Source organism: Dactylosporangium sp. NPDC051484 (genome assembly GCF_040689395.1).
Classification (GTDB): Bacteria; Actinomycetota; Actinomycetes; order Mycobacteriales; family Micromonosporaceae; genus Dactylosporangium.
The window spans coordinates 112,774-228,116 of record NZ_JBFAZX010000003.1; the positions used below are offsets into that span (position 1 = coordinate 112,774).

Genomic DNA, 115,343 nt, shown 5'->3' on the forward strand with positions numbered 1-115,343 from the left:
ACGCCAGCGGGGTGGCACAGGGCTTCCCCGGCTGGTCCGCGCCGAACAGCAACGCCTACTTCTGCCACCGCTCCGGCAACGCCTCACTGCTGCAGGCGACCCTGCCCGGCATCCAGGACCGCTACAACCTCGCGTGCTCCGGCGGCCGTCCGGCCGACTTCGCCGCCCCGTCGTCCGCCCGCGCCAAGGGCCGCTCGGTCGCCGCCCAGCTCGACCAGCTCCGCGCCGTCGCGCAGACCCACAACATCGACCTCGTGCTGGTCGGCCTCGGCTCGAACAACAGCTCGTTCACGTTCGGCGACGTGGCGGAGAAGTGCGCCAACCGCTTCATCGCCGATGCGTGGACCGGCTGGTGGGAGTTCTGGGCGTATCTCAACGGCCCCGTCGAGCAGGCCCCGTGCACCGCCGACGACCTGGCCACCGCCGCGCAGTTCGCCGCAGCCACCGCCGAGACGGTCGCGGCCGTGCGGCAACTGCTCGTCACGCTGAACGAGATCGACGCCGACCACCACCACCGCGTCGTGTTCCAGGACTACACCAACCCGCTCCCGTTCGACTTGGACCAGTCCTACTGGGAGGCCGACGGGCGCCAGGACAACCGGGACAAGTTCCGCGAGCTCGGTGCCGTGCGGTATGCGGCCGGCTGCCCCATCCACCGGGCGAGCCTGTCGGCCGGCCACCTCTTCTCGCAGGGCCTCGGCACGCTCGTGCAGAACGTGCGCAACACCCTGGCCGCCGAGTTCCCCAACGAAGACCTGGTGTTCCTGGACGTCCAGCACGCCTTCGACGGCGCCCGCCTGTGCGAGCGCGCGGGGAGCCCGGCCAACGCCCTGGCCACCCCGATCCGCCTGCAGGACGGTCCTAGCGGCACCTTCGTGACGAGCCTGTCCGGCAAGGACAAGATCGCCATTCAGCGCATCGCCAACACCTGCGTGTCGTACTTCCAGACCTGCCAGGAGTCGTGGCACCCGACGGCGGCGGGCCAGGCAGTGCTGGGCCGCTGCCTCTCCACCGCGGCGGTCACGCCGGCCCGCGCGGTGACCTGCGCGCGCCAGCCCGACGGCACGATCGTCACGACCTGACCTCGTCCCGTGACCGCTGCCGGCCGCGCCGGGCGCTACCCGCCCGGCGCGGCCGAGCGGGTAGCCGCGCTCCGGCTCGGCCGGGGTCAGCCGGGCCGTCGCGCCCGTGGGCCGGCCTCAGCGTCTGACGATGGCTGAGATCAGGCCGTATTCCATGGCGTCCTCGGCCGTCAGCATGCGGCCGGACTGCAGGTCGTCCTCCACGCGGGAGCGTGGCTGGCCGGTGGCGGCGCAGATGCGCAGGATCAGGTCTTCCAGGTCGCGCAGGTAGCGGCCGGCCTCCGCCACCACCTGGTCGGCGGTGCCGCCCGGCGAGGACACCTTCGGCTCGGCCAGGCGGAACCGGGCGTGCGCGAACGCGGTGCGCTCCGCCGCGGCGCAGAACACGCCGAGGGCGGCCGCGCTCACCTCGCCGACCGCGGTCGCGTGGACGGGCGCCCGCAGCGCGTCGATCGCGTCGACCAGCGTCCAGACCGCGGACAGGCTGCCCTGCTCGGCGCTCAGGTGCACGCTGATCGGGTCGGTGCCGGAGGCGTCGAGGGCGAGTAGCGTCGCCGCGGCGCGCGCGGCCATCTCGGGCTCGATCGGGCCGCGCAGGAACACCATGCGGCGGCCGAACAGCTGCTCGTCGAGCCAAGGGGCGTGCAGCGCCGGGGGCGGTGGCGGATCCTCGTCGGGGCGCCGGTCGTAACGTGTGCGCATGAGCCGAACATAGGCGAGAATCCGTGCCCCGGCCGCCCGCTGGAGCGCATTGCGCTGCTGGCTGAACCAACGACCGCTGACCCTGGTGGCGCAGGGGTTACCGGCCGAGGCCCGCCTCGCGGGCTCGGACGATCGCCTCGGCCCGGTCGGCGACCCGGAGCTTCGCGAATACGTTCGACACGTTATTGCGCACGGTCTTCTGCGACAGGAACAGCGCCTGGGCGATCTGGGCGTTGGAGCGGCCGGCCGCGAGCAGCTCGAGGATCTCCCGCTCGCGGGTGGTTAGCTCCGGGAACGCCTCGGTCGCGGCCGGCGGTCCGGCGGCGAAGAACTCGGCGATGCGCCGGGCGAGGGTGGCGCCGAACACCGCGCCACCGGAGGCGACCGTGTTGATGGCGCGCACAATCTCCTCCTGCTCGGCGCCCTTGACGAGGTACCCGCGCGCGCCGGCCCGCACCGCGGTGAACACGGTGCCGTCGTCCTCGGACATGGTCAGCACGACGACGCCGACCTCGGGCGCCTCGGCGGCGAGCCGGCGGGTCGCCTCGATGCCGTTGAGGCCGGGCATCTGCACGTCCATGACGACCACGTCGGGGCGCAGCGACACGGCCAGCTCGACCGCCTCCAGCCCGGTCGCGGCGGTGCCGACCACGTCGATGCCGCCGACGGAGCCGAGCAGCACCGCCAGGCCGTCGCGGAAGATCGGGTGGTCGTCGGCGACGAGCACCCGGATCGCGTCGTCGTCGGGCATGGCCGGCTCCTCACCTGTCGCGGGGCTCATGAGCTTAATGCCGCGACCAGCGGCAGGCGGGCGCGTACGACGGTACCGCCGGTCGCCGGGCACTCGATCTCGCATCGCCCGCCGAGCTCCGCGGCGCGCTCGCGCAGCGAGACCAGGCCGACGCCGGACGGGGTGCCGGGTGCGATCCCGGCGCCGTCGTCGGCCACCTCGACCAGCAGCGTGTCGCCGTCGGCGGTGAGCCGCACCGTGCAGCAGGCGGCGTTCGCGTGCTTCGTCACGTTGGTCAGCGCCTCCGACGCGATGCGGTACGCCGCCACCTCCACCGCCGCGGGCAGGTCCTCGGGCAGCGTCGCCGAGACCTGGACGGCGAGCCGGGGCGTGCGCAGCCGCTCGGCGAGCTGCCCGACGGCGCCGGCCAGGCCGACGTCGTCCAGGGCCGGTGGGCGCAAGTCGTGCACGAGCCTTCGCACGTCGGCCAGCGCCGCGGAGACGTCCTCGCGGGCCTGTTTGAGCATCTCGTCGGCCCGGGCCGGGGCGGTCTTCATCAGGTTACGGGCCGTGTCGATGCGCAGGGCGACGCCGCCGAGCGCCGGGCCCAGGCCGTCGTGCAGGTCGCGGCGGACCCGGCGGCGCTCCTCCTCGCGGGCGCCGACCAGCCGTTCGCGGCTGAGCTGCAGCTCGGCGGCGAGGTAGCTGGAGCGGGCCGCGGCCGCCGCCTGCCGGACCACGTCGGCGAGCAGGCGCTCGTCGCGGGCGGAGAGGGCGGCGCGGAAGCCGCCGGTGGCGAGGATGAGCCTTCCGACGGTCTCGTCGCGATACGTGATGGGCAGCGTCTGCGTGCTCGCGGGGGCGGTGCCGTGCTCGGCCAGCAGCGCTTGCCCGCCGGTGCGGTGGACCTCGACGGCGACGTAGGGGGAGCGGAACGCCTCGGCGACGCTGCGCGCGACGGCCAGCAGCTGGTGTTCGGGGCCGTCGGAGCGCTCCAGCTGTTCGGCGAGGCCGGAGATGATGCGGTACGGGTCATGCCGCTGGCCGAGCACCACGCGCTGGACGAGCAGCCGCAGGCGGTTGCGCAGCGGGCCGTACACCAGCAGCACGACCAGCAGCCCGACCAGGGCCGCGTCGCGGTCGCCGAGCACGGTGGTGACGAGGGCCAGGATGCCGGCGTCGACGAGCACGACGATGGTGGCGAGAGAGCCGTACAGCACGGTACCGCCGAGCAGCCGGTCGATGTCGAGCAGCTGCGGGCGTAGCACGCCGACGGCGATCGCGCCGCCGGTGGCCGCGATGGCGACGAACAGCCCGCCGGTGAGCCACGACTGCGGCAGCACCAGCGACGAGAGCATCACGAGCACGTCGACCACGCCGGCCCACAGCAGCCAGCGCATCCGGGTGCGCTCCAGGCCGGCGGCCGCGCGGTACCGCCGGAACACCACGGCGAACGGGATCAGCATGCTCAGCGGGAGCGCCGCGTAGCCGACGCGTAGCAGGACCTGCCAGGCGGCGTCGGGCAGCGGCAGGCTCAGCAGGTCGATCGACAGGTCGCGCACGACGGCGGGGGCGGGCCCGTCGTCCATGGCGTCGGCGATGCGGGCGGGCACGAACAGCAGGGTCAGCGGCAGTACCGCGGTCGCGCCCAGGCTGCCCAGCACCGCCCACCGCCACCACCCGCGGGGCAGCCGCCCGTCGGGGTAGAAGACCAGCAGCAGCGGCAGGGAGAACAGCAGCCCGGCGCCGACGCGCTGGTACACCCAGTACGCCAACGCGGTGCCCGGCGGCAGGGGCGTCTGCGTGGTGGCGTACGCGACCCACGCCACGGCCGCGCCGTCCAGCGCCCAGTGCAGCCCGCTCGCGCACAGGATCCAGGCGACGGCGTTGCGCGGCACGCGCTGCACGAGCAGCCCGCCCGGCACCGCGAGGGCCAGCCCGGCGAGCCCCGAGACCCAACCCGGCTCCAGCCCGTCGTGCGCGCGCCGCTCGGCCCCGATGGCGATCTCCAACGCGACCGACACGACCGTGGCGGCGACCGCGAGCGCGACGAGCGCGCCGCCGACCAGGGTGGGCACGCGGGGCCTGCGGGGCTTGAACACCCGGACATGGTGCCAGGCCGGGCGTCCCGGTGGCCCGAGGACGCGCGTCCCGACCGGGCCGGGACACGGCGCGGGACCGCATCGGGGGCACGGGACCCTGCCGCCCGGGTCGGCCTCTCCCGCAGAGTTTCTCGGCGTACCGCCTTACACAGCAGGAACTTTCACCCCAGAGGGAACTTGAGATGACCATCCGTACCGAACCGATCCCCGCCCGTACCGACCTGAATCCCGTGGTGACCAGCCGGATCTCGGCCGGCGCGACGCGGGCCCTCGGCCTCGCCCTGACCGCCGGCACGCTGTCCTGGGTGGCCGCCATCTTCACCGTCGGCAACAACCCCACCGACTCGCTCGGCCAGACCATCACCGACCTGGGCGGCGGCCTGTTCCAGCTGGGCCTGTTCGCGCTGCTCGCGGTGCAGCTGCGCACCGCCGCCACCGGCACGTCGCGGGTCGCCCGCGGCATGCTGTACGTCGAGCACGTCCTGCTCACGGTCGCGACCGTGTGGAGCTTCGCGCACGCGGTCCCGGCGCTGCGTGACGCCGCGTGGCTGGTCCCGATGGACCTCTTCTGGCCGTTGTCGATGCTGGGCATGTTCGTGATCGGCCTGAAGATCCTCTTCACCGCCCGCTGGAAGGGCGCCGCCCGCGTGTGGCCGACGGTGGCCGAGAGCTGGGCCGTGGTGACCGTGCCGACCTTTGCGATCCTGGGCTCCCCGCTGGCGGACTACGTGGGCGGCGTCCACCTGCTGATCGGCTACGCGATGCTGGGCGTGATCCTGGCGGCGCGGCCCCAGCTGACCGGTGCCCGCGCATGACCCGCTGGGCCGGCCCCTGCTGATCCCTGCCGAACAACCCCAGCGGGTCCGCGCCGGGTGCACCAGGCAAGCCGCTTCGCGGTCGCCTTCGGCGAGCCTGGCGCACCCGGCGCGGGTGTTTCCGCAGCGCCAATCAAGCATTGAAATGTTTCGTTTATGTTGCGTATGATGACTTCGGAATCACTCTCTGTGATTGCCGCGTTTCTCGTGGGAAGGGGTGCCACGCAGTGGTCCACTTCATCTCCGCGTCCCGGCCGCGCCGGGCCCGGCTCGCCGCGTTCCTCGTCGCCGCCGTCCTGGGTGCCGGCCTGCCAGTCGTCGCGGGCGCGGCTCCGGCAGCCGCGGACGCCGGCAACATCGCGCTCGGCCGTCCGATCACCGTTAACGCGGTCACGCCCTTCGCGCCCTACTACGCCAACGACGGAAACCCGATGTCGTTCTGGGAAAGTCCGCAGTACTCGTTCCCGCAGTACATCACGGTCGACCTCGGCTTCCCGCGCAACGTCTTCCGGGTGGTGCTGAAGCTGCCCCCGCAGCCGCAGTGGCAGTGGCCGACACGGACGCAGACGATCACCGTACGCGCGGGGGATATCGACCCTGTCACCGTCGTCGGGTCCAGGCCGTACACGTTCGACCCGGCCACCGGAAACGTCGTGACGATCGACTTCGCGCCTGGATACCGCCGCAAGATTTCGCTGATCTTCGAGGGCAACTCTGGCTGGCCGGCGGCACAGCTGTCGGAGTTCGAGGTCTACTCGGTGTAGCGCACGGCCGGCCCAGGGGCGAGATCCGCCAGTCTGGCCGGCGACCCACGCGGGGAGTTGGGAGGTGCCGCTGCCCCGAATCCGGCCCGAATGCCTTCCAGGTGCCTCGTCGCCGTCGTCATCGTGGGCCCGGGCACCGTTTCGCGGGCCGGGTCGCCGCGTTCAGCGGAACGCGGCGCCCATCTCGGCCAGTGCCTCGCGCATGACGTCGGCGAGCTGGGTGCCCGGCGGGCGGTCCAGCCAGTCCTGCACCGCCACGCGCATCGCGGCCATGAAGGCCGCGGCCATCAGGCGGGCCCGCACCGGGCACTGCGCGGACCACGGCGCCCGGGAGCTGATCTGCGCGGTCAGCTCGTCCTCCATCGAGGCGTACGTCGAGACCTGCTGCGCCGCCAGTGCCGGGTGCCGGCGCACCATCCGGACCTGTGTCACCCAGCGCGGGTCGCGCGCGCCCAGGCGCTGCTGCACCTCCAGCGCGGCGCCCGTCAGCGCGGCCCACGGCGGCTCGGCGGCCGGGCGGTCCCGGACGGCGTCGACCAGCAGGCGCATGCGCAGCTGGTCGCCGTGCAGCAGCGCCTCTTCCTTGCTCGCGAAGTAGTTCGAGAACGTCCGGCGCGAGACCTCGGCCGCGTCCGCGATCGCCTCCACGGTGACCTTGTCCAGCCCATGCTTGATCGACAGCGCCACGGCGGCCTCGTGCAGGGCCTGCCGGGTGGCGCTCTTCTTGCGTTCTCGCAGGCCGGCCCCCACGTCTCGATGTTACCTAATTCTCATTGAGCAAACTTGCGTATCAAGCAAGTTTTTTGAATGCTTGTATCAGGCAAGTATTCGGGAGGAACGGTGGACCACGCCGACGCGCTGCGCGACGAGGTGCGCGAGCTCATGAAGGTCGTGCGCCTGGTGAAGCAGCAGTACCAGCACGAGAGCGAGGCGCTCGCGCCCGGTGTCGCCGGCATGCTCGCCGTCATCGAGCGGCTCGACGGCGGCTGTCGCCTCAAGGAGCTCGCCGTCACCTGCGCGCTCGACCAGTCGACCACCAGCCGGGCGGTCAGCGCGTTCGTCCAGGACGGCCTGGTGCGCCGGGTCGCCGACCCGAGCGACGGCCGGGCCAGCTTCCTGGAGCTCACCGACGCCGGGCGCGACGCGCTGCGGCGCTCCAACGACTGGTACGCCACCCTGCTCGCCGCCGTCTTGAGCGACTGGAGCCCCGCCGACGTCGAGCTCCTCGGCACACTGCTGTGCCGCTTCCGCAGCTCCCTCAACGCGCAGTTCGCTGCGACCAACCGCAAAACCCTGGAGGCAACACGATGAGTCAGGCGCAGACCGAGGAGCCGATGACACATCGGCAAGTCCTGGAGGCGCTGAGCGGCCTGCTGCTCGCCCTCTTCGTCGCGATGGTGAGCTCCACGATCGTCTCGACCGCACTGCCGAAGATCATCGGCGCGCTCAACGGCACGCAGACGCAGTACACCTGGGTCGTCACCGCCACCCTGCTCACCGCTACCGCGACGACCCCGATCTGGGGCAAGCTCGCCGATCTGTACAACAAGAAAATCCTCGTCCAGGTCTCGATCGTGATCTTCGTGCTGGGCTCGATGATCAGCGGCCTCGCGCAGAACACCGGGGAGCTCATCGCCGCCCGGGCCTTCCAGGGCATCGGCGTCGGCGGCCTGCAGGCGCTCGTTCAGGTCGTGATCGCCGCGATGATCCCGCCCCGGGAGCGGGGCCGGTACAACGGCTACCTCGGCGGCGTGATGGCGGTGGCCACCGTGGGCGGGCCGCTGCTCGGCGGTGTGATCGTCGACACCTCGTGGCTGGGCTGGCGCTGGTGCTTCTTCGTGGGGGTGCCGGTGGCCATCATCGCCCTCGTGGTGCTCCAGAAGACCCTGCACCTGGCCACGATCAAGCGGGACAACGTCAAGATCGACTACCTGGGCGCGGCCCTCATCGCCGCCGGCGTCAGCGTGCTGCTGATCTGGGTGTCGTTCGTCGGCGGCTCGTTCGCGTGGCTGTCCTGGCAGAGCGCGGTCATGGTGGTCGCGGGGCTGGTGCTGCTCGGCCTGGCCGTGTGGGTCGAGTCCCGCGCCGCCGAGCCGGTCGTGCCGCTGGGCATCGTCGTGCAGCGGACCACCGCCCTGTCGATCTTGGCGAGCCTCGCGGTCGGCATGGCGATGTTCGGCGGCGCCGTGTTCCTCGGCCAGTACTTCCAGATCGGTCGCGGCTACTCGCCCACCGAGGCCGGCCTGCTCACCATCCCGCTCATGGCGGGCGTGCTGATCTCCTCGATCGTGGTCGGGCAGCTCATCACCCGGACCGGGCGGATCAAGCCGTACATCGTCGCCGGCACCCTCATCCTCGTCGCCGGCTTCGCGATCCTGTCCACCATCGACCACGAGACCTCGCTGGTCTTCGTCAGCGGCGGCATGCTGCTGATCGGCGTCGGCGTGGGCATGTCCATGCAGAACCTGGTGCTGGCGGTGCAGAACACCGTGCCGCTCAAGGACATCGGCGCGGCCAGCTCGACGGTGGCGTTCTTCCGCTCGCTCGGCGGCACGATCGGTGTCTCGGTCCTCGGTGCGATCCTGGCCCGCCGGGTGACGAGCAACATCACGGAGTCGCTCGCCGCGGCCGGCGTGCACGCCCCGGCCGGCGGCGGCAAGACCAGCAACCTCAACCTCAACGCGCTGCCCGAGGCGATGCGGCACATCGTCCGCGCCGCGTACGGTGACGCCACCGGGCACATCTTCCTCGTCTCCGCGTGCATCGCGGTGGTGGGCGTGATCGCGGCGCTGCTGATGCGCCCGGCGCCGCTGCGCAGCACGCTGGACCTCTCGGCCGCCAAGTCGGCCGAGGCCACCGACAAGGTGGGTGTTTCCAGCTAAACACTGATAAGTCGGGACATATCGCACCGACCCTGGGACCTGGGCGGGGCGGCTCACCCTCCGGAGCCGCCCCGCCCAGCCGCATCCGCGGCGCAGAATGACGGGCATGCCCCTCATCGCGCACCTCAGTGATCCACACATCACCACCGGCGCGCTTGCTGCGGAGCCGGCCGCCGGGCTGTACCGGGCACTGACCCGCGTGCTCGCGCTGGAGCCACAGCCCGACTGCGTCGTCGTCACCGGGGACCTCGTCGACCGCGGCCGGGACGGGGAGTACGAGGTGCTCAAGGAACTGCTCGGGCGCTATCCCGTCCCGGTACACCTCGTCGCCGGCAACCACGACGGCAAGGCCGCCCTCCAGCAGGCGCTCGGGCTGGCCGAGACCTTCTACACCGCGCAGTACGCGGAGTTCACGATCGTCGTCCTCGACTCCCTGCGGCCCGAGCTCGGCGACGCCGGACTGCTCGGTGACGAGCAGCTCGCCTGGCTCGACGACGCGCTCGGCCGCCGCCCGCAGGTGCCGGCGTTCGTCTGCCTGCACCACCCGCCGATCCGGGTCGGCATCCCCGGCATGGACGCCATCCGGCTCGTCGACGGGCCCGGGCTCGCCGAGGTCGTGCGGCGGCATCCGCACGTCGCCCGGGTGCTCGCCGGTCACCTGCACCGCGTGGTCACCGCCGGGTTCGCGGGCACGGTGCTCAGCGTCGCGCCCAGCACCTATCGGGCCGTGGACCTCGGTCTGCGCGAGGACCGTCCGGTGAACTTCGTGGCCGAGCCGACCGGGTTTCTGCTGCACCGGCTTGAGGGCGCCGAGTGCGTGACGCACCTGGTCCAGGTCAGTCACACGGGCGCGCCGGTCATCGCCTTTTGAGTCCGATCCGCCGATGTCCGCGTGGCACGTTTCCGGGATTTGGCGCTGGGTGGGGCCCCGTACTTTGAATGCAGCACCCCCCACGCTGACATGCACCCGAGAGGACCACCCCCCATGAGCGAGTACGGCGAGATCGAGACGGGCCACGAGTACGGCTCCCTGGAGGAGGCCCACTCGGGCTTGGGCGCCTCGCAGGACCACCAGTCGCAGTACGGCATCCTCGAGCACGACCACCGCAGCATCGAGCACGAGCAGTTCGAGAACGTCAAGCACATCGAGTACACCGACGCGGCCGGCAACCACTACCAGATCACCGAGTACACGCGCTACGAGCGCACGGAGATCGAGGAGGAGCACACCTTCGCCGCGTACGGCCAGGAGAGCTTCGGCGAGTCGGGCTTCGGCGCGGCCGAGGAGGACTCGGTCGGCTTCGGCGAGTCGGGCTTCGGCGCGGTGCACAGCTTCGGCGCGACGTCGGTGCTCGCGGGCCTGGAGGGCATCACCTCCCACTTCGAGAACTTCCTCGGCTCGGGCTCCCACAACGACAACGAGATCAACGACGCCAGCGCGTGATCAACTCCTCTCGGGGCGGTGAGATCGTGCTCACGGCGCCGGTCGGCGGCTAACCCGCTGACCGGCGTCGTGTCGCGTCCGGGCCCGTTGTCAAGCCTTTTCCGGGCCGGAAATCGGCGGCGCGCCGCCCGGAAACCCCGCACACTGCATCGGCATGAGCCTCGACGACGACTGGCACTACCTGCCCACCCGGACCCGGGCCGGCGCGCTGCAGCGCGGCCTCGGCCGGGGCGCCGTGCGGGCGGGGCGGGACCCGGCCGCCCCCGAGCTGGTGTACGCCTGCATCCGCCGCGATCACCGCTGGCTGCCGCTGGACGAGCGCGGCGTCTACCTGGCGCGGCTGGTCCGCGATCTGGAGCTGCCGACCGGCCCGATCGTCGCCCGGCTCTTCACCGCCACCGACGAGACCGGGGAGTTCTCCCACGTCCTGCGGGTCGCGGAGGCGCTGGGCCGCGCCGGGTCCGAAGGGGTCGTCGAGAGTCTGCGGCGCTACGTCCACATCGGCCCCTACTGGCGCGAAGCGCTCGCCGTGATCGCGCACGCCTGGCCGGCCAACTGGTGGGACGACCTGCTTCCCGCGGCGGCCGACCGCCTCGCCTGCGCGCAGTCCCCCCTGTACCTGCCTTCGGGCCCGCCCTGGAGCGACTGGGCCGCCCGCGACGAGCGCGTCCGCGCCGCGCTCTCCGCCGGTTTGTCAGCCGATCCCGAGGCCGGTCCCGAGGCCGTGCGCGGTCTCGGCGAGCTCCTCGAGGAGGCCGACGGCCTTGACGACGCGGCCCGGGAGTGCCTCGCGGGGCCGGTTGCCCAGGCCCTGCCCGCCGCGCGGCGGGTGGCCGCCGATCCCGGCTCCGGCCCGTACTGGCAGAGCCTGTGCGTTCTGGCCGAGCACGGTGACGAGTCCGACGGCCCGGCGCTGCTGGCCGGCCTCGACTGGCTCGACCGACGGCCGGACGACATGTGCGGGTACGACCGGCTCGTCGACGGCCTGGCCCGGGTCGGCGGCGACGCCGCGCGGCAGGCGCTGCCGCGGATCCGGTCGCTGTGGTTCAGCCCCCACTCGTACGAGCGGGCCAGCTACCTGCGCGCCCGCCTGGCGCTGGAACCGGACGCGTGCGCGGGCGCGCTGACCGAGGGCCTGTGGGACTGCGAGGCCGACGTGCGCCTGCTCGCGGTGCGGCACGTCCCGCTGGACGAGAAGCTCGGGCGGCGCATGACGTATCTGCGCGACGACCCGATCGAGACCCCGCAGGTCCGCGCCGCCGCGGCCGAGCGCCTCGCGCTGGAGGCCGCTGTCGGCGGACCATGACCGTCCTGTCGCGCGGCCGACACATGGGCGCAAGCAAGCGCCAAGTCTCCGCCAAGTCCCGTCGGCGATGCTGTCTTCAGCACCGCTTGAAGGGATCGCGAGATCCTCGGACCACCGACCTCGAGAACACGGTCTCGATACCCATATATGAGCCAGGCGGGCGGCACTTCCTCCCTCGTGCCGCCCGCCTTCTCGTGTTCGGCACGGGTGCCGGGCTCAGCCGGCGAACAGTAGGAACAGGCCCGCCACCGTGTACACCACCATGAGGCCCAGCAGCGGCAGCTGTCCCGTGACCGCCTGCGCGCGCGGGAACATCCGCAGGGCGCGATCGTGGGCGAGCACCGTGCCGACCAGGTGGCCGAGCACGATGACCGTCACCTGCAGGTTGGCGACGCCGGTCGGGGTGATGATCCCGCTGTACACCTTGAAGTCCTCGGCGCCGAACAGCAGCGCGACCGTGCGCTGGCCCTCCAGGACGAACAGCGACCAGTAGTGCGCGACCACGTAGCCGACCGCGATCGGCACGATCGAGTGGGCGAGCTCGCCCGCCGCGCGGTCCGCCGAGGTGCGCCCGCGGCGGCCGGCGGCCCGGGTGGCAGTCCGGTACGCCGCGGCCACCGCCCCGGTGACCGCCAGCAGGCCCAGCGTGCCGGTGACCGGGGCGGGCAGGCCGTTCTCCTGGGTGAAGCGCAGCCAGAACAGTGCGCCGGACATGGCGTCGTAGAACGTCGCGCCCAGCAGGACCACGACGACGGCGACCAGGCCGGGCGCGGCGTTCAGGCCAGCGATGCCGTCGAGCGGGTTGCGCCACACGAGCGCGCCGTCGCGACGGCGGCCGACGATCGCGAGCCGGCCGACGAGGTCGCTGAGCGCCTCGAACGCGTCGCCGCGGTCGAACCAGGCGGTGCCGTAGACGAGGCCGCCGGCCAGCATCGCCGCCGCGTAGACGGCCAGCCACGCGCCGAACACCGGCAGCGTGGCGCGGTCGGGCGCGACGAGCTCGAGCCAGACGAAGGCGAACAGGCCCGCGGCGGCCGGCCAGTACCCGAGCCCGGCGGGCAGCGGGCGGCCGCCGTCGCGCCGGATCACGGCCACGATCGCGCGCAGCGGGTTGAGCCTGCGCCAGACCGGGCCCAGCAGCAGCGACAGCGGGACCAGCCCGACCCAGAACAGGACATACACCAGGCCGGCGGCGGGGTTGTTCTCGTCGTCGGGCTTCGTGAACTGCACCAGCAGCACCACGACGAGCAGAACACCCGCGACGCGCAGGGGCCAGGCGAGGGCCCCGGCCGCCCTCGACAGCCACGCGGGCACGGGGCGGCCCGCGTCGGGGTCGATGCGCGGCTCCCGCCAGGCCACGCCCAGCACCACGAACGACACCACGAGCGCGAGCGCCGCGCCGACCGTCAGCTGCGCCGGGGTCAGCGGCAGGTCCTGCCGCCCGCCCACGCCGTGGGCGAGCACGTCCGCCGGGCCCATCAGCGCACCACGAGCTGGAACAGCACCAGGTGCGACTTGTGCGTCTCGACCTCGAACAGGCCGGTGCGCTCGGCGGTGAGCGTGATCGAGCCCGGCTGCCCGGCGGCGAGGGCGAGCTCGGCGTCATAGCCGTGGACGTGCACCTGGTCGGCCTCGTCGCTGGTCACCGTGATGCGCACGACGTCACCCCGGGTGACCTCGACGCGCCCCGCCGGCGGGTTGGCCCGGCGCTTGGCGATGGTGTACACGAGGTCCTTGTCCACGGCCGGCCGCGACGGCACCGGCGAGCCGGTGGCGACCGGCGGCGAGGGCGCGCCGGATCCCGGGGCCGCGGTGGTGGCGGATGACTGCGGCGCCGCAGCCGCGGTGGTCGGCGCGGCGGCGGGGGAGGGGTCGTCGCCGCAGGCGGCGGCGAACGCGAGCAGCGCGGCGAGGGTGAGGCCGGCGCGGGCGGTCGGTCGGGCGTTCGGCAACGGTTGGTCTCCCGTCGGCGGCGGGGTTTGTCAGGGCTGTGAATTTAGCGGCTTGTCGCGCACTGCGGAACCCGCCATCATGGGTCGATGCGTTTGCCGGTGCGCGGATTGGCCGTCCTGGCGGTGGTCGCCGCCCTGTTGCTGCCGGCGTCCCCGGCCGCGGCGCACGGCCAGCTCGCCATGTCCGACCCGGTCGCCGACAGCACGGTCGGCCAGCCCAGGGCCGATCTGACGCTGTACTTCACGGAGACGCCCGTCTCGTATGCGTGGTTCACGCTCACCACGCCGTCCGGCCGGCGCGTCGAGGGCGCGTGGCGCACGGGCCAGCCGAAGCGCCTCGACAAGCCGGTCGAGGAGTATTACCTGGTCGACGGCAAGTTCGAGCCGCGCGTGTTCAACACCGGATACCCGGCGATCATCGACGTCTCGCACTGGCCGGAGCAGGGCGTGTACACGATGGCGTACCAGTCCGTGGCCTCGGACGGCGAGCCGGTCAAGGGCACGCTGAAGTTCACGTACTCGGGCCCGGTCACGCAGCCCCCGCCCGGCTGGACCGCCCCGACCTCGGGCCCGTCGGCGGCGCTGGCCGGTGCGCACTCCGGCGCGACCGCGGCGCCCTCCTCGACGCCCGGCCTTTTCCCGGACGTCGGCACGGATCCGGGCCCGGCGCCGCGCGCGGCTGCGCAGACCCCGTTCGTGCTCACCGACTGGCTGATCCCGGGCGCGATCATCGCGGGCGTCGCCTTCATGATCGTGGCCGCGGCCCGGCGCGCTCCGGTGGCGGCGCCGAAGAAGAAGCGCCGCCAAGTGCCCGTCCGCGGCTGATGCCGCCACACCACATCGCGCGGGAGCCCGGCGACCAGCGCGATCGCCACGAGCGGCACGCACAGCGCGGTCCGGGCGGCCGGGTCCCACCGGCGCCGCATACCCGCCCCACCGTCCGCCGCCGCCCATCGTGAGGGTCACACCGCATTACGTTGACGGCCCCGGGGCCCGTGGGACACGATGACCGGAAGCGGTATACGGAGGAACCCGGTGCGAATCCGGGACGGTCCCGCCACTGTGACCGGGACGTCGAGGTGTGGCGGCGATCCGGGAGTCAGGAGACTCCGGCCGCCGTTGTTCAACCGCCTCGCGGGCGCGGACCCGCCGAAGGGATGTGTGCCCGTGACGCCGCCGTATCCGTTCTCGGCCGTCGTCGGCCTGGCCGACCTGCGCCTGGCGCTCCTGCTCACCGCCGTGTCTCCGGCGATCGGTGGGGTGCTCGTGCGCGGTGAGAAGGGCACCGCCAAGTCCACGGTGGTGCGCGCCCTCGCCGCCCTGCTGCCCGAGGTCGAGGTCGTCGCCGGCTGCCGGTTCGCCTGCGACCCGGCCGCGCCCGACGCCGCCTGCCCCGACGGCCCGCACACGCCCGGCGCCGGCTTCGAGCACCGCCGCTCCGCCCTTGTCGAGCTGCCCGTCGGCGCCACCGAGGACCGGGTGGTCGGCACCCTCGACCTGCAGCGCGCGCTCGGCGACGGGGTCAAGGCCTACGAGCCCGGCCTGCTGGCCGCCGCGCATCGGGGCGTGCTGTATGTCGACGAGGTCAACCTCCTGCCCGACCACCTCGTCGACCTGCTCCTCGACGCCGCCGCGATGGGCCGCGCGCACGTGGAGCGGGACGGGGTCTCGGTCAAGCACGCCGCCCGGTTCCTGCTCGTCGGCACGATGAACCCGGAGGAGGGCGAGCCTCGCCCGCAGCTGGTCGACCGGTTCGGGCTCGTCGTCGGCGTCGCCGCGCCGCAGGAGGCCGCGCCGCGCGCCGAGGTGGTGCGCCGCCGCCTCGCCTACGAGGCCGACCCCGCCGCGTTCGCCGCCCGCTACGTCGAGGAGGACGCCGCGCTCGCCGGGCGCATCGCCGCCGCCCGGGCCCGCCTCGGCGCGGTCGCGCTGCCCGACCGGGAGCTGGAGCGGATCGCGCGGATCTGCCTGGCGTACCGCGTGGACGGCCTCCGCGCCGACATCGTCGTCGCGCGGACCGCGGTGGCCCTGGCGGCGTGGCACGGCAGGACCGTGGTGACCAGGAACGAAGTGCGCGACGCCGCGCGGCTGGCGCTGCCGCACCGTCGGCGCCGGGATCCGCTCGACCCGCCGGGCGCGGGCCGCGACCGCCTCGAGGAGGTCCTGGAGCAGGAGGCCGGCCCGGACGACGACGACCCGCCGGGCGGCTCGCCGGACGACGACGGCGGCGGCCCGACGCCCCCGGACGGTGCACCGGAAGGCTCGCCGGGCGACTCCGCGGACGGTGCCGAGGGCGTTCCTGACGGCGCCGCAGGCCAGTCGGACAGCGCCGATGCCGGCGCCGCGGATGGCGACGCCGCTCACCAGCCGCCGACAAATCGCTCGAATGCTGACATATCCGATAAATCCGATTCACAGGGTGAATCAGATTTATCGGATATGTCCCAAGAGGGCGGCGTCGGGGCGCCCGGTGCGCTGGCGTTCGCGGGCCTGCCGTACAAACCCAGGCTCCTCAGCATCGCCGGGCGCGCCAACCGGCAGGCGGGCGCGCACGCCGGACGCCGATCGCCCGCGCTCTCGCGCCACGGGCGGGTCGTGCGCTCCCGCGCCCCGCTCGGCGGCAAGCTCACCAGCCTCCACGTGCCAGACACCGTGCGCGCCGCCGCGCTGCGCGGCGCCACCCGGGCCGAGGCCCGCGACGTGCGCGAGGCGGTCAAGGTCGGCCGCGAGGCCAACCTCGTGCTGTTCGTCGTCGACGCGTCGGGCTCCATGGCGGCGCGCCAGCGGATGAGCGTGGTGAAGACCGCGATCCTGTCCTTGCTGCGCGACGCCTACCAGCGGCGGGACAAGGTCGGGATGATTGCGTTCCGGGGCAGCGATGCCGCGCTCGTCCTGGAGCCCACCGCCAGCCACGAGGTCGGCGTGCTGCGCCTCGCCGAGTTGCGCACCGGGGGCCGCACGCCGCTGGCCGCCGGGCTGCGCCAGGCCGCCCGCACGCTGCACGGCGAGCGCCGCCGCGACGCCCGGCGCCGGCCGCTGCTCGTCGTCGTCACCGACGGTCGCTCGACCAGCGGGCCCGACCCGCTGAGCGTCGTACCGCTGCTGGCCGGGGTCCCCGCCGTCGTCGTCGACTGCGAGTCCGGCCCGATTCGTCTCGGCCTCGCGCGCCGCCTCGCCGCCGCGCTCGAGGCGTCCTGCATTCCGCTGACGAGCCTGGGAGCCTGAGTTGCCGCAGGGAAAAGTCGAGAACGTACCCGACGACGGGCTCACCACCCGCCAGCGCCGCCGCCAGCACGTGCTCGCCGTGCACACCGGCCAGGGCAAGGGCAAGTCCACGGCCGCGTTCGGCATGGCCCTGCGCGCGTGGAGCGCCGGCTGGCCGATCGCCGTGTTCCAGTTCGTGAAGAGTCCGAAGTGGAAGGTCGGCGAGGAGGGTGCGCTGCGCGCACTCGGTGAGACCGGCCGGGGCGGCGCCGTCGTGTGGCACAAGATGGGCGAGGGCTGGTCGTGGATCCAGCGCCCCGGCACCGAGCGCGACCACGCCGCCGAGGCCGCCGAGGGCTGGGCTCAGATCAAGCGCGACCTGGCCGCCGAGGCATTCCGGTTCTACGTGCTCGACGAGTTCACGTATCCGATCAAGTGGGGCTGGGTCGACATCGCCGACGTCATCGAGACGCTGCGCGAGCGCCCCGGCAACCAGCACGTCGTCGTCACCGGCCGCGATGCCCATCCCGACCTGATCGACCTCGCCGACCTCGTCACCGACATGACGAAGGTCAAGCACCCGATGGACGCCGGGCGAAAAGGCCAGCAGGGCATCGAGTGGTAGCCCGGATCGTCATCGCGGCGCCCGCCTCCGGCCACGGCAAGACCACGGTCGCGACGGGGCTGCTCGCCGCCTTCGCCGCGCGCGGGGTCGCCGTCGCGCCGTTCAAGGTCGGCCCCGACTACATCGACCCCGGCTACCACGCCCTTGCCGCCGGCCGCCCCGGCCGCAACCTCGACCCGGTGCTCGTCGGCGAGGAGCTCATCGCCCCGCTGTTCGCGCACGGCGCGGCGGGCGCCGGCCTCGCCGTCATCGAGGGCGTCATGGGCCTGTACGACGGGCGCACCGGCGCCGGCGAGCACGGCTCCACCGCGCACGTGGCCCGGCTGCTCGACGCGCCCGTCGTCCTCGTCGTCGACGCGACCGCGCAGGCCCGCTCCGTCGCGGCGCTCGTGCACGGGTTCCGATCCTTCGGGCCGGGCGTCCGCATCGCGGGCGTCATCCTCAACCGCGTCGGCTCCGACCGCCACGAGCAGATCCTGCGCGACGCCTGTGCCGAGGTCGGCACCCCCGTCCTCGGCGTGCTGCGCCGTCACGACGCCGTCGCCGCGCCGTCGCGGCACCTCGGGCTCGTGCCCGTCGTCGAGCGCTCCGCCGAGGCCGCGGCCTCCGTCGCCGCCCTCGCCGAGCTCATCGCCGCGAGCGTCGACCTCGACGCAGTGCACGCCGTGGCCCGCTCCGCGCCCGGACTGACCGCCGCGCCGTGGACGCCGTCCGTCGCCCCGCCCGTGCCCGGCGCGCCGGTCGTCGCCGTGGCCGGGGGCCCCGCGTTCTCCTTCGGGTATGCCGAGACCGTCGAACTGCTCACCGCGGCCGGCGCTCAGGTGTCCACAGTGGATCCGCTGCGCGACGAGAGCCTCCCGCCCGGCACGCGCGCGCTCGTGGTGGGCGGCGGCTTCCCCGAGGTGTACGCCGAGCAGCTCTCCGCCAACATCCCCCTCCGCGACGCGGTGGCCGCCCTGGCCGGATCGGGTGGCGCGATCGCCGCCGAGTGCGCCGGGCTGCTCTGGCTGTGCCGCACCCTGGACGGCCGCCCGATGTGCGCCGTCCTGGACGCCGACGCCGCCATGACGCCCCGGCTCACCCTCGGGTACCGCGACGCGGTGGCCGTCGCCGACAGCGTCCTCGCCCCGGCCGGCACCCGCGTCACCGGCCACGAGTTCCACCGCACCCAGGTCACCCCGGCCGCCGGCGCGACCCCCGCGTGGGCCTGGCGCGAGGGCCGCGACGGCTTCGTCGCCGGCGGCGTGCACGCTTCCTACCTGCACCTGCACTGGGCCGGTTCGCCGCAGCTCGCCTACCGTCTGGTGGCGTCGTGCGCCTGGTGATCGGCATCGGCGCCCGCCCCGGCACGACCCCGGCAGAGGTGTTATCGCTGCTCACCGAGTCGCTGTCCACATTGGACGACGTGGTCGCCGTGTCCACAGTGGAGTCGCGCGCCGAACTGGCCGCCTCGCTGGCCGCCCCGCGGGGCTGGGAGGTGGTGACCTATCCGCCGCAGGAGCTCGCCGCCGTGCCGGTCCCATCGCCATCGGCACGGGTGGCGTCGGCTCTTGGCACTGCCAGCGTCGCGGAAGCGTCAGCGCTTCTGGCGGCGGCCCGCAGGGACCCGGGTGCGGCGCCCGCCGGCGCGGCGGTCCTCATCGTCGGGAAGCGTTCATCGCCATCCGCGACCATCGCCATCGCGGCGGCCGCCCCCGAAGTCACCGTCGTGGGAATCGGCGCTGACGCCTACGCCGGCCTGACCGAAGCGGGCCGCGACGCCATCGAGACCGCGGACGTCGTGTTCGGCGGCGCGCGCCAACTGGCCCTGCTCCCGGCTCGCGGCGCTGGGTCGCAGGTGCGCGGCGTCGATCGGCAGGAACGCGTTGCCTGGCCGTCGCCGCTGGTGCCGGCGTTGCCGCGGTTGCTCGCGGAGCAGCACGGGCGGCGGGTGTGCGTGCTCGCCAGCGGCGACCCGATGCACTACGGGATCGGGACCACGCTCGTGCGCCTCCTCGGGGCCGCGCACGTGCACGTCGTGCCGCACCCCTCGTCGGTGTCGCTCGCGTGCGCCCGGCTCGGATGGGCGGTGCAGGACGTCGAGGTCGTCAGTGCCGTCGGGCGGTCCGTGGACGTGCTGCGGCGGTATCTGCACGACGGGCGGCGGGTGCTCGTGCTCGGCGCCGACGGCGGCACGCCGCGCGAGGTCTGGCGGATCCTCGAGGAGACCGGGTTCGCGGGCAGCGACGTCACGATCCTCGAATCGCTCGGTGCCGACGACGAGCGGATCCATCGCGACCCGGACGCGGCGCGGGCGCTGCACATCGTCGCGGTCGAATGCCGGGGCGCAGGCGGTGTGCCGGTCGTGCCGGGGCTGGCCGACGCGCGGTACGACAGCGACGGGCAGCTCACCAAGCGCGAGATCCGGGCCGTCACGCTCGCCGCGCTGGGGCCGCGGCCGGGCGAGCTGCTCTGGGACGTCGGGGCCGGGTCGGGCAGCATCGCCATCGAGTGGCTACGGGCGCACCGGGCCTGCCGGGCCGTCGCCGTCGAGCGGGACGAGGCCAGGGCGCAGCGGGTCGCGGCCAACGCGCGGCGGCTCGGGGTGCCTGGGCTGTCGCTCGTCGTCGGGGCGGCGCCCGAGGCGCTCGACGGACTTGAGGTGCCCGACGCCGTGTTCATCGGCGGCGGGTTCACGGTGCCCGGCGTGTTCGAGCGGTGCTGGGGCGCGCTGCGCCCCGGCGGGCGGCTCGTCGTCAACGCGGTCACCGTCGAGTCGGAGCGGCTCATCGCCGAGCTGCACACGGCGCACGGCGGGGAGCTGACCCGTATCGCCGTCAACCGGGCCGCGCCGGTCGGCGGATTCCTCAGCTGGAGACCGATGATGCCAGTCACGCAGTGGGTGGTGGAGAAATGACCGTGTATTTCATCGGCGCCGGGCCGGGCGCCGCCGACCTCATCACCGTGCGCGGGCGCGACCGCATCGCGTCGGCGCCGGTGTGCCTCTACGCGGGCAGCCTCGTGCCGGTCGAGCTGCTGAAGTACTGCCCGCCGGGGGCCCGGCTGGTTGACACCGCCGACCTGGACCTCGATCAGATCCTCGCCGAGCTGCTCGACGCGCACGCGAAGGGGCTCGACGTGGCCCGGCTGCACTCCGGCGACCCGTCGCTCTTCAGCGCCATGGCCGAGCAGCTGCGGCGGCTCGACGCGGCGGAGGTGCCGTACGAGATCGTGCCCGGCGTGCCGGCCTTCGCCGCCGCGGCGGCCTCGCTCAAGCGGGAGCTGACCGTGCCCGGCGTCGCGCAGACGATCATCCTGACACGCACCGCGGCGCGGGCCACGCCGATGCCGCCGGGGGAGGAGCTGGCCACGCTCGCCGCGAGCCGGGCGACGCTGGTGCTGCACCTTGCGGTACAGCGGATCGGGGAGCTCGCCGAGGAGCTGACGTGGTGGTACGGCGCCGACTGCCCGGCCGCCGTCGTCGCCTACGCCAGCCGCGCCGACGAGCTGATCCTGCGCGGCACCCTGTCCGACATCGCCGAGAAGGTGCGCGAGGCCGGGATCAAGCGCACCGCCGTCATCGTCATCGGCGCGGTGCTGGCCGCCGAAGAGTTCCCCGACAGCCACCTGTACTCGACGACCCGCCCCCGCCCCGGCAGGCCCTAGACAGACGAGTAAGTCCGAAGCCCGGTCAGTGGTCGTAGGCGATCAGTGACCGGGTTTTGGGTTGTCCGGTGGTGTGGTTGTGCCAGATCGCTGCCTACGTCCGGGCGGCGGCGCGGCGCCGGCGGACCGCCCGCAGGACCACGACGACGGCGACTGTCGCCAGCAGCACCGGCACCAGCAGGCACAGCGCGAACAGCGCTCCTTGCGCGACCACCGGCCAGCGGGCGGGCAATATCGAGGGGGCCGGAACCGGACCGCCGAACTGCCCGTCGCGGAGCAGGTCCTGCGCGATGTCGATGGAGCTGACGTCGGCCGGCGGGTCAAGCGCGACGCTGATGGTGCCGTCCGGCCGCAGTGCCAGCACGCGGACATGCCGGGTCGGCTCCCAGCCGGTCTCGTCCTGGCTTGGCGTGACGCCGTCTTCGGACTCGTACTGTACGACGATGAGCGTGTCGCCGGTCCAGCCGAGCGCTCGCACCGCTGGACCGGTCACCGCGGGCAGTGCCGGCCCTTCGCGCCCTGCGCCGGTGGCGGGGTCCACGTAGGAGACCTGCCATCGCCGGGCGGCAAGCTGATCGTGGTCGCACTGTCTTGTGCAGCCGTCGATGGTCAGCAGTGCCACGCCCGAGCCGTCCGGTGTGTAGGCGCCCGCGCCGGCCAGCCGCCGGTTGCCGAGGTCGCGGGTCCACAGCCGCCGGCCGGTGGCGTCGTAGCCGCGCAGTTCGGTGCCGCCGGCGGCGGGCCGCGTTGCGACGAACCCGCGGCCGTCCGGCGCGAACGCCGCCAGCCACGCCGAGTCGTCTGAGTCGTCGTCCATGAAGGCGTCGTCGACCGGGGCCATCGCGCCGCCGGCCAGGTCGACCAGGACGTACTGCGCCGACGTGCCCGCTTTCACGTCGGTCCCCGTCAGCATGATGTCGCCGGGGTTGTAGTGCACCCCCAGGACAGCGCCGCTGTCCGGCCGCCACGCCGCGACCGCGAAGCAGCAGGCCGGCGACTTGTCGCCATAGCCGCGGCTGCGGCCGGTGCGCAGGTCGGTGACCACCAGCCACCCGGCCGGGCCGCCGGTCAGCTCGCTCTGCGCGACGAGGTTGCCGTCCGGTGACAGCCGCACGTCCTGCCCGGCGCGAATCTCCTGCTCGCCGTAGCGCAGCACGCGGTAGGCGCCGTTGCGACCGACGACGGCGAGCTTGCCGCCCTCCTCCTCGAACGGGTCGCTGGACAGCCCGGCACTGTCGCCGCCGAACAGCACCGTGGCCGGGCCGGGCGGCGCCATGTCGACCGTCGCCTGCCAGAAGTATGGAAGCTCGACACTGCGGGGGATGGCCGGCCCGCCCTCGGCCGGGTGGGGCTCGACGTGCAGGCCGGGCACGGCGGCGACGGTCGCGCACAACAGTGCCGCGATGACAGCGGCGACGATGACTCTTCCCCGGTGCCGCTGCCGTCTCCCGCGCCGCCAGAGATCCGCGGGCAGCCGGGCGGGTGGCATCCGCTCACCCAGCTCCCGCAGCGTGTCACGCAACGGCACGGTCATGACATCACCTCCGTCAGGTCGGCCAGCTCGGGCGCCTTGACGCGCAGCGCGGCGAGGGCGTCGCGGGTCTGGCTCTTCACCGTCGACACCGAGCAGCGCATCGCCTCGGCGGTCGCGGTCTCGGTCAGGTCTTCGAAGTACCGCAGTACCAGCACCGCCCGCTGACGGGGGGCCAGCTTCGCCAGTGCGGCCTGAACGGCGAGCGCTGTCGTGACGGCGTCCGCGCCGTCCGGCACCGGGCGGTCCGGCGGCTGCTCACTGAGCTGCACGTGCCGCCAGCGACGGCGCCACAGCGACACATGTTGGCTGACCATCGTGCGCCGTACGTACGGGTCCGGATCGCCGCCGGCGACCACCCGTTCCCAGTGCCGGGCGACCCTGACCAGGGTCACTTGCACCAGGTCCTCCGCGGTGTGCCGGTCACCGCACAGCAGGTACGCCATCCGGGACAGCGCCGCCAGACGGCCCGACACATACGCGTGGAACGACTCCTCCGCCTCCACCACACCTCCCTATCCGGACACACGCTCGCGGACCCGTGTGCGGATGGGTGGCCGAGGTTCATCTTGGTGGCGGGCGACGGCGTCCAGGGTTGTCCGCATCGGTGTCGGACAAGAGCGGATCATCCGGACCTGCTGCAGCGCCCGGCCCCTCCGTTGAGTCCGGGTCTCAGGTCAGCGTGGCACCGCCGTCCGGGATTGGGTGGATGGCCGGGCTGCGGCGGACTCAGACGCCGCCTGGAAACCACGCCGGTCACACCCCGATACAACACCGGTAGCGGGCGTGGCCCCAGCCGACGCCTGAGCCTCGACCCTCACGTCGAGACAGGACCTAAGCGCCGAGGCGCGGGAACGGGTGGATGGAGAAGACGACCTCGACCGGGACGTCGAAGTATTCGGCTACGCGCAGCGCCAGATGGAGGCTCGGGCTGAACTCGCCGCGCTCCAGGTATCCGATCGTCTGATAATGCACGCCGAGCGCGTCGGCGAGGTCTCGCCGCGACACCTTCCGCTCGGCGCGCAGCATCGCGATCCGGTTGTGGATGACCTCACGCACTCATGCCCGCCGTGCCATGCGACGTAACACTACCGGAGCGATCACGAAGCCCAGCAGCGCCCATCCGCCCAGCACCGCGACCGTTTCCGCGTGCCGCCACGAGCCGCCGATCTCGGCGATCGCCAGGTGCTCCGGCAGTAGGGCGGAGCGCATGCCCAGGCCCAGCCAGTACACCGGGAAGACCTGTGCCACGGCCTGCACCCAGCTCGGCAGGGCGGTGATCGGGTAGAAGATGCCCGAGATCCCCAGCAGGCCCATGATCGGCAGGGTCAACAGGCCGAGGGCGCGCACCCCGGCCGCGAGGACACCGACGATCGCGCCGAACGGCAGCAGCGCGACCAACCCCAGCGCGATGACCCACAGCAGCGTCGCCCAGGACGCCGCGCGGCCGACCGCGAGGCCGTCGAAGACCAGAGCGGCCGGGACCAGCATGAGCACCAGGCAGACGACCGTCACGCCGGCGCGGCTCACGACCTTGCCGACGAGATAGCCACGCATGCCGTCCGGCACCGCCTTCATCCGCAGCAGGGTGCCGTCCTCGCGCTCCGTAGTCAGCGCCATCGACAGGCCCAGCAGCCCGGTGTACACGATGCTGAACCCCAGGATCCCGGGCACCGCCTGCGCGCCGAGCGAGAAGTCCGTGCCCGGCACCGTCCGGCCCCGCAGCAGATACATCACGACCAGCGCGATGACCCACAGCCAGACCTCGCCCCACAGATCCCAGGCGCTGGTCACCTTCTGCCGGAACTCGATCCACCCGCGCCGCAGCCCGGCATCGACCGCGCCGAAAGAGCCGCTCAAGATTGCACCATCCTCAGGTAGGCGTCCTCAAGCGTCGCCCGGCGCACCTCGAGGTCCGCGATGGCGTCGCCGTACTGCGCGAACAGTTCCCGCACGTACGCCGTGGCGTCCGCGCCCTCCGCCGAGTGCACGAAGAACTCGCCGTCCCGGCTGTAGGTGATCTCCGAGCGCCGCTGCACGCCGCGGGCCAGCTCCGCCGGGCTGCCCTCGGCGACCACCCGCCCGCCGGTCAGGATGACGATGCGGTCGGCGAGCTTCTCCGCCTCGGCCAGGTCGTGCGTCGTCAGCAGGATCGACGTCCCGTCGAGGTCGGCGAGCCGGTGCACCAGCTCGTGGAACTCCTGGCGCGCCTGCGGGTCGAAGCCCGTCGTCGGCTCGTCCAGGAACAGCAGCTCCGGCCGCCCGATGAGCCCGATCGCCACGTCCAGCCGGCGCCGCTGCCCGCCCGAGAGCGTGTCGAGCCGCTGCCCGGCCTGCTCGGCGAGCCCGACGAGGGCGAGCAGTTCGTCGCTGCCCAGGATCCGGCCGCGGTACCGCGTGTAGAAGCGCCCCAGGTTGTCCAGCAGCTCGCCCGCGCGCCACCGCCCGTGGTCCCGCCACGACTGCAGCACGATCCCGAGCCGCGCCCGCCAGGCCTCGTCCCCGCCGGCCGGGTCGATGCCGAGGACGCGCACCTCCCCGCCGGTGCGCCGGCGGAACCCCTCCAGGATCTCCAGCGTCGTGGTCTTCCCGGCCCCGTTCGGCCCGAGCAGCGCGAGCACCTCGCCCCGCCCGAGCCGCAGATCGACGCCGTGCAACACCTCGGCGTCTCCGTATCGCATCCGTAGTTGCTCGACCTCGATGACGGCATCCATGCGACGGAAGATAGCACTCGTACTACATTTCCTCGATGCAATCATCGGAACGCGCCTGTCACGCAACGCGGTCGTTCGGGTGGTGTTCGGTCACCCGGGCCGGGTGGGCGAGCCCCGCTCTGCCAGACTGCGAGCATGCGGTGGGCGGTGATCCTGACGGTCGTCGCCCTGTCCGTCGCCCTGACGGTCGCACTGCCCGGCGCGCCGGCCGCCGCCCGGGCCGGGGGCGCCCAGGAGGTCTGCCGGATCACCGACCCGGCCGTCGTCGAGGCGTCCGGCCTCGCCGCGCTGCCCGGCGGCGGATACCTGGTGCACAACGACTCCAACCCCGAGCCGCGCCGGATGCGCCTGTTCTACCTCGGCCCGGACTGTTCCGTGACGCGCAGCGTGGGATACCCGATGACCGCCCGCGACCCCGAGGACCTCGCCGTCGACCGCCAGGGCGTGGTCTGGATCGCCGACATCGGCGACAACAGCCCGCTGTTCGGCGGCTCCGGCAAACGCCGCGCCACGATCGCGCTGTGGACCCTCAAGCCCGGTGCGAAGAGCATGAAGATCCATCGGCTGCGGTATCCCGACGGCGTGCCCCGCGACGCCGAGGCGCTGCTCATCGACGGCGCCGGCCGGCCCGTGATCGTCACCAAGGACCCGGCCGGCGAGGTGTACCGGCTGGACACCCCGCTGCCGACGGACAACGCCGAGGGCGCGCCGCTCACGCTGATCGGCCACTTCAAGCCCTCGCGCAGCGGCACCGAAAACCCGTTCGGCTTCCTCGGCAGCGCGCTCATCACCGGCGCGGCGGTGTCGCCGGATGGCACGAGGGCGGTCGTGCGCACCTACGCCGACGCCTACGAGTTCGACGTCACCGACGGCGACGTGGCGAAGGCGATCACGACCGGCACGCCGACGGTCACGCCGTTGCCCGGCGAGCCGCAGGGCGAGGCCATCGCCTACGCGCCGGACGGCAACAGCTTCCTGACCGTGTCGGACCAGCAGGGGCCGGTGAGCATCCTGCGGTACCGCCCGGAAGGCAAGCCCTCACCGAGCGCCGCGCCGGCGCGTGACGGCGGTACATCGGCATCGGCCTCGCCGGTCTCGGGCCCGGTGCGCGACCGGCGGGCCCGTGCCGCACTGCTGACCGGGGCGTTCGTCGTGGTGGCACTCGGCCTGGTGGCCATCGTCACCCTCCGGGCGCGCCGCCGGTGACCCCCTCGGTGTCGACGCGCATTCGTTCGCGTGACACGATCGCTACCGAGGGATCAAGGGGGAGGGCCGGACTGCGGTGGTGCGCATCGAGGTCGAGCGCGCGACGACGCGTGACATGCGACGGCGCAACCGTTCGACGTTGCTGTCGGAGCTGTTCTTCAGGGGGCCGCTGAGCCGGCACGATCTGAGCCGCATCACCGGGCTGAGCGCCGCGACCGCGAGCAGCGTCACCGCCGAGCTGCTGCACGAGGGTCTGATCATCGAGGCCGGCCAGATCGAGTCCGACGGCGGCCGCCCGCGGGTGCTGCTGCGGGTCAACCCCGACTTCGGCCGGCTGGTCGGCGCCGACGTGGGGGAGACGGGCGTCAAGGTCGAGCTGTTCGACCTCGCGATGACCCGGCTGGCGACGGTCGACGAGCCGCTGCCGTCCTCGCGCCCCGACCCGTCGGCGGTCGCCGGGCAGCTCGAGGCCGGCATCCGCGAGGTGCTCACCGGGGGCGACACCGGTGCGCTGGTCGGCATCGGCATCGGCGTGCCGGGCACGGTGGAGCAGGCCGACCCCGCCCGGGTGTATGCGCCGACCCTCGGCTGGCGCGGCGTCTCCTTCCACGACCTGCTGCGCGAGCGCGGCATCACAGCCCCGCTGTTCGTCGAGAACGGCGCGAAGACCCAGGGCCAGGCCGAGATGTGGTTCGGCGCCGGGCGCGGCGTCGGCAACGCCGTCATCGTGCTGGTCGGCTCCGGCGTGGGCGCCGCCGTGATCACCAACGGCACCGTGTACCGCGGCGCGAGCAGCAGCGCCGGCGAGTGGGGCCACACCACGGTCGTGTATGGCGGCCGCCAGTGCCGCTGCGGCGCGCGCGGCTGCCTCGAGGCCTATGTCGGCGCCGAGGGGATCCTCGAGCGGTACCGCACCCTCGACCCGACCCGCCCCGCCGCGGACGGCGAGATCGCCGACGTGACCGCGCTCATCGCCGCCGGCACCCCGGCCGCGGCCGAGACGCTGGCCGAGACCGCCGGCATCCTGGGCGCCGGGATCGGCAACCTCGTCAACCTGTTCAACCCCGAGCGCGTGGTCCTCGGCGGCTGGGCCGGCCTGGCCCTGGGCGCGAGGCTGCTGCCGCAGATCCGCGAGGCGGCGCGGGAACAGGCACTGGAGCACCCGTTCGGCCAGGTGTCGATCGAGCTGTGCGAGCTGGGTCCGGACGCGGTCGCGTTCGGCGCCGCGACGCTGCCGATGGCCGAACTCCTGCGCCGCGCCACCCGCCCCTGACCGACGCGCGGCCGGCGTGTTCAACCCGGCATTGGCTTTTTTCGCCTCTTTTCTTGACTCGAAAGGAAACTGAGTCATAGCCTTCACTCAATTTGGAAGGAAACTTAACAGACGACCGCCCGGTCGATGCCCCGCCGGCCGCGGTGCGCTCGTCATCGGCGTCGGCGGCAAGTGTGTCGATGTCGCGGGAGCCGCGACGGCGAACGAAACCTGCGGCGGCGTCTCGCGGGCGGCCTGGGACTACACACGGGTGATCGCCCAATATCAGGGCTGAGGCCCGGACGAGCGGGTGCCCCGGTAAGCGGACGGCCGGGGCACCGGCACCAAAGAAGGACGGGCCGGCCGGATGCCCGAAGCGCGCTTCCCGGCCGGCCCGTCCGCCGGCAACGACTTCCGTCAACTGTGTGACAACGGTTCACGAGCAAGGACGTGAGGTAGAACACGATCGTTGTCGGGTGGCATACATCCGGGATTCAACGGCGTCCGGGCGCGCATACGTTGCTCAGCGTCCAACGCCGATATCGCGTGCCGCACGCGGTACCACATGAGGAAGACGAATCCCCGTGAAGCCTTTGAAGCGTCTGCTGCCCGTGCTCTCCGTCGCCTGCGCCGCCCTGCTGCTCACCTCGGCGTGCGGCGAGGACAAGAAGTCCGACACCCCGGCCGCCGCGAACTCCGCCGCGCCGACGGCCTCCGCCGCCGAGTCCGGCGAGCCTTCGGGCAGCGCCGCGCCGTCGGGCTCGGCCAAGCCCGGCGCTTCGACCAAGCCCGGCGCCTCCGGCGAGGCGGGCAAGCTCAGCTTCGCCACCGTCGGCAAGCTCACCGGCGAGCTGTTCACGAAGGACCCGGACTGCCCGCTCGGCCAGTGGGACGCCAACTCCACGGGCGTGCCGGCGAAGTACCGCTCGGCCGTCGCCAGCTTCAAGCAGTTCGACTGCTACGCGAAGAAGGGCGACGCGCTGCCGCACCGCGGGCAGCAGGCCATCTTCGTGGAGTTCAAGGCGGCCAACGCGGCGAAGGCGTACGCGCAGGACCAGGCCTCGATGTACCCGACCCTCATCGCCGGCACCACCGTCGTCGTGGGCGGAACCGGCCTGAAGAAGACCGACATGAAGGCGTGGCTCGAGTCCGTCAACGAGACCGCGGGCGGCACGGGCCAGATCCTGCCTTAGGGGGAGCCTTAAATTCGCAGGTCAGAACCTTAATTCGAGTCTTGTATTGACTCTGGTCCGGGGCGGGAATAGCCTCCGGTGGATCTGTTAGGTGACTTCACAGATTGCCCGCCCCGGACCCACCCGACCCGGGTCCGCGGGCTCCCGCCCAGAAGGGACACCCCATTGACCCCCTCCACCAGGACCAGGCGACGGCCCCGCCTGAGGATCGGTCTCGCCACGGTGGCGACCGTCCTGGCCGCCGCCGGCATCGGCATGTTCGCCATGAGCAGCGCGTCGGCGGCCACCGTCGGCCAGATCACCGGCTTCGGCGGCAAGTGCATCGACATCGCCGGGGCCAACGGTGCCAACGGCACGCAGGTGCAGCTGTACACCTGTAACGGCACCGGCGCCCAGCAGTGGACCGTCGGCGACGACGGCACGATCCGCGCGCTGGGCAAGTGCCTCGACGTCGCCGCCGCCAGCAGCGCCAACGGCACCAAGGTGCAGATCTACGATTGCAACGGCACCACCGCGCAGCAGTGGGCGAGGAACAGCGACGGCACCCTGCGCTCCCTCGGCAAGTGCCTCGACGCCACCGGCAACAGCTCCGCGGACGGCACGCCGCTGCAGATCTGGGACTGCTTCGCCAGCGCCAACCAGAAGTGGAACCTCCCGGGTGGCACCACGCCGCCCACCAGCAACCCGCCCACGAGCAACCCGCCGAACAACGGCAACCCGGACCTCGGCCCCAACGTGTCGATCTTCGACCCGTCGATGTCGTCGTCGACCATTCAGAGCAAGCTCAACTCGGTCTTCAACTCCCAGGTGACCAACCAGTTCGGCCCGCAGCGCTACGCGCTGTTGTTCCGGCCGGGCACGTACAACGTCGACGCCAACGTCGGCTTCTACACCCAGGTCGCGGGCCTCGGCCTGTCGCCGGACCAGGTCACCATCAACGGCGCCGTCCACGCCGAGGCGGACTGGTTCCAGGGCAACGCCACCCAGAACTTCTGGCGCTCCGCGGAGAACCTGTCGGTCAACCCGACCGGCGGCAGCGACCGCTGGGCCGTCTCCCAGGCCGCGCCGTACCGTCGCATGCACGTGCGCGGCAACCTGATCCTCGACGACGGCGGCTGGTCGTCCGGCGGCTGGATCTCCGACTCCGCCATCGACGGGCAGATCCGCTCCGGCACGCAGCAGCAGTTCATCACCCGTAACTCCACCATGGGCAGCTGGACCGGCTCCAACTGGAACATGGTCTTCGTCGGCGACACCAACGCGCCGAGCGGCAACTTCCCGAACCCGCCGTACACCCGTGTGGCGCAGACCCCGATCGTGCGCGAGAAGCCGTTCCTGTACATCGACGGCGCCGGCAACTACCAGGTGTTCGTGCCCGGCCTGCGCACCAACTCGGTCGGCAACTCGTGGCAGAGCGGCAACCAGCCGGGCAGCTCGCTCCCGATCAGCCAGTTCTACATCGTGAAGGCCGGCGCCACCGCCGCCTCCATCAACGCGGCCCTGGCCGCCGGGCAGAACCTGCTCTTCACCCCCGGCGTGTACCACGTCAACGACACGATCCGCGTCACCCGCCCCGACACCGTCGTGCTGGGCCTCGGCCTCGCCACGATCGTGCCGGACAACGGCGTGACCGCGATGACCGTCGCCGACGTCGACGGCGTGAAGGTGGCGGGCGTGCTCTTCGACGCCGGCACCACCAACTCCCAGGTGCTCATGGAGGTCGGCCCGTCCGGCTCCGCGGCTGACCACTCGGCCAACCCGACCTCGCTGCACGACGTGTTCTTCCGCATCGGTGGCGCCACGGTGGGCAAGGCCACGGTCAGCCTGCGCATCAACAGCAACAACGTGATCGGCGACCACACCTGGATCTGGCGCGCCGACCACGGCAACGGCGGCACCGTCGGCTGGAACATCAACACCGCCGCCAACGGCCTCGTGGTCAACGGCAACAACGTCACGTTCTACGGCCTGTTCGTCGAGCACTACCAGCAGTACCAGGTCATCTGGAACGGCAACGGCGGCCGCACGTACTTCTTCCAGAACGAGATCCCGTACGACGTGCCGAACCAGGCCAGCTGGTCCAGCGGCGCCGGGGCGCAGGGCTGGGCGGCGTACAAGGTCGGCGCGAACGTCACCACGCACGAGGCATGGGGCCTGGGCAGCTACTGCTACTTCAGCAGCAACCCGAGCGTCGTGCTGGGCCGGTCGTTCGAGGTGCCCCAGACCCCGAACGTCAAGTTCCACAACATGGTGACCGTGTCCCTCGGCGGCACCGGCACGATCGCCCGCATCATCAACAACACGGGCGGCACGGCGAACTCCGCGAGCAACGTGGCCAACCTGGTCAACTACCCGTAAACACCCGCAAGTACGGCACAACCTGACGGCGGCGGCCCCGGTCTTCCGGGGCCGCCGCTGCTTCCTTCCCCGGCTCCGGTTTAGGCTGCCCCGATGGCCACCGTGCTCCTGCTCGGCGGCACCGGGGAGGCGCGGCGGCTGGCCTCGGTGCTACTGCCCGCCCACCGCGTGATCTCCTCCCTCGCCGGCCGCGTCGCCGACCCGGCGCTGCCGGTGGGGGAGGTTCGCGTCGGCGGCTTCGGCGGGGCCGAGGGGCTCGCCGGCTACCTGCGCGCCGAGCGCGTCGACGCCGTCGTCGACGCCACGCACCCGTTCGCGGCGCGCATGTCGGACAACGCGGCCCAGGCGTGCGCGGCGGCCGGGGTGCCGCTGGTCGTGCTGCGCCGGCCCGGATTCGAGGCGCGGCCCGGCGACGACTGGCGCCACGTGCCGTCGCTGGACGCGGCGGCGGAGCTGCTGCCCGCCCTGGCCGAGCGGGTGTTCCTGACCACGGGCCGGCAGGGGCTGTCGCACTTCGCGCACCTCAGCTCGCGGTGGTTCCTGGTCCGGTGCGTGGACCCACCGGTGCCCCCGGTACCGCCGCGCCTGGAGGTGGTGCTCGACCGCGGGCCGTTCACCGTCGAGGGCGAGATCGGGCTCATGCGGCGCCACGACATCGGCGTGCTGGTGACCAAGGACAGCGGCGGCGCGATGACCGCGGCGAAGCTGGAGGCCGCGCGGGCGCTGGAGATCCCGGTCGTGGTCGTGGACCGGCCGCCGGCGACGCCGGGGGTGCCGGTGCTGCCGTCGGTCGAGGAGGTCGCCGCGCGGCTGCCCGGCCTGCTGGCGGCGCCGAAATAGGCTCGGGCGGACCGCTCGGGCTCTGCGGTCAGGCCTTGCGCAGCCAGAAGGTCAGCCCGCCGACCTCGTGCGCCTCGGCGTCCGGCCACTGCGGCTCGCCCTGCGCGAAGACGGTCGCCAGGACCTCCTGAGCGATCGCACCGGCGTGCTCGGCCACCGCCTGCGCGGTCTGCGCGTCCGCGGCCCGGTACCGCAGCTCGATCCGGTCGGCGACCTCGAGGCCGGTGCTCTTGCGGGCCTCCTGCACCTGGCGGATCACCTCGCGGGCGATGCCGGCCCGGCGCAGCCGCGGCGTGATGTGCAGGTCCAGGGCCACGGTCAGGCCGGCGTCGCCGGACACCGCCCAGCCTTCGCGCGGCGTCTCGGTGAGGAACACGTCGTCGGGCTCCAGCGTCACCGTCTCCGCGCCGACCAGCACCATCGCCCGGCCGGACTCGCGCAGCGCGGCGGCGAGCGCGCCGGCGTCCGCGGCCGCGACCGCCGCGGCGATCTCCTGCACGCGCTTGCCGAAGCGCCGGCCCAGGCTGCGGAAGTTCGCCTTCGCGGACGTGTCCACCAGGGACCCGTGCAGCGGCTCCACGGCCTGGACGTTCAGCTCGTCGGCGAGCAGCTCCAGCAGCTCGGCTTCGAGGCCGCCGGGCCCGTCCAGCGCGGGCGCGGACACCAGCACCCGCGCGAGCGGCTGGCGGGTCTTCACCGCCGCGTCGGCGCGCGCCGCCCGGCCCAGCTCCACCAGGCGCCGCACCAGCGCCATCCGCTCCGGCAGCGTGCGATCGATCAGCGCCGGGTCGGCGACGGGGTATTCGGCCAGGTGTACTGACGGCGGGGCCCCGGGCGTGGTGGGCACCACGAGGTCCTGCCAGACGCGCTCGGTCACGAACGGGATGAGCGGCGCCATCAGCAGGGTCACCGCGGTGATCGCCTCGTGCAGGGTGGCCAGCGCGGCCGGGTCGCCGCGCCAGAACCGGCGCCGGGCCCGTCGCACGTACCAGTTCGACAGGTCGTCGACGAAGGCGGCGAGCAGCCGCCCGGCCCGCTGCGTGTCGAACCCGGCCATCGCCGCGTCGACCTCGCCGATGAGGATGTTGAGCTCGCACAGCAGCCAGCGGTCCAGGACCGGGCGGCTGCCAACCGGGACGCCCCGCGCCGGCGTCCATCCGGCCGTACGCGCGTACAGGCTCTGGAACGCCACCGTGTTCCAGTACGTCAGCAGGATCTTGCGCACGACCTCCTGGATCGCGGTGTGCCCGACCCGCCGCGCCGACCAGGGCGAGCCCACCGCCGCCATGAACCAGCGCACCGCGTCGGCGCCGTGCCGCTCCAGCAGCGCCATCGGCTCCAGGACGTTGCCGAGGTGCTTGGACATCTTCCGGCCGTCCTCGGCCAGGATGTGGCCGAGGCAGACCACGCTGCGGTAGGCCGAACGGTCGAACACCAGCGTGCCGACCGCCATCAGCGTGTAGAACCAGCCGCGGGTCTGATCGATGGCCTCGCAGATGAAGTCGGCCGGATACCGCGCGGCGAACAGCCCGGCGTCGCGGTGCGGGTAGCCGTACTGCGCGAACGGCATCGCCCCCGAGTCGTACCAGGCGTCGATCACCTCCGGCACCCGCCGCGCCCTCGCACCGCACCGGCAGGCGACGGTGACCTCGTCGATGTACGGCCGGTGCGGGTCCAGCCCGCTCAGGTCCCGCCCAGCCAGCTCGCTCAGCTCCGCGAGGGACCCGACGCAGGTCAGGTGCCCATCTTCGCAGCGCCAGATCGGCAGCGGCGTGCCCCAGTAGCGGCTGCGCGACAGCGCCCAGTCGACGTTGTTGGTGAGCCAGTCGCCGTAGCGGCCGTGCTTGACCGACTCGGGATGCCAGGCGGTGGCCTCGTTCTCGCGCACCAGGGCGTCCTTGACCTGCGTGGTCCGGATGTACCAGGACGGCTGTGCGTAGTACAGCAGCGGCGTGTGGCAGCGCCAGCAGTGCGGGTACGAGTGCTCGTACGCCTGATGCCGCAGCAGCAGCCCGCGCGCGGCGAGGTCGGCGACGAGCACGGCGTCGGCGTCCTTGAAGAACGCGCCGCCGACCAGCGCCAGGCCCGGCTCGAACCGGCCGTCGGGCCGGACCGGGTTGACCATCGGCAGGTCGTACGCCCGGCAGGTGGCGAAGTCGTCCGCGCCGAACGCGGGCGCCTGGTGCACCAGACCGGTGCCGTCCTCGGTGGTCACGTATGTTCCGAGGACCACGAAGTGCGCGCCGGGCATCTCCACGAGGGCGAACGGCCGCTCGTACGCCCAGCGCTGCATCTCCTTGCCGGTGAACGACTCCCCGGTGGGCGCCCAGCCCTCGTCGAGCGCCTTCGCCAGCAGCGGCTCGGCGACCACGAGCGACTCGGTGCCGTCGGTGGCCACGACGTACGTCACGTCGGGATGCACGGCGACGGCCGTGTTCGACACCAGCGTCCACGGCGTGGTCGTCCACACCAGCAGCGCCGCGCGGCCCGCGAGGGGTCCGCTGATGAGCGGGAACCGGACGTACACCGAGGGGTCGGTCACGGTCTCGTAGCCCTGGGCCAGCTCGTGGTCGGACAGCCCGGTCTGGTCCCGCGGGCACCACGGCGCCACCCGGAAGTCCTCGACGAGCAGCCCCTTGTCGAAGATCTGCCGCAGCGACCACCACACCGACTCGATGTACTGCGGATCCATGGTCCGATAGGCCCGGTCCATGTCGACCCAGTAGCCCATGCGCTCGGTGAGCCGACCGAATGCGTCCGTGTGCCGGGTCACCGACTCGCGGCACTTCGCGTTGAACTCGGCGATGCCGTACGCCTCGATGTCCTGCTTGCCGGAGAAGCCGAGCTCCTTCTCCACGGCCAGTTCCACCGGCAGCCCGTGACAGTCCCACCCCGCCTTCCGCGCGACGTGGAAACCCTTCATGGTCTTGTACCGCGGGAAGACGTCCTTGAACACGCGCGCCTCGATGTGGTGCGCACCGGGCATCCCGTTGGCCGTCGGCGGGCCCTCGTAGAACACCCACTCCGGCTGCCCGGCGGACTGTTCGAGGGAGCGCGCGAAGATGTCGCGGTCCCGCCAGAACTCGAGAATCCCGCGCTCCAGCGCGCCGAGGTCGACCTGGGCGGGAACCGATGCGTACATGGGGTCAGCTTCGCATCCGCGCAGCCCCGACGAGATGCATTTAATGCCGCGGCGGTCGCCTCGCCAGCGGACGCGACCCGCGGTCGTCGCGATTGTGGGCGCGTCCGCTTGAGCTTCCATCCGGTGGAACCTTCAGGCTTTGTGCATGGATCGCGAATCGGATCTCTACACGATCGGGCAGCTCGCGCAGTGCGCCGGTGTGTCGGCCCGGACCGTCCGGTTCTGGTCGGATCGGGGCGTGTTACCGCCAGTCGGCCGTTCCAGCGGCGGGTACCGGCTCTACGACGCGGTGGCCGTCGCTCGGCTGGAGCTCATTCGAACGCTGCGTGATCTGGGCCTTGGTCTCGATGCCGCCGCAGCGCTGCTGGCCAAGCACGTCACACTGGCCGATCTTGCGGCGGCCCACGTCAAGGCGCTCGATGCGGAGATTCGCACGCTGCGGTTACGGCGCGCGGTCCTGCACACCGTTGCCCGTCGGCAGAGCACTACTGAGGAGATGACCTTGATGAACAAGCTCGCCAGACTGTCCGCGCGGGAGCGCCAGCGCATCATCGACGACTTCGTCGACAGCGCGTTCGACGGTACGGCCGACCCGGACAGTGCCGTCGTCGCCGGCTGGATGCGTGAGCTGCCCGCCGAACTCGGCGAGGAACCCACCGACGAGCAGATCGACGCCTGGCTGGAGCTGGCCGAGCTGATCGCCGACGGCGACTTTCGGCAGAAGATCCGCGCCATGGTGCTGAGCGCCGACGATGACCCACGTCTGGAGTTCGGGCTGAACCTCCGACCGCTCGTCCTTGCCCACGCCGGAGGCGCCGTCGGGCGCGGCGTCGCTGCCGACTCCGTCGAAGGCCGCGAGACACTCGACCGGATCGTTCCGGCCGACCAGCCCGCCGAGGAAGCCGCCGCGCTCGTCACATGGCTGGAGATGGTGGCCGACGCGCGGATCGAGCGCTACTGGCAGCTCCTCAGCAGGCTCAACGCCACCGATGCGGGGCCGCCAGCTGTGCCTGCGTTCGCATGGCTGCTCGCGGCAATGCATGCGCACCGTTGCTGAATTCATCTGACACACGGTCTTAGGCCGCCGGAGTGTTCGCGTCTCTCCAGGCGATTCGGTCGTAGCCGAACGCCAGGCAGGCGTCGCGCAGCTGGCCGAGGATGCAGTCCATCTCAGCACGCAGCACAAACTCTCCATCGATGTTGTATAGCGACAGCAAAGCAGTGACTTGCGGCCGTGGTGGCAGCAGTGGTATCTCGATGCGGGCCTGCCCGGCGGTGGTGACGACCAACGTGCCGCCCCACTGCGGCGGGGCGGCGCTCAGCATGCCGAACAGCAGCAGGCGTTCGATGTGCCGGGCGGCGAGCAGGTCCAGCGTCACAATCTGGTGGCCGTTGCGGTCGGCGATGACCAGTGGGCCGCTGGCGGCGGTGGCCGAACCGGTCGGGCGCAGCACCGAGGAACGGCCGGAGCGCAGCTGATACGTGCAGCCCAGGAGGAACTGGTTCGCGGCGGGCCAGGCCGCCTCGAAGGTGAGTGCACCGATCCCGGATTGCAGCCGGCTCAGCACGACGGTCGGCTGTTGCGCGGTCAGCACGGTCGGCGCCGACGGGTCGGTTCGGCGTGGGGTGAACGCGGCGGCGGACCGCCGCGTCTGTGCCAGATCCGGATGCGGAACCGATTGGAGAACCGGCTGGGACTCGGGTCCGGACAGGTCCAGTGACGTCGACGGTGCCGGGCTCGGTGCGGATGGCGGCGGGTCCGCTGTGATGGGCCGGCGCGGTGGTCGGCGGCCCGCGATGAAGTCGCGGACCGCGGACGCCGCGCCGGTCGCCTCCGCCGGCGCCTCGGTCACCGGGCGGCGACGGTATCGCAGCCACGGGAGGTCTGTCCTGAGCGGAGAGCCTGCGGGTGCGGTCACAGCGCAACGCCGTAGTCGGCGGCGATCTGGGTGATTCCGCCGGCGTACGCGTCGCCGAGCACCTTGAACTTCCATTCCGTGTTGTGCCGGTACAACTCGCCGAGCGCCAGGCCGGTTTCCCGGGTCAGTCCGGCCGCGAGATCCTCGGACCGGACCAGCTCGACGTTGTCGTCGAGATTGAGCACACGGATCGAGCAGGAGCGCAACTGGCCCAGAGAACGGCGCTGGACGGCGCCTTCGTTGACGTAGAGGACCACGACGATCCTGAAGACCTCAGCCGGTACCAGATCCAGATCCACCTCTATCTGCTCGTTGTCGGCGCCGAGAACCTGCTCCAGCTGCCGCACCGACAGGTCCGATGAGGTGAGTTGGTTGAAGAAGACGAAGTGCCGGTCGGACAGCGCCTTGATTCTGGCGTCGCACAGGATGGCCGCCACGACGAGGTTGTCGGCGAGCGTCTGCTCGGCGCCGGCGAGGAACCGGACGCCGAGCACCACACCGCGCAGCCCGGGAATCTCCCGGGTCAGCCCGACGTTGGCGCCCCGCTTCATCGGCGTCATGGTAAGTCCAGGTCGGAGCCGGAGAACTTGGTCCGCAGGAAGTTGCCCTGGATCAGCAATGCGTCGGCATCCTGGCTGCGTACTGCGACTAGCACGCCCGACGCCGTCTGATGGAGTAATTCGAGTTGCTCCAGCAGTTCCTCGGTGGGCTGCGGGAGTTGCCGCGCGGCGTCGTCCAGGGCCAGGTAAGTGTGCAAGGTCGTGGGCAGGTAGTCCTCCAGGGTGCCGCGGATGAGCACGACAGCATGGATGTCCAGCGGCCGGGTCTGCGCGGTGCCGACGATCTCCCGCAGCGTATCGGTGAGCCAGCGGGCGCGCACGACCGCATGACCGGGTAGCCGACCCGCGTTGCGGTTGATGAAGCGCTCGGCGTCCGTCAGTCGACGCACCATCGCCGCGGGATCGTCCTCGGGGTCGGGACTGTCCGGAACGTGTGCTGGAGACCCGGCATCGGGCTCGCGCCTGAACCATCGCACGGAGCAGTCAGCCGCTTTGCTCGTTCCGCCGGACACGCTCAAGGTATGGCTTCGCCCGCTCGATCTGCCCCTCGATCGCCTGGACAGTCTGCGCCATCGACTCCACCGCCTGGGCCCGGAACGTATCGACCGCATCCATGGTAGCGAAGATGTTGTCGAACGCGGCCTGTAGCCGGGAGATGTCGATCGTGGACGTCGCCGCCTGCTCGTTGATGGCCGCGCCCTGCATCCGCAACTGCTGCGATGTCGCCTCGATGATGTTCGATGTTGTGGTGCTGAGCGCGGTGACCTGGTCGAGGACGAGCTTCTGCCTGGCGAGCGCCTGTGAAACCATGACCGCGATCCGCAGTGCCGCGATCGTTGTGGTCTGCGCCCGGTCGACGCCCCGGATCAGCTCCAGGTTGTTCCTGCGGATGAGGTCGAGGGCCATGTAGCCCTGCACGTTGACGGCCATCTGGGTCATGATGTCCTGCCGGCGCTGCCGGATGGGGAACAGCACGTCGGCGCGCAGCGTGGCGGCGTCTTCGTCGCTTCCCGCTGCCTCGAGTGCCGCGACCTTGTCCTCCACGGCCTGGTCCAGGGCGGCGGCGAGCTCGTTGTACTCACCGAGCCGCCCCATCGTGGCCCACATGCTGGCCTTCTCGTTCTCGATCGCCGCATTGTCCTTGCGCAGGTCGTTCTGCCCGGCGTCCAACGCCTTGATGATGGCGTTGAGGTGGGACTGTGCGGACTGGTACCTGGCGAAGTACCGGTCGATCTTGTCACCGCCGGGTAGCCACTTCAGCAGCTTCTTCGCACCGGTCAGGTCTGACCGGCTCGGATCGAGCTCGGTGATCGTATGGCGCAGATCGATCAGCGTGTTCGAGACGCGGGTCTGTGCGTCGTCGCGCTTGGCGCCCTTACCCACCGCGGCAGCGGGCCGATCGAGCATGCGGTTTGACATCTGGGCGGCCGCGCGCATGTCCTGATCGCCCATCGTGGTGATCGACGAGACCTTCTTGGTGAACTCCGGCGACCTGGTGTCGAGCGCCACGAGTTCGTCGACAAAGGTGGCCGCTTTGGCCCGCAGTTCCTGTTGTTTCTGCGTCGGTACGGGCACCGCGCCCGCCGCCTGCTGTGGCTCGACGACAACAACAGCCGCGGGCGGGGTCAGCACGAGAGCGCCGCCGCCCAGATCCAGTTCGGACATCCGTTGATCAGATCCCCTCAGCCGACGCGCACACCGAAGTCGGTGGCGATCCCATGCAGTCCGGAGGCGTAGCCCTGGCCCACCGCGCGGAACTTCCACTCGCCGTTGTGCCGGTAGAGCTCACCGAAGATCATAGCGGTCTCGGTCGACGCGTCCTCGCTCAGGTCGTAGCGAGCGAGTTCGACACCCCCGTCCTGGTTGACCACCCGGATGAACGCGTTGCGCACCTGGCCGAACGACTGCGAACGCTGGTCCGCATCGTAGATCGAGACCGGAAACACGATCTTGTCACACTCGGCTGGAACCGTGGCGAGATCAACGAGGACCTGCTCGTCGTCGCCGTCACCGCCCCCGGTCAGGTTGTCGCCGGTGTGCTCGACCGAGCCGTCCGGACTCTTCAGGTTGTTGAAGAAGACGAAGTGCTGGTCGGACAGGATCTTGCCCGAACTGCCGAGCATCAGCGCGCTCGCGTCGAGGTCGAAGTCGGCGCCCGTGGTGGCCCGTTCGTCCCAGCCGAGACCGACCATCACCGCCCGCAGGTTGGGTGCTTGCTTGGTGAGCGACACGTTCCCGCCCTTTGTCAGGCTGACCGACATTGCATTCCCCCTCGGGATGTGGACTCCGAAACCGCTTCGTACGGCTCGCAGCCTAACGACTCCATATGGTCAGAGTGCATGCCCAAACGGCTGATTTTTCCGGTCTTGTGGCATGATGCCCGTTACTGTTGTGGCCAAAAGACAAGCCGAGTTCTATATATTAAGGGTGGGGAAGTAGAAATGGGCGTAAGCCTGACCAAGGGTGGCAACGTCTCGCTCACCAAGCAGGCTGGCCCGGCCGGCCTCTCGGCCGTCACGGTGGGTCTGGGCTGGGATGCTCGCACCACCACCGGCGTCGAGTTCGACCTCGACGCGTCGGCGATCATGGCTGGCGCCGACGGCAGGGTGCTCTCTGACAAGCACTTCATCTTCTTCGGCAACCTGAAGAGCTCGGACGGTTCGGTCGAGCACACCGGCGACAACCTGACCGGCGCGGGCGACGGCGATGACGAGCAGATCAACGTCCAGATCTCGACCCTTCCGTCCGAGGTCGAGAAGATCGTGTTCTCCGTCTCAATCTACGATGCGGAGCAGCGTTCGCAGTCGTTCGGCCAGGTGCGCAACGCCTTCATCCGGGTGGTCAACCAGGCTGGCGGCGCCGAGCTCGCTCGCTACGACCTGAGCGAGGACGCGTCGACGGAGACCGCCATGGTTTTCGGTGAGCTCTACCGGCACAACGGCGAGTGGAAGTTCCGCGCGGTGGGCCAGGGCTACGCCTCCGGACTGCGTGGAATCGCCACCGATTACGGCGTCAACGTAGCCTAACAGCCGTTCAAATGACGCTCCTCAAAACGTTCGGATGGCCGCTTTCCGGCACTGCGGTCGTGCTCGCTGCGGCATTTCTTTTCGGCGGGCTCAAAGCATTCCTGATTGTCGGCATCTTGTGTGTGCTGGAAGTATCCCTGTCGTTCGACAACGCAGTGGTCAATGCCACCGTTCTGGGCCGGATGAACGCGCGATGGCAGCGGCTGTTCTTGACCCTGGGCATTCTCATCGCGGTCGTCGGGATGCGGCTGGTGTTCCCGCTGCTGCTGGTCGGTATCACCGCGCGGCTCAACCCGGTCGAGGTCATCCAGTTGGCGTTGAAGGGTGGCGAGGCGGACCAGCCCGGCACCTATGCCTACCTGCTGCACCAGGCGCACCCGAGCATTGCCTCGTTCGGCGGAATGTTCCTGCTGACGCTGTTCCTGGACTTCTTCCTGCAGGACCGGCGAGTCCGGTGGCTGGGCTGGCTGGAGCGGCCGCTGAGTCGCATCGGCCGGCTTGACCAGGTGGCGGTGGTCGTGGCGCTGGCCGTGCTCGTCGTCGCTGCGGTGACGTTGACGGATGAGGCTGGCACCGTGATGATCGCCGGTGTCCTCGGTGTCGGAACATATGTGCTGGTAAATGCCCTGGGCGAGCTGTTCGAGACCGAGGGCGGCGCAGAGGAGCCGGCCGGAATCCACGGCGACGCCGCCAACGTCGAACGGTCGCTGTCCGGGGGAAACGGCGTTGGCCAGGTGGCGGGGAGGGCCGCCTTCTTCCTGTTCCTCTACCTCGAGGTGCTTGACGCGTCATTCTCGTTCGACGGCGTCATCGGCGCGTTCGCGATCAGCCAGAACATCTTCATCATCGGCGCAGGCCTCGGCGTCGGCGCGATGTACATCCGATCGATGACTGTGTACTTAGTCCGCAAGGGAACCCTGCAGAGCTACGTGTATCTGGAGCACGGCGCCCACTGGGCGATCGGCGCGCTGGGGCTGATTCTGCTGATCGGCATCGGCCACGAGGTGCCCGAGATCGTCACCGGCCTGGTAGGTGTCACCTTCATCGTCGCGGCCTTCATCTCGTCGGTGCTGCGCAACCGGCGGGGCGGGCGCTCCGCCGCCGCACAAGAGCGTCGTGAGATGCTCGCCGGCCGTCCGTAAGGAGACCTCATGCCAATCGACTACACCAAGCGGCCCGCCCCGCCGCCCGCCGCTCCCGTCGCTCCCGCCCCTCCTGCCGCTCCCGTCGCTCCCGCGAAGGTGACGCTCACCAAAGCGGCGCCGAAGGTCTCACTGACCAAACAGGGAAGCACCACTGGAGTCCTGCGGGTCAACCTCAACTGGAACGCCCAGCCCGCCCAGGTCGGCCGGACCGGCCTTTTCAAACGCGGGCCGGCTGGCATCGACCTCGACCTCGGCTGCCTGTTCGAGTACAGCGACGGTTCCAAGGGTGTCGTGCAGGCCCTCGGCAACAGCTTCAGGGACGAACATACGTTCGGTCGTGAACCGATCTGCTGGCTCGACGGCGACGACCGCAGCGGCACCAACAGCGGTGGCGAGAACCTCTTTGTCGATCTCCGCCACGGGGCCGTCATCCGCCGCATCCTGATCTTCGCGTTCATCTACGAGGGGGTGCCGAACTGGGCCGACGCGAACGCGGTCGTGACCATGTTTCCGGTCGGTGGCCCGCAGGCCGAGATTCGGCTCGACGAACCCGATCCGTTGGCGATGACGTGCGCGATCGCGTTGCTTGAGGGGAACGGCCGGGAGGTCTCCGTTCGCCGGGAGGTCCGCTACATTCGCGGTGGCCAGCGGTTGCTCGACCACACCTACCACTGGGGCATGCAGTGGACCGCGGGTCGAAAATGACCGTTGACGCAGAGGGGAAGCGCTCATGAGTGTAAGTCTGCAAAAAGGCCAGACCGTCTCTCTGACGAAGGCCAGCGGACCCACACTGACCAAGGTACGGATGGGACTTGGCTGGGACGCGGTGAAGAAGCGCGGGTTCTTCGGAGGACTGAAGGCGCAGAGCATCGACCTCGATGCGTCGTGCCTGCTCTTCGACCGTAGCGGCGCCTTGGTCGACCAGGTGTGGTTCCAGCAGTTGCGCGGTGCTGGCGGCGCGGTTCAGCACACCGGCGACAACCTCACCGGTGCCGGCGATGGCGACGACGAGAGCATCATCGTCAACCTGCCCGCGTTGCCGGCAACGGTGCAGACCTTGGTGTTCGTGGTGAACTCATTCACCGGGCAGAGCTTCGCGCAGATCGAGAATGCCTACTGCCGGCTGGTCAACGAGGTGAACGGCGCAGAGCTAGCCCGGTATGACCTGTCGGGGTCCGGGTCGCACACCGCGCAGGTGATGTGCAAGGTTTCCCGCGACGCGAACGGGTGGGCGATGACCGCCATCGGTGCCAAGGCATCCGGCCGGACATTCCGGGACCTGCTTCCTGTCGTGACCGCTCACCTCTAAGACGCGACTGGTGCGCCACTTCGCCCATGTGCCGGCGGTTGAACACCGCCGGCTCTTCGCTCTCTCACCACTGGAATTCGACCGCACGGCCGATGCCGCGACGTTAGCCGTCGCGCTGGGCGCGACGCTCTACATGCCCGGGAACCGGCCCCGCTTGGCCGACGATCTACAGCGGCTTGCGCTCTTCGGGGGGCTCAGCGCCGTGATCTGCCTGGAGGACGCGATTGGTGATGCGGAGGTCGCCGACGCCGAGCGCAACGTCGTCGCCCAGCTCCGGGACTACGCATCCCGCCGGTGCGCCGCACCGCTGCTGTTCCTGCGGGTCCGTCGGCCTGAACAGATCCCAACGCTTGTGGAGGCGCTCGGGGCGGATGCCGGCATCTTGTCCGGGTTTGTCCTGCCAAAGTTCACCGACCTCAACGGCGCCGCGTTCCTGGACACGCTCGACGACACCGCGACGGTGTATGACATCAGGCTCCTCGCGATGCCGGTCATCGAATCGGCCGAGGTCATCCACAAGGAGACCCGGCTCGACACGCTTGGCGGCATTCGCGCCCTGCTGGCCAAGCATCGCAGCAAAATCCTGGCGGTGCGGCTCGGGGCCACCGATTTCGCTGGTGCCTACGGCATCCGGCGCGGTCCGACGCTGACCGTCTACGACGTCGGAGTCCTCGCCGATGTCATCACCGACGTGGTTAACCTGCTGGGCCGGGCCGACGGCTCCGGCTACGTTGTCACCGGTCCGGTGTGGGAGTACTTCACACCGGACCTCGACGGGCTGTGCCGCGAGACGGCCCTCGACCTGGCTAACGGGCTGATCGGCAAGACGGTAATCCACCCCCGCCACCTTCCGGTGGTGCACGCGCTCATGGTCGTCAGCGCCGAGGAATACGCCGACGCTATGGACATCCTGCGATCGGACAGTGAGCACTGGGGTGCGCGTGCGTCGAGCTACGGCAACAAGATGAATGAGTCGAAGCCGCATCGCGCATGGGCCGAGCGGGTGCTCAGCCGGGCCACGGCGTTCGGCGTGGCCGCCGAGAACGTCGGCGTGACCGACCTGCGCCTGGCCGGTACGCCCACGTGAACGACACCGGGCACCCGGCCCCCTGGGCCGGCCGCTGGGTCACCGACCGGCTGGGTGTGACGATACGGACCACGACGTCGCCGGTCGGGCTCACCATTGCCGACCTGGTCGGGCTGGCGTTGCGGCGCAACCCGCGCCGGGCGCACCTCCTCGTCTCAACCATCCTGGGCAAGCATGTCCCGGCCGATCCGCGGCTCGTCCTCGGCGCCGGCCTGCTGCTCGGCGCACTCGTCGGTGATCTACTGCGCGGGACCTCGACGCTGCCCGCCGGGCTTGGCGCGCAGCTGCGCACCGCGCTCACGCCGCAGGATCCGGGGCGGGCTGCTGCCGCTGCGGCGCTGCCGGCGGCGGTGCCGGTCGGTGCGGAATCCGCCGTCGTCGTCGGCTACGCGGAGACGGCCACCGGGCTCGGGCACGCCGTCGCCGACGCCCTCGGTGACGCCGTGTGCCTGCATTCGACTCGACGGGCCGTGCCCGGCATGGTGCCCCTGGGCGGGTTCACCGAGGAGCACTCGCACGCCACCGAACACCTGCTCCTGCCCGCCGACCCGGCTGTGGTCCTTAACGACCTGCCGCTGGTATTGGTGGACGATGAACTGAGCACTGGAACCACGGCGCTGAACACCATCGCGATGCTGCACCGGCTCCGGCCCCGCCGCCGGTACGTCATCGCCGCGCTAGTCGACACGCGATCGCCCGCCGACCAGCTACGGATGGCGCGGGCGGCTGCTGCGCTCGACACCGAAATCGAGGTCGTGGCGCTGGTCAGTGGCAGTCTGGCGTTCGCCGGCACGCATGTGCCGATCGACCTGATGCCCGCGAGCGTGCCACGGCACGGGACGCTCGAGCGGATCGAGGTCGACTGGCCCGCCGGACTGCCGGGAACCGGCCGGCACGGCTTCACTCCCGCAGACCGGGCACGGCTCGATGTGATCGTCACCGACATCGCCGCCCGGATACCGGTCGACGCCGGTCCACTGCTGGTCCTCGGCACTGAGGAGCTGATGTACACCCCGCTGCGCATCGCCGCCGCGCTCGCGGACCGCCTCGGCGACGTCCGCTTCTCGACCACCACGCGCTCGCCGGCCGTGGTGGTCGACGACCCGGGTTACCCGCTGCGTAGCCGCCTGGTCTTCGCTGCCCACGACAACCCACCGGGCGGCGGCGAACGCTACGCCTACAACGTCGAGGCGGCCACCGTGCTCGTAGTCGTGGATCCGGCCGGTGACACCCCGGCGCTGCACAGGCCCGACGGTCTGCTCACGGCGTTGACGAACGTCGCGGACCGGGTCCTGGTCGCGACGGTCGGAGAGGAGCGGTGAACGCGCCGCTGCACGGGCCACAGTTCGGGTCGTACCAGCCTGACGAGGTCGCCTGGCTCCTCACTGACCTGTCAGATGTGGCGCTGGAGGCGCCCGCCGAGGACCGTGAGGAGGCGATCCAGTCCGGCCGGGCCCACTACGCCGAATCGCTGCCGGTGGAGTACCAGCCGTCCGAGGAGTACCAGGCGCTGTTCCACGCGGCGCTCGACGCCACCGCCCACAGGATCGCCCACGACGTGGGGGTCGTCGCCGAGCAGATCCTGCGGCACCGCGGCGACAACGCCGTGCTGGTTTCGTTGGCCAGGGCTGGCACCCCCATCGGTATCCTGATTCGTCGCTGGATTCAGCAGCGGTATGGCATCACCTTGCCGCATTACAGCGTCAGCATCGTCCGGGGACGAGGACTGGATATGGCCGCCATGCGGTACATCGCCGTGCACCACCGCCCGGTCGATGTGATGTTCGTGGATGGCTGGACCGGCAAGGGCGCGATCACCCGGGAGCTCACCGCGGCGCTCGGCCGGCTGCGCGAGACCACCGCGGTCGATTTTCCATCGGATCTTGCGGTGCTCGCAGACCCAGGCGGATGCGTACGCTTCTATGGCAGCCGCGACGATTACCTGATTCCCTCCGCGTGCCTGAACTCGACCGTTTCGGGCCTGGTATCGCGCACCGTGCTCAACGACGTGCTCATCGGCCCCGGCGACTTCCACGGCGCCAAGTACTACGCACATCTGGCGGCCACCGACATGTCAGCGCTGTTTCTGGAGACGGTGACCGCGCGGTTCGCGGCCGTGAACGACGCAGTCGACAAGTGCCGGCAAGGGGACCGGTCACCGACCTGGGCCGGGTGGCGGGCGGTCGAGCGAATCAGCGCCGCATACGGCATCAATGACGTCAATCTCGTCAAGCCAGGCGTTGGCGAGACGACCCGTGTGCTGCTGCGCCGGGTGCCCTGGCGGGTTCTGGTGCGAGCGGACGCCGTCGCCAGCCTCGAACACGTGCGACTCCTCTCCGAGCAGCGTGGCGTCCCGATCGACGTGGTGGACGACCTGCCGTACTCCTGCATCGGGCTGATCCGGCCCTACGCCGGGTGATGTGTGCCTTGCGTTCTTCCGTGACCGTCGCGTGTGATCTGGACCGGACACTCATCTACTCGCGGTCGGCGATGGGGTCGGACGCCGAGGCGGCACAGCTGCATCTGGTCGAAATGTACGAGGGCCGGCCGCTCTCGTTCTACACACGCAACACCCACCGGCTGCTCGACGCGCTGCGGACGATGGCCGAGTTCGTGCCGGCGACGACCCGGACCGTCGCTCAGTACCGCCGGATCGCCTGGGCAACGGAACCGGCGTACGCAGTCACTTCCAACGGCGGCCGGATCCTTGCCGGTGGGCGCGTCGACGAGGATTGGTCGGCGCGGATGGCCGGCGTGCTAGCGCGGGAATGCGCGTCGTTCGCGGAGGTCGGCGAGCACGTCCGTGCGACCGCGAATCAGGAGGGAATCCGCAGATGGCACGAGGCCGACGGAATGTTTCACTACACAGTGATGGAGCGCGCCAAGCTTCCGTCTGGCCTCATCGATGACCTGTCGGGCTGGTGCACCGAACGCGGCTGGACCGTTTCGGTGCAGGGACGCAAGCTCTATTGCGTGCCGAAGCCGCTGGCGAAATCCGCAGCGGTCGCCGAGGTGCACCACCGCGTCGGCGGAAGCCGGCTGCTGGCTGCCGGCGACTCGATACTCGACGCGGAACTGCTCGCCGTCGCCGACGCGGCGATCCGCCCGGCGCACGGTGAACTGCACCGCATCGACTGGCACTGCCCCGACCTCACCGTCACGCAGCGCTCCGGCATCCTCGGCGGCGAGGAGATCGTCGCCTGGCTCCTGGCCACCGCCGCGCCCACGGGATGACGTACCAGGCGGATCCACGGGTCTTCTCCTGCGTCGGGGCAACGGCCTGGCGATGAGATTCTCGGCTGGTAGGCAGCCATACCGGTATCCCTCGGCCTTGACGCGGCCACCTGACCAGAGGAGACACAAAGCATGGCCATCGTGCTGGTGAAGGGCCAGAACACCGCGCTCGCAGCGAACGACGTGCGGGTCGTGGTGGAGGTCGCCTGCCCGACCGACCTCTCGGCGCTGTTGGTAACGAATGACGACAAGGTGCGCTCCGACGCCGACTTCGTCTTCTACAACCAGCCCGACGGGCCCGGGGTATCCTGCCGTCAGCCGGGAGCCGGGCAATCGTGGCACGTCACGGTCAGCACCGGCGCCGTGCCGGCCGATGTGGACAAGGTCCGGATCGTGATGAGCGTCGACGGGACCGGCCTGCGGTTCGGGCAGGTGACCCCACCCGTCGCCCGGATCTTCGACGCGGCCGGAACGGAGCTCATCCAATACGTGGTCAGCGGTCTCACGACCGAGAGCATCGTGATCGCGGTGGAGTTGTACCGGCGGGCCGGCACATGGAAAGTACGTGCCGTCGGTCAGGGGTATGCCGGTGGTCTCGCCGACCTCATCCGCGACCACGGCGTGACCGTCGACGATGCGCCGGCCGCCACGTCCCAGCCGGTCACGCCCCCGCCCGCCGTGCCGTCGCAGGTCGTCGCGGCCCAGGTCGCCAGCGCCCAGCCGCATCATGTCCAGGCGCAGCCCGCGTCTGCGCCGTACGCCCAGGCGCAGCCCACACAGCCGCAGTACACCCGTCCATCCCCACCGCAACGGCCAGCGGACCAGCCGGTGGGCAGGCCCGGCGCTCCGGTGAGCCTGACCAAGGGTCAGCGGGTCTCGCTGCGCAAGCAGGACGGCTCAGCGCTCACCCTGGTCCGGATGGGGCTGGGATGGGACCCACTGCGCAGGCGTAGCCTCTTCGGTAACCGCGAGGTCGACATCGACCTGGACGCCTCGGCGATCCTTTTCGCCGACCACCAGCCGGTGGACCTCGCCTTCTACAACCAGCTCCGCAGCAAGGACGGATCGGTCCTGCACACCGGCGACAACCGCACCGGGGACGGCGACGGTGACGACGAGTCCATCATCGTCGATCTGGCCAGGGTGCCCGCGTATGTCACCACAGTCATCTTCGTGGTTACCTCCTACCAAGGGCACACGTTCCAGCAGGTTCAGGCCGCGTTCTGCCGGCTGGTCGACGAGACGACCCGCGCGGAACTGGCCCGCTATACGCTCTCCGGAGGCGCCCTCAGCACCGGGATGGTCATGGCCAAGGTCTTCCGGGACGGCAACACCTGGAAGATGATGGCGATCGGCGAGCCCGTGCAGGGCAAGCAACCTCTGGAACTGATCCCTGCCCTGGGGCGTTTCCTGTAGCCGTGCCGCATCCGGGTTCATCGGCACCAGGAGGGAACATGACGCTGGTCCTCGTGAAGGGGCAGAACGCGCCCCTGGTCGCAAGCTGGCTCAAGGTGACCGTCGACGCTGCCGTCGCGGTCGACCTGTCCGCTGTGCTGCTCGCGGAGACGGGGCGTGTCAGGTCCGACGGAGACTTCGTCTTCTACAACCAACCGAAGGGTGCGGGGTTGTCGTGGCGGCCATTTGACGGCGGTGGGGCGCAACGGGTCGAGGTCGACCTGTCCGCGCTCCCCGCCGATGTGGTGCGCATCCTGGCGGTGGTCAGCCGGGATGGCCCCACCGCGACCTTCGGTGGTGTCCCGGCGCCGGTGGCCCGAGCCACCGACGCCACCGGCGCGGAGCTGGCGACATTCTCCATCGACGGGCTGAGCGCGGAGCGCGCGGTGATCGCCTGGGAGCTGTACCGCCGTGGCGGCGGCTGGAAGATACGGGCCGTCGGCCAGGGCTATTCGGGCGGTCTCGCGGAGTTGGCGGTGGTCCACGGGGTGGACGTGGAGCAGGACGAGCCGCCTCCGGCCTCAGCCGAGTCGTACCGGCCGGCGCCGGCTGTGCCCGCCCCGCCGGTGGGTGGGGTCCCGCAGGAGCGCCTCTGCGAGCAGGTGCGCGGTGTCTTCGAGGACGCGGCCCGCTCGGCGTACGCACTGCGGTCGGCCATCGGTTACGCGGCCCAGCGCCGCGACGACGAGATCAGCGAACTGCTCGCCGATCCACGCTTCCGGAACTCTCCGGAGACTGCCTCGGCCCGCGCCGAAGCGGACCGCAGACATGACGAGCTGGTGAGCCGAGCCGAGTCGGACCACCGCCGTGACGTCGCGCAGCTCGTCAGCGAGCTGCGCGGCCTGGCGGTCACGCTGCCGGCTCCGATGGCGGGCTGGGACAGTCCGGCATGGCGGGGACGGCTCCCACCCCCGACGACAGCGGCGGCGATTCGGGTCGGCGAGCTACACGTCCCGGAGGCTCCGCAGCTGCGGATCCCCCTGCTGTTCCGGCTTCCGCTGACCCGTGCGCTGTGGATCGATTCGGCCAACGTCGATCGACCGGCCGCCGTGTCGATGGCCCGTTCGATTGTGGTCCGGCTGCTCGCTGCCCATCCGGCCGGCTGGTTGGGCGTTTCAGTGGCGGATCTCGCGGGTGGGGGCACCGCCGCCCTCGCGCTCGATCCGACCGGCGCACCGGGTTCCGGGCGGTTGTCCCCCCCGGTCGCTACGACGCCCCAGCAGCTCAACGCACTCCTCGACAATCTTGTCGACCGCGTCGACCTGGTTCAGATGGCGATGCGCGCGGGCACCGTGGGGACGCTACCGGGCACGATCGACGGCGGCCGCCGGTTGCTGGTGCTCCACGACTTTCCGTACGGATTCGACGAACGTTCGGTCGCCCAACTGCAGTACCTGCTCAGCGAGGGGCCAGCGGCAGGTGTCCACCTCCTGATGGTCGCCGATCCGGCGGACTCCTCCACGCTCGGTCCGTTGATCTCGGCGATGTGGCGCTCGATGTCACGGCTGCCGGTAGTCTCCGACGATCACATGGGTGACCCTTGGGTAGGGTTGACATGGACCTTCACCCCGGACGCGCCCGCCGGCAGCACTGCCGTGGACGAGATCCTGGCTCGCCTCGCGCGCGGGGCGGACGGTCGGTGAACCGGCCGGTGGAACACGCCCGCAGCGGCGTCCCGCCGTTGGCGGTCTTCGCCCTGCCGCGCCGCGTCGTTCCCGATCCGGCGACAGGCGCGGCGCTGGTCATTCCCCGCCGGGCGGCGGGGCGCTGACGTCAGCGGCGGCGCTTGTGCTGGGCGCGGCGAGCCAGCGGTGCGTCGTCGAGGATGACGATGCACTTGTTCTCCAGCCGGACCCAGCCGCGGCTGGCGTACTGCGCCAGCACCTTGTTCACCGACTCCCGGGACGCGCCGACGAACTGGGCCAGCTCGGTCTGGGTGAGGTCGTGCACGACCCGCGTCGCGCCGTCCTCGGCCACGCCGAACTGGTTGGCGAGCTGGATGAGCTGGCCGGCGACCCGGCCGGGCACGTCGGTGAAGAGCCGGTCGTGGACGGTGGCCCGGTTGCCGCGGATCCGGCGGGCGACGACCTGCAGCAGCTGCTCGGCGACGTGCGGGCGCTGGGCGATCCAGCGGTACAGCGCGGTCTTGTGCAGCCGGGCCAGCCGCGCGCCGGACACGACCGTCGCGGTGGTGACCCGCGGGCCGCCGTCGAGCAGCTCGATCTCGCCGAACTGGTCCGACGGGCCGAGCAGCGCCAGCAGCCCCTCGCGACCGTCGTGGGAGCGGCGGCTGAGCTTCACCTTGCCGTCCAGCAGGACGTAGAGGTAGTCGGCGGTCTCGCCCTCGCGGAACAGCACCGTGCGGCGCTGGGCGTGGACGATCTCGAAGTCGCGCTCGAGCGACTCGGCCGCGTCCACGTCCGCGTACTCGAACAGCTCGGCCGTGCGCACGAGTTCGGGTGAATATGTCGTTGACATGGGCCCTCCCGGAGCGGCGCGGTACCAAGTACCGTTAGGACGGTACTAGATCCCATGGCGGCGGGGCAACAGCCTGTCCGACGATGCGCGAGGATGGCACGGTGAGCGGAATCCCCGTACGAGAGCGCCTGGTCGATGCGGCGTTGGACCTGTTCGATGAGCGCGGCTACGAGCAGACGACCGCCGATGACATCGCCGACCGCGCGGGCGTCGGCCGCACGACGCTGTTTCGGCACTACCGGTCCAAGGAAGACGTGATCTTCCCGGACCACGATCGGCTCGTCACGGCCGTGCGTGAGCGCCTGGCCACCTCCAGCGCCGACACGGCGCTCGTCGCGGTGACCGACGCGGTGCGGCTGGTGCTGCTGCGCTACATCGAGGAGGGCGACCGCGCCCGGCGCCGCTACGCGCTGACCAGCCGGGTGGCCGCCCTGCGCGACCGGGAGATCGCCAGCGTCGCGCGCTACCAGCGGCTCTTTCGCGAGTTCATCGCCGAGTGGATGGGCCCGGCACCGGGCGCGGCGCTGCGCGCCGAGCTGATGGCCGCCGCCGTGGTCTCGGCGCACAACCATGTCCTGCGCCGCTGGCTGCGCCGCGACGCCGCGGACCCGGCCGCCGAGCTGGACGCGGCCATGGCCCAGGTGGTCTCGCTGTTCACCCGCCCGGACGAGCCGGCGGGCGGCGGCTCCACGGTCGTCGTGCTGCGCGACCTCCGCGACCCCGAATACGTCGCGGCCACCATCCGCCGGGCCCTTCAGCAGGCCTGAGGTATTGCCAACGGACCGAACAGGCAGTTGTTCCAGCTCACCACGGTGAGTCCAGTAGCCGTTGAGCTCTGAGGCAGCGAAGTCGGGTCCGGACGCGATGACGCTGGAGAGCCGCCCGCTCCGCGCCACGGCGGTCGGGTGGGCGCGGGGCGGGCGGATAGGAGTCACTGCTCGCGGCAGAACTCCTTGATCGGGTAGCCGACGTGGCGGTCGGCGGTCGGGAGGTGGCCGAGGATGCGGTGGCCCGGCTTCAGCTCGGTCGAGTTCAGCACGGCGCCGCCGGGGCCGAGGACGCGGACGTGCCAGTCGTCCTGCAGGATCAGGTTGACCGTACGCCCGTCGGCCGAGACGGCGTCGATCGAGATCAGCGGACGAGTCTCGATTTTGACCCGGCCGACCGTGACCGCGCGCGCCCGCCCGTCGGTGTCGACGGCCAGCACCTTGCTGCCCGCCTCTAGCTCGCTCAGGTATTGGGTGCGGCCGTTGGGTCCCACAGTGTACGAGTGGATCGCGCCCGCGTTCACCCGGAACGGCCGGGTCGGCATGTACGGCAGCGGATGCGTCTCGCTCACGCACAGCACCATGCCCTTGGAGTGTGATCCGACCAGGATGCCCTCGTTCTTGCCGAAGTAGGTGCAGGTGTCCACGCAGGCCCGCTCGCCCATTCCGACGTGCCGGGTCCGGGTGACCTCCAGCTCGACCAGCTCGATCCGGCCGGTTCCGGCGGAGGCGGCGAGGCGCAGCGCGGTCGCGTCGCCAACCTGCGTGGCCGCCATCAGCACGCCGTCCGAGCCGACCTCGAGCACGCCGTAAAGGATCTCGGCCTCCTCGGCGTCGTGGGCGAGCGTGACGATGGTGCCGTTTGCACCGGCCGCCGCGGCCAGCACGATCTCCAGCGGGATCTTCGTGGGGTCGCGGAAGTCGAGCACGGCGACCGCCTCGTTGCGGGCCGCGGTGCAGGCCTCCTCCAGGGTCGGCGCGTCGACGATCTGGACGTACCGGCCGAAGCGGATGCCGGGGTGCGACTCGACCAGTTCGGCATGCTTGGCCGTGGGGCCGGGCAGCACCACGGTGTCGGCCGCGCCGAAGTCGGCGGGGATCGGCTCGCCGTCGCCGATGACGAGCACCCGGCCCACCGTGGGCGGCAACCCCGCCAGGGAGTCCGGGTCGGCGGTCACGAGGGCGTCGATGCGCTGGTGTACCGCCTCTTCCAGGATCGCCGCGGTGGCCGCACCCGCCCCGCGGATGTCAAGCCAGCACAGCCGCTGATCCGTCATGGTGTCCTCCTGTGATGTCGGTGAACGGCTCGATGGGGTACTGGTGGATGAGCCGGGCGATCTTCTTGGCCAGTCGCTCGGGATCGGCGGCCTGGAACAGGTTGCGGCCCATCGCCACGCCGGCCGCCCCGCCAGCCATCGCGTCGGCCACGAACTGCAGCAGTTCGGTGTCGCTGCCCCGGCGCGGCCCGCCGGCCACCAGCACCGGGATCGGGCAGATGCCGGTCAGTTCGAGCATCCGCGAGACCGAGCCGGGATAGACCGTCTTGACCAGGTCGGCGCCGAGGTCGGCGGCGATGGTGACGGCGTGCGCGACCAGGGCCGGGTCGGATGGGTCGGTGATCTTCGGGCCGCGCGGATACATCATCGCCATGAGCGGCAGGTTCCAGCGGTCGCAGGCGTCGGCGATCCGGGCGAGGTCCTGAATCTGCTGGTGTTCCTCCAGCGAACCCATGTTGACGTGCACGCTGACTCCGTCGGCGCCGATCCGGATCGCCTCCTCCACGGCCGTGACCATGTATTTGGCGTCCGGGTCGAGCGCGTGTCCGGTGCTCGCGTTGAGGTGCACGATCAGCGACATCTCGGCGAACCGGTCCGGGTGTATGTGCCGGACGCTGCCCTTGTGCACGATGACCGCGTCCACGCCGCCGGCCGCGAGGTGACCCATGAGGCGATCCAGCGAGCTGGTCCGGGTGACGATGGGGCCGTCGGCGATGGAGTGGTCGACCGGTGCGATCAGCAGGCCGGCCGTGCTGTGGTGGTGAAGCCTGCGCAGTCGTAACGACCGCGCCGCGTGACTGTGCAAAGTGATCTCCTGCCTTTCCTGCTTCCGGCCGGCGGATCCCGGTGAACCGCAGCCAAATCGATGCCGGATTCAGCGAATGCTCATCCGCGCCATCATTCCCATGGCACTGTGGCCGACCATGTGGCAGTGGTACGGATAGACCCCGCGGGTGCTTGTCGAAGTTCGCCACGAACGTGACCGTCTCGCCCGGCCACAACAGCACGGTGTCCTTCCAACCGGATTCCACGGCGGGCGCCGGCCGCCCGTTCCGTGAGGTCAGTCGGAATTGGGTGAGGTGCATGTGGAAACGCCCAGCCGCAAGATGTCTCGACGATCGGGCACGGTCTTTCCTCCTCACACGGTTCGCCGTCCGTTTCCGATGTCATTCGATGATGCGGGCGGCGCGTTCTCTTTCCGGATGCGGACGGCGCCGGTCGTCACATCTGTCACGGTCTTGATGATCGCGGTCACCGACGGGTGCCCGGGTAATTGCCGGAAAGCGATTCCGGTGCGATCGTCGGGGCATTCCTTGCATAGTCTCGGACCATTCTCGACTGTCCCTGGGAGGCATGACATGGCCGATGCCCCGACGCCACCTGCAGTGGAATTCGATCCGACCGGGGCAACCGGTCTGCGTCTGCACACCCGGGCCCCGGCGACGCTGCCGTGGCTCGCCCGGCATGTCGTGCCGGTGGCCCGTGACCTGGCCGGCGAAGGCGGCCGTGTCGTCTTTCTGCGCCAGGGATGGCAGCACGGGCCGCACGTGGACATCGTGGCCCGCCGCGCGTTCGGCCCGGCTCCGGACTGGGAGACGTTGGCCGCCCGGCTCGACGCCGGCCCGCTCGACCCGGCGACCGCGTTGAGCACCGAGGTGTACCTGGCCCGGGCGCGCGAGTTGGGCAAGCTGGAGGGCATACCGGAGCCGTACCCGCCGATGCGCCCGCACGGCGCGGTCGACCTGCTCTACGCCGACGAGTTCGCCGGCGAGCACGCCGAGCTGACCCGGCTCCGGGACGTGGTGCTCGGCATCACCGGGAAGCCGCTCATGCGGACCATCGACGAGCTGGCCGCCGATCCGGCGCTAGCCACCACCCGGCTGGCCGAGTCGTTCCTGGCGCTGGCCGACACGCATCCGCTGGGCCTGGCGTACGGGGCCCTGTCGCTGCGCTACCACGTGGAGTCGTTCCTGTCCGCGGCGGTGCCGAGCCGGAAGGTGCGGACCACCTTCGCGCACCGGCTGCTGGCCGAGGCCGACCAGCTGCACGCTGTGGTGACCGCCTGGCTGGCCGACATGCCCAGCGCCTCGGCGGTCGGCTGGAAGACCGCGTTTGCCTACTGCGCCGGGGCGCTGGACCACTCGGCGGCCTCCGGTCACCTGACGTCGGGGTTGCTGGAATCGGTGTCGGGGGCGCCCCAGGAACCGTCCGACGGGCCGTTCCAGCGAGCGCTGGCGGCGTCGAGCAGCGGTGAGCAGCCGTCGCCGTTCTTCGCCTCCTACCGGCTGCTGACGACCCTCTTCTACCAGCAGTTGCCGCTGCTGACGGTGTCGCCGTTGCAGCGCTACTACATGTGCTGGGCGATCGCCGAGACGATCGACGAGGTGCTCGGCGAGTCCTGGCAGGACCGGCTGGTCACGCAGCGCTGGGAGCCGGCCGCCTTCGTCCACTGACCACACACCGCCCGTTATCCCCCCTCGCCACCCCGGCTCCTGCGCGAGCCGGGGTGGCGTCGTATGCGGGGACGGCGGTGCGGCATGCAGTGCGGCGGCCGGCGCGGCGTGGGGCCGGTCCGGCGGCCGGGACCAGAAACGAAGGCGCCCGGACCGTTTTGGCCGGACCAGCAAGCGGCAGCAAATGCGAAGGCGCCCGGACCGCGGCAACGGTCCGGGCGCCTTCGGCGGGAGCAGGCCTATTCCGGGCGGGGATCCCAGCGGAACCGCAGCACGGCGACGATCGCACCGGCCACTCCCCAGGCCAGCAGCACGCCCTGTTCGGTCCACTTCAGGTGGGCGTTCGTGGTGAACGCGGCCAGGATCGCGTCGTTGAACGGCTTCACCGGCAGCACGTCGCCGACGTGGGTGAGCAGCGACGAGTGGATCGGGAAGTAGGTGCCCGACAGGAACAGCAGCGGCAGCTGGACGAACTGGACCACCGCCGGTGCCGCCTCAGGATTGCGTACCAGGGCCGACACCCCGGCGCCGAGCGCGCAGAACGAGGCCGCGCCGAGCACCAGGGTGACCGCGAGCACGCCCCAGCTGACCGGCATGGGCACCCGGTAGGCAGCGCCGACGCCGACGATCAGCGCCACCTCGATCACGCTGACCAGCACGCAGTGGGCGAGGAGGCCCGCGAAGTAGATCCAGGCCGGCAGCGGTGTCGCGTGCACCCGCTTGAGCACCCCGGTCTGGCGGCGCATGGCCAGAGCGATGGCCAGTTGGCCGTAACAGGCGCCGAGCACCGACAGCGCGGCGATGGTCGCGGTGTAGTACTGCAGTCCGGTGTGGCCGTAGAAGAACTCGCTCGACGTGCCACCGCGGAACACCGCCCCGACGATGGTCATGAAGGCGAGCGGAAAGATGAAGGTGAAGATCATCGCCTGCGGGTTGCGCCAGAACGTGAGCTGCTCGTACCGGATCTGGTGGACCAGAATGCGAAGGTCGCCACCGCGCCGGGCGGTCGTGGCGGCGCTGCCGACGGTGGCCGGGGTGGCCGAGGTGGCCGGGGTGATCGTGCTGGTCATGCCGTTCTCCTGTCCTTGCGACGGCGCGACCTCGACCGCGCCTCCGGGTCGGGCCGACCGGCGTCGTCACCGGTCAGGCTCAGGTAGACGTCCTCGAGGCTGGGCCGGTGCACGGCCAGGCCGGGCAGCACGGTGTCGCGGGTCAGCGCCCAGCCGGTCAGCTTGTGCAGCACGGCGGTCACGTCGTCCACCTCGAAGGTGACCGACCGCTGGTCGGTCTCGCTCGGGACGATCGGCAGGTCGGCGACCTCGACTCCGTCCGGGAGGGTGAACCGGATCTGCGCCTGAGCCGTGTCGCGCCCGCCGATCGTCTCCGGCGTGCCCTGCGCGACGATCTTGCCGGCGGCCAGCACCACGATGTCGTCGGCCAGTGTCTGCGCCTCCTCCATGTAGTGCGTGGTCAGCATGACCGTGGTGCCGGTGTCGCACAGGTTGCGCACCACCTCCCAGGCGGCGCGCCGCGCGGTCGGGTCGAAGCCAGTGGTCGGCTCGTCCAGGAAAAGAAGTTCCGGGTTGCCGATCACACCGAGCGCCATGTCCAGCCGGCGCTTCTGCCCGCCGGAGAGATTGCGCACCTTGTCGTTCTGCTTGCCGCCCAGACCGACGAGCGCGATCGTCTCGTCGACGTCGCGTGGCCGCGGGTAATACCCAGCGCTTCGGGTAATGGTCTCCCGTACCGTCAGGTACGGCTCCACCGCGATGTCCTGGAGCACCAGGCCGACCCGCTCGCGCAGCCACCGCCGGTTCCCGCGGCCGCTCGGATCCCGGCCGAGCACCTCGACCCGGCCCCCGTCGCGGTGCCGGAAGCCCTCCAGTATCTCGAGGGTGGTGGTCTTGCCGGCACCATTCGGGCCGAGCAGGGCGAAGATCGTACCCGGCCGCACCTCGAAACTGATTCCGGCGACCGCCTCGTGGTCGCGGTAGCGTTTTCGCAGGCCGTCCACGACGAGCGTGCTCATCCGCGATCCTCCCTTGTCTGCATTGCTGTTCCCTTCCTGTGATTTGGCCGGGGCGGTAAGCATTCCGGCGCTCATCGGGCAGAGGGCCGATGACGGATGTCATCGGCCCGGGACTCGCCACGTACTAGAGCCAGCCCTGCTCGTATGCGATCCGGGCGGCGTCGAACCGGTTGCGGCCCTTGAGCTTGCGCATCGCGGTGGACGAGATGTTGCGGACCGTTCCGGCCGACAGGAACAGCTCCTTGGCGATCTCCTTCACCGAGGCGCCGCTGACCGTGAGGCTGAGGATCTCCCGTTCCCGGTGCGAGAGGGTCTGGTTGGTCGGGCCGGCCGGGCCGATCAGCCCCGGGTCGATGGTCAGGCAGCCGGAGGCGACCCCGCGGATCGCGCCGACCAGGTACGGCAGGCGGGCGTGCTTGGGGATGACGCTGAGCGCGCCGGCCTCGACCGCCCGGTCCACCAGGTCCCGGGTCGGTTTCGCACTGATCAGGGCGACCCCGCAGCCGGGCAGCGCGGCCCGGACCTCCCGGGTGAGGTGCAACACGTCCACATTGGCCATGCCCATGTTCAGGATGGCGACGGTGGGACGCAGCAGGCGGACGGTCGACACGACGTGCTGTGCCCTGTTGATCAGACCGACGATCTCGAAGCCGGGCACCGCGCGCAGCGTCTCGGCGAAGGCGTCCAGCACCAGGGCGTGGTCGTCCGCGACCACGATTCGAATGCTCATTGTCTACCCCCTTGTCCATGAAGAGCGGTCGACGAGCCACCTGCTCGACCGTGTCATCGAGCCTGTCAACGAGGGGCAGGGGTGGGCCAGTGCGCGGCTCACGGGCGCCGCGTGAATCTCTCTGGCCGGCGCCCGTGAAAGTCTCATATGAGTTCTTCACAGGCGTGCCGTGATCCCAGCACTGGTGCACGCGGCGGCCGCACCGAAATGATTTCTCCATCGCCGGCATCCCGAGATGCCCATCAAATCGAGCGGAGAAACGTCATGAGCCAGCTGTCCAGCGCCGAGTGTCTGCTTTCCGGAATCGATGGTGCGGCGCGGGCCGCCGACGCCCCGGCCGCCCCGGGCGTACGGATCAGCGTCTTCGACACCTCCCTGGCCGACGACCCGACCGGCATGGCCGAATTCACCTGGATCTGCCTGATCGAGCTGCCCCACGGCCGGGTGGTCTGAGATGACCGGCATCGTGCCGCGCCCGTGGGTCGGCTTCCGGCGGGATCTGCGCGCCGAGGTGGTGGCGGGCGAGGCGACCTACCTCTTCTCCGAGCACGGAGTCACCGCGATCGAGGCCGAGTCGCTGGAGCGCCTGGTGCCGCTGCTGGACGGCACCCGTGACGTGGCCGCGTTGATGCGGGCTGCTGCGGGGGAGAGCCCGGACCAGATCACCGCGCTGATCCGTAACCTGGCCGACGCCGGTCTGCTCACCGCGCACCGCCCGGACGCCGGCCTGGCGGACCCGGCAGCGCTGGCCTATTGGGAGTCGGCGGGGCTGGACGGGCACGACGCGGCCGGCGCGGTGGGCGCCGCCTCGGTGGCCGTGACCGCGGTCGGCGAGACCGACTCCGCCGCCGTGCTGGCCGCCTGCGAGGCGGCCGGCCTGACCACTGTGGCCGGCGCCGCGGACCTGGGCGTGGTGCTCTGCACTGACTACCTCGACGCGGAGCTGGCCCGGGTGGACGCCGAGCACCGCGCCGCCGGCCGGCCGTGGATGCTGGCCAAGCCGGTCGGCACCCAGTTGTGGCTGGGGCCGGTCTTCGAGCCGGGCGGCGCCTGCTGGCACTGCCTGGTGCACCGACTGTGGACGCACCGGCGGGCCGAGGCGTACGTGCAGCGCACGCTGGGCCGTCGTGGTCCGGTGCCGCGTCCCCGGGCGACGATCGCCCCGGCGGCCGCGGTCGCGGCCAACCTGATCGCGCTGGAGGCGGCCAAGTGGGCGGCCGGACAGCGCAATGCCGGGCAGCGGTCGGTGTGGGTGCTGGACACCCTCACCCTGCGCGGCGAGCATCACGACCTGCGCGCCCGTCCGCAGTGCCACTCATGCGGCGACCCGGAGCTGGTCCGCCGGCAGACCCGCCAGCCGGTGCGCCTGCAGTCTCGCCCGAAGGCGAGCGTCGCCGACGGAGGGCATCGCGCGCTCACCGCAGAGGAGATGCGGCGCCGCTTCGGCCATCTGATCAGCCCGATCACCGGGGTGGTACGGGAGATCAGGCAGGACGATCGGGGGCCGGCCTTCCTCAACGCGTACCGCGCCGGGGCGAATCTGGCCGTCGACCCGCGGGGGATCGGCGATCTGCGCCATGGGCTCCGCGGCGAGCACGGCGGCAAGGGGGTCACCGCGGTGCAGGCCGAGGTGAGCGCGCTGTGCGAGGCGGTGGAGCGGTGCAGCGGCGCGTACCACGGGGACGAGCTGACCGTGCGGGCGAGCCTGGCCGAGCTCGGCGACGAGGCGGTGCATCCGAACGCGCTGCAGCTTGTGCACGAGCGGCAACGGGCCGGCCGGGACGAATGGAACGACCGGCATTCGGCCTTCCAGTGGATCGGGCCGGAGTTCGACGAGTCGGCGACGATCGACTGGACGCCGGTGTGGTCACTGACCGGCGGCAGGTCCCGCCTGGTGCCGACCGGGCTGCTGTACTACGGCTCCCCGGCGGTGGAAGGGGCGCGCGGGCTGCGGGCCGACTCGAACGGCTGCGCCGCCGGCAGCAGCCTTGAGGACGCCGTCCTGCAGGGCTTCTTCGAGCTGGTGGAACGCGACGCGGTGGCGCTGTGGTGGTACAACCGCACGCCATTGCCGGGCGTCGACCTGGACGCGTTCGGCGACGCCTGGATCGGCAAGCTGCGCCAGGTGCACCGGAGTCTGCATCGCGAGGTGTGGGCGCTGGACGTGACCGCCGACCTAGGCGTGCCGACGTTCGTCGCGCTGTCCCGGCGCATCGACAAGCCGGCCGAGGACATCGTGTTCGGCTTCGGCGCTCACCTGGACGCCCGGGTGGCACTGCGGCGGGCGCTGACCGAGCTGAACCAGATGCTGCCGGCCGTCGCCGCGGTCGACGCCGAGGACCGCGGGCATTCCTGCAACGACCCGGAGGCGCGGCGCTGGTGGCGGGACGCGACGGTGGCTGGCCAGCCGTACCTGTGGCCGGCCGTCGGGCAGGACTCCCGGACGCCCGCCGATTACCCCGGGCGAGTCTTCGCCGATCTGCGGGAGGACCTGCGCTGGGTGGAGCGCACGGTGGCCGATCACGGCTTGGAGCTGATGGTGCTGGACCAGACCCGTCCGGACATTGGCCTGCCGGTGGTCAAGGTGATCGTGCCCGGCCTGCGCCCGATGTGGGCCCGCTTCGCGCCGGGCCGCCTGTACGACGTGCCGGTCCGGCTGGGCCGGCGTACCGAACCGATCGCGTTCGAGGATCTCAACCCCATTCCCGTCTTTGTCTGAGAGTCCCTGGTGAATCTCTTCCTCCGGCCGGACGCCGGGCACGGGATACGCCCCATCGTGCTCTGGTCGCTCCGCGACGACGTACTGGTCGAATCGGCCCCGGGCGACGACGACCTGGTCCTGCTCAGCCGCTGGGGCGAAGTGCGGGTCGACCGCCCGGGCCCGGCCGTCCGCGAGTCACTGCGCCGGATGAGCTTCGGCCCGGTGTCGCTGGGCAATGTCATCGACGACGCTGCCGCCGAGGAGCGCCACACCCTCGCCACGCTGTTGGATGCGCTGCAGAACGTGCTGGTCCGTTCGATCGGACTGGCCGACGCCGGCGGCCCGCTGATGTCCGTCGTGCCGATCACCTCGCGGGCCCGGTTCGCGCCGGTCCCGGTGCCCGGTAACCGTGTGGTGCGGCTGTCCCGGGCGGCCTCGCTGCGCACCCACAGCGACAGCCTGGTGCTGGAGTCGCCGCTGTCCGACCACCGGGTGGTCCTGCACGACCCGCTGATCGCGGCCGCGGTTGCCGCGCTCGCCGCCCCGGCCACCGTGACGGCGGCCGGCACCGCGCTGGGCTGGTCGGACGAGCTCTTCGCCGAGGTGGTCGGCTACCTGGTCGCGGCGGGCATGGTGCGCACCGCCGAGCCCGGGCCGGTACCGCGGTTCGCCGAGGACAGCGATCCGGTGCTGCGTCCGTGGACGCACCACGAGCTGACCTTCCACATCGGCATCCGGGGCGGCCGCGCCGACGCCGGCCCGCCCGACGAGTGCTGCCCGCCGGACCCGTCCGACGGGCGCTCCGCGCGGCCTGTGAGCAGGCCGCTGCCGTTGCCCCGGCCGCCCGGGTCGATGGCGGACGACCCGCCGCTGACCGCTGCTTTGGCGGCGCAGCGGTCGTACCAGGACTTCGCCGGCACCCACGTCACCGTGGCGGAGCTTGGCGCGCTGCTGTACCGCGCGGCCCGGGGCCGGTTCCTGCGGGAGGAAGGCGAGTTGGAGGTGTACGTGGTCGCCGCGGCCTGTTCCGGCGTGCCCCGGGCGATCCACTGGTACGACCCGGACGCGCATGCACTGGTAGGCGTGAACGACCGGGAGGAGGATGTCACGGCACTGCTGCGGGAGGCGCGGATTGCCGGCGGGATGGCCCACGAGCCGCCGGTCCTGGTGACCATCACGTCGCGGCTCGGCCGGCTGCGGACCGGGCGCGCCGGTGAGGCGTACGCGACCACCCTGCGCCATGTCGGCGCACTGCAGGAGGTGCTGTGCCTGGTGGCGACCGCGATGGGCCTGGCGCCGTGCGCGGTAACCGTGCTGGACGAGGAGGACGCTAGCAGCCACGCGCTCGGTCTGGACTGGCGGGCCGAGTTCACCGCTGGCGGCTTCGCGGTCGGGCATCGGCCGGGATCAGCGGGGAGCTGAGCGCCCCGGGCGCCGGGCTGCGCCTCGAGCCGGGCAGATGGAATCCAGGTTGTCGCGATAATCTCACGCCGCGGGGAATGAACGACACAGGGGGGCCGTGTGCTCGAATCACGCGATGCGTACACATTGGACGACACACCGAAGAACGGCCTTCGGTCGCTGGCGCCGAAGCTGGCCCGCGGCGTGGTCGCCACCGTCTTCAGCGGTCTGTGCCTGGTCGCGACGCTCCACATTCTCGAGTTCGCCAGCGCGTGGCCGCTGGTTCTGCTCGCCCTGGCCGCCATGGCGGCGCTGTTGTCGGTGCAGTTGTTCTTCCTCTCCAGCCGCGCGCGGCGGCTCGGCAGGGGTGGCGTGTTTGCGATGAGCGGCCTGCAGGCCGCTCTCGGCTTCCTCCCCTTCCTCGCCTTCGGCCAGGCATGGGTCGGCATGCCGGGATTCGTGGCCGGCAGCGCCTTGCTCATGCTTCCCGCGCCGTTCTCGATCGTCGCCTTTCTGGTGGTCGTCGGCGCCACCGCTGTCATTCAGACGGCGATCGAGCCGCAGGTTCTGCTGGTCGCCTACACGACGGTCTCGACCGTGCTCACCGGACTGATCGTCTATGGCCTGTCCCGGATGACGCTGCTGGTCGCCGAACTGCACGAGACCCGCGCCGAGATGGCTCAGATGGCCGTCTTCAACGAGCGCCTGCGCTTCGCCCGCGACCTGCACGACCTGCTCGGCTACAGCCTGTCCGCAGTGACCCTGAAGAGCGAGCTGACCCGGCGCCTGATCGGCCGCAACGAGCAGCGCGCGCTGGCCGAGCTGGAGGAGATCCGGGACATCTCCCGCCAGGCATTGGCCGACGTGCGCCAGTTGGCCAGCGGATACCGCGACATGTCGTTCGATGACGAGGCCCGGTCGGCCCGCTCGGTGCTGTCCGCGGCCGACATCCGGGTGGTCATGAACATCGCCCACCCCGAGCTTCCCTGCCAGGTCAGCACGGTGCTGGCCACCGTGCTGCGGGAGGGCGTGACCAACCTGCTGCGGCACAGCAAGGCGAAGAACTGCCAGGTGGCGGTCGCTGTCCGGGGTGACCGGGTGCGGATGACGATCCGCAACGACGGCGCCGAGCAGAACCGCAGCGAGCCGTCCTCGTATGTCGGCAGCGGGCTGCGCAACCTCACCACCCGCACGGCGGCGCTGGGCGGGTCACTGTCCGCCTCGATCGCGCCGGACCGGTGGTTCGAGCTGTCCGCCGAGCTGCCGCTGACCGTGGCGGAGGCGGTCGGGAGCGGGCACAACGCCGAGGTGGTGCCGCTGCACCGCCCTAAAGCCAGCCGGCCTCACGCGCGATCCGAATAGCGTCGATCCGGTTGCGGGCGTTCAACTTGGTGACCGTAGTGGTCAGGTAGTTGCGGACGGTCCCGGTGGAGAGGAACAGCCGGGTGGCGATCTCGGTCGGCTCCACGCCGTCCGACGTCAGCCGCAGCACCTCCAGCTCCCGCGAGGTCAATGGGTTGTCCGCGATGTCCCAGGCGGCCAGGGCCAGCTGCGGATCGATCACGCGGCGGCCGGCCGCGACGCCGCGGATCGAGTCGGCCAGATGGTCAGGGGAGGCGTCCTTGAGAATGAAGCCGGCCACGTGGGCGGCCATCGCCCGGCGGAGGTTGCCCGGGCGGCCGAGGCTGGTCAGTATCAGGCAGCGGCAGGACGGCAACTGCTCGTGCAGTAGCGCGGCAGCGGTCAGCCCGTTGATGCCGGGAAGATCGATGTCCAGGACGGCCACGTCCGGGCGGTGCGCCAGGGCCTGCGGAAGGATGTCGTCGCCGGAGGCCACCTCGGCCACCACCTGGATGTCGGTCTCCATCTGCAATAGCGCGAGCAACGCCCCGCGGACCATGTTCATGTCCTCGGCCAGCAGCACCGTGATCACATACAGACTGTGCCATCGGCGGCCCTGATTGTCCAACGTGGTCGATCGGACCGGCACTTCGTCCGTTCAGCCTGCCGGTGGGGACTGATGGACGGTACCTTCCAGGCGCAGCGCCGCCACGTCGGGCTTGCCGGACGGCAGCAGCGGGATGCGCTCACACGAGTGGAACACCGCCGGGACATGGGCGGCGGAGAGCGTTGCGGTCAGGTGCGCCCGCAACGGCGGGACAGCCCGCGATGCCCCGGGCCGCCACTGCACCGCGGCGTGCGCCAGCTCCCCGCGGTCCGGGTCGACCACCTGGTAGACCACGGCCTCGGCCACCTCGGGGTGGCCGAGCAGGGCCCGTTCCACCTCGGCCGGATAGATCTTCAAGCCGTTGGCCTTGATCACGTTTCCCGTGCGCCCGATCAGGTGCAGGTATCCGTACCGGTCGAGGCGGCCCAGGTCACCGGTGCGCAACCAACCGTCTCGCAGGACCGGCGCGTCCGGGCCGGGGTCGCCCAGGTAGCCGGCCATCAGCGTGTCGCCGGCCACGCCCACCTCGCCCACCCCGCCCCGCACCACCGGCTCGTCGGTGCCGGGCACGCACAGCCGCAGGCGCAGCCAGGGGAACGGCCGGCCGACCGAGGCCAGCAGTTCCGGCTCGGTGTGGTCCAGCGGGCTGAGCGAGCACATGCCACCGGCCTCGGTGCTGCCGTACAACTGGGCCAGGCGGTCCCCGAAGATGCGGTACGCGACAGCGATCCGCTCGGGAGTGGCTACCGTCCCGCTGTAGATCACTGCCCGCAGGGAGCTCAAGTCGGCCTCGCCGATGCCGGGCCGGTCGATCAGCCGGTACAGGTGCGGCACGGCCAGGTAGACGTCGGTCACCCGGTGCCGGGCGACCGCGTCCAGGAACGCGTCCGCGTCGAACGCGCCGTGCAGCACGATCGTGCCCTCGTGCAGCAGCACCGCGTCCACCAGGGTCGCCGTGGCCTGGCTGATCGGGGTCACGCTGAGCAGCACGGGGCGGTCCCGCGGGGGCCGCTCGCCGAACGAGCCGGCCACCCGGGCGGCGCGGGCCGCGTACGTCTGCCGGACCAGTTTCGGCGCGTTCGTCGTCCCGCTGGTCAGGTCGATCACCGCGACCGCCTCCGGCCGGTACTCGGCCACCGGCGCGATCACGCCGACCGGGGCGGGTGCAGCCACGTCCCGGACCCGCAGGCCGGGAACGCGCCCGGCGAGCAGCGCGGCGCGCCCGGCGTTGGCAGCGTCGGTGACCAGCAACGTCGTACCGCTCTCGGCAAGGATCCTTGCCTGCGCGTCGACCGGAAGATGGTCGCCGTCGGCGCGGGCGTTCATCGAGCGCACGTGGGTGACGGTCGCGCCCAGCCGGTGCGCGGCGTAGCGGACGGTCAGGGTGGCGGGGGCGTTCGACCGGGTCAGGATCGCGACCGTACGCCCGGGACCGATCCCCTCGGTGTGCAGTGCCGCCGCGACCGCCAGGATCTCCGCGCGCAGGCGCCCGCGGCTGATCGGCCGATCCTGCCACCACAGCGCCGGCTGTTCCGGCCCCCGGGCCAGGATCTCCAGCAACCGCTCGACGTACATCTGGTCACCTCCGTCGATCTTCGATACTGGCGGCGCCGCCCCGGCCCGGCAAGGCGTGCCGGGGCAGGTCATGACGTACGTCATCGGCCCGGGCCGCACCTGCTGACAACGCGGCCGCCGGAGCCGGACAGTGGCTGCCATGGCATATCCAACGACGCTTCCGGCGCCGGGCGTCACGGTGGCGTTCCGGGACGGCGTTCGCCTCGCCGTCACCGGGACGAGTCTCGACGTGAGCGACGGCGACCGTCCGATCTTGCTGCGCCTGGACGGCGGCGATCTGAGCGCGGCGCTGCGCCGCCTGGCCGCGGGCCCGGTCCCGCTGGCCGAGCTGACCGGCGTACTGTCCACTGCGGACCGCAGCGCCCTGCACCGGGTGCTGGACCGGCTGGCCCGGTTCGTCGTTCGCAGCGTCCGCGTCGACGGCCGGGATCTGGTCCGGATCGAGCACACCGCGGCCGGGCACGAGCACCGCGCGGTCGTGGTCGACCCGGAGGTACCGGTCCGGCTGTCCCGCTTCGCCCTCTGCCGCCGCCGCAACGGCGCCCTGGTGCTCGAGTCGCCGCTGGCCAAGGTGCGGGTTCTGCTGGTCGATCCGGCTGCCCGCGGTGTGGTCGCCGCGCTCGGCGACCAGGTCACCGCGGCCGACCTGGCCGCCCGGGCGGAGGCCGGCGGACTTGGCGCCGACCGGGTGGCGGTGCTGTTGGGGCATCTCGTCGGCGCCGGACTGGCCGAGACGGCCGGCCAGGACGGCGCGTTCGCCGCCGACGCCGACCCGGTGCTGCGCCAGTGGGACTTCCACGATCTGCTGTTTCACTCCCGGATCCGGGCCGGCCGGTACGACGACCCGCTCGGCGGCCTGTTCCCGTACGTCGGGAGCATTGATCCACTACCGGCGGTGAAGACGCCGCCGGACGGCCCGTCGGTGCCGCTGTTCCGTCCGGACCTCGACGAGGTTCTGGCCGGCGACCCTAGGCTGACCGTGGCGCTGGAGGGCCGCCGCACCTTCCGCCAGTACGCCGCCGAGCCAATCACCCTGCGCCAGCTGGGCGAGTTCCTGTACCGGGTGGCCCGCGTGCGGGTGCGCCGCCCGGGCGGCCAGGGCCGGGATGTGGAACTGCTGTCCAAGCCGTATCCGACCGGCGGCGCGGCGTACGAGCTCGAGCTCTACCTGACCGTCCGCCGGTGCGCCGGCCTGGCGCCCGGGATCTACTACCACGACCCGGTCGGCCATCGGCTGGTGCTGGTGAATGACGATCCGGACGACCGCGTGGCACTGCTGCGCGGGGCGGCCAGGGCAACCGGCGACGAGGCCGACCCGGACCTGCTGATCACCATGACGGCGCGGTTTCAGCGGGTGTCGTGGAAGTACCAGGGCATGGCCTACGCCACCACGCTGCGGCACACCGGCGTGCTCTATCAGACCATGTACCTCGTCGCGACGGCGATGGGGCTGGCGCCCTGCGGGATCGGCATCGGCGACGCCGACCTGTCGGCGCGGGCGTTCGGCCTGGACTACCTGCGGGAGTCCTCGGTCGGCGACTTCCTGCTCGGCAGCCGGCCGCCGGGCAACCCGCCGTCGTGGCAGGAGGCGGATGGCTGGCACATGCTCAACGACCCCGCCTGGGCGGTCTGGGCGGGCGAGCGGCTGCGTGCCGACTGAGCGGTGCGGAACCGCGTGAAAAGGCGGCCGCCGGAGATTCCGGCGGCCGCTTTCCGGTATGTGCCAAAGTCGCGGAGATGACATCGAAAATGCGCGATGTGATATGTGTCAGCGGGATGCTCGAAATGGTGGACCGAGGGCCGGACGGCGGCCAGAATGGTAAATACCTCGAGGGCAACGAAACAATGAGAATCGGAAAGGGAGAACACCATGAGCATTGACAACACCCCTGCCAAGGACGTCGAGAAGGCTTTCGACTCCTTCGAGATCGAGGACCTCGAGATCCTGGACGTGTCGGAGGGTGTGGCCTTGCCGGAGATGGGCGCCTCGAACGGCTCCGTCGGCACCTCCTCGAGCACCTGCTCCAGCTCGTCGAGCTGCTGCTGAGGGCTCTGATCCGGGCCTGAAAGGCAACGCCGTCGGCTGTGCTCGTCCAACGCCAATTTGGACGAGTGCAGCCGATCTCGGCGTCTCCAGCCGGAGTGTGGCCGGAGGGTCAGCCCCGCTTGGCAACCAGCAGCGAGGTGGACCAGAGGACGGCGGCGGCCGGGAACCCGACCACCGTGCGTACGGCACCGTTGCTCGCATCGTACGCGAATGCGACGATCCCGGCCACGGCTGCCAGCATCATCAGCGTGCCGGTGAGCCAGTAGACGGGCACGTCGAACACCTTGGCCAGCGGCAGGAAGTGCAAGCCCACGATCAGGCCGACGATCGGCCAGAGCAGCGCCGGCTGTCCCGCCCGCACCACCACGAAGACCGATGCGACGATCAGCACCCACTGGGCCGCGTTGACCGCGGTGAAGACCGATCGGCTGTTGGGCGAGACGCGTCGCGGCCGTCCGGACGGCGAACCCGCCCGCAGGCGCCGGGCCGTCCACCAGATCGCACCGGCCAGTGCCGCAGCGGCCACGATCAGCAGCGCGGTGAGCGCCGCGTTCACGCTCAGCCCGGTGACCGCGATCACCGACCAGGACAGCCCGAAGGCGACCATGATCAGCACACCCTGAGCGAGTCCGTCCCGGTTGATTTCTGACACATCGGTCGGCATGAGTGCACCCTACCGCAACCGGGGAAACTCCGGCGGGTCGGTTCTTGCGTGGTGCTAGTCATCGGCCTCGTGACGCTTGTCAGCAATGCCGTGGTGCGGGCCGCGGCGGCGTCCGAGGATGACATTCCGAAACGTTTCTGACCCGCCGCCTGAATTGCGCGGCCGCTTTCCCGAAAGGGTAATCCATGTCGACGACGATCCAGGAGCGTCAATTGGCCCGGCCGCCGTCGGCCGCGCTTGCCGCTGGCGTGCGGCTCTACACCCGAGCCCCGATCACCCTGCCCTGGCTGGCCCGCACGGTCGTCCCGGTCGCCCGTGAGCTGCACGATGACGGCGTCGCCCGGATCCGGCTGCGTCGCGGCTGGCTGCACGGCCCGCACATCGACCTCATCGCGCACAGCACCGACGCCCGGGCAGTGGCCTGGGACGACGTGCGGCGACGGCTGGACGCCGGCCCGCTCGACGCGGCCACTGCGCTGACCGACGAGAAGTACCTGGACCAGGCGCGCGAGTTCGGCCGGCTGGAGGGCGTCGAGCCGCCTTACCTGCCGATGGCCGAGCACGGCACGGTGGCGCTGCTCGGCCCGGACGAGGCGGGGCCGCGTGACCCGGCACTGCGCGGCCTGGCCGCCCTCGACGCGGTGCACGGCGCGCTCACCGTGCCCCTGCTGGACGCGATCGGCGAGCTTGCCCGCGAGCCGGCTCGCGGAACGGTTCGGTTGACCGAGATGTTCCTGGCCTTGGCTGACTCGTACCACCTGGGGCTCGGGCACGGGATCTTCTCCTTCCGATCGCACGCCGAGGCGTTCCTGGCCTGGGCGAAGCCGGCCCGCGACGTGCGCCCGACCTTCGTGGCCCGGCTCGAGCGCGATGCCGCGGTGCTGCGCCCGCTGGTCGAGCAGCGGCTGGCCGGGGACGTCAGCCCGGCCGCGGCGGCGTGGCGGACCGCGTTCGCGTACGGCGCCGGCGTCCTGGACGCCACGGTCACCGACGGCAAGCTGACCCTGGCCATGCTCGACGCGCTCCACGACGGGCTCGATACGGCCGCGATGGGTCCGCCGACCGCCCCGGCCTCCGGACCCACCGGCGAGCTGCCGGACACCGACTTCCACCGAACCGTGCAGCGGTCCGGCCGGGGCGCCGGCGAGCAGGTGGCCGCCTGGTTCGCGAGTTACCGCACCCTGCTCAACGTCTTCTACCAGCAGCTGCCGCTGCTGACAGTGTCGCCCATCCAGCGCTACTACACGTGCTGGGCGATCGCCGAGCTGGTCGACGAGGTGCTCGGCGAGAGCTGGCTGGACCGGCTCGGTCGCTCCCGTCTCCGGGTGCTCGCCCGCTAGTCCCGAAAGGTGCATGTCATGTCGATGGCGATCCAGGAACGCGCCGTCGTCGCCACCGGCGACGCCGCGACCACCACCGAACCGCCCTGGCTGCTGCGGATCAACCCGTTGCGCCGTCGCCGGATCAGCGACGCCGGGCTGCGCACGCTGCTCACCGACCTGGTCACCGCCGAGCAGGCCGTCCAAGCTGCCGCCGCACGGGCCTGCGACGAGCTGTACGCGCTGATCGGTGCCGTCGCCGAGGACGGGCGCAAGCCGCTCGTCGATGCGCGTCGCGCGATCAACAAGGGCCGCCTGCCCCGTACCGACGTGGCCGGTGCCCCGTCGATCGCAGGGTTCGCCGCGGCGCTGGCCCGCCGGGACACTCTCGGCGAGCGGTACCTGGCCGAGTACCCGAAGGCCGCCGACCGGGAACGGACGACGCTGGCCGGCCTGCTCGGCGACGCCGACCTGCGCCGCTCGCTGGCCCTGCTCGCGCCCGAGGTCTACGAGCAGGCCGAGCGGTACCGGGCTGCGGTGGCCGGGCCTTCGCCGGTGCTCGCGCGTATGCGCAAGTCCGAGCGCGGCCTGATCCAGTACGTCACCCGCGCCATGGTGCGCACCAGCCCACTGTCCCGGTTTACCGCCGTCGGCATCGCCATTCCCGACGACTCCGGCCGGTCACCGCTGGACGTCCCGTTCACCGGCGCGACCGCGTTCCCGTCGCTGGACCGCGTGATGCTCGCGTACGTCATCGGCGGCATCGACCCGCCGGACGGCGGCGAACGCCTCCTCGACGCCTGGGTCGGCATGTCGCCGACCTCCCGCGTGGTCTACGAGAGCGGCACCCTGTTCTTCTTCCGTCCAGGCCCGGACGGACTGAAACGCTCCGCCGTCGCGGTCCGCGGCACCACCGCGCTGCTCGCCGAAGCGGTCTCCATGGGCCCGTCCCCGGTCCGGTTCGTGATCGAGCACATCGCCCGCGGCGGCGTACCGGCCGGCCAGGCGGCCCGAGTGGTCGCGGACGCGGTCGCCAGCGGGATCTTGTGCACCTACAACGAGGCCGAGGACGGCGGCGCCGACCTGATGGAGCAGCTCACCCGGCCCGGCACGATCGCCGCGGACGGGGTCGCCGCCGTCCGCGCCGGCCTCACCCGGCTGGTCGACAGCCCGGCCGCGCAGCGCGGCGCCGACCTGGCCACGCTCACCGCCGACCTGGCCGCGGTCAGCCGGCTCACCAACCGGCCCGCCCAGGTCACCATCGAGGAGGACTACATTCTGCCGCCGTCGGCGGTGGACACCCGCCCGTGGCGGCCAGCGCTGGCCGACCTCGGCGCCGCGGTGGAACTGTTCTCCGTCTTCGACTGGCTGCACGACATCCGGCGGATGACCACCGCCGCGTTCGTCGAGCGCTTCGGCCGGGGCGCGGTCGTGTCGCTGACCGAGCACGCGAGCTACCTGCTGGACGAGGTGTCCCGCCGGGTCGCCGAGGCCGGAGCGCAGGAGGCCGGCGGCGACCCCGACGCGCTGCCCGACGACCCCGAGCTGCGCCGGCTCATCCAGGTCCGCCGCCGCATCATGGAGCTGACCAGGGGGGACATCGCCCGGGCGGTCTCCGGCGGCGAACCCGAGGTGCACTACCACGCCGCCGACATCCTCGACCTGGCCGCCGACCTGCCGCAGTGCTTCCGCCGCGACCCGCTCAGTTACGGCGTGCTGTCGCAGTGGGCCGGCGACCGGCTGATCTTCAACGACGGATTGCCCGGCCACGGCATGCTCTACTCCCGGTTCCTCGACCAGGACCGCCGGCTCGGCGGGTACGCCCTGCCGCGGCTGCGCCGGCGCCTGGTCGAGCGGTACGGCTGGGACGGCGCCACTGTGGTCGAGGACCTCGGCCTGCACCGCCTCAACGTCAACGCCCACCCCCGCGTGCTGGACGACGTGCTGCGACCGCAGGACTGGTTCGGGCTGCGCCTGCGCCACGACCCGGACGCCGACGCGCTCGACGTCGAGGACGCCGACGGCCGTCGCTTGCGCGTGCTGGCGATCGGCACCGGGCACCCCGGTCTGTTCCCGCCGCCGCTGTCCATCGCGTCCTGCCTGGCCACCGCCGGCCGGTTGAACAACTATCTGATCGACCAATGGCACGCCGCGAACCCCTGGGACGGCACCACCACCCGGGTCTCCCCGCGCATCTCGATCGGCGACGTGGTCGTGGCACGCCGGCGCTGGTACGGCGGCGAGGAGTTCGTCCGGACGCTCGAGCAGGACGCCGACGAGCACGGCCGGCTCCTCGCGGTGGCCCGGTGGCGGGCGGCGCACGGCGTGCCCGACGAGGTGATGGTCAAGACCTCGCCGACCTACGAGACGCCGCGCTCGCTGCGCCCGGAGGACGCCGTCGTGCAGCGGCAGAACCAGAAGCCGCAGTACGTCGACCTGTCCTCGGCCCTGGCCGTCCGGGTGCTGCCCCGGATGCTCGAGCGCCGGGCCCTGGCCGACGCCGTCGACTACCTCGAAGAGGCGCTGCCCGGCGTCGCCGACGGCACGCACGCCCACGAGTGGGTGGTGGAGATCGGGCGCCGCCCGGGTGGCCGGTTCCGTTACGAAGGAGGAGTCCAATGATCAAGGTGAGGCCGTACCTGCACCACGCCCCGGTGCCGGACGGCGTGTACTTCGGCAGCGCCCGCGGACAACTGGTCCTGTCCGGGCCGCCGATCCTCGCCGGAGTCGCCGACAAGATCGTGCCGCTGCTGGAGACCGGCGCCACCGAGGACGACCTCGTCGCAGCGGTCGGCTACGAGAAGTCCCGGCGCGTCGTGCGGCACATCGTCGGCAGCCTGCGCGACCGCGGGCTGCTGGTCGACTTCGCGAAGCACACGGCGCCCGAGCCGGACCCGGCCGAGCGCAGCGCTTTCGACAGTTCGGTCACCCATCTCGAGGCGTACTCCGACGACCCGTACGCCGCGTTCGCCCGGTTCCGCGCGGCGACCGTGGCAGTGACCGGCCCGGCCGCGGCGGCCGAGCCGGCCCGGCGCGGCCTGCGGCGGGCCGGCGTGGGCACGGTCCGCGCCGGCGACGACCATATCGGCGCGGACGTGGTCATCCTGATCGACGGCGACCCGGCCACCGTGCCGGCCGGTGTCCCGGTGGTACCGGTGGTCCGCGACGACCGGGTGCTGCTGGTCGGGCCGGTGGTGTCCGACGTGGACAGTGCCGCCGCCTGGGCCGCGCTGCGCGACCGGGTGTCCGCCCGGGCGGCCGACGCGCCGCCGGTCGCCCGCCCGGTGGCCGACGCGCTGGCCGGCGCCCTCGCCGCCCGGCTCGCCTTCGATCTGGTCACCGGTCTGCTCGAGCCGGGCACGGCGCAGGTCGTGCACGGCGAGCAGCTGACCGCCGAGCCGGTCCGGGCCGGTGCCCCGGTCGCGGTGGCGGAGTTCACGCTGGACGACGCGCCGGTCGAAGCCGAACCGGACCACGCGGCCGTCGTTGACGCGCTGGCCGCGCTGCGTGACCGGTGGACCGGCCGGTTCGCCGCCGGCCCGAGCGAGCTGGACCTGCCGCAGGTGCCGGTGTCCCAGCGGGAGCTGGCGCACCGGGTCGGCGCGGACGGGTCGGTGTTCGCCTGGGCGTACGACTTCGAGACCGCAACGGTCGGGGTGGCGCTGGCCGCCCTGCGCGGTTGCGGCCCGAGCGATGCGGCCGGCCTGACCGTGGAGACGTGGCTGCTCGACGGCGCGCTGCGGCTGCTGGCCGGCCGGGCCGAGGAGCTCGATCCGATCGGCGACGACGAACTGCACCCGGAGACCCGGCGGATCGCGCGCATCTTCACCGGGCAGTCCGGCCAGCCGTACGGAATCGGGCTGTACCACGTGCCCGGCCTGCAGTGGCGGCTGGCCCGGGTGACGGCCGCCGACGGCCGGGTGCTTGGCGCGGCCTGGGCGGCCGGGGCCGACCTGGCCGTCCGGGACGCGCTGGCCACCGCGCTGAGCGCGGCGCAGGTGCGGTCGCTGCGGCCGGAGGTGACGGCGGAACCCCCGGTGCGCACCGACGCGCTGGTCTTCGCCGCGCCGGCCACCGTCGGCGCGCTCCGCAAGCAGATCACCGCCCTGGCCGCGAGCGAGGGCCGGGTCTTTCACGGCACAGCCGTCCGGGGCGACGACGTCCTCGGCGACCTGCCGATCCATTACGGCCCGGTCGCGTACGGCCCGGCCCCGACCGGCAAGGCGGAGCAATGAGCACACTGCTGGACCAGCAGTTCGCGCCGGGAGTGGCGCCGCAGTGGCACGACGCGCTGGCCCCACTGCTTGCGGCCACCCCGGCCGCCGTATCCGTTGCGTTCGGCTGGGACCTGGACTGGGAAAGGACGCAGTGGCAGCGCAGCGCCGACGCCGGGCGCGACCACCTGTCGGTGCGCATCCAGGACGACGAGGTCTTCGTCGGGCCGCTGTGGCGGCCGGGCACCGACGCCGGTTGCGCAACATGCGCCGAGTCGCGGGAACGGTCGGTGCACCGGCACCCGCTGCAGGCGCGGATGGAACTGGCCCGGCGCCAGCGCGCCACCGGCAACCCGCTGCTGCCGGCCCTGCTCGCGGCGGTCGCCGCGCACCTCGCCGAGCACCCCCTCGCCGCGGGCGAACTGTACGCGATCGGCGCGGATTCGGTCCTGCGTCACCGGATCCCGCGCAGTTTCCTCTGCCCGGTCTGCGCGCCCACGTTCCGGCCCGACGTGAGGTGGCGGCCCGACCCGCTGCCGTGGCGGTCCCGCCAGGCCTCCGCCGAGCCGACCCGAGCCGACTCCGGGGCCGCGCTGCTCGTCCCGGGCGCGCTGCGCCGCCGCCTGGTCGACGACCGGTACGGCCCGGTGCAAGCGATCATGCGGGAATCCGGTTCGCCGTTCGCGATGAGCATGGCGGTCTCCGCCGACGTGCCCGCCTGGGGACACGGCCGGGCCGCCACGTTGCGCGAGACCGAGCCGGTGGCGGTCATCGAGCTGTACGAGCGGTTGGCCGGCTTCCCGTTCGACAGCCCCGTGCTGATGGACCTCGCGTACACCGACATCGCCGACATGGCCCTGGACCCGCGCACCCTCGGGCAGCACACCGACGAGCAACTGAACCACCCGACCGCCCTGGCCCTGCCGTTCGACGAGCGCACCCGGATGGACTGGGTGTGGGCGCACGACGCGGCGACCGGCGAGCCCAGGCTGGTGCCCGCCGAGGCCGGGTTCTACCTGTACGAGTACCGGTACAAGCTGAACCGGCGGGAAGCCCGCAACGCCCGGGACGTCGATCGGCGCGACAACCGCAAGCACTTCCACGACTCGTCCAGCGGCTGCGCGGCCGGCTCGTGCTTGGAAGAGGCGGCCCTGCACTCGCTGCTGGAACTGGCCGAGCGGGACGCGTTCCTGCTCTCCTGGCACCGGCAGCAGCCGCTGCCACGCATCGACCCGGCCTCGATCACCGACCCGGACAGCCGGGCCCTGATCGACCTGCTCGACACCCGTGGCTTCGACACCTACGTCTTCGTCGCCACCCAGGACATCGACCTGCCGATCGTGTGGGCGATGGCGCTGAACCGGGCGGGGGTGTTCCCGGCAGCGTACTCGTCCGGTGGTTCGAGCGTCGACCCGGCCGGCGCGATCCGCTCGGCCCTGCGCGAAGTGGCCCAACTGGCCACCGACCCGATCGAGCCGGACACGTACGACAAGGACGCGATGCTGGCCGATCCGTACCACGTAGAGGAGCTGGTTCATCACGCCTGGCTGTACACCCATCCGGAGACGCTGGAGCGCACCACTCGGGTGCTCGGCGGCCCGGTCGTGACCGTTGAGGAGGCGTGGCCGGACTGGCCCGGCCGCCTGCTCCGGGCAGCCGGGGGTGACGTGCGCACGACGTTCGACTTCCTCCGCGCCCGGTTCGCCGATGCCGGCCTGGACCGGATCCTGGTGGTCGACCAGAGCACCCGCGAGCACCGCGACGCCGGGATCGCCGTGGCCAAGGCGGTCGTGCCGGGCATCCTTCCGATGTGCTTCGGCCACGCCCAGCAACGGCTGAAGAATCAGTGGCGGCTCGAGCGGGCGCTGACCGGCACCCCGGCGGACGGCGCCGCGCTGCCCTACGACCCTCATCCGTTCCCATGACCGCGCCGGCCCGGGTGCCGTTCGCGGTGCCCGACGAGATCGCCCATGACGTCATCGCCCGGGAGCCGCTCTGGTACGCGTACGCGGCCGGCGACGACCACCCGGCGCCGCCGTCGTGGGCGGCCGGCCCGTCGCCGGAGGCCGCCGGGCACGCCGATCCGTACCCGGCCGGCCTGATCCGCGCAGACGACCGCATCCCGCTGCCGTTCGGCACGCTTGACCTGCTGGAGACGGCCGCCTTCCCGCACGGGCGGGTGAGCGACCCCGTCGCCGACCCGCTCGGCCACGCGCTCGCCGCCGCTTTCGGTCCGCAGTGGTATGATCTCGACAACCCGTACAACCCGCACCGCGGCTACGCCTCCGGCCGCTCGCACTATCCGGTGCAGGTGTTCGTGGACGACGGCACCCGGTGGCGGTTGCTCGAGCCGGACCGGCACGCGCTGACCGGCTTGGCGCACGCCTCGCCGGGCCGCTACCGACGGCTCGCCCTCACCGGCCGGTACGCCCGCGTCCTGCCCAGCTACCGCTGGTTCCGCGGCTCGCTGGTGCACGCCGAGCTCGGCATCGCCCTGCGCGCGCTGAGCGTCGCGCTGTACCGGTTCGGTCTCCCGGCGACGCTGCGGATGCCCGGCCCGGACGGCCCCGCCCTGATTGCCGGCCTGGGCCTGCGGCCGACCGGCGAATGGTCGCTGCCCCTCGTGGTCGACCTCGCTGCGGGCCGCCCGGACGCGACGACCGTGGCCGACGAGCGGCCGGACGACCCGGTGCTGGCTGAGTTGTTCGACGTGAACCGGGCACAGCGCTACCCGGACCGGCCGGCCCCGCTGGGCTGCGGCGTGCCGTCCGGCGCGGCGGTCCCCGGCGAGTCCTGGGCGGAACTGACGTGGCGCCGCAACTCCGGGCGTGTTCCGGCCGGTCTGCTCGGCTTCGCTGCGCGGCCGTGCCGCGTCGACGGCTCGGTGCTCGAGGACGCCGCCCGCTGGCTGCGGCTGGCGCCGCCGTCGGCAACCCTGGCCGGGGTCGCGGCCCGCACCACGCTCACCGTCGCGGTGCAGAACGTCACTGGGTACGCCGACGGCGTGCACCGGGTCGGCCCGGACGGCTCGCTCGAACTGGTCCGTGCTGACCCGGACATCGCCGCGCGCCTGGAAGGCGTCTACGGCTACGCCCGCTCGCCGTCCAGCGGCTGCGACGTCCGGCACGCCGCGATGCTGTGGTTTCTCTCGGTGCGCCCGCGCGACCTGCACGCCGCGTACGGTCCGGCCGGCTGGACCGCCGCCCAGTACGTGGCCGGCTGGGCAGTGCACGGCCTCGGCCTTGCCGCCACCGCCGGCGGCCTGTTCGCCCGCCCGGTGCGCGCGTTCGACGAGGAACCGACCCGCGACCTGCTCGGGCTGGGCCCCGACGAAATGATCGCGCTCGCCGCGATCGCCGGAACACCGCGCCACCCCAGCGGCGCGGTGCTCGACATTCGACTGTGAGGAGGACAGTTCATGACGACGACCCCTTCGGCCAGCACCACCTGGACCTCGTGGCATCTGCACCTCGCCACCGATGCGCCGTCCGCACAGGACCGCGTGATCCGTGAGGTGCTCCGGCCAGTGGTCGCCAGCCTGGCCGGCCGCCCGTGGTTCTTCCTACGGTTCTGGCAGGCCGGCACGCACATCCGCTTCCGGGTCGGAGACCTGTCCGCGGCCGAGGCCGCCCGGGTGCAGGACGCGCTGGCCGACCACCTCGACCGGGCGGGCCGGCCGGCGCCGGGGGAGCGGCCGGTGGACGAGGCGACGTACCGCGCGCTCGCCACCGCCCAGGCGGCTTCCGAGTACGGCGCCGACCGGGTGGTGCAGCCGATGCTGCCGCCGGGCGTGCATCGGGCCGAGTACCACCCCGAGTACGGCCGGTATGGCGGCGTACCCCTCATGCCCTTCACCGAGCACCTGTTCCAGCTCTCCAGCGAGGCCGTCCTGCGTGTCCTGCCGCACGCCGCGACCATCCGCGACCGGACGGCTCTCGGCCTGCGCGGCACGATGGCGGCCGCGGCGGCGCTCGGCGACCGGGACGCCCGGGCGGAGTTCTACGCCCGCAGCATGGCCGCGTGGCGGTCGTTCGCGGCTGGCTGGGACTCCGGCGAACTGGACCGGCTGTGCCGGGTCGAGGGCGCGACCGGACCCGCCCCCGACCCGGACCGGCACGGCCCGTTCACGGCCTGGCACGTTGGGCTGACCGAGCTGGCGGCCCGCCTCGCCGAGCCCGGCCCGATCGTCTTCTCCCACGTCCACATGCTGCACAACCGGCTCGGCCGCAGCCTGCACGAGGAACTGCGCACGTACGCCTGGCTGGCGCACGTCTTCCCGGAAGCTGCCCGGCGATGAGCGTCAGGATCGCCATCGTCGGCGCCGGGATCGGCGGGCTCACCCTGGCCGTCGCGCTGCGCGCCGCCGGCCTGCGCCACGAGATCTACGAGGCGGTCGCCCGGCCCGGCGCGGCCGGGCTGGGCGTCCAGGTGTCGCCGAACGCGGTGCGGCCGTTGCTGGCACTCGGCGTCCGGCCGGGCGGGGCGGTGCCGCTGGACGCCGTCGAGACGATCGACCGGTACGGACGGCCGATCGCCCGTACCCCGCTCGGTGCCGCCTGCGTGGACCGGTTCGGCGCACCGTACTGGGGGGTGCGCCGCGCCGACCTGCACCGCGCTCTGCTCGACCGGGTCGAGCCGGACGCGCTCCGGCTCGGCCATCGGCTGACCCGGGCCGATCCGGACGGCACGCTCGAGTTCGACGGCGGCCGGCGCACCCGGGCCGACGTGGTCGTCGGCGCGGACGGGATTCGATCGGTGGTCCGGCGGGCGCTGAGCGGGGATGCACCAGTGTTCAGCGGGCTGGGCGCGTACCGCGGCCTGGTCCCGGTCGCGAAGCTCGGCCCGGCCGCGGCCCGGCCTGCCGCGCGAATCTGGCTCGGGCCGGACCGGCACATGGTCTGCTACCCGGTCGCTGGTGGCCGACTGGTCAGCTTCGCCGCGATCGCCCCGATGCCGGCCGGTGATGATCGGTCGCGGGCGGTGCCGTCGTCGTCGGTGGCTGCCGAGTTCGGCGACTGGCACGGCCTGGCCGGGAGCATCGCCCGGCAGGCCGAGGTGGTACGGCAGTGGCCGCTGTACGACCGGGAGCCGCTGCGCCGGTGGACGGCCGGGCGGCTGACCGTCCTCGGGGACGCTGCGCATCCGATGCTGCCGTTCCTGGCGCAGGGCGCGAACCAGGCCGTCGAGGACGCCGTGCAACTGGCCGCCTGCCTGGCCGGGACCGGGGACGTCCCCGGCCGGCTCGCCCGGTACGCCGGGCTGCGGGCCGAAAGGACGGCGACCGTGCAGCGGCTGGCCCGGGTGCAGGGCGGCACGGGCCACCTGCCGGACGGCCCGGCGCGGCTGCGTCGGGACCGGCAGCTGCACCGGCACTCGGGGCTGGACGAACGGGCGTGGCTCTACGGGTTTGCTGTGGAAGGTAGGGCCGCATGACCGGTGATACCGGGCGGATCGCGATTGTCGGAGCGGGCATCGCCGGGCTGACGCTGGCGACGCTGTTGCGCCGGGCGGGCATCGAGTGTGACCTGTACGAGCAGACCTCCCGGCTGTCCGCGGTGGGCGCGGGCATCCAGCTCCCGCCCAACGGCGTACGGCTGCTGGGGATGCTCGGCGCCCGGGACGCGCTGGCCCGCCACGGCGTGGTGGCCGAGCACATCGCGTCGCGCCGCTGGTCGGACGGGCGGCTGCTGGCCCAGGTGCCGCACGGGGATCTCTGCACGCAGATGTACGCAGCCCCGTACGTCCTCATGCACCGGGCGGATCTGCAGGCCGCGCTGCTCGATCTACTTCCCGGCGACGCCGGCCTCGGCCGGCGGGTCGCCGCAGTGACCGAGTATCCCGGCCACGTCGAGCTTCGCCTCGCCGGCGGACGCACCACCCGCGCGGCCCTGGTGATCGGCGCCGACGGCGTCCACTCGGTGGTCCGACCGGCGGTGGTGCGCGACGAGCCGCGCCACAGCGGCTACAGCGTGTACCGCGGCCTGGTGCCCGCCGACCAGCTACGGGCCGTGGCCGCCGACGCCGGCGTCACGTTCTGGTTCGGGCCGGGCCGGCACGTCACCTACTATCCGGTGGCCGGTCGGCGGACCGTCCACTTCAGCGCGGTCGCCGCCACTCCGGCCGCGCCCGGCGACCCGGCGGCCGAGCTGCGGGCACTCTTCGCCGGCTGGCATCCGGCGGTGCGCCGGGTGGTGACGGCGGCGGAGACGGTCACCCGGTGGACGCTGTCCGACCGAGACCTGGCTCGCCGCTACACCACGCAGCGGATCGCGCTGGTCGGCGACGCCGCACACCCCACCCTGCCGTACCTGTCGCAGGGCGCCGGGCAGGCCCTGGAGGACGCGGTGACCCTGGCCCGGCTGCTTACCGCCGGACTGCCGCCCGCGGTGGCATTGCGCCGGTACGAACGCCTCCGTCGCTCGCGCACGGCCGAGATCCACCGCCAGGCCCGGGCCAAGGCCGTGACCTACCATCTGCCCGACGGGCCGGCCCAACGCCGCCGCGACGCCTACCTGCACCGCCATCAGACGCTGGAGCACCTCCGCTGGATCTACGCCGGCGGCCCGAGCCACGCCGGTGCGGTGCCGGTCGTGGCGTAGAGCACGAGGTGGACCACGTGACTCCACGAGGCCCACGCCGCGATCGACGTCCCTCGGACGTGGTGTTGAGGACGGGCCTCAGGCGGGGTAGCGGCGCGGGGTCCAGACCACCGGTGTCTCGCCGCCGCGGTCCTGCAGCCTCGTCTGCGACGAGCCGAAGATGAGCAGGGTCCGCATGTCCACCTCGGCCGGGTCGAGGTCGGCGAGGCGCACCACGCGGACCGACTCGGCCGGGCCGCCGACGTCGCGGCCGAGCACGACCGGGGTGTCGGCGGCGCGGTGGCGCAGTAGCAGCTCCTTCGCGGCCTCCACCTGCCAGGTCCGCGTGCGCGAGCCAGGGTTGTAGACCGCGATGACCAGATCGGCGCGGGCGGCGGCCTCCAGGCGGGCGGCGATGACGTCCCACGGCTTGAGCCGGTCGGACAGCGACAGCACGCAGAAGTCGTGACCCAGCGGAGCGCCGGCCCGGCTCGCCACCGCCTGGGCGGCGGTCAGGCCGGGCAGGACCCGCACCGGCACGTCCTTCCAGCGCGGCTCGGCCGCCACCTCCAGCACGGCGGCGGCCATCGCGAAGACGCCCGGGTCGCCCGACGAGACCACCGCGACCCGGCGCCCCTCCTTGGCCAGCGCCAGCGCGAACTCGGCGCGCTCGGCCTCGACGCGGTTGTCGGAGGCGTGCCGGCGCTGCCGCGGATTGTCCGGGACCCGCGCCAGGTAGGGGCCGTAGCCGACGAGATCCTCGGCGGCGGCGAGCGCGGCCTGCGCCTCCGGGGTGAGCCAGTCGCGGCCGGCGGGCCCCAGGCCGACCACCACGACCTCGCCCTGAGCCGGCGCGGGGGCGGCCTCGGCCAGCGCGGCCGCGGTCTCCTCGTGGACGCGGGAGGGCAGCAGGGCCAGGGAGAAGTACGGCACCGTCGCCGGGTCGACCTCGGCCAGCGGGGCGGTGCGCTCGTCGGCGGTGGTGGCGCGCTCGACGTACCAGGCGTCGCCGAGCCGGCCGGCGCGCTCGAGCGCCTCGCGGACCCGGCCGAACGTGCGGCCCAGCTTCAGCACCGCGGCGGAGTCGGTGGCGGCCAGGCGCTCGGCGAGCTCGTCGGTGGGCAGCGTGCCGGGCAGCACGGTGAGGACCTCGTCACGCTCGACGAGGGGCCGGCCCAGCGCGGCCGACGCGCCGGAAACGGACGTCACGCCGGGGACGACCTCGGTGGGGTACCGTCGGCAGAGCCGCTTGTGCATGTGCATGTACGACCCGTAGAAGAGCGGGTCGCCCTCGCACAGCACCACCACGTCGCGGCCGGCGTCGAGGTGCGCGGCGAGGCGGGCCGCCCACGCGTCGTAGTGCTCCTCGATCACGCCGCGGTAGTCGGGCGTGTCCTCGGTCGTCACCGGGTAGACGAGGGCCTCCTCGATCTGGTCCGCGCGCAGGTAGGGCGCGGCGATCGAGCGGGCGATGCTGCGCCCGTGGCGGGCGCTGTGGTACGCGACGACCGGCGCGGCGGCGATGAGCCGGGCGGCCTTGACCGTCACGAGCTCCGGGTCGCCGGGACCCAGACCGATACCGAAGAGCCTGCCGCTGTCCACCGTGGTCATTCCTTCTCGTCCGCGATCGCGTTGACGGCGGCGGCCGTCATCGCGCTGCCGCCCCGGCGGCCGTGCACCACCAGGTGTTCCAGCCCGGAGCCGGCCAGGGCCGCCTTCGACTCGGCGGCGCCGATGAACCCGACCGGGATGCCCAGCACCGCGGCCGGGGTGCCCGCACCCTCGCCGATCAGTTCGAGCAGCCGGAACAGGGCGGTGGGCGCGTTGCCGATGGCGACGACGGCGCCGTCGATGCGGCCCCGCCAGAGTTCGAGGGCCGCCGCGCTGCGCGTGGTGCCGAGCCGCTGCGCCAGCTCCGGTACGGCCGGATCGCGCAGCGTGCACACCACGTCGTTGTCGCGGGGCAGCCGCGCGCGGGTCACGCCGGACGCGACCATCTCGGCGTCGCACAGGATCGGTGCCCCGCCCCGCAGCGCCGCGCGCGCGGCCACGACGACGCCGGGGGAGTAGCCGACGTCGGCGGGCAGGTCGACCATGCCGCAGGCGTGGATCATGCGGACCGTCACCTGCGCCACGTCGGCGGGCAGCGCGGACAGGTCGGCCTCGGCCCGGATCGTGGCGAACGAGCGCCGGTAGATCTCGGCGCCGTCGCGGACGTACTCCGCCGTCAGGTCACTGTGCTGCGTCATACGACCGCGCTCCGGTACCCGCCGGGCGTCGCCAGCATCTCCACGTGCCTTCCTCTCGGCGCGCCGCAGCGCCGTTCGCAGCCGACCCAGTGCACCGGCACCGCGCCGGGCTCCCGCACGCCGGCGGCGGCCACGGCGGCCCGTGCGTCCGAGCGGACGTCGGCGAGCGCCTTGGCACAGCCCGGCCGCCCGGCGCACGCCGTGACCCCGGCCCACGGCGAGGCGGGGTCGGCGGTGAGCCCGGTGGCGGCCAGTCCGGCAACGGTCGGGTCAGCTTCTTCCATCGGTACCGCGGGAACGACGACGGTCCGCCAGGGCGTGACGATCATCTCGTTCGCCGCGCCCGCGAGCGCCGCCGACTGGGCGCCCGTGAGTAGCCCGAGCGGCGCGACCACGACCACGGCGGCGCCCCCGCCGGGCTGGGCGATCAGCCCCGGTTTAACGGCATTCGCACGGTTGGTCCCGTCGGCCGTGACCGCGGCGCCCAGCCGGGCCGCGACCCGCGCCGGGCCGTCCTCGAGCTCCGCGAGCCGCCAGGCCCGGGAGCCCTGCGCGGCCCGCTCCGCCAGGAAGGCCAGGGCGGCCCGGACCAGCAGCTGCGCCCCACCGGAGGCGCTGGTCGGGGTGCCGCCCAGGACCAGCCGCGAGCCGTGCAGCCCCACGTCGCCGAGCAGTGGGGTCACGTCGCCGCGGCCGTCGTCGATCGTGGCCAGGAACCGGCCCGGCAGCCCGGCCAGCTCCGGCGTGGCGCACAGCCGCGCGTCGAACTCGCGCACGACCGGCCGCACGTCCAGCTCGCCGCGCCCGTCGAGGCCGCTCAGCGGGCTGGCGATGATGTTGCGCACTCGTTCGTGCGTCGCCGAGGGCAGCAGGCCGGCGTCGGTCAGCCGGGCTCCGAGCTCGTGCTCCGTGCCGGGCCGCAGCGCCCTGACCTGCACGTTGCCGCGCGAGGTGAGCTCCAGCGCCGGGTCTCCCAGCTCGGCGGCGGCCGCGCGCAGCACCTCCAGCTGCGCGGCGGTGAGCCGCCCGCCGGGCAGGCGGATGCGCGCGAGCCCGCCGTCGGCGGCCTCGTGCACCTGCACGGCGCCCGGGCACCTGTCGGGGGCGTCACGTTCGCTGGCAGCCTGCACGCGCCGGATACTACCTGCGCTTGACGCGGCGCAGGCTCGTCGCGCAGAGTTGGGCCTGCTGTACAACGGCGACGTGTGGAGGAACCCGGTGTGAATCCGGGGCGGTCCCGCCACTGTGACCGGGGAGCAAGCCTCCAGCGACGAAGGCCACCGGATATGTCCGGGAAGGCCTGGGGCGAGCGCCGATCCGGGAGTCAGGAGACTCTCCGCCGCCGGACCCAATCCCGACCGACTTGGGGCGCGGACCCCGAGGGAGGACCCCGGCGTGATCCTGCTGCTGTCGACGTCCGACACCGACCTGCTCAGCGCCCGTGCCAGTGGCGCGGACTACCGGCTGGCCAACCCCGCCCGGACCACGGTCGAGGACCTGCCCGGTCTCGCCGCCGGCGCCGAACTCGTCGTCGTGCGCTTCCTCGGCGCGTACCGCGACTGGCAGGACGGCCTCGACACGCTCCTGGCCACCGGCCTGCCCGTGGTGATCCTCGGCGGCGAGCAGGCCCCCGACGCCGAGCTGATGAGCCACTCCACGGTGCCGGCCGGCCTCGCCGCGCAGGCCCACGCCTACCTCGCCTTCGGCGGCCCGGCCAACCTCGCCGAGCTGCACCGGTTCCTCTGCGACACCGTCCTGCTGACCGGCCACGGCTTCGCCGCGCCGGTGGAGACCCCGGCCTGGGGTGTGCTGGAGCGCTCGGGCCGTCCAACTCCAGCCGGCGGCCCCGAGCCGGACGGCCCGACGGTCGCGGTCGTCTACTACCGCGCGCACCACGTGGCCGGAAACACCGCGTTCGTCGAGCGCCTCTGCGAGGCGATCGAGGCCGAGGGCGCCCGCGCGTTGCCGGTCTTCGCCGCCTCGCTGCGCACCGCCCCGCCAGAACTGCTCGACACGCTGCGGCGGGCCGACGCGCTGGTGGTGACCGTGCTCGCGGCCGGCGGCACCCGCCCGGCCGACGCCCAGGCCGGCGGCGAGGACGAGGCGTGGGACGTCGGCGCGCTCGCCGCCCTCGACGTGCCGATCCTGCAGGGCCTGTGCCTGACCAGCAGCCGCGACGGCTGGGATGCCAACGACGACGGGCTCTCGCCGCTGGACACCGCGACCCAGGTGGCGATCCCCGAGTTCGACGGGCGGCTCATCACGGTGCCGTTCTCGTTCAAGGAGATCGACGAGGACGGCCTCACCGTCTACGTCGCGGACCCCGAGCGCGCCGGCCGCGTCGCCGGGATCGCCGTCGCGCACGCCCGCCTGCGCGGCCTGGCCGCCGCGGACAAGCGCGTCGTGATCATGCTCAGCGCGTATCCGACGAAGCACTCGCGCATCGGCAACGCCGTCGGGCTGGACACGCCGGCCAGCGTCGTGCGGCTGCTCGAGGCGATGGCGCGGCAGGGGTACGACCTGGGGGAGGGCTTCCCCGCCGACGGCGACGCGCTCATCCACGAGCTCATCGCCGCGGGCGGCCAGGACGTCAACTGGCTGACCGAGGAGCAGCTGCGGGGCAATCCGGTGCGCATCTCCGCCGAGCGGTATGCCGCCTGGTTCGCCACCCTCCCCGAGGACCTGCGCGCCGGGATCGAGCGGCACTGGGGCCCGGCCCCCGGCGAGCTGTTCGTCGACCCTGCCACCGGCGACATCGTCCTGGCCGCCCTGCGCCGCGGCAACGTCGTCGTCATGGTCCAGCCGCCGCGCGGCTTCGGCGAGAACCCGGTCGCCATCTACCACGACCCCGACCTGCCGCCGAGCCACCACTACCTGGCCGCGTACCGCTGGCTCGCGGACTCGTCCGAGGCCGGTTTCGCGGCGCACGCCGTCGTGCACGTCGGCAAGCACGGCAACCTCGAGTGGCTGCCGGGCAAGACCGTCGGCATGTCCGCCGCGTGCGGCGCCGACGCGGCGCTGGGCAACCTGCCGCTGATCTACCCGTTCCTGGTCAACGACCCGGGCGAGGGCACCCAGGCCAAGCGCCGCGCGCACGCCACGCTCGTGGACCACCTGGTGCCGCCGATGGCCCGCGCCGACACCTACGGCGACATCGCCCGCCTGGAGCAGCTGCTCGACGAGCACGCCACGATCGCCGCGCTCGACCCGGCGAAGCTCCCCGCGATCCGGGCCCAGATCTGGACGCTGATCCAGGCCGCCCGCCTCGACCACGACCTCGGCCTGGCCGACCGGCCGCACGACGCCGAGTTCGACGACTTCCTGCTGCACGTCGACGGCTGGCTGTGCGAGGTCAAGGACGTGCAGATCCGCGACGGCCTGCACGTGCTGGGCCAGGCGCCGACCGGCGAGGCGCGGGTCGACCTGGTGCTGGCGATGCTGCGCGCCCGGCAGATGTGGGGCGGCCAGGTCGCCGCGCTGCCCGGCCTGCGCGAGGCGCTCGGCCTGTCCGAGTCCTCGACGGACCGCACGGCGGTCGACGCGGCCGAGGCGCGGGCGCGGGAGCTGGTCGCCGCGATGGAGGCCCGCAATTGGGATGTATCCGAGGTATCGGATGTTTCGGATAATCCGGAAGTGGTGCGAGTGCTGCGCTTCGCCGCCGAGGAGATCGTGCCGCGGCTGGCGCGCACCACCGACGAGCTGACGATGGTGCTGCACGCGCTCGACGGCGGATACGTGCCGGCCGGCCCGAGCGGATCGCCGCTGCGCGGTCTGATCAACGTGCTGCCGACCGGTCGCAACTTCTACTCCGTCGACCCGAAGGCGGTGCCGAGCCGGCTGGCGTGGGAGACGGGCCAGGCGATGGCGGAATCGCTGCTCTCGCGGTACAGGACGGATCACGGCGAATGGCCGAAGTCCGTCGGCCTGTCCATGTGGGGCACCAGCGCCATGCGCACCGCGGGTGATGACATCGCCGAGGCGCTCGCGCTGCTGGGCGTCCGCCCGGTCTGGGACGACGCGTCCCGTCGCGTCACCCGCCTCGACCTCATCGACCTCGCCGAGCTGGGCCGCCCGCGCATTGACGTGACCATGCGCATCAGCGGCTTCTTCCGCGACGCCTTCCCGCACGTGGTGGCGCTGCTCGACGACGCGGTCCGGCTCGCCGCCAGCGCCGAGGAGTCCGCCGAGGACAACTACGTGCGTGCGCACGTGCACGCCGATCTGGCCGGGCACGGCGACGAGCGGCGCGCCACGCTGCGCGTCTTCGGCTCCAAGCCCGGTGCGTACGGCGCGGGCATCCTCCCGCTCATCGACAGCCGCAACTGGCGCGACGACCGGGACCTCGCCGAGGTCTACGCCGTGTGGGGCGGCTACGCATACGGTCGCGGCGTCGACGGCGTCGAGGCGCGCGCCGACATGGAGGGCGCGTACCGCAGGATCAGCGTCGCGGTGAAGAACACCGACACCCGCGAGCACGACATCGCCGACTCCGACGACTACTTCCAGTACCACGGCGGCATGGTCGCCACGGTCCGCGCCCTGACCGGCCGGGCGCCCGCCGCCTACGTCGGCGACAGCACCAACCCCGACGCCGTGCGCACCCGCACGCTGAGCGAGGAGACCGCCCGGGTCTTCCGGGCCCGCGTGGTCAACCCCCGCTGGCTGGCCGCGATGCGCCGGCACGGCTACAAGGGCGCCTTCGAACTCGCCGCGACGGTCGACTACCTCTTCGGCTTCGACGCCACCGCCGGCGTCGTGGCCGACTGGATGTACGAGAAGCTGGCCGAGTCCTACGTCTTCGACCCGGACAACCACAAGTTCCTCACCGAGTCCAACCCGTGGGCGCTGCACGGCATCGCCGAGCGCCTGCTGGAGGCGGCCGACCGCGGCATGTGGGAGCACCCGGAGCCGGCCACGCTGGACGGCCTGCGCGAGGTCTACCTGCAGACCGAGGGCGACCTGGAGGACGACGCCTGACGGTCAGGTCCGCGCGGCGGTGACGGCGACGGTGGTGTACCGCATGGTGAAGGTGCCGCCCGCCGCGTCGACGACGGCGCCGAAGCCCGCGAGGATCTCGGCCAGCGTGTCCGGCGGCAGGCGGCTCGCGACGCCGGAGGTCGGCACCTGGTCGAGCCACTCGTCGCGGGTGTACTCGCGCTCCCACGGCAAGCGCCAGTCCTCCGGCTCGCCGAACGCGCCACTGGCCCGGATCGCCTCCGCCGGCCTGGCGGCGAGCTTCGCGTAGTCGTCCCCGCCGAACGACCAGCGGTGCATCATCGGCAGGTCGGGCACGACCCGGCGGCAGACCGCGGCGAAGCCCTCGGCCAGGTCGGGCGGGGGCTCGGACGCGTTCCAGAACAGCGCCAGCCGGCCGCCGGGCCGCAGCACCGCCGCCGCCTTCGCCGCGCCCGCGACCGGGTCCACCCAGTGCCAGGCCTGGCCGGCGACGAGGGCGTCGAACGTGCGGCCGGCCGGCTCCCAGGCCTCGATGGTGGCCACCTCGACGTCGAGCCCGCGCCGGCGGGCCTCCTCGGCCATGCGCGGATCGGGGTCGATGCCGAGCACCTCGCAGCCGGCCGCCTGGAACCGGCGCGCGACGATCCCGGTGCCGCAGCCGACGTCGAGGATGCTGCGGCCGGGGCTCGCGGCGGCGATCCGCTCGATGAGGGCATCCGGGTAGCTCGGCCGGGCCCGGTCGTAGCGCTCCGCGTCCGCCCCGAAGGACTCCGCTACCGTTCGGAGGCGATGGGGTGCTGCACCGGCACTTCGAGGACTTCGACGCCTTCCTGGCGCAGTTCGTGCTCGATCGCGTCGACCGGATGGACGCCCAGGCCGTCGCCCTGCGTGGTGCGGCCGGCACCGGCACCGTCGCGGACAACATCAGCGGCGCGCTCGCCGCGGTGTTCGGCTCGGTCGCCGTGGCGATCGTCGCCCTCGTCACGTTTCGCGACGAGCTGCGTGCGCGGCTGCGCGAGACCTGGCCGGCCGGCGTTCCGGTGCTCACCGAGGCCGCCGTCATGTTCGGCGTGTACCTCGCCGCGGAGCGCGACCTGGGTCGCGTCGCCGCGGACGCCGACGTCAACACGCTCGGCGCCATGCTGGTCGGCTCGGGCCACCTGCTCTACGCCGACCGCGCCGGCACGCCCCCGACCCCCGACGCCGTGCGCCGAGTCGTCACCACCGTCCTGGCCGGCGCCCCGCGGGCGTGAGCTGACGGAAAATTTGGACCGGGCGCCCCGGACTACGGCCGCGGCACCTCATTGCCCGAATCATCGGGTACGCGGCGATTTATCAATCACCTGTGCGCAATGACCTGAACACCTTAGGCAACATTCGCATCTTGAGTAACAGCAAAGGCTCCTCCCGCACTTCTTTGCAGTCCGTTGCATCCATTCGGAGGATCCTTCGTGTTAGTTCGTCGCCTTGTCCTAGCTACCGTCCCGGCCGTCGCGGCCGTGCTGCTGTTTGCCGGCACCGCGGCCGCGGCGGTCAAAGTGCCGTTAAAGTCGTCCCACCGCAACACCACGGCCGCGGCCTTCAAGAAAGATTGCGACCACATTCCGAACAAGGACCGTGGCGCCGGGAAGGACGGCTTCGTGTTCGTCCTGCCCGGGAACGACGCCGATTTCGTCACCCTGGACCTGAAGTTCCGCGACACCGGCGGCAACACCGTCCCGATCACCATCTCGAATACGCCCGGCGCCTACCCTTACGGCATCATCACCGACAAGGGCTCCAGCAAGGCCTACATCGTCGTGCCGTACGGCTGGAGGCTGCTGGACGGCGAGGCCTGGGTGGACAACAACAACACGAAGGCCAAGGACTTCAACGTCAGCCACACCTGCCAGGGCGGTCCCGCCGCCAGCCCCTCGCCGTCGAAGTCGCCGTCGGCCTCGCCCTCGGCGTCGATCTCGCCCTCGACCTCGGCGTCGGCGTCCACCTCGCCGTCCACCTCGGAAAGCCCCTCGGAAAGCCCGTCGGCCAGTCTTTCACCGAGTGTGTCGGCCACCCCGGAGGCCAGCACTGACCCCTCGCAGACCCCGGTCCCGTCCGTCAGCCCCTCCACGCCGGGTGGTGGCCTGCCGGTGACCGGTGTCGCGGTGGGCGGCACGGCGCTGGCCGGTGCCGCGCTCGTCGCCGGCGGCATCGCACTGCTCGCCATCCGTCGGCGCCGGGCACAGCTCGCGTTCGTCGCGGACCCGGACGCCAACCCGTCTGGCAACGGAAAGTAATCGCCTGACAGCCCACGGACAATTGGGCTGATCTGCTCCACGCTCCGCTCGCGCGGTGTCGTCCCGGCCTCGGGACGGCACCGCGCGTTGTTTGACCCGCAATCGTGCGCGCGGGCCTGCGGGTCGTGTCGCGGCCCGGGTCCAGGGTGGCGCACAGATGGCACCCCGTGCGGTCGGGTGTAAGTGGCCCGCTGCCGAGGTCGGTGGCCTTTGCGCCTGCCGCTCACCCGGGTCCGCTGCCGGACCGGCGGACCATCGCGCGGTAGGCGGCCCGCCCGGTCAGCGGATCCAGTGGTCGTAGGGGTGCCGGCCCGGGCGGAACCCGGCGGACTCGGCCAGGGAGGCGGCCTCGGCGAAACCGGCTGCCACCATGTCCGGGCGGTGGGCGTCGCTGCCGAAGCTCACCGCCGTGCCACCCGCCTGGCGCCACCAGCGCAGCAGGGCCGGCTCCAGGGTCCGGCGCGTGTTGACCTCCAGGGCGCGCCCGGTGCCGGACAGGACGCGCAGCACCTCGCGGACCTCGTCCTCGAAGTCGGCGAGGCGGAACTCGTAGCCGGCGGGGAGGTAGCGCACCGGGTAGTCGAGGTGCGTCAGCGTCGAGAAGTCGCCGCACGCCTCGATCATGCGGATCGTCTCGGCGAAGTAGTCGCGCAGGACCTCGGGGACCCCGCGCAGCGCGTATTCGTCCTCGACCAGGCGGTGCCGGCCGTCGACGCTGAGCGAGTGCAGCGAGCCGATGACGCGCTCGAAGGGGGCGCTGGTGAGCAGCGCCGCGGTCTGCTCGGCGAACCAGTGCGGCTCGCCGAGCTCGACGCCGGTGATGATCTTCAGGGACGGGTACTTCGCGCGGCACCGGTCGACCGCCTCCAGGTATCCGGCCACGTCCAGCGGCGGCGGGGCCAGGTGCGTGGGGTCGGCGAGGTGGCGGGCGAAACGCTCCGGCAGCAGCGCCGCGTCGACGGTCCAGGACACGAAGTCGGTGTGCTCGGTGAACGCGATCGCCGGCAGGCCGAGCTCTACCGCCCGGGCGCACGAGCCGTCCATGTCCCCGTTAGCTGTGTCCCACGAGAACTGGGTGTGGGTGTGCAGGTCGGCGGGCAGCTGGTCTCGGCTCACGGCGAGCATCGTGTCACGCCGGGGCGACCGGGCCCGCCTCGGGCACCTCGTCCATCGGGGTCACCATCAGGCCACGGCCGGACGGGCCGTCGGACGGGCCAGGATCTCGCCGTGCAGGATGGACAGCCATCCGTCACCGTCGGCGGCCCAGCGCCGCCAGCCGTCGGCGAGGCGGTCGAGCTCCTCCTGCGGTACACCGGCATCCAGAGCCTGCCGGGCCATCGCCGAGGTGCGCACGCGGTCCGCCCACATGCCGCCCCACCAGGCGCGGTCCTCGTCGTCGGCGAAGCACCAGGTGCTCGACGTGGCGGTGACCTCGGTGAAGCCGGCCTCGCGGGCCCAGGCCAGCAGCCGCCGCCCGGCGTCGGGCTCGCCGCCGTTGGCGCGGGCCATCCGCTGGTACAGCGCCATCCAGTCGTCCAGCTCCGGCACCCGCGGATACCACACGAACCCGGCGTAGTCGCTGTCGCGCGCGGCCACGTAGCCGCCGGGCTTGCACACCCGGTGCATCTCGCGCAGCGCCAGCACCGGGTCGGCGACGTGCTGCAGCACCTGATGGGCGTGCACCACGCAGAACGTGTCGTCGGGGAACGGCAGCGCGTGCACGTCGCCCAGCACCACCTCGGCGTTGCCGACCCCAGCCAGCCCGTCGCGGGCCACGCCGACCGCCTCCGCGGTGACCTCCAGCGCGGTCACGTGGGCCACCCGGGCGGCCAGGTCACGGCTGATCGTCGCCGGCCCGGCCCCGACGTCGAGGACGTTCATGTCGTCGCTGAGCACCGGCAGCAGGTAGGCGGCGGAGTTCTCGGCGGTGCGCCAGCGGTGGGAGCGCAGGACCGACTCGTGGTGTCCGTGGGTGTAGACGTTGGTTGGCATGTCTCGGACTGTAGTATTCGCTTCTCAGATTTCGGTACGACAATCTCATTTTTTGAGACTGGGTTGTTCTGGGCCGCAACGGCGACGGCCGCCGGGCGGGTGCCCGGCGGCCGTCTGAGTTGGTGCGGGTTAGGGGTTGATGGTGAGCGTGAACGTGCTGGTGGTGTTGCGGATGTTCTCCGCGTTGCCGGACAGGGTGAGGTGGTTGAACGTCGCCGAGCCGACCGCCGGGCCCTGACCGGGCTCGGGCATCTCGTTGACCCAGATGCCGATGCCGGACTTCGCGTCGAACGCGTCACCGCTGCGCTTCGCGCCGCTGATGCTCACGTTGGTGAACACCGTGTCGGTGACCGGGTTTTCGGGCGAGCTGCCGGTGTACTTCGTCTGGAACATGATGCCGGAGTACGTCGGGTCGACGATGTCCACATCGGACACCCGGATGCCGCGGAACTGCTTCGAGGCCGAGAAGACCCAGATCGCGCCGAACGCCTGGTTGCCCCAGAAGTGCCCGCCCGCACGCACGAGCGAGACGTTCTGGATGTTCGTCGGCGTCGAGCCGGGGCCGAACCCGACGAACGGGTAGCCGAAGTCCAGCGAGCTGATCGTGATGCCGGAGTACGTCAGCATGTCCGCGATGTACAGGTTGCGGAACGTGTTGTTGTACCCGCCGTAGATCGCGAGGCCGGCCGCACGCCACGTGAGCGTCGCGGACAGGTTCTCCCACAGGTTGTCGTGGTTGCCCACCGAGCCGCCGCCGTCGGTCGCGGAGAACAGCGCGAAGGAGTCGTCACCCGTGGTACGGGCGTCGATGTTGTTCAGGTGGGTGTTGGTCGTGTCGTTGGTGAAGTTGATGCCGTCCGCGTACGTGTTACGGATGCGGCTGTTGCTGATGTTGATGTTGTTGTTGTGCACGCCCCAGTACATGCAGACGGTGTGCTCGACCCAGACGTTGTCGATCGTCAGGTTCTGGTTGTCCTTGAGCTCGCCCCAGACCTTGCCGGGCCCGTCGATGCGCTCGACGTAGTTGCCGAAGAACGACAGGTTCTTGAAGGTGGAGCCGTTCGCCGAGGTCTCGACCCGGAAGCCCGCGTCGGTGTTCTGCTGGTCCTGCGGCGTGAAGAACTTCGTGTACCACGGCCCGGCCCCGATGATCTGCAGTGCCTTGCCGCCGATGTTGAACTTCTCGTTGGTGATGTACGTGCCCGCCGGCAGGTAGACGCCGACGGCCGTGGTGCTCTGCCGCGCGCTGTCGATCGCGTTCTGGACGTCCTTCTGCGCGAAGCCGGCCGGCGTGACGTACTTGGCCGGGTCCGGGTTCGCGATCGGGGAGACCTGCTCCAGGTTGATGAAGTCGATCGCGAACGTGCCGCTGTTGGCGGCGTCCTTCTGCAGCTTGATCGTGTGTCCGGCCGGCACCGTGTTGTCGAGCAGGATGTTGGCCTCGTCGTAGATGTGCCGCGGGCCGCTGCCGGGGGAGTTGCTCGGCGACGCCTCGTTGCCGTACTGCCACGCGAACTTCGACGTCAGCGAGATCGACTTGGCGAAGGTCCCGTCGACGTAGATGTTGAGCGTCGAGCTCGTGCCGTCCGGGATCGAGAACCGGGTGACCAGCGTGTTGGTGCTGGCCCGGGTCGTCCACTGCACGTACGAGCCGGTCGAGTTCAGCGTGACGGCCTTGCGGCCGGACGCCTCGCCCGCGATGGTGCCGATGTCACGGCTCGGCCCGACGACCTGCGCGCCGCCGCCGACGGTACCGTCCTCGGCCTCGTACATGTCGTACGGCATGTTCGCGCCGCGACCGACGAACAGCGGGGTGTCGCTGGTGTTGTTGCCCTGCTTGATCGACAGCTCGTTGGTGTCCGCGGCGAGCACGGTGTGCACGGTGTACTTGCCGTTGACCGCCGCCCACGTGCCGAGCGTGATCACCGGCGAGCTCGCGCCCGCGGCGATCGTGCCGGTGTAGGAGCCGGTGAGCGTCTTGACCGTCGCGCCGGTCGAGTCGAGCAGGGTGAGGGTCACGCCGTGCGCACCGGCGCCCGTGGCCTGGGTGCCCTGGTTCTTGATGACCACGGTGAACGTGACGGTGTTGCCCGCCGACGGGTTGCCCGGCGACCAGGCCACCGGCGAGGCGATCAGGTCGGAGCTCTGCACCGGCGTCACCACGAGGTTGGTCGCGCTGGTGAACGAGTTGTTGGTGGTGTCCAGCTCGATGACCGAGTTGTCCTCGTTGACCTTCGCGCTCACCGTGTACGTGCCCGCGGTGACCGGGCCGATGTTCGCGGTGAACGTGTTCTGCGCGCCGGCCGCCAGGGCCGTCACGTTCGCGGTGCCGGCCAGGACGGTGCCCTGCGGCGTGGTGAGGTAGAAGTTGACCTTCGTCGCGCCGGACGCGGCGGTACCGGCGTTCTTCACCGTCGCGGTCAGGCTGACCGAGTCGGTCTCCACCGGCGACGCGGGCGCCGCGGTGAGGGCGGTGACCTGCAGGTCGGGGTTCGGCGCTGCGGTGCCGAAGACCTGGAACTCGGCGATCTGGCCCGAAGGGGCCCCGGTGTTGGAGTTGATCTTCAGCTGGACGTCGGCGACGCGGGCGGAGACGGTGATGTCCACCGAGTTGCCGGTCGCCGGGTCAAAGCGGTAGTCCGTCGCCGCGACCAGGCTGGTGAATCCGGTCGCGCTCTGCTCGCGGCCGAGGACCTGCAGGTTCTGGGTCCGGGCGCTCCACGCGCTGCTGGGGTCGAGCTTGAGCGTGATCCTGGAGATGTCGTGGTTGGCGCCCAGGTGCAGCGTCAGGGTCGCCGGGAAGCCGGCCGCACCCTCCCAGTAGGTGGTGGCGCTGTTGTCGTTGGCGTTGGCCGGCACGAACGTGAAGACCGAGCCGCTGGCCTCGATCTGCTTGCCCAGCGCCACGTTGGTGCCCGGCGGCGGGTTGCCCGTGCCGGTGCGGGTGACGGTGTTGCTGGCCGCGGAGGCGTTGCTTGCGGCGTCGCGGGCCTTCACGTAGTACGACACCGTCGCCGAATCCGGCTGGTTGTCCGTGTAGGTCAGCACGGTGCCCGCGACGCTGGCGCGCAGCGAGTTGTTGGCGTAGATGTCGTACCCGGCGATCGAGCCGCTGTTGTCGGTCGAGGCGGTCCAGGTGAGCTTGATCTGGCCGCTGGCCGGCTGGGTGTAGGCGAGGTTGCCGGGCGCGGTCGGCGGCTGGGTGTCCGGCGTGGTGCCGGTGCGGGTCACCGTGTTGCTGGCCGGCGACTGGTTGCCGGCGGCGTCGCGCGCCTTGACGAAGTAGCTGACCGTGGCGGAGTCGGCCTGGCTGTCGGTGTACGTCAGCACGTTGCCGGCCACGCTGGTGCGCAGCGAGTTGTTGGCGTAGATGTCGTACCCGGCGATCGAGCCGCTGTCGTCGGTCGAGGCGGTCCAGGTGAGCTTGATCTGGCCGCTGGCCGGCTGGGTGTAGGCGAGGTTGCCCGGCGCGGTCGGCGCCTGGGTGTCACCCGTCGACGGGCCGTAGACCTCCAGCTCGGAGAGCTGCGCCGCCGTCCATCCGGTGTTGGCCGTGATGTTGATCCGGATGTAGCGGGCCGTGGCCTGGGTGAACGGGATGCTCACCGTGTTGCCGTTGCCCGGCGCGAAGTTGTACCCCGCGGAGGCGGCGACGTCGGCGAAGGAGCTGCCGGTGGTGCTGGTCTGCACCGAGAGCGTCTCGGTGCGGGCCCCCCACGAGGCGGGCAGCTTCAGCGCGACCGAGCTGACCGGCACCGCCGAGCCCAGGTCGACCTGTAGCCACTGCGGGAAGGTGCTGCCCGCGCTCTCCCAGTAGGTGCCCTGGTTGCTGTCGCCCGCGTTGGCGGCCACGTACTGACCGTTGGCGCTGCTCGAGCTGAACGACTTGCCGGCGGCCAGGTTGGTGCTGGAGCCGGTGGCCACGCCGTAGATCTCGAACTCGGAGATCTGCGCGGCCGGCCAGCCGGTGTTGGCGCTGAAGTTCAGCCGGACGTAGCGGGTGTTCGTGGCGTTGAAGCTGATGTTGACCGTGTTGTGCGTGGTCGGGTTGAACACGTAGCCGGCCGAGCCCACGATCGTGCTGTAGCTGGTGCCGTCGTTGCTGCCGGAGATCGACAGCGTCTGCGTGCGGGTCTGCCACGAGCTGGCGTCGGGCAGTTTCAGCACGATCTGGTCGATGTTCTTGGCACTGCCCAGGTCAATCTGCGCCCACTGAGGGAAGGCGTTGTTGGCGCTCTCCCAGTAGGTGCCCTGGTTGCCGTCGTTGATGTTGCCGATGCCGTTCGCGCCGTTGGTGCTGCTGGAGGTGGCGGGGCGGCCGCTGGCGAGGTTGGGGCCGCCGGCGGCCTGCGCCGGCTGCGTCTGCGCCGTCACGGCGACGAGGGTGGCTACGGCGAACGCCGCGAGCACCCTTCGCGTCACGAGCCTTCTGCTCATCGGGTTCCTTCGTCGTGTCATCTCATGCGTCGAAGCGGGGGGTGGTGGTGCGGAGGCGTGGCGACGCGTGCGGACGGACGGTGACTCGACCTGCGACCCGCGATGACGGGATTTGGGCGCATCGGGCGAAGCTTTGGCGGGGGTCGGCGTCGGTTCGCCGGACGGCTTCCCGCACGGTGTCGGCGGGTTTGGCGGTGCGGTCCGGCGGTGCGGTCCTGTGCGGTGGCGGCCACGTGAACACGGTCGATGGCGTTCGGGTTCTTACAACGGCCGCGTGGGTGGTGCGCGACCGCGAGCCTGCAGGTGCCACTGCACGGTGGTCGGCCTCTCCGTAGGCGGGATGGTGGGCGATCAAGCCGGTTGGCGGCGCGGCTGTGATCGAGTTGCGGAGAGCAGCATAAGTCTGTCGAGCGCTTGTATGAATCTTGCACTGTGTTGCGCCAAATGTTGCAGACTAGCCACCGGCTCGTCAACGGTCTGGGCGTTTTGAGTCGCCCGGACAGTGACACCGGTCTTTGGTCGTGTGCCATCCCGTGGGGTTGCCGCGTTGGATCGTGCGCGGCTGTTGCGGACTGGGGCGGCCACGTTCGAAACGTTCCTGATTCGTTGCCCGCAGCTCTGGTGTTACCGGGATGTTTCATGGTTCATTCGTCGGACGGACCGACGATTACGACGCGTCGATGCTGCAGATTCGCGGACTTTGCCGGATCGGCCGGCCGGACTTTCGTCGGATCGCTGAAAAGGTGCCAGTGCTGCTGTGGACGGCACGGCGCCGGGGAGGGTTGCGATGGTGAACAAGGAGCGCGCCGGGGCCGGGTCCGCCGAGGAGCCGACCGACCAGCTCGCCCTGCGCCGGACCAACCTGACCCGCACGCTGCGGCACATCCGCACCAACGGGCCGCGCTCGCGGGCCGCGATCGCCGCGGCCACCGGTCTGCACAAGGCGACCGTGTCCAGCCTGGTCGACGAGCTGCTCGCCCGGCGGCTGGTCCGCGAGATCGGCGCTGAGTATTCCGGCGGTGCCGGGCGGCCCGGGCGCGGGATCGCGCTGAGCCCCGAGGTCGGCGCCGTCGGCATCGAGATCAACGTGGACTACCTCGCCGTGCACGGCAGCGACCTGACCGGCCGCACCGTGATCGAGAAGCGGATCAGCTTCGACGCCATGCACCGCGACGTGGAGCGCTGCCTCGACGACCTGACCGAGGCCGCCCGGCGGTCCCTGGCGGAGCTGGTGCGCCGCGGGGTGACCCCGGTCGGGCTCACCGTCGCGGTGCCCGGCCTCGTCGACGTGGCGCGCGGGGTCGTCGTGCTCGCGCCCAACCTGGGCTGGCGGGACGTGCCGGTCGCCGCCCGGCTCGCGCACGGTCTCGCGCCGGGGCTGTGGATCGGCGTGGACAACGACGCCAACCTGGCCGCGCTCGCGGAGTACACCTGGGGCGTCGCGGCCGGGACCGACGACCTGGTCTACCTCACCGGCGAGGTCGGTGTCGGCGGCGGCGTGATCGTCAACGGCCGGCTGCTGCGCGGCGCCGACGGCTTCTCCGGCGAGGTCGGCCACCTGCCCGTCGAGCCCGGCGGCGACCCCTGCGGCTGCGGCCGGGTCGGCTGCTGGGAGACCAAGGTCGGCCTCGCCGAGCTGGTCCGCCGGGCCACCCCCGACGCCGCGTACGGCCTCGAAGACGGCCCGATCCCCGACCCGCAGGAGCGCATCGCCGAGATCTCCCGCCGCCTCGCCGCCGACGACCGCGCCGTCGCCGACGCCGTCGCCGAGGTGGGCCGCTGGCTCGGCCACGGCGGCGCGATCCTGGTCAACCTGTTCAACCCGCGGGTGATCGTGCTCGGCGGATACTTCGCCGAGCTCGCCGACCATCTCATCCCGTCGGCGCAGGCCAACCTGGCCCGGCTCGCGGTCGCCTCCACGGCCGCGCGCTGCCACTTCGTCGCCTCGCACCTGGGCTTCACGGCAGCAGCCCGCGGTGGGGCCGGCGTCGTCGTCGAGCGCATGATCGAGGACCCGACCGCCGTGTCGCTGACCGCACCGCCCCGGCTCGCCGGCGTCCGCTGAGCGCCTCTCGTCGAATCGCGCGTTCGGTCGTACGCCTGTTCGAAACCGGGGTAGACTGCAAGGCATGATGGACCTTGCGTACCAGCCGTCGATGTTCGACGTCGCCGGCCCCTCCCTGGGGTCGCTCACCGGCCAGGTCACGCGCCATCACCTCAGCCGCGGGGCCTGGGTCGATCACCTGCCGGGCTGGGTGCTCGGCTCCGACTCGATCCTGCAGACCCTGTTGCACGAGGTCGACTGGCGCGCCGAACGCCGCAAGATGTATGACGGCGTGGTCGACGTGCCGCGCCTGCTGCGGTGGTATCCGGCCGAGGAGACCCTGCCGCACCCGCTGCTCACCGAGGCGCGGCGCCGCCTGACCGCCTACTACGTCGAGGAGCTCGGCGAGCCGTTCATGACCGCCGGCATGTGCCTCTATCGCGACGGCCGCGACAGCGTCGCGTGGCACGGCGACACGATCGGGCGCGGGGCGCGGTTCGACACCATGGTCGCGATCGTGTCGTTCGGTTCGCCGCGCACGCTGCTGCTGCGGCCACGCGGCGGCGGCGACAGCGTCCGCTTCCCGCTCGGGCACGGGGATCTGATCGTGATGGGCGGCTCGTGCCAGCGGACGTGGGAGCACGCGATCCCGAAGACGGCTCGTCTGGTGGGTCCTCGGGTCAGCGTGCAGTTCCGGCCCGCCGGGGTGGCCTAGCTGGCGGCGGGCATCGAGCCTTCCTCGGGTGACGGGGCGGGGTGAAGGCCCGTATCGTGAGAGCGGCTCGGATCCTGGAAGGTGAGCCGCATGCGTCCCGCCGACCGTTTCGCCGTGTTTCCGGAGTTGCACCTCACCGTCGAGCCGCTGCCCGGCCAGGGCCTGCGTGTGCGGGCCGCGGGGGAGGTGACGGCCGAGAATGTCGCGCAGTTGTGCGGCGCGCTGTTGCGGGCCATCGACGACGTGCGGGCGCTGGCCGTCGAGGTCGACCTCGGGCTCGTGACGTTCATCGACTCGACCGCGATCGGCAAGCTCGTCTCGACGCGGGCGCACGCGATCAGCAGCGGCAGCGACCTCTGGATCGTGCATCCCAGCCCGGGCGTGCGGCGGGTGCTGAGCCTGCTCGGGCTGCTGGAGACCCTGAGCACGCCCACCGGCACGAGCGGCTGGGCACCGCCGAAGTCCGCCTGAGCCGCCGCCCGCCCGCCGCGCGAGCCGCGTGCGGCGCCCGGGTGCCAACCGTGCGGCGGTCGAGGGCCGGGCGGCTGCTGGTCGTATGGCACCTGGACGTCAGCCGCACGCGGCACCCGCATACCGCGCGCGGATGCGAGCCACGCGGTGCGGCTGGCATCGGCGGCTGTCAGCCGTGCGGCGCTCGCTGTGTCCGGGTGTCAGACGCGCGGCGGCCGGTTTCAGTCCAGCGCCAACACGTCCGCGTCCGACAGTCGCCGCGTAGCACCTGGACACCAGGCGGCTCGAGCCGCGCGCACCGCTCACGCGTTATCCGCCGTTGCGTGCGGGCCGTCTGTGCGTGCTGCTCACGCGTCGCCCGCGCGTTGCGCCCCGGGCCGGCCGCGCGCGTTGCTCACGCGTTATCCGCCGTTGCGTGCGGGCCGTCTGTGCGTGCTGCTCACGCGTCACCCGCACGTTGCGCCGGGCTGGCCGCGCGCGTTGCTCACGCGTTATCCGCGCGCTGCGTGCGGGCCGGCCGCGTGCGCTGCTCACGCGTCGCCCGCGCGTTGCGTTCTGGGCCAGCCGCGCGCTATCCGGCGGCATCCGCACTGCGTTCCGGGGCCAACCGTGCGCAGTGTCGGAGTGTGGAGGCGGGCGGCGTCCGGGGGGTCGGTCGGCGCGTCAGTCGCGCAGTGCTTGTGCCAGGCGGCGGATGCCCTCGTCGAGCTGGTCCGGGGGAGCGGCGGCGAACGTGAGGCGTAGGTATGGGGCGTCGGGCTCGGCGGCGTACCAGGGGCGGCCCGGGAACACCACGACCTGGCGGGCGGCCGCCGCTGTCGTCACGGCAACGTCGTCGGCGCCGTCGGGGAGGCGTAGCCAGACGTGGAGGCCGCCGCGCGGTACCGGCGGCGGGGGCAGCTCCGGCAGGTGGCGGCGGATCGCGTCGAGCAATGCGTCGCGGCGGGCGCGCAGCTGCGAGCGCAGTGTCCGCAGGTGGCGCGACCACGCCGGGGACGTGACGAAGTCCAGCGCGGCCTGCTGCAGCGGGCCGGCCACGAAGAAGTCGTCCAGCACCCGGGCCGCGCGCAGCCGGGCCCCGGCGGCGCCCCGCGCGCCGATCGCGGCCACGCGCAGGCCGGGGGCGGCGGACTTGGTGAGCGAGCGCAGGTACACCACGTGGCCGTCCTGGTCGCCGGCGACCAGCGGCGGCAAGGGGTCGGCGTCGATCGCCAGGTCGCGGGCGTAGTCGTCCTCGATCAGGAAGGCGCCGGCGGTGCGGACCTCCGCCATGACCGCCGCGCGGCGCGCGGGTGGCAGCGTGGCGCCGTGCGGGTTGGCGAAGAGCGGCTGGCAGTAGAAGAGCCGGGCGCCCGTGCGGCGCAAGGCGGCGGCCAGCAGGTCGGGGCGCACGCCCTCGGCATCGGCGGGCACCGGCACGACCCGCAGGCCGGCTGCGCGGGCGGCGGCGAGCGCGCCCAGGTATGTCGGCGACTCGACCAGCACCGCGTCGCCCGGCGCCGCGAGTGCGCGGAACGCGGTCGACAGCGCCGACTGGCCGCCCGGGCAGATCACGACGTCCTCGGCCCGCATCGACCCGCCGGCGGCCCGGGCGAACCACGCGCGCAGGTCTTCGCGGCCCTCGACCGGGCCACGCTGCCAGCTCGCCGGGTGCCGGGCCGCCCTGGCGAGCGCCGCGCCGAGGGCGGCGGCCGGCTGGAGGTCGGCGTCGAGATACCCGCTGGACAGTGCGATCGCGTCCGGGCGCGGGATCGCCAGCAGCGCCTGCATCGCGTCCTCGCCCGCCGGCCGCGGGCCCAGTGCGATCGACTGCCACGACAGGTCCGGCCGGTCGGCGGAGCCGGGCGCGGCGGCGACATACGTGCCGCGCCCGGGCTGGGTGTCGAGCAGGCCCTCCGCGGCCAGGACGCGGATCGCGCGGCTCACCGTGATCGGCGAGGCGCGGTGCCGGGCGGTGAGCTCGCGCACCGTCGGCAGCCGCGTGCCCGCCGCCGACCGGGCCGCCTGCGTGCGAAGATCTTGGATAACGCGATGCGTTGCGTTATCGTCATTCATGAGAAGCAAGGATAACGTTACTCGCCGAGGAGCGATAACGGGAGCGGCCCTCGGCGCGCTCGGGGTGCTCGGTTTCAGCATGTCGCTGCCGGCCACCCGCCTGGCCGTGGCACACCTCGACGCCTGGTTCGTCGCGTTCGGCCGCGCGGTCGGGGCCGGCCTGCTCGCCGTGGCCTTCCTCGCGATCGTCCGCGCCCCGCGCCCGACCCGCGGGCAGTGGCGCCGGCTCGCCGTGGTCGCGATCGGCGTCGTCGCCGGGTTTCCGCTGTTCACCTCACTCGCGCTGCAGACGAGCACCGCCGCCCACGGCGCCGTCGTCATCACGGTGCTGCCCGCGGTCACGGCCGGCTTCGCGGTGCTGCGCGCCCGGGAGCGCCCGGCACCGGCGTTCTGGCTCGCGGGCGCGGCCGGCCTGCTCGCCGTCCTCGCCTTCCTGGCGCTCAGCGGCACGGTCTCCGGCGCGGTCGGCCCGGCCGACCTGTTCCTGCTCATCGCGGTCGCGCTGTGCGGCCTGGGGTACGCCGAGGGCGGCGCCCTGGCCCGCGAGCTCGGCGGCGCCCGCACGATCTGCTGGGCGCTCGTGCTCGCACTGCCGTTCACCACGGCGGTGACGGCCATCGCGGCGCTGCGCCATCCGCCGCACGCCCCGGCCGCGGCCTGGGCCGGCCTCGGCTACCTCACCGGGGTGTCGATGTTCCTCGGATTCTTCGCGTGGTACGGCGGGCTGGCCCGCGGCGGCGTCGCCCGCGTCGGCCAGATCCAGCTCGCCCAGCCGGTGCTAACCCTGGCCTGGTCGGCCCTGCTGCTGCACGAGCACGTGCCCCCGATCGCGGCCGCCGCCGCGGTGGCCGTGCTCGCCTGCGTCGCCCTGACCCAGCGCCTGCGCACCACCGCGCCGCCCGCCCTGGCCGGCCGTGCCGGCTGAGAAGCGATTGAGAACTGACCGGCCGGGCTACACGTCGCGATACTCGGCGGTGGCGGCCACGAACCGGCCAGGGCGCGGCTGCCGGGGTGCGGGCCGCCGTGACCACCCCGGGCATGCCGCCACCGCCCGGCCGCGCGATTGACGGTGGCGCGGACACCCCGGGTCTTCTCGGAGGGATGCTCACCATCCCCCAAGCACTAATCGCCGCGCGGCCCCGGCTGGTCGAGGACGGTCCCGGCTGGTCGAGGGCGGTCCGGGCTGGTCGGTCGAGCGCGGTCCGGGACAGGTTCGGTCCATGGCCGTTCATGGATCAATCGTGAACGGCCGTGGTCGTCCAGGATCGGTCCATGGTCGGTCCGGAGGCGGTTCCGGGCCGTGCAGGCCGGTCGCGGCACAATGGGGGCGTGCGCATCGCCTTCGCCGCTGACGACAGCAACGCGACCACCGAGGCCGTGGTCGGGCACCTCGTGTCCGCCGGGCACGAGGTGCTTCACGTCGGCGGGCCGGGATCGGAGCCGGCGGTGGCGTGGCCGGATCTCGGTGCCGGCGTCGGGCGGGCCGTGGTGGAGGGCCGTGCCGATCTCGGCGTGGTCATGTGCTGGACGGGCACGGGCACGGCGATCGCCGCCAACAAGGTGCCCGGGGTGCTCGCCGCGGTCGCGTGGGACCCGTGGGTGGCCCGCGGCGCGCGGCTGTGGAACGACGCCAACGTCCTCGCGATGAGCCTCAAGCGGCTCGCGCCCGACGTCGCGGTCGAGGTGCTGCGGGCGTTTTTGGAGGTACCGTCGCCGGATCCGGATGAGGCGGAGAACATCGCGCTGCTGAGGGGGCTCGACGCCGGGCGGTGACCAATTTGGCACCGCGGACATGGCAGGGCCTGGGCCGCCCTTCAGGCAGGCCCGGGCCCGTTGTCTGGCGGGAGCGGCGGTCCGCAGGTGACGCGGCCCGAGCCATGAAATGTCCGATACTTCGCGGCGTGCTGCGACCGGGTCAGTAGCGGACGATCAGGGCGATCCGGCCGTCCGCGGCCAGGCTGTCGTCGCCGACGAAGGTCACGTCACCGCCCTGGCGGGCCACCAGCTCGACGATGTCGTCGACCGCGTCGTCCAGCAGGACGCCGGGGCTCTCGCCCTGCGGCTCCTGGTCCGGGGGGTGCAGGTGGTCCTCGTGGACCCACGCGGGGCTGTGGTAGCCCTCCTCGACCAGCAGGTGCGCGCCACGGCCCTGGTGGGCCAGGGACCACACCTCGGGCAGGCCCGCGGCGAACCGGTTGGCGCCCCGCGCGACGTCCAGCGCCTCCAGGGCCACCACCTGCTCCATCGCCGTGTACGCGGCCAGGCGCGGGGCCAGCAACTGGTACACCTCGTGCGCGCCGGCGTGGTCGTAGTTGCCGGTGACAGTGCCGGCGATGCCGCGGGTCCACTCCTCGGCGAAGAAGGCCAGGTACCGCTCGACGCCCAGCACGAAGACGGGGCGGGTGTCCAGGTTGTCGACCTCGGCCAGGCCGCCCGCGACGTCGCGGAAGAACTGCCGGTGCCGCTCGACCTCGTGCTTGCTCGGCTCCTGGCCGTAGTCGCGGGGCAGGCCGAGCGCGCCGCCGGGGCCCTCGTGCGTGAACGGGAAACCGTGCGAGTGGACCTCGACCAGGTCGGCGCCGTCGCCGCTCCACAGGCGGGTCGGCTGCTCGGACAGCACGAGCGCCCAGTACCGGTGCCGGCGGGCGGCGTCGGCGACGATGTCGCGGACCTCGTACGTGTCGGCGATGACGACGCGCTCCTGCACCGCGGTCTCCAGCAGTCGCACGTGCACCTGCCCGGGCGAGGCGAACAGCGCCAGGCCCTCGCTCATGTGCCGCAGGTCGACGCGCTCGGCGGCGGTGGCGATCTCGTCGTACACCTGGTTGGCGACGTCACGCGGCACCGTCTCGTCGAGATCGAGGCGCCGGCGGGCCTCGGACAGCAGGTTGCGCAGGCGGATCGGGTCCTGCTGGTTCCCCGGCGCCTTGCGATGGGTCGGCATCAGCAGAGAGACCGCCGGGTACCCGGTGGGGGTCAGCGTCGCCAGATCCTTCACCGTCATGCGCCCACCGTGCCCTGTTGGTCGTCGGCCAGACTCGCCCGCGGAGGATGAGTAGGGTCGGCACGGCGCTGATCCGCCTCTTCGGCCGCTCCACCTTCGCCGGCGCGGGCCCGGGCGATCCTGGAGCCCGGCGCAAATCGTGAGCCGGCGATGTCGTGTGTACCTCACCCTCGGACTGAACCCGCTCACCCCCATGACGTCACCCATAGCGTGAGTTCAGTCACCAGTCGTTGGTTGATCTTGCCACTTGTGCAAGTTTGGCTGAGGCGGGCCTCCACTTAACGGGGAAATGGTGAGGTGGTCGAAGTGGAACGCGGTCAACCTGTCGGCTGGGCGGCGCACCGCCGTGCCGTCGACGCCCTACGCGCCTCATACGCCGCGATCCCGCCCGGCGACACCGTGCGGCTGGCGAAGAAGACCTCGAACCTGTTCCGGCCGCGCGCCCACGTCCGCCAAGGCCTCGACGTGAGCGGCCTCGGCGGGGTCATCGAGGTCGACCCGGCCGGGCGCACCGCCGAGGTGCAGGGCATGTGCACGTATGAGGACCTGGTCGACGCCACCCTGCCGTACGGGCTGATGCCGCTGGTCGTGCCGCAGCTGCGCACCATCACGCTGGGCGGGGCGGTCACCGGGCTGGGCATCGAGGCCACCTCGTTCCGGCACGGGCTGCCGCACGAGTCGGTGCTGGAGCTGGACATCCTTACCGGCGCGGGGGAGCTGCTCACCGCGCGGCCCGACAACGAGCACGCCGAGCTGTTCTCGGCGTTCCCCAACTCGCTGGGCAGCCTCGGCTACGCCACCCGGCTGCGCATCGAGCTGATGCCGATCGCCGCCGGGGTGAGCCTGGCCAACCTGCGCTTCGACGACGTCGACGAGCTGCTCGACGTCGTCGGCGAGGTGACGAAGACCGGCACGCACGACGGCCGGCACGTCGATGTCATGGACGGCGTCGTGTTCCGTCCCGGCGAGGCGTATCTCGTGCTGGGCACCTTCACCGACGAGCCCGGCGCCACCAGCGACTACACCGGGCAGGCCGTCTACTACCAGTCGCTGCGGGCCAAGGCCGCCGACCGCCTGTCCGCGCACGACTACCTGTGGCGGTGGGACACCGACTGGTTCTGGTGCTCGGCCGCCTTCGGCGCGCAGGTCCCCGCGGTGCGCCGGGTCTGGCCGCGGCGGTACCGCCGCTCCGACGTGTACCACCGCATCGTGCGGTTCGAGAACCGCTACGGCGTCGCCGCGCGCGTCGGCCGGTGGCGCGGGCAGCCCGACCACGAGCGCGTCGTGCAGGACGTCGAGCTGCCGCTCGAGCGGACCGGCGACTTCCTGCGGTGGTTCGCCCGCGAGGTACCGATGGCGCCGATCTGGCTCTGCCCGCTGCGCCTGCGGGAGCACGAGTGGCCGCTGTACCCGATGCACGCCGGCCAGGCGTACGTCAACGTCGGGTTCTGGGGCACCGTGCCGATCGTGCCAGGCGCCGCCGACGGCGACGTCAACCGGGCCATCGAGGCCAAGGTGTTCGAGCTCGGCGGCCACAAGTCCCTCTACTCCGACGCCTACTACGACCGGGAGACCTTCGACCGGCTCTACGGCGGCCCCGCGTACCGCGCCGCCAAGGAGCGCTACGACCCCGGTCACCGACTGACCGACCTCTACGACAAGGTTGTGGGGCGCAGATGACCAGCACTTACCGTTCGACCAACACGCAAGGATCCGTTCCCGGCCAACCCCGCCGCCGGCTTCCCATCCCGACCGTCGCCGACATCGTCCGGGCCGTCACCTCCGGCGAGATCCGGGTCCGCATCACCGCCTACGACGGCAGCGCCATCGGCCCCGAGGACGCCACCGTCGGACTGCACGTCGCCTCTGAGCGCGGCCTGTCGTACGTGCTGACCGCCCCCGGGGACCTGGGCATGGCCCGCGCCTACGTGACCGGCGACCTCGAGGTGCGCGGCGTGCACCCCGGCGACCCGCACGAGGCGCTGCGGCAGCTCGCCGACGGCCTGCGACTGCGGCTGCCCTCGGCCGCCGAGGCCCTGCGCCTGGTGCGTGGCCTGGGCTGGGAGCGGCTGCGCCCGCCGCCGCCCCCGCCGCAGGAGGCCACGCCGGCGTGGCGGCGCGCCCTGGCCGGCCTGCGCCACGCCCGAGGCCGCGACGCCGAGGCGATCCACCACCACTACGACGTGTCGAACCGTTTCTACGAGCTGGTGCTCGGCCCGTCCATGACGTACACCTGCGCCGTCTTCCGCTCCGAGTCCGACACCCTGGAGCAGGCCCAGGCGAACAAGTACGACCTCGTCGCCGGCAAGCTGGCACTCAAGCCGGGCCAGCGGCTGCTCGACGTCGGCTGCGGCTGGGGCGGCATGGTCCGTCACGCCGCCCGGGAGTACGGCGTGCGCGCCCTCGGCGTCACCCTGTCCCGCCAGCAGGCCGAGTGGGCGCAGGCCGCGATCGAGCGGGAGGGGCTCGGCCACCTCGCCGAGGTGCGCCATCTGGACTACCGCGACGCGCCGCTGGAGCAGTTCGACGCGGTCAGCTCCATCGGCCTCACCGAGCACATCGGGGTCAAGAACTATCCTCGGTACCTCGCGACGCTGCGCGACCGCCTCAAGCCCGGCGGCCGACTGCTGAACCACTGCATCACCCGCTCCGACAACCGGACCTCGCACAAGCCCGGCGCGTTCATCGACCGCTACGTCTTCCCCGACGGCGAGCTCGCCTCCCCGGGCCGGCTGGTGGGCGCCGTGCACGACGCGGCGTTCGAGGTGCAGCACGAGGAGAACCTGCGCCTGCACTACGCGCTGACCCTGGCCGGCTGGAACCGCAACCTGGTCGAGCACTGGGACGAGTGCGTCGCCGAGGTCGGGCTGGGCACCGCCCGCGTGTGGGGCCTGTACATGGCCGGCTCGCGCCTCGCCTTCGAGCGCAACGAGATCCAGCTGCACCAGATCCTCGCCACGAAGACCACCAGGGACGGCGTGTCGTCCTACCCGCTGCGGCCCGACTGGACCGCCTGACGGTTCGTACCGCACGGTTTGTGCAGGGCGCGGCCGGTTGCGACCAGCCGCGCCTCGCTGCGGCCCCGGTGACCGATTTGCGGCTCTCGGCTTTCTCCCAGGGAGAATCCAGTTTGGCGGAAGCTGCGGTGTGCAATCTGGACACCATGAGTGACCAGGACCGCCAGGGGAGCGTCCCGCAGCACGCTGACACACCCGGCTCCGCGCAGCCGCCGTTGCCGTCACCGTCGGCCACGGTGGAGCCCTCGCCGCCGGCCCCGTCCTGGCCGCCGCCGTCTTCCGCTGCCGAGACGCCGTCTTCCGTTCCCGCGGCGCCGTCTTCCGCCCCTGCCGCGCCGTCTTTCGTCCCGCCGTCTTCCGCGGCGCCGGCTTCCGCTTCTTCCGCGCCATTTTCCGCGCCGCCTTCCTCCGCTCCCGCGCCGTCTTCTTCCGCTCCCGCGCCGTCTTCTTCCGCTCCCGCGGCGCCGTATTCCGCCCTGCCGTCTTCCGTCCCTGCCGCGCCGTCTTTCGTCGCGCCGACTTCGGCTCCCGCGGTGCCGTCTCCCGCTCCGCCGGTCGTGAGCGCCCCGGCCGGGTCTCCCGCGTCCCCGGTCTCCCCGGCCGCGCTCTTTCCAGCCTCTGGTGCGCCGGCCGCGTACGCTCCGGCCTCGGGTGCACCGAATCACTACGCTCCGGCCTCGGATGCGCCGAATCACCACATTCCCGCCTCGGGCGCGCCGGGTTCGCACGTTCCCGCCTCGGGCGCGCCGGGTCTGCACGTGCCCGCCTCGGGCGCGCCGGCCGCCGGGTCGCCGTGGGGCCGGCCGGGGAGCAACGGGTATCCGCACGTGCCGGCCTCCGGTGAGAACGCGCCGACGCAGCCGCTCGGCACGCTCGGCGCCGTTGCCGCCACGACCGCGCCCTTCGCCACACCGCCGTTCCCACCCACCGGATATATCGGAAATACCGGCTATGGGCAGCCGTATGGGCACGGCGCGCCGCCCGGATTCCCGCCGCTCGGCTACCCGGGGCAGCCCGGGTATGGGCAGCCTGGGTACGGGCAGCAAGCCCCGCCGCCGGGGCGCGGCGGACGGATCGCCGCGATCGCCGTGTGCGCGCTCGTGCTCGCCGTCGGCTCGGCGCTCGGCGGCGGCCTGGTCGCCACCCAGCTCGCCGGCGACAAGTCGGCCACCGCGCCGAGCGTCGTCACCCGCGACGCGGCGCCCAACCTCGACCGCTCCTCGGTGGGCGGGGTCGCCGAGGCGGTGCTGCCCAGTGTCGTGGACATTAGATCCGGTGACGGTGAGGGCTCCGGCGTGATCATGACCGCGGACGGTCAGATCATCACGAACAACCATGTCGTACAGGGCGCCCAGCAGCTCACCGTGACGTTCAGCAACGGCAAGACGGCACCCGCGTCGGTCGTGGGTACCGACCCGTCCGGCGACATCGCGGTCATCAAGGCCCAGGGCGTCTCCGGCCTCACCCCGGCGAAGTTCGGCGACAGCGACGCGCTGCGCGTCGGTGACACCGTCCTGGCCGTCGGCAGCCCGCTGGGCCTGCAGGGCTCGGTCACGGCGGGCATCGTCAGCGCCCTGCACCGTACGATCTCGGGCGAGCAGGGTGGCAAGACGATCGCCGACGCGATCCAGACCGACGCCGCGATCAACCCGGGCAACTCCGGCGGCGCGCTGGTCAACCTCAAGGGCGAGGTCGTCGGCATCAACACCGCGATCGCCACCGCGGGGCAGAACAACAACGGCAACATCGGCGTCGGGTTCGCCATCTCCGCCAACCGTGCCCGTGCCGCCGCCGACCAGCTGGCCAAGGGTGGCAAGGTCAGCCACCCGTACCTCGGGGTGCAGCTCACCGACGCCAACGGCGGCGCGCTCATCGGCGGCGTGGTCACGGGCGGCCCGGCCGACAAGGCGGGCCTGAAGACCGGCGACACGGTGACCAAGTTCGGCACGGCGACCGTCACCGACGCGACCTCGCTCATCAACGCCGTACAGGCGGCGAAGGCCGGCGACCGCGTGCCGGTGACGGTCGGCCGCAACGGCAGCGAGCAGACCGTGACCGTGACCCTCGGCGAGTCGCCGTAAGGCTTCCTTCCCTTTCGCCGCAGCGGCCCGCGTTCGCCACGACGCGGGCCGCTGCGTGTGCTCAGCGCTGCAGCTGCGCCACGAGGTCCCGGAACACGCCGAACGCGGGCTTGGGCGTGTAGTCCGAGCGGACCAGCCCGAACTGCGACATCAGGCTGTCGTTGCCGCTGTCGGCGTCGCGCAGCGCGAAGTGCTCGTAGGCGGCGACGTTGAGCTCGGCGGCGTTCGCGGCGACGGCCCGCACAACCTGCCCGACGACCTCTGCCTGCCGCTCGTACGTGCGCCCGGCGCCCGTCGCCCAGCCGTTCTCGGTCACGTGGATCGGGGTGCTTGAGGGCACGCCGGCCGCGGCCAGGGACCGCTCCCGGAAGACTCGCAGCACGCCCTCGACCGCGACCGGGAAGTCGGTCACCGGGCGGAACACGCCGGGAAAGAAGTCCAGCCCGGCGTAGTCGATGACGGGGCCGATCTCCCGCAGCGACGCCCAGAAGTCCTGCTCCGGGTCGAAGACCGGCGTCGAGTTGCACCCGATGCGCACGTCCAGGCCGAGCCGGTCGGCCTCGGCGCGGGCGGCCAGCACGCCCTCGACGATCGCCCGCCGTACCGCCGGGAAACCACCGTCGCCGCCCGGCCCGTCGTGGTTGGCCTCCTCGCCGACCTGCAGCGTGGCTAGGCACTCCCCGTGCGTGCGGAGCAGGCCGCGCAGGTGCTCCAGCCACCCGCTCAGGTCGTCGCCGGGCTCGCGGAAGCAGGCGACCAGGTCGAGCCGCCGGCCGCGGACGGCGTACTGCCACGGCGCTGGCGCCGCCTCCATGTGCCCGCCGAGCGCGTCGCTGTAGTGCACGTAGCCGCGTACGAGGGCGGGGGAGAGCTCGTCGAGCAGCTCGCTCGTCCGCCCTGCGTCCTCCGGCGGGCCGGCCGTGATGTCGCCGTCGGGGTCGGCGCCGAGCCCGCCCGCGTAGATGCCGAATTCCAGAGTCATGCGGCGACGGTACGACAAACTTGGTGTCACGCCAAATTTGTGTTGACGCTAGAATTCTCCGCATGGCGCTTCGGGCGGAGAAGAAGGCGGCGACGCGGACGGCGATCGCCGACGCGGCGACGGGCCTGTTCATGGAGCGCGGGTTCGACCGCGTCACCGTGGCGGAGGTGGCCGAGGCGGCCCGCGTGTCGGTGAACACCGCCTTCAACTACTTCCCGACGAAGGAGGACCTGTTCTTCGATCGCCAGGACGAGGTCGTCGCCCGACTGGCCGACGCCGTGCGGGGCGCCCCCGACCCGGCCGCCGCCGCGCGCGCCCTGTTCCTCGGCGAGCTTGACCGGGACGAACCGACGCTCGGCCTGCACCCCGACGCGCCGAGGTTCTGGAAGGTCGTCGACGACAGCCCGGCGTTGCAGGCCCGGCTGCGCCTGCTGGGCGAGGCCGCCGAGCGGGCCGTTGCCGTGGCCCTGATGGAGTCCGGCCGCCCCGAGCCGGACGCGTGGTGGGCCGCCGCGATCCTGACCGGCGTCGACCGCGCCCTGCACGCCCACATCCGGCGGCTGATGCTCGCGGGGGAGGAGCCGGCTGCCGCCCGGGCCGCGATTCGCGCCATGGCCGAGCGCGCGTTCGCCGCCGCCGCCGGCGCCGTGTTGTGACCGTTTTCAGTGCTCGGTGGTCCGCGTCAGCCGTGCGACGGTTTGGCCCGCGCGGTCCGTGCCCTGTCGTGACGGTTTTCAGTGCTCGGCGGTCCGCATCAGCGCTGCGACGGTCTGGCCCGCGCCGTCCGCGAACGCCCGCAGGTCGATGCCCGGGCCGGTGTCGACGGTCAGGCTGAGCGTGCCGTCGTAGGACAGGACCGCCACCGCGACCGGGACCCCGGCGGTGATGGGCGCGATCGGAAACACGGTGTGCAGCCGCGCGCCGCACAGCCAGTGCGCGTTCGTGGGGCCGGGCACGTTGGTGAGGTACAGGTTGATTCGGCGGCCGACGTATCGCCGCAGCCAGACAGCGCCCAGGCGCACCAGGAGCGGCGGCACCAGCGGTGACTGCGCCGGGCCGCCGTAGCCGCGATCACGGCCGGCCTTGGCGGCGCGGCTGTCCCGGCCGATCCGCCGCAGTGCCGCCGCCGGGTCTGGCTCATCGACGGGGAGGCCGAGCACGAACGGCAGCGTGCCGCCGGCGTTGCGGTTGCCGGCCGGCGCCGCGACCGGGACGGAGACCCGCAGCGTCAGGCCCGCCACCGGCACGCCCCGTGCCAGGAGCAGGCCGCGCATGCCGCCGGCGACGGCGGCGAGCATGACGTCGTTGACGGTGACGCCGTACTCGCGGGCGGCCCGCCGGACGCCGTCGAGGCGCCAGCACAGCCCAGCCGCCCGCCGTTCGGCGCCGTCCGGCGACGGCAGTCCCAGGTCGGGTGCGGTCACGGCGAGCGCATCGCGGGCGACCCGCAGCTCCCGGCGCAGCCCATCTGTCTCGCGGGGCCCGCCTGTCTCGCGCGGCCCGTGGGCACTGCGTGGCCCGTTGGTCTCGTGGGGGGCGTCTGTCTCGTGCGGCGTGGTGGTCTTGTGCGGCCTGGGGGCACTGCGTGGCCCGTCGGTCTCGTGGGGGGCGTCTGTCTCGTGCGGCGTGGTGGTCTCGTGCGGCGCGGTGGGCCCGCGCCGCGCGGTTAGCGGCTGCGGGCGGGCCGGGCGGCGGGTCGCCGTGCGAAGGCGCCGGGTCAGCGCGCGGAGGCGATCGGCGGCGGCGTCGCGGGCCAGCGTCCAGCCGGTTGGCGGCGGCGCGGGCGTCCAGCCGGTTGGCGCGGGTGCCGCGTCCGGCGCGGTGTCCAGCAGCGCGCCGGCCAGCGCAACGGCGGTGAGGCCGTCGGCGAGGACGTGGTGCATGACCAGGAGCAGGCCGACCTGCCCGGAGCCCAGCCCGGCGACGAGGGTCATCCGCCACGGCGGGCGGCCGTCCGGCAGCGGCGCGGCGGCGCGGGTCGCGGCCCAGGTAAGTAGCGCGTCCACACCGAAGCCGGGCAGGTCGGCTGCGTCCACGTGGCGGGCGACGTCGAAGGCGCCGTCGTCGGCCCACACCGGGAGCCCCTGGCCCGGGCGGGTGCGCCGGATCCGCCGCCGCAGCGCGGGTGCGCGGTCGAGCCGGTCGGCAACCGCCGAACGCACGGCCGCCAGCCGAAGGGCGCCGGCCTCGTCCACGAGCGTCGGGGCGGGGGACAGCAGGCCGAGCATCGCGATGTTCATCGGCGTCGCCGGGGTCTGCGCCCACAGCGTCATCAGCTCGCCGATGCTCAGCCGCTGCCAGCCCGGCGTGATCGTGTCGTAGTCCGCAGGCACGCATGCATCGTCCGCCGGGCGGCCGCGCGGGTGGCAGGGCCGCAGGACCGCGGGTGGGGGCCCGGACGGCCCTACCCGTGGTCACCCATGGTCGTGGTCGCGCTGCCACTGCCGGTAGGCGGCGACGGCGGTCGGCAGGTGACATACCGGTCAACGCCCCTCGGCGCCCCGTCGATGGCGGCCTGACGCCGCTCTGCGTCGCCCTGTCCGTGACCGCTGCGGTCTGCATTTTTGTCGTACCCCTGTTCTAAAGTCTAGGCATGGTTGAAGTGCTGGCAGCGGTCGATCAGACGGAGTGGCGCAACCGGCTGGACTCGATGCTGGACGAGCACCGCCGCCGCCACGCCCGCCGCGCCGCGATCAGGTCGGAGTTCGCCGAGGCGCGCCGCCGCGGCCTGGAGCAGCGCCACGCGGAGCGACTGGCCCGCCTGGACCGCGAGGCCCGCAGCGCGGAGATCGCTGCCCACTGGGCTGAGCGCGACGCCCGCACGGCCGGCTCCCGCACTCTCACCGCTCCACCCACGCCTCGCGCAGACACCGGTTCCACCACCGCTCGGACGTCGCCACCCACCGCTTCTGCCCCAGCTGCTGCGCCGGCGTCTCCGGCCCCTGCCGCTGCCCCCGTTGCCGACGCCGCTCCGGTGCCATTGCCCGTGTCACCTGCTTCGGTGGCCGCTTCTGCGTCTCCGGCCGCTTCTGCGTCTCCGGCCGCTTCTGCGTCTCCGGCCGCTTCTGCGTCTCCGGCCGCTTCTGCGTCTCCGGCCGGTGCTCCTGATTCCACTGCTGGTCCTGTTCCTGTGTCGTCGCCCGCTCCTTCTGTGGGCGCGGCGCCTCGGCGGACTTCCGGTCGTCGCGATGTCGGTTCTGCGCGCCACGGCCGGCGGTCTGAGCCGGTCGACCGGCGCGCCTGCCGATCCGCGACTGCTCCTGCTCCCGGGCCGACTCCTGTTCCAGCCGACGACGGTCGACGTCGCGCTCGACCCGCACCGGTGCGTCACACTGCTCGTCTCGATCGGTATCGCGGCGTCTGCCGTCGGGCCGCGCGCAGTGTGCCCGGTGGCTTTCCACGTGCTCGACCGCCGTGACCGCCAGGATGACCCAGCCGAAACACCCACAGACCCTCATGCCGCATGGGTCATTGCGGATCATCAGCGGCGAGTGACGCGCCGGCCACGCAGCCGAGAACGCGCCGCGTTCTGGCCGGGTGCCGCCCCCTGCGCCGGGTGCGCGGTGTGCGGCGCGTTCGCCCGAGCCTGTGGACCGGGTGCTGCGATGGCGTCGTGGAGGTTCTGCCGCTGGAAGAACGAGACGAGCACGTGATTGCAG

At 72.2% G+C, this 115,343-nt stretch carries 96 protein-coding genes, 2 pseudogenes and 2 riboswitches (2 of these 100 only partly in view); of the genes and pseudogenes, 58 read left to right on the forward strand and 40 right to left on the reverse strand.

Annotated features, from left to right (window positions below; genetic code table 11):
* Window positions 1-1,082, forward strand: partial view of a hypothetical protein gene (locus AB0367_RS06850; protein WP_366225609.1) — the 3' portion only. It extends 133 nt beyond the left edge of the window; only the last 1,082 of its 1,215 coding nucleotides appear in the window; its start codon lies beyond the left edge, outside the window; it ends in the stop codon at window positions 1,080-1,082.
* Between the two features lie 117 nt (window positions 1,083-1,199).
* On the opposite strand, the gene AB0367_RS06855 is transcribed toward AB0367_RS06850, so the two are convergent.
* The 3 genes from AB0367_RS06855 to AB0367_RS06865 form a co-directional block, all read right to left on the reverse strand.
* Window positions 1,200-1,784 carry an ATP-dependent Clp protease proteolytic subunit gene (locus tag AB0367_RS06855; RefSeq protein ID WP_366225234.1) on the reverse strand — a complete coding sequence of 195 codons (585 nt, stop codon included), beginning with the start codon at window positions 1,782-1,784 and terminating at the stop codon, window positions 1,200-1,202.
* Window positions 1,785-1,881: 97 nt separating this feature from the next.
* Complete coding sequence (locus tag AB0367_RS06860) at window positions 1,882-2,535, reverse strand: response regulator transcription factor (protein ID WP_366225235.1); 654 nt, start codon at window positions 2,533-2,535, stop codon at window positions 1,882-1,884.
* Window positions 2,536-2,561: 26 nt separating this feature from the next.
* Window positions 2,562-4,616, reverse strand: coding sequence for a histidine kinase (locus AB0367_RS06865; RefSeq protein WP_366225236.1), 2,055 nt, complete (start codon window positions 4,614-4,616; stop codon window positions 2,562-2,564).
* Window positions 4,617-4,798: 182 nt separating this feature from the next.
* Here AB0367_RS06865 and AB0367_RS06870 point away from each other — a divergent pair, with 182 nt between their 5' ends.
* Together AB0367_RS06870 and AB0367_RS06875 are read left to right on the forward strand one after the other, a co-directional pair.
* Window positions 4,799-5,431: a hypothetical protein gene (locus AB0367_RS06870; RefSeq protein ID WP_366225237.1), complete on the forward strand. Its 633-nt coding sequence runs from the start codon at window positions 4,799-4,801 to the stop codon at window positions 5,429-5,431.
* Window positions 5,432-5,658: 227 nt separating this feature from the next.
* Window positions 5,659-6,195 carry a discoidin domain-containing protein gene (locus AB0367_RS06875; protein ID WP_366225238.1) on the forward strand — a complete coding sequence of 179 codons (537 nt, stop codon included), beginning with the start codon at window positions 5,659-5,661 and terminating at the stop codon, window positions 6,193-6,195.
* Window positions 6,196-6,357: 162 nt separating this feature from the next.
* Here AB0367_RS06875 and AB0367_RS06880 read toward each other — a convergent pair whose 3' ends face one another.
* Window positions 6,358-6,945 carry a helix-turn-helix domain-containing protein gene (locus AB0367_RS06880; protein ID WP_366225239.1) on the reverse strand — a complete coding sequence of 196 codons (588 nt, stop codon included), beginning with the start codon at window positions 6,943-6,945 and terminating at the stop codon, window positions 6,358-6,360.
* Between the two features lie 90 nt (window positions 6,946-7,035).
* Here AB0367_RS06880 and AB0367_RS06885 point away from each other — a divergent pair, with 90 nt between their 5' ends.
* The 5 genes from AB0367_RS06885 (at window position 7,036) to AB0367_RS06905 (ending at window position 11,827) form a co-directional block, all read left to right on the forward strand.
* Window positions 7,036-7,506 (forward strand): MarR family transcriptional regulator, encoded by a 471-nt coding sequence (locus AB0367_RS06885; RefSeq protein WP_366225240.1) that lies wholly within the window; start codon window positions 7,036-7,038, stop codon window positions 7,504-7,506.
* Window positions 7,503-9,077 carry an MDR family MFS transporter gene (locus AB0367_RS06890; RefSeq protein ID WP_366225241.1) on the forward strand — a complete coding sequence of 525 codons (1,575 nt, stop codon included), beginning with the start codon at window positions 7,503-7,505 and terminating at the stop codon, window positions 9,075-9,077. The genes AB0367_RS06885 and AB0367_RS06890 overlap by 4 nt, the downstream gene beginning before the upstream one ends.
* Window positions 9,078-9,183: 106 nt before the next feature.
* Window positions 9,184-9,948 carry a phosphodiesterase gene (locus AB0367_RS06895; protein WP_366225242.1) on the forward strand — a complete coding sequence of 255 codons (765 nt, stop codon included), beginning with the start codon at window positions 9,184-9,186 and terminating at the stop codon, window positions 9,946-9,948.
* A gap of 114 nt (window positions 9,949-10,062) precedes the next feature.
* Complete coding sequence (locus AB0367_RS06900) at window positions 10,063-10,521, forward strand: hypothetical protein (protein WP_366225243.1); 459 nt, start codon at window positions 10,063-10,065, stop codon at window positions 10,519-10,521.
* A 154-nt stretch (window positions 10,522-10,675) separates the two neighbouring features.
* Entirely contained in the window at window positions 10,676-11,827 is a 1,152-nt protein-coding gene (locus AB0367_RS06905; RefSeq protein WP_366225244.1) for a hypothetical protein, read from the forward strand.
* Between the two features lie 216 nt (window positions 11,828-12,043).
* On the opposite strand, the gene AB0367_RS06910 is transcribed toward AB0367_RS06905, so the two are convergent.
* The gene (locus tag AB0367_RS06910; protein WP_366225245.1) at window positions 12,044-13,306 is read right to left on the reverse strand and encodes a hypothetical protein; all 1,263 of its coding nucleotides are present in this window, start codon (window positions 13,304-13,306) and stop codon (window positions 12,044-12,046) included.
* Window positions 13,306-13,779 carry a hypothetical protein gene (locus AB0367_RS06915; protein WP_366225246.1) on the reverse strand — a complete coding sequence of 158 codons (474 nt, stop codon included), beginning with the start codon at window positions 13,777-13,779 and terminating at the stop codon, window positions 13,306-13,308. Before AB0367_RS06915 ends, AB0367_RS06910 begins: the two co-directional genes overlap by 1 nt.
* Before the next feature lie 87 nt (window positions 13,780-13,866).
* Between AB0367_RS06915 and AB0367_RS06920 the strand changes: the two genes are divergently transcribed.
* The 6 genes from AB0367_RS06920 (at window position 13,867) to cobM (ending at window position 21,253) form a co-directional block, all read left to right on the forward strand.
* On the forward strand, window positions 13,867-14,604 hold the full coding sequence (locus AB0367_RS06920) for a copper resistance protein CopC (RefSeq protein WP_366225247.1): 738 nt from the start codon (window positions 13,867-13,869) through the stop codon (window positions 14,602-14,604).
* 139 nt (window positions 14,605-14,743) lie between these two features.
* Window positions 14,744-14,912: riboswitch (cobalamin riboswitch) on the forward strand.
* A 34-nt stretch (window positions 14,913-14,946) separates the two neighbouring features.
* Window positions 14,947-17,004: a VWA domain-containing protein gene (locus AB0367_RS06925; protein ID WP_366225248.1), complete on the forward strand. Its 2,058-nt coding sequence runs from the start codon at window positions 14,947-14,949 to the stop codon at window positions 17,002-17,004.
* 1 nt (window position 17,005) lies between these two features.
* On the forward strand, window positions 17,006-17,608 hold the full coding sequence (cobO, locus tag AB0367_RS06930) for a cob(I)yrinic acid a,c-diamide adenosyltransferase (protein ID WP_366225249.1): 603 nt from the start codon (window positions 17,006-17,008) through the stop codon (window positions 17,606-17,608).
* Window positions 17,602-18,933 carry a cobyrinate a,c-diamide synthase gene (locus AB0367_RS06935; protein ID WP_366225250.1) on the forward strand — a complete coding sequence of 444 codons (1,332 nt, stop codon included), beginning with the start codon at window positions 17,602-17,604 and terminating at the stop codon, window positions 18,931-18,933. The genes cobO and AB0367_RS06935 overlap by 7 nt, the downstream gene beginning before the upstream one ends.
* Complete coding sequence (cbiE, locus tag AB0367_RS06940) at window positions 18,921-20,504, forward strand: precorrin-6y C5,15-methyltransferase (decarboxylating) subunit CbiE (protein WP_366225251.1); 1,584 nt, start codon at window positions 18,921-18,923, stop codon at window positions 20,502-20,504. The genes AB0367_RS06935 and cbiE overlap by 13 nt, the downstream gene beginning before the upstream one ends.
* Window positions 20,501-21,253, forward strand: a complete 753-nt coding sequence (gene cobM, locus AB0367_RS06945; RefSeq protein WP_366225252.1) for a precorrin-4 C(11)-methyltransferase — start codon at window positions 20,501-20,503, stop codon at window positions 21,251-21,253. The genes cbiE and cobM overlap by 4 nt, the downstream gene beginning before the upstream one ends.
* A 94-nt stretch (window positions 21,254-21,347) precedes the next feature.
* Here the strand turns inward: cobM and AB0367_RS06950 are convergent, their stop codons facing one another.
* The 5 genes from AB0367_RS06950 to AB0367_RS06970 all read right to left on the reverse strand — a co-directional run bounded on the left by AB0367_RS06950 (window position 21,348) and on the right by AB0367_RS06970 (window position 25,498).
* Window positions 21,348-22,787 (reverse strand): hypothetical protein, encoded by a 1,440-nt coding sequence (locus AB0367_RS06950; RefSeq protein WP_366225253.1) that lies wholly within the window; start codon window positions 22,785-22,787, stop codon window positions 21,348-21,350.
* Window positions 22,784-23,290, reverse strand: coding sequence for a SigE family RNA polymerase sigma factor (locus tag AB0367_RS06955; RefSeq protein WP_366225254.1), 507 nt, complete (start codon window positions 23,288-23,290; stop codon window positions 22,784-22,786). The genes AB0367_RS06950 and AB0367_RS06955 overlap by 4 nt, the downstream gene beginning before the upstream one ends.
* Before the next feature lie 328 nt (window positions 23,291-23,618).
* Window positions 23,619-23,843: a helix-turn-helix transcriptional regulator gene (locus tag AB0367_RS06960; protein WP_366225255.1), complete on the reverse strand. Its 225-nt coding sequence runs from the start codon at window positions 23,841-23,843 to the stop codon at window positions 23,619-23,621.
* Window positions 23,844-24,644: an ABC transporter permease gene (locus tag AB0367_RS06965; protein WP_366225256.1), complete on the reverse strand. Its 801-nt coding sequence runs from the start codon at window positions 24,642-24,644 to the stop codon at window positions 23,844-23,846. It abuts the gene before it with no gap.
* Complete coding sequence (locus AB0367_RS06970) at window positions 24,641-25,498, reverse strand: ABC transporter ATP-binding protein (RefSeq protein ID WP_366225257.1); 858 nt, start codon at window positions 25,496-25,498, stop codon at window positions 24,641-24,643. The genes AB0367_RS06965 and AB0367_RS06970 overlap by 4 nt, the downstream gene beginning before the upstream one ends.
* Before the next feature lie 135 nt (window positions 25,499-25,633).
* On the opposite strand from AB0367_RS06970, the gene AB0367_RS06975 reads away from it, so the two are divergent.
* From AB0367_RS06975 to AB0367_RS06995, 5 genes are all read left to right on the forward strand, one after another.
* Window positions 25,634-26,704, forward strand: coding sequence for a hypothetical protein (locus AB0367_RS06975; protein WP_366225258.1), 1,071 nt, complete (start codon window positions 25,634-25,636; stop codon window positions 26,702-26,704).
* Between the two features lie 76 nt (window positions 26,705-26,780).
* Window positions 26,781-27,977 carry an ROK family protein gene (locus tag AB0367_RS06980; RefSeq protein WP_366225259.1) on the forward strand — a complete coding sequence of 399 codons (1,197 nt, stop codon included), beginning with the start codon at window positions 26,781-26,783 and terminating at the stop codon, window positions 27,975-27,977.
* A 563-nt stretch (window positions 27,978-28,540) separates the two neighbouring features.
* Complete coding sequence (locus tag AB0367_RS06985; protein ID WP_366225261.1) at window positions 28,541-29,149, forward strand: hypothetical protein; 609 nt, start codon at window positions 28,541-28,543, stop codon at window positions 29,147-29,149.
* Window positions 29,150-29,371: 222 nt separating this feature from the next.
* Entirely contained in the window at window positions 29,372-31,507 is a 2,136-nt protein-coding gene (locus AB0367_RS06990; RefSeq protein WP_366225262.1) for a ricin-type beta-trefoil lectin domain protein, read from the forward strand.
* A 93-nt stretch (window positions 31,508-31,600) separates the two neighbouring features.
* Entirely contained in the window at window positions 31,601-32,347 is a 747-nt protein-coding gene (locus tag AB0367_RS06995; protein WP_366225263.1) for a cobalt-precorrin-6A reductase, read from the forward strand.
* Between the two features lie 28 nt (window positions 32,348-32,375).
* Here the strand turns inward: AB0367_RS06995 and ileS are convergent, their stop codons facing one another.
* Window positions 32,376-35,489, reverse strand: coding sequence for an isoleucine--tRNA ligase (ileS, locus tag AB0367_RS07000; protein ID WP_366225264.1), 3,114 nt, complete (start codon window positions 35,487-35,489; stop codon window positions 32,376-32,378).
* A 145-nt stretch (window positions 35,490-35,634) separates the two neighbouring features.
* Between ileS and AB0367_RS07005 the strand changes: the two genes are divergently transcribed.
* A complete protein-coding gene (locus AB0367_RS07005) occupies window positions 35,635-36,546 on the forward strand; it encodes a MerR family transcriptional regulator (protein WP_366225265.1) in 912 nt (303 codons plus the stop codon).
* Window positions 36,547-36,565: 19 nt separating this feature from the next.
* On the opposite strand, the gene AB0367_RS07010 is transcribed toward AB0367_RS07005, so the two are convergent.
* From AB0367_RS07010 to AB0367_RS07030, 5 genes are all read right to left on the reverse strand, one after another.
* Window positions 36,566-37,342: a hypothetical protein gene (locus tag AB0367_RS07010; RefSeq protein ID WP_366225266.1), complete on the reverse strand. Its 777-nt coding sequence runs from the start codon at window positions 37,340-37,342 to the stop codon at window positions 36,566-36,568.
* A gap of 62 nt (window positions 37,343-37,404) precedes the next feature.
* On the reverse strand, window positions 37,405-37,959 hold the full coding sequence (locus tag AB0367_RS07015; RefSeq protein WP_366225267.1) for a TerD family protein: 555 nt from the start codon (window positions 37,957-37,959) through the stop codon (window positions 37,405-37,407).
* 5 nt (window positions 37,960-37,964) lie between these two features.
* Window positions 37,965-38,360, reverse strand: a complete 396-nt coding sequence (locus AB0367_RS07020; RefSeq protein ID WP_366225268.1) for a hypothetical protein — start codon at window positions 38,358-38,360, stop codon at window positions 37,965-37,967.
* Between the two features lie 91 nt (window positions 38,361-38,451).
* Window positions 38,452-39,600: a toxic anion resistance protein gene (locus AB0367_RS07025; protein ID WP_366225269.1), complete on the reverse strand. Its 1,149-nt coding sequence runs from the start codon at window positions 39,598-39,600 to the stop codon at window positions 38,452-38,454.
* Between the two features lie 50 nt (window positions 39,601-39,650).
* Window positions 39,651-40,229, reverse strand: a complete 579-nt coding sequence (locus AB0367_RS07030; protein ID WP_366225270.1) for a TerD family protein — start codon at window positions 40,227-40,229, stop codon at window positions 39,651-39,653.
* Between the two features lie 180 nt (window positions 40,230-40,409).
* On the opposite strand from AB0367_RS07030, the gene AB0367_RS07035 reads away from it, so the two are divergent.
* From AB0367_RS07035 to AB0367_RS07080, 10 genes are all read left to right on the forward strand, one after another.
* A complete protein-coding gene (locus tag AB0367_RS07035; RefSeq protein WP_366225610.1) occupies window positions 40,410-40,994 on the forward strand; it encodes a TerD family protein in 585 nt (194 codons plus the stop codon).
* An 11-nt stretch (window positions 40,995-41,005) separates the two neighbouring features.
* The gene (locus tag AB0367_RS07040; RefSeq protein ID WP_366225271.1) at window positions 41,006-42,136 is read left to right on the forward strand and encodes a DUF475 domain-containing protein; all 1,131 of its coding nucleotides are present in this window, start codon (window positions 41,006-41,008) and stop codon (window positions 42,134-42,136) included.
* A gap of 9 nt (window positions 42,137-42,145) precedes the next feature.
* Window positions 42,146-42,844 carry a hypothetical protein gene (locus AB0367_RS07045; protein ID WP_366225272.1) on the forward strand — a complete coding sequence of 233 codons (699 nt, stop codon included), beginning with the start codon at window positions 42,146-42,148 and terminating at the stop codon, window positions 42,842-42,844.
* Window positions 42,845-42,869: 25 nt separating this feature from the next.
* Entirely contained in the window at window positions 42,870-43,448 is a 579-nt protein-coding gene (locus AB0367_RS07050) for a TerD family protein (protein WP_366225273.1), read from the forward strand.
* Between the two features lie 10 nt (window positions 43,449-43,458).
* A complete protein-coding gene (locus tag AB0367_RS07055) occupies window positions 43,459-44,535 on the forward strand; it encodes an HpcH/HpaI aldolase/citrate lyase family protein (RefSeq protein ID WP_366225274.1) in 1,077 nt (358 codons plus the stop codon).
* Window positions 44,532-45,857: a phosphoribosyltransferase family protein gene (locus AB0367_RS07060; RefSeq protein WP_366225275.1), complete on the forward strand. Its 1,326-nt coding sequence runs from the start codon at window positions 44,532-44,534 to the stop codon at window positions 45,855-45,857. Before AB0367_RS07055 ends, AB0367_RS07060 begins: the two co-directional genes overlap by 4 nt.
* Window positions 45,854-46,954, forward strand: a complete 1,101-nt coding sequence (locus AB0367_RS07065) for a cysteine protease StiP family protein (protein ID WP_366225276.1) — start codon at window positions 45,854-45,856, stop codon at window positions 46,952-46,954. Before AB0367_RS07060 ends, AB0367_RS07065 begins: the two co-directional genes overlap by 4 nt.
* A gap of 8 nt (window positions 46,955-46,962) precedes the next feature.
* Window positions 46,963-47,769: an HAD family hydrolase gene (locus AB0367_RS07070; protein ID WP_366225277.1), complete on the forward strand. Its 807-nt coding sequence runs from the start codon at window positions 46,963-46,965 to the stop codon at window positions 47,767-47,769.
* A gap of 132 nt (window positions 47,770-47,901) precedes the next feature.
* Window positions 47,902-49,185 (forward strand): TerD family protein, encoded by a 1,284-nt coding sequence (locus AB0367_RS07075; RefSeq protein WP_366225279.1) that lies wholly within the window; start codon window positions 47,902-47,904, stop codon window positions 49,183-49,185.
* Between the two features lie 38 nt (window positions 49,186-49,223).
* On the forward strand, window positions 49,224-50,867 hold the full coding sequence (locus tag AB0367_RS07080; protein ID WP_366225280.1) for a TerD family protein: 1,644 nt from the start codon (window positions 49,224-49,226) through the stop codon (window positions 50,865-50,867).
* Between the two features lie 130 nt (window positions 50,868-50,997).
* On the opposite strand, the gene AB0367_RS07085 is transcribed toward AB0367_RS07080, so the two are convergent.
* Window positions 50,998-51,702 carry a Crp/Fnr family transcriptional regulator gene (locus AB0367_RS07085; protein WP_366225281.1) on the reverse strand — a complete coding sequence of 235 codons (705 nt, stop codon included), beginning with the start codon at window positions 51,700-51,702 and terminating at the stop codon, window positions 50,998-51,000.
* A 101-nt stretch (window positions 51,703-51,803) separates the two neighbouring features.
* On the opposite strand from AB0367_RS07085, the gene AB0367_RS07090 reads away from it, so the two are divergent.
* A complete protein-coding gene (locus AB0367_RS07090) occupies window positions 51,804-52,469 on the forward strand; it encodes a TetR family transcriptional regulator (protein WP_366225282.1) in 666 nt (221 codons plus the stop codon).
* A gap of 164 nt (window positions 52,470-52,633) precedes the next feature.
* Here AB0367_RS07090 and AB0367_RS07095 read toward each other — a convergent pair whose 3' ends face one another.
* The 3 genes and pseudogenes from AB0367_RS07095 to AB0367_RS07105 form a co-directional block, all read right to left on the reverse strand.
* Complete coding sequence (locus AB0367_RS07095; RefSeq protein ID WP_366225283.1) at window positions 52,634-53,746, reverse strand: 3-dehydroquinate synthase II; 1,113 nt, start codon at window positions 53,744-53,746, stop codon at window positions 52,634-52,636.
* Window positions 53,718-54,551, reverse strand: coding sequence for a 2-amino-3,7-dideoxy-D-threo-hept-6-ulosonate synthase (locus tag AB0367_RS07100; protein ID WP_366225284.1), 834 nt, complete (start codon window positions 54,549-54,551; stop codon window positions 53,718-53,720). The genes AB0367_RS07095 and AB0367_RS07100 overlap by 29 nt, the downstream gene beginning before the upstream one ends.
* Window positions 54,552-54,620: 69 nt before the next feature.
* A pseudogene (locus tag AB0367_RS07105) lies at window positions 54,621-54,701 on the reverse strand (multicopper oxidase domain-containing protein); the annotation flags it as partial.
* 430 nt (window positions 54,702-55,131) lie between these two features.
* On the opposite strand from AB0367_RS07105, the gene AB0367_RS07110 reads away from it, so the two are divergent.
* Window positions 55,132-56,199 (forward strand): hypothetical protein, encoded by a 1,068-nt coding sequence (locus AB0367_RS07110; protein ID WP_366225285.1) that lies wholly within the window; start codon window positions 55,132-55,134, stop codon window positions 56,197-56,199.
* 239 nt (window positions 56,200-56,438) lie between these two features.
* On the opposite strand, the gene AB0367_RS07115 is transcribed toward AB0367_RS07110, so the two are convergent.
* The 3 genes from AB0367_RS07115 to AB0367_RS07125 all read right to left on the reverse strand — a co-directional run bounded on the left by AB0367_RS07115 (window position 56,439) and on the right by AB0367_RS07125 (window position 58,958).
* Window positions 56,439-57,269 (reverse strand): ABC transporter permease, encoded by an 831-nt coding sequence (locus AB0367_RS07115; RefSeq protein ID WP_366225286.1) that lies wholly within the window; start codon window positions 57,267-57,269, stop codon window positions 56,439-56,441.
* Complete coding sequence (locus AB0367_RS07120; protein ID WP_366225287.1) at window positions 57,266-58,228, reverse strand: ABC transporter ATP-binding protein; 963 nt, start codon at window positions 58,226-58,228, stop codon at window positions 57,266-57,268. The genes AB0367_RS07115 and AB0367_RS07120 overlap by 4 nt, the downstream gene beginning before the upstream one ends.
* A 124-nt stretch (window positions 58,229-58,352) precedes the next feature.
* On the reverse strand, window positions 58,353-58,958 hold the full coding sequence (locus tag AB0367_RS07125) for a response regulator transcription factor (protein ID WP_366225288.1): 606 nt from the start codon (window positions 58,956-58,958) through the stop codon (window positions 58,353-58,355).
* Between the two features lie 264 nt (window positions 58,959-59,222).
* Between AB0367_RS07125 and AB0367_RS07130 the strand changes: the two genes are divergently transcribed.
* The 4 genes from AB0367_RS07130 to AB0367_RS07145 all read left to right on the forward strand — a co-directional run bounded on the left by AB0367_RS07130 (window position 59,223) and on the right by AB0367_RS07145 (window position 64,422).
* Window positions 59,223-59,411, forward strand: a complete 189-nt coding sequence (locus AB0367_RS07130; protein WP_366225289.1) for a hypothetical protein — start codon at window positions 59,223-59,225, stop codon at window positions 59,409-59,411.
* Window position 59,412: 1 nt separating this feature from the next.
* Complete coding sequence (locus AB0367_RS07135) at window positions 59,413-61,677, forward strand: TOMM precursor leader peptide-binding protein (protein WP_366225290.1); 2,265 nt, start codon at window positions 59,413-59,415, stop codon at window positions 61,675-61,677.
* Window positions 61,678-61,686: 9 nt separating this feature from the next.
* Entirely contained in the window at window positions 61,687-63,081 is a 1,395-nt protein-coding gene (locus AB0367_RS07140) for a SagB family peptide dehydrogenase (protein ID WP_366225291.1), read from the forward strand.
* 99 nt (window positions 63,082-63,180) lie between these two features.
* The gene (locus AB0367_RS07145; RefSeq protein WP_366225292.1) at window positions 63,181-64,422 is read left to right on the forward strand and encodes a histidine kinase; all 1,242 of its coding nucleotides are present in this window, start codon (window positions 63,181-63,183) and stop codon (window positions 64,420-64,422) included.
* Here the strand turns inward: AB0367_RS07145 and AB0367_RS07150 are convergent.
* Together AB0367_RS07150 and AB0367_RS07155 are read right to left on the reverse strand one after the other, a co-directional pair.
* The gene (locus AB0367_RS07150; protein WP_366225293.1) at window positions 64,388-64,993 is read right to left on the reverse strand and encodes a response regulator transcription factor; all 606 of its coding nucleotides are present in this window, start codon (window positions 64,991-64,993) and stop codon (window positions 64,388-64,390) included. The genes AB0367_RS07145 and AB0367_RS07150 overlap by 35 nt on opposite strands.
* A 66-nt stretch (window positions 64,994-65,059) precedes the next feature.
* Window positions 65,060-66,583 carry an AMP-binding protein gene (locus AB0367_RS07155; RefSeq protein ID WP_366225294.1) on the reverse strand — a complete coding sequence of 508 codons (1,524 nt, stop codon included), beginning with the start codon at window positions 66,581-66,583 and terminating at the stop codon, window positions 65,060-65,062.
* A gap of 139 nt (window positions 66,584-66,722) precedes the next feature.
* Here AB0367_RS07155 and AB0367_RS07160 point away from each other — a divergent pair, with 139 nt between their 5' ends.
* On the forward strand, window positions 66,723-68,243 hold the full coding sequence (locus AB0367_RS07160) for a SagB family peptide dehydrogenase (protein WP_366225295.1): 1,521 nt from the start codon (window positions 66,723-66,725) through the stop codon (window positions 68,241-68,243).
* 210 nt (window positions 68,244-68,453) lie between these two features.
* Entirely contained in the window at window positions 68,454-68,630 is a 177-nt protein-coding gene (locus AB0367_RS07165; protein WP_366225296.1) for a thiazolylpeptide-type bacteriocin, read from the forward strand.
* 109 nt (window positions 68,631-68,739) lie between these two features.
* Here the strand turns inward: AB0367_RS07165 and AB0367_RS07170 are convergent, their stop codons facing one another.
* Complete coding sequence (locus tag AB0367_RS07170; RefSeq protein WP_366225297.1) at window positions 68,740-69,294, reverse strand: hypothetical protein; 555 nt, start codon at window positions 69,292-69,294, stop codon at window positions 68,740-68,742.
* Between the two features lie 185 nt (window positions 69,295-69,479).
* Between AB0367_RS07170 and AB0367_RS07175 the strand changes: the two genes are divergently transcribed.
* From AB0367_RS07175 to AB0367_RS07210, 8 genes are read left to right on the forward strand one after another with little or no spacing between them, the layout of a single operon-like run.
* Complete coding sequence (locus AB0367_RS07175) at window positions 69,480-70,634, forward strand: hypothetical protein (protein ID WP_366225299.1); 1,155 nt, start codon at window positions 69,480-69,482, stop codon at window positions 70,632-70,634.
* Between the two features lie 18 nt (window positions 70,635-70,652).
* Window positions 70,653-73,235 carry a hypothetical protein gene (locus tag AB0367_RS07180; RefSeq protein ID WP_366225301.1) on the forward strand — a complete coding sequence of 861 codons (2,583 nt, stop codon included), beginning with the start codon at window positions 70,653-70,655 and terminating at the stop codon, window positions 73,233-73,235.
* Window positions 73,232-74,848, forward strand: coding sequence for a hypothetical protein (locus tag AB0367_RS07185; protein ID WP_366225302.1), 1,617 nt, complete (start codon window positions 73,232-73,234; stop codon window positions 74,846-74,848). Before AB0367_RS07180 ends, AB0367_RS07185 begins: the two co-directional genes overlap by 4 nt.
* On the forward strand, window positions 74,845-76,752 hold the full coding sequence (locus tag AB0367_RS07190; RefSeq protein ID WP_366225303.1) for a TOMM precursor leader peptide-binding protein: 1,908 nt from the start codon (window positions 74,845-74,847) through the stop codon (window positions 76,750-76,752). Before AB0367_RS07185 ends, AB0367_RS07190 begins: the two co-directional genes overlap by 4 nt.
* Window positions 76,749-78,233, forward strand: coding sequence for a hypothetical protein (locus AB0367_RS07195; RefSeq protein WP_366225304.1), 1,485 nt, complete (start codon window positions 76,749-76,751; stop codon window positions 78,231-78,233). The genes AB0367_RS07190 and AB0367_RS07195 overlap by 4 nt, the downstream gene beginning before the upstream one ends.
* A 12-nt stretch (window positions 78,234-78,245) precedes the next feature.
* Complete coding sequence (locus AB0367_RS07200; protein WP_366225305.1) at window positions 78,246-79,124, forward strand: thiopeptide-type bacteriocin biosynthesis protein; 879 nt, start codon at window positions 78,246-78,248, stop codon at window positions 79,122-79,124.
* Window positions 79,121-80,260, forward strand: coding sequence for an FAD-dependent monooxygenase (locus AB0367_RS07205; protein ID WP_366225306.1), 1,140 nt, complete (start codon window positions 79,121-79,123; stop codon window positions 80,258-80,260). Before AB0367_RS07200 ends, AB0367_RS07205 begins: the two co-directional genes overlap by 4 nt.
* Entirely contained in the window at window positions 80,257-81,426 is a 1,170-nt protein-coding gene (locus AB0367_RS07210; RefSeq protein ID WP_366225307.1) for an FAD-dependent monooxygenase, read from the forward strand. Before AB0367_RS07205 ends, AB0367_RS07210 begins: the two co-directional genes overlap by 4 nt.
* Before the next feature lie 78 nt (window positions 81,427-81,504).
* On the opposite strand, the gene AB0367_RS07215 is transcribed toward AB0367_RS07210, so the two are convergent.
* The 3 genes from AB0367_RS07215 to AB0367_RS07225 are packed head-to-tail and all read right to left on the reverse strand — an operon-like array spanning window position 81,505 to window position 84,784.
* The gene (locus AB0367_RS07215; protein ID WP_366225308.1) at window positions 81,505-83,016 is read right to left on the reverse strand and encodes a precorrin-2 C(20)-methyltransferase; all 1,512 of its coding nucleotides are present in this window, start codon (window positions 83,014-83,016) and stop codon (window positions 81,505-81,507) included.
* On the reverse strand, window positions 83,013-83,654 hold the full coding sequence (locus tag AB0367_RS07220) for a precorrin-8X methylmutase (protein WP_366225309.1): 642 nt from the start codon (window positions 83,652-83,654) through the stop codon (window positions 83,013-83,015). Before AB0367_RS07220 ends, AB0367_RS07215 begins: the two co-directional genes overlap by 4 nt.
* Window positions 83,651-84,784, reverse strand: coding sequence for a precorrin-3B synthase (locus AB0367_RS07225; protein ID WP_366225310.1), 1,134 nt, complete (start codon window positions 84,782-84,784; stop codon window positions 83,651-83,653). The genes AB0367_RS07220 and AB0367_RS07225 overlap by 4 nt, the downstream gene beginning before the upstream one ends.
* A 78-nt stretch (window positions 84,785-84,862) precedes the next feature.
* Window positions 84,863-84,989, forward strand: a riboswitch (cobalamin riboswitch).
* A gap of 60 nt (window positions 84,990-85,049) precedes the next feature.
* Here AB0367_RS07225 and cobN point away from each other — a divergent pair.
* Window positions 85,050-88,631 carry a cobaltochelatase subunit CobN gene (cobN, locus tag AB0367_RS07230; protein ID WP_366225311.1) on the forward strand — a complete coding sequence of 1,194 codons (3,582 nt, stop codon included), beginning with the start codon at window positions 85,050-85,052 and terminating at the stop codon, window positions 88,629-88,631.
* A 3-nt stretch (window positions 88,632-88,634) separates the two neighbouring features.
* Here the strand turns inward: cobN and AB0367_RS07235 are convergent.
* Window positions 88,635-89,342: pseudogene (locus AB0367_RS07235) on the reverse strand (class I SAM-dependent methyltransferase); the annotation flags it as partial.
* Window positions 89,343-89,404: 62 nt separating this feature from the next.
* Here AB0367_RS07235 and AB0367_RS07240 point away from each other — a divergent pair.
* Together AB0367_RS07240 and AB0367_RS07245 are read left to right on the forward strand one after the other, a co-directional pair.
* Window positions 89,405-89,863 carry a TetR/AcrR family transcriptional regulator gene (locus AB0367_RS07240; protein ID WP_366225312.1) on the forward strand — a complete coding sequence of 153 codons (459 nt, stop codon included), beginning with the start codon at window positions 89,405-89,407 and terminating at the stop codon, window positions 89,861-89,863.
* Between the two features lie 198 nt (window positions 89,864-90,061).
* Window positions 90,062-90,886, forward strand: a complete 825-nt coding sequence (locus AB0367_RS07245; RefSeq protein WP_366225313.1) for a hypothetical protein — start codon at window positions 90,062-90,064, stop codon at window positions 90,884-90,886.
* A 279-nt stretch (window positions 90,887-91,165) separates the two neighbouring features.
* Here AB0367_RS07245 and AB0367_RS07250 read toward each other — a convergent pair whose 3' ends face one another.
* The 3 genes from AB0367_RS07250 to AB0367_RS07260 all read right to left on the reverse strand — a co-directional run bounded on the left by AB0367_RS07250 (window position 91,166) and on the right by AB0367_RS07260 (window position 97,315).
* Window positions 91,166-92,002, reverse strand: a complete 837-nt coding sequence (locus AB0367_RS07250; protein WP_366225315.1) for a histidinol-phosphatase HisJ family protein — start codon at window positions 92,000-92,002, stop codon at window positions 91,166-91,168.
* A gap of 66 nt (window positions 92,003-92,068) precedes the next feature.
* Window positions 92,069-92,878, reverse strand: coding sequence for a methyltransferase domain-containing protein (locus AB0367_RS07255; protein WP_366225316.1), 810 nt, complete (start codon window positions 92,876-92,878; stop codon window positions 92,069-92,071).
* A gap of 129 nt (window positions 92,879-93,007) precedes the next feature.
* A complete protein-coding gene (locus AB0367_RS07260; RefSeq protein ID WP_366225318.1) occupies window positions 93,008-97,315 on the reverse strand; it encodes a discoidin domain-containing protein in 4,308 nt (1,435 codons plus the stop codon).
* Window positions 97,316-98,102: 787 nt separating this feature from the next.
* Here AB0367_RS07260 and AB0367_RS07265 point away from each other — a divergent pair.
* From AB0367_RS07265 to AB0367_RS07275, 3 genes are all read left to right on the forward strand, one after another.
* Window positions 98,103-99,380, forward strand: a complete 1,278-nt coding sequence (locus AB0367_RS07265; RefSeq protein ID WP_366225319.1) for an ROK family transcriptional regulator — start codon at window positions 98,103-98,105, stop codon at window positions 99,378-99,380.
* Between the two features lie 67 nt (window positions 99,381-99,447).
* Entirely contained in the window at window positions 99,448-100,074 is a 627-nt protein-coding gene (locus tag AB0367_RS07270) for an alpha-ketoglutarate-dependent dioxygenase AlkB (protein WP_366225611.1), read from the forward strand.
* A gap of 90 nt (window positions 100,075-100,164) precedes the next feature.
* Window positions 100,165-100,545, forward strand: coding sequence for an STAS domain-containing protein (locus AB0367_RS07275; protein ID WP_366225320.1), 381 nt, complete (start codon window positions 100,165-100,167; stop codon window positions 100,543-100,545).
* 663 nt (window positions 100,546-101,208) lie between these two features.
* On the opposite strand, the gene AB0367_RS07280 is transcribed toward AB0367_RS07275, so the two are convergent.
* Window positions 101,209-102,600, reverse strand: coding sequence for a PLP-dependent aminotransferase family protein (locus AB0367_RS07280; RefSeq protein ID WP_366225321.1), 1,392 nt, complete (start codon window positions 102,598-102,600; stop codon window positions 101,209-101,211).
* On the opposite strand from AB0367_RS07280, the gene AB0367_RS07285 reads away from it, so the two are divergent.
* Window positions 102,599-103,525: a DMT family transporter gene (locus AB0367_RS07285; protein ID WP_366225322.1), complete on the forward strand. Its 927-nt coding sequence runs from the start codon at window positions 102,599-102,601 to the stop codon at window positions 103,523-103,525. The two genes, AB0367_RS07280 and AB0367_RS07285, sit on opposite strands and share 2 nt — an antisense overlap.
* Before the next feature lie 404 nt (window positions 103,526-103,929).
* A complete protein-coding gene (locus AB0367_RS07290) occupies window positions 103,930-104,373 on the forward strand; it encodes an RpiB/LacA/LacB family sugar-phosphate isomerase (protein ID WP_366225323.1) in 444 nt (147 codons plus the stop codon).
* A 142-nt stretch (window positions 104,374-104,515) separates the two neighbouring features.
* On the opposite strand, the gene AB0367_RS07295 is transcribed toward AB0367_RS07290, so the two are convergent.
* Entirely contained in the window at window positions 104,516-105,604 is a 1,089-nt protein-coding gene (locus tag AB0367_RS07295; RefSeq protein WP_366225324.1) for a hypothetical protein, read from the reverse strand.
* Window positions 105,605-105,910: 306 nt separating this feature from the next.
* On the opposite strand from AB0367_RS07295, the gene AB0367_RS07300 reads away from it, so the two are divergent.
* The 3 genes from AB0367_RS07300 (at window position 105,911) to AB0367_RS07310 (ending at window position 110,702) form a co-directional block, all read left to right on the forward strand.
* Window positions 105,911-107,284 (forward strand): FAD-binding oxidoreductase, encoded by a 1,374-nt coding sequence (locus AB0367_RS07300; protein WP_366225325.1) that lies wholly within the window; start codon window positions 105,911-105,913, stop codon window positions 107,282-107,284.
* A complete protein-coding gene (locus AB0367_RS07305) occupies window positions 107,281-108,621 on the forward strand; it encodes a class I SAM-dependent methyltransferase (protein WP_366225326.1) in 1,341 nt (446 codons plus the stop codon). Before AB0367_RS07300 ends, AB0367_RS07305 begins: the two co-directional genes overlap by 4 nt.
* A gap of 758 nt (window positions 108,622-109,379) precedes the next feature.
* The gene (locus AB0367_RS07310) at window positions 109,380-110,702 is read left to right on the forward strand and encodes a trypsin-like peptidase domain-containing protein (protein ID WP_366225328.1); all 1,323 of its coding nucleotides are present in this window, start codon (window positions 109,380-109,382) and stop codon (window positions 110,700-110,702) included.
* Window positions 110,703-110,763: 61 nt separating this feature from the next.
* On the opposite strand, the gene AB0367_RS07315 is transcribed toward AB0367_RS07310, so the two are convergent.
* Window positions 110,764-111,684 (reverse strand): hypothetical protein, encoded by a 921-nt coding sequence (locus tag AB0367_RS07315; RefSeq protein WP_366225330.1) that lies wholly within the window; start codon window positions 111,682-111,684, stop codon window positions 110,764-110,766.
* Window positions 111,685-111,746: 62 nt separating this feature from the next.
* On the opposite strand from AB0367_RS07315, the gene AB0367_RS07320 reads away from it, so the two are divergent.
* Window positions 111,747-112,340 (forward strand): helix-turn-helix domain-containing protein, encoded by a 594-nt coding sequence (locus AB0367_RS07320; protein WP_366225331.1) that lies wholly within the window; start codon window positions 111,747-111,749, stop codon window positions 112,338-112,340.
* 78 nt (window positions 112,341-112,418) lie between these two features.
* Here AB0367_RS07320 and AB0367_RS07325 read toward each other — a convergent pair whose 3' ends face one another.
* From AB0367_RS07325 to AB0367_RS07335, 3 genes are all read right to left on the reverse strand, one after another.
* Entirely contained in the window at window positions 112,419-114,017 is a 1,599-nt protein-coding gene (locus AB0367_RS07325) for a wax ester/triacylglycerol synthase domain-containing protein (RefSeq protein WP_366225332.1), read from the reverse strand.
* A gap of 254 nt (window positions 114,018-114,271) precedes the next feature.
* Complete coding sequence (locus AB0367_RS07330; protein WP_366225333.1) at window positions 114,272-114,484, reverse strand: hypothetical protein; 213 nt, start codon at window positions 114,482-114,484, stop codon at window positions 114,272-114,274.
* Between the two features lie 40 nt (window positions 114,485-114,524).
* A protein-coding gene (locus tag AB0367_RS07335; protein WP_366225334.1) for a hypothetical protein crosses the window boundary here: on the reverse strand, window positions 114,525-115,343 show its 3' portion. The gene runs 330 nt beyond the window's last position; 819 of the gene's 1,149 nt are visible here — the last part of the coding sequence; its start codon lies off the right edge, out of view; it ends in the stop codon at window positions 114,525-114,527.

What these genes read in the sequence shown, in the direction of transcription:
- AB0367_RS06855 (WP_366225234.1), bottom strand. Translation starts at nt 1,784, where the DNA reads ATGCGCACACGTTACGACCGGCGCCCCGACGAGGATCCGCCACCGCCC.
- AB0367_RS06860 (WP_366225235.1), bottom strand. Translation starts at nt 2,535, where the DNA reads ATGCCCGACGACGACGCGATCCGGGTGCTCGTCGCCGACGACCACCCG.
- AB0367_RS06870 (WP_366225237.1), top strand. Translation starts at nt 4,799, where the DNA reads ATGACCATCCGTACCGAACCGATCCCCGCCCGTACCGACCTGAATCCC.
- AB0367_RS06890 (WP_366225241.1), top strand. Translation starts at nt 7,503, where the DNA reads ATGAGTCAGGCGCAGACCGAGGAGCCGATGACACATCGGCAAGTCCTG.
- AB0367_RS06895 (WP_366225242.1), top strand. Translation starts at nt 9,184, where the DNA reads ATGCCCCTCATCGCGCACCTCAGTGATCCACACATCACCACCGGCGCG.
- AB0367_RS06900 (WP_366225243.1), top strand. Translation starts at nt 10,063, where the DNA reads ATGAGCGAGTACGGCGAGATCGAGACGGGCCACGAGTACGGCTCCCTG.
- AB0367_RS06905 (WP_366225244.1), top strand. Translation starts at nt 10,676, where the DNA reads ATGAGCCTCGACGACGACTGGCACTACCTGCCCACCCGGACCCGGGCC.
- AB0367_RS06910 (WP_366225245.1), bottom strand. Translation starts at nt 13,306, where the DNA reads ATGGGCCCGGCGGACGTGCTCGCCCACGGCGTGGGCGGGCGGCAGGAC.
- AB0367_RS06920 (WP_366225247.1), top strand. Translation starts at nt 13,867, where the DNA reads ATGCGTTTGCCGGTGCGCGGATTGGCCGTCCTGGCGGTGGTCGCCGCC.
- cobM (WP_366225252.1), top strand. Translation starts at nt 20,501, where the DNA reads ATGACCGTGTATTTCATCGGCGCCGGGCCGGGCGCCGCCGACCTCATC.
- AB0367_RS06950 (WP_366225253.1), bottom strand. Translation starts at nt 22,787, where the DNA reads ATGACCGTGCCGTTGCGTGACACGCTGCGGGAGCTGGGTGAGCGGATG.
- AB0367_RS06970 (WP_366225257.1), bottom strand. Translation starts at nt 25,498, where the DNA reads ATGGATGCCGTCATCGAGGTCGAGCAACTACGGATGCGATACGGAGAC.
- AB0367_RS06975 (WP_366225258.1), top strand. Translation starts at nt 25,634, where the DNA reads ATGCGGTGGGCGGTGATCCTGACGGTCGTCGCCCTGTCCGTCGCCCTG.
- AB0367_RS06995 (WP_366225263.1), top strand. Translation starts at nt 31,601, where the DNA reads ATGGCCACCGTGCTCCTGCTCGGCGGCACCGGGGAGGCGCGGCGGCTG.
- ileS (WP_366225264.1), bottom strand. Translation starts at nt 35,489, where the DNA reads ATGTACGCATCGGTTCCCGCCCAGGTCGACCTCGGCGCGCTGGAGCGC.
- AB0367_RS07005 (WP_366225265.1), top strand. Translation starts at nt 35,635, where the DNA reads ATGGATCGCGAATCGGATCTCTACACGATCGGGCAGCTCGCGCAGTGC.
- AB0367_RS07015 (WP_366225267.1), bottom strand. Translation starts at nt 37,959, where the DNA reads ATGAAGCGGGGCGCCAACGTCGGGCTGACCCGGGAGATTCCCGGGCTG.
- AB0367_RS07020 (WP_366225268.1), bottom strand. Translation starts at nt 38,360, where the DNA reads ATGGTGCGTCGACTGACGGACGCCGAGCGCTTCATCAACCGCAACGCG.
- AB0367_RS07030 (WP_366225270.1), bottom strand. Translation starts at nt 40,229, where the DNA reads ATGTCGGTCAGCCTGACAAAGGGCGGGAACGTGTCGCTCACCAAGCAA.
- AB0367_RS07035 (WP_366225610.1), top strand. Translation starts at nt 40,410, where the DNA reads ATGGGCGTAAGCCTGACCAAGGGTGGCAACGTCTCGCTCACCAAGCAG.
- AB0367_RS07040 (WP_366225271.1), top strand. Translation starts at nt 41,006, where the DNA reads ATGACGCTCCTCAAAACGTTCGGATGGCCGCTTTCCGGCACTGCGGTC.
- AB0367_RS07045 (WP_366225272.1), top strand. Translation starts at nt 42,146, where the DNA reads ATGCCAATCGACTACACCAAGCGGCCCGCCCCGCCGCCCGCCGCTCCC.
- AB0367_RS07050 (WP_366225273.1), top strand. Translation starts at nt 42,870, where the DNA reads ATGAGTGTAAGTCTGCAAAAAGGCCAGACCGTCTCTCTGACGAAGGCC.
- AB0367_RS07075 (WP_366225279.1), top strand. Translation starts at nt 47,902, where the DNA reads ATGGCCATCGTGCTGGTGAAGGGCCAGAACACCGCGCTCGCAGCGAAC.
- AB0367_RS07080 (WP_366225280.1), top strand. Translation starts at nt 49,224, where the DNA reads ATGACGCTGGTCCTCGTGAAGGGGCAGAACGCGCCCCTGGTCGCAAGC.
- AB0367_RS07085 (WP_366225281.1), bottom strand. Translation starts at nt 51,702, where the DNA reads ATGTCAACGACATATTCACCCGAACTCGTGCGCACGGCCGAGCTGTTC.
- AB0367_RS07095 (WP_366225283.1), bottom strand. Translation starts at nt 53,746, where the DNA reads ATGACGGATCAGCGGCTGTGCTGGCTTGACATCCGCGGGGCGGGTGCG.
- AB0367_RS07115 (WP_366225286.1), bottom strand. Translation starts at nt 57,269, where the DNA reads ATGACCAGCACGATCACCCCGGCCACCTCGGCCACCCCGGCCACCGTC.
- AB0367_RS07120 (WP_366225287.1), bottom strand. Translation starts at nt 58,228, where the DNA reads ATGAGCACGCTCGTCGTGGACGGCCTGCGAAAACGCTACCGCGACCAC.
- AB0367_RS07125 (WP_366225288.1), bottom strand. Translation starts at nt 58,958, where the DNA reads ATGAGCATTCGAATCGTGGTCGCGGACGACCACGCCCTGGTGCTGGAC.
- AB0367_RS07130 (WP_366225289.1), top strand. Translation starts at nt 59,223, where the DNA reads ATGAGCCAGCTGTCCAGCGCCGAGTGTCTGCTTTCCGGAATCGATGGT.
- AB0367_RS07135 (WP_366225290.1), top strand. Translation starts at nt 59,413, where the DNA reads ATGACCGGCATCGTGCCGCGCCCGTGGGTCGGCTTCCGGCGGGATCTG.
- AB0367_RS07155 (WP_366225294.1), bottom strand. Translation starts at nt 66,583, where the DNA reads ATGTACGTCGAGCGGTTGCTGGAGATCCTGGCCCGGGGGCCGGAACAG.
- AB0367_RS07160 (WP_366225295.1), top strand. Translation starts at nt 66,723, where the DNA reads ATGGCATATCCAACGACGCTTCCGGCGCCGGGCGTCACGGTGGCGTTC.
- AB0367_RS07165 (WP_366225296.1), top strand. Translation starts at nt 68,454, where the DNA reads ATGAGCATTGACAACACCCCTGCCAAGGACGTCGAGAAGGCTTTCGAC.
- AB0367_RS07170 (WP_366225297.1), bottom strand. Translation starts at nt 69,294, where the DNA reads ATGCCGACCGATGTGTCAGAAATCAACCGGGACGGACTCGCTCAGGGT.
- AB0367_RS07175 (WP_366225299.1), top strand. Translation starts at nt 69,480, where the DNA reads ATGTCGACGACGATCCAGGAGCGTCAATTGGCCCGGCCGCCGTCGGCC.
- AB0367_RS07180 (WP_366225301.1), top strand. Translation starts at nt 70,653, where the DNA reads ATGTCGATGGCGATCCAGGAACGCGCCGTCGTCGCCACCGGCGACGCC.
- AB0367_RS07185 (WP_366225302.1), top strand. Translation starts at nt 73,232, where the DNA reads ATGATCAAGGTGAGGCCGTACCTGCACCACGCCCCGGTGCCGGACGGC.
- AB0367_RS07190 (WP_366225303.1), top strand. Translation starts at nt 74,845, where the DNA reads ATGAGCACACTGCTGGACCAGCAGTTCGCGCCGGGAGTGGCGCCGCAG.
- AB0367_RS07195 (WP_366225304.1), top strand. Translation starts at nt 76,749, where the DNA reads ATGACCGCGCCGGCCCGGGTGCCGTTCGCGGTGCCCGACGAGATCGCC.
- AB0367_RS07200 (WP_366225305.1), top strand. Translation starts at nt 78,246, where the DNA reads ATGACGACGACCCCTTCGGCCAGCACCACCTGGACCTCGTGGCATCTG.
- AB0367_RS07205 (WP_366225306.1), top strand. Translation starts at nt 79,121, where the DNA reads ATGAGCGTCAGGATCGCCATCGTCGGCGCCGGGATCGGCGGGCTCACC.
- AB0367_RS07210 (WP_366225307.1), top strand. Translation starts at nt 80,257, where the DNA reads ATGACCGGTGATACCGGGCGGATCGCGATTGTCGGAGCGGGCATCGCC.
- AB0367_RS07215 (WP_366225308.1), bottom strand. Translation starts at nt 83,016, where the DNA reads ATGACCACGGTGGACAGCGGCAGGCTCTTCGGTATCGGTCTGGGTCCC.
- AB0367_RS07220 (WP_366225309.1), bottom strand. Translation starts at nt 83,654, where the DNA reads ATGACGCAGCACAGTGACCTGACGGCGGAGTACGTCCGCGACGGCGCC.
- AB0367_RS07255 (WP_366225316.1), bottom strand. Translation starts at nt 92,878, where the DNA reads ATGCCAACCAACGTCTACACCCACGGACACCACGAGTCGGTCCTGCGC.
- AB0367_RS07260 (WP_366225318.1), bottom strand. Translation starts at nt 97,315, where the DNA reads ATGAGCAGAAGGCTCGTGACGCGAAGGGTGCTCGCGGCGTTCGCCGTA.
- AB0367_RS07265 (WP_366225319.1), top strand. Translation starts at nt 98,103, where the DNA reads ATGGTGAACAAGGAGCGCGCCGGGGCCGGGTCCGCCGAGGAGCCGACC.
- AB0367_RS07270 (WP_366225611.1), top strand. Translation starts at nt 99,448, where the DNA reads ATGGACCTTGCGTACCAGCCGTCGATGTTCGACGTCGCCGGCCCCTCC.
- AB0367_RS07275 (WP_366225320.1), top strand. Translation starts at nt 100,165, where the DNA reads ATGCGTCCCGCCGACCGTTTCGCCGTGTTTCCGGAGTTGCACCTCACC.
- AB0367_RS07285 (WP_366225322.1), top strand. Translation starts at nt 102,599, where the DNA reads ATGAGAAGCAAGGATAACGTTACTCGCCGAGGAGCGATAACGGGAGCG.
- AB0367_RS07280 (WP_366225321.1), bottom strand. Translation starts at nt 102,600, where the DNA reads ATGAATGACGATAACGCAACGCATCGCGTTATCCAAGATCTTCGCACG.
- AB0367_RS07295 (WP_366225324.1), bottom strand. Translation starts at nt 105,604, where the DNA reads ATGACGGTGAAGGATCTGGCGACGCTGACCCCCACCGGGTACCCGGCG.
- AB0367_RS07305 (WP_366225326.1), top strand. Translation starts at nt 107,281, where the DNA reads ATGACCAGCACTTACCGTTCGACCAACACGCAAGGATCCGTTCCCGGC.
- AB0367_RS07315 (WP_366225330.1), bottom strand. Translation starts at nt 111,684, where the DNA reads ATGACTCTGGAATTCGGCATCTACGCGGGCGGGCTCGGCGCCGACCCC.
- AB0367_RS07320 (WP_366225331.1), top strand. Translation starts at nt 111,747, where the DNA reads ATGGCGCTTCGGGCGGAGAAGAAGGCGGCGACGCGGACGGCGATCGCC.